Source organism: Enterococcus haemoperoxidus ATCC BAA-382, assembly GCF_000407165.1.
GTDB classification, from domain to species: Bacteria; Bacillota; Bacilli; order Lactobacillales; family Enterococcaceae; genus Enterococcus_L; species Enterococcus_L haemoperoxidus.
The window spans coordinates 576,716-692,058 of sequence record NZ_KE136480.1 but is presented as its reverse complement, the minus strand read 5'-3'; the positions used below and the strand labels follow the sequence as shown (position 1 = coordinate 692,058).

The window sequence follows — 115,343 nt, the reverse complement described above, 5'->3', positions numbered from 1 at the left end:
CATCATTAATAAATAGAACAGATGCTGAAGTGACTGAAATTTCGGTAACAATGAAGTTAACAGGTGCAGATGGCAAACCACTTGAAGGGGTAAGTTTTGTTATCCAAAGATTAAGAGCTACTGGAAAATGGACGACATTTAATCAAGAGCAACCGTTTATAACAGATAGTTTGGGTGAAATTAAGATGACGCCTAAAGTAGTAGGGCTAATGAAGCAATATGGTGGTCGAGATGATAATAAAGCCTTCAGGTTTCGTGAGGTATCAGTTCCAAAAGACTCTGGATATGTCGCTCCGCCACCTTATTCTGGGACCGATGATGAAATGGCAGCAAGTGGTGGACAGACACTATCTGGATTCATATCTGATAGGATGGATATTACCTCAGCTACAACGATGGATTATCATCTAAGAATGTCTCATAATAAAATGGGAAGTAGTAATTTAGTGAACAATCCTACTTTTTATCGTGATACTACTACGAATTATATTCCTGGATGGGTATCATTTGTAGGATCATTTGGATTTTCTCTTGGGGCAACACCAATTCTTTTGAATTACACACATCCGATGGCGGATTTACCGTGGAATCGTTTTGAGAAAATTCCTCTTACTAATAAAAATAATATAAATGAATGGCTCTATAAAGGTGTAAATGTGGAATATCCTCTTCTCAATCAAATTAATGTGGATCCACCGCCAGTTACAGACTATCTTGGTCAATTGAAAGTGTATCAGTATGATCCTGCCAATAATGAATATTACGTTCTTGCTGACACAACCAATGCGACCAGCAAGACAAGACAATTAGTTTATATTTTAGGACAAACTGTATCTGTGAAACCTAACACAACATATAGGTTTGGTATATCTTATCATTTGCCAGTTGGGCTACCAGATGCAGCTGGATCGATTGAAATTGTATTTTATAATGGTAAAAGGGTAACTGGACCTAAAGATGGATTTAAAGTTACTGAGCTAGCTGATGGTTATTGGCATGACCTATACACAGAATTCAAAACTTCAACAAATGCTGATGAAGTGAGTTTAAGTTTGAGGATGAATTTTCCAGTTAAAAAAGCAAGTTGGACTTCGGTAAAAAATGTTTGGTTAGAAGAAGGTTCTGGAGGTTCCGGCGGTACTTCAGGAGAAGGGGATGCACAAGAAGTAACAGTCAATTACCATCAAGATGGTGTAATAAAAGATACAGCTAGTATCCCAGCTGGAAATTTAGGCAGAACTTGGTCAGCTCCCCTTAAAACATATGCTGATTTTGATTTTGAGTCTGCAAAATTAGATGGAGTGAATGTTTCTGCAACCACTGAGCAACCGGTTACAGGAATCTTCAAAAATGAAAAACAGACAGTCGATTATTATTTCAAAAAGAAGCATGATTATAAATTAGTCGCTGATCCTATGGATTGGGGCAAGCAATTTGTTGGAACACAAGCTCCGGTAAGTAGTCTATTTAATGGTAAAGTATATGTATATGATGGTGATACAAAAGTAGAAACTTTAACATCAAACTTTACGTCATCGATTAAAGCGTATGACAATAGTCTGGCTGGTGCGAAAAAATTTGACGTCACCTTCCAATCAACAGCACAGCTTAATACAAAGTATCCAGGACTAGAGAATAAAAATACAGTGGTAGCTTCATTAAGTGTCTTATTTTATACAGAGCTGAAAGCAACTTCTGTGGCACAAACATACTTTGAAAACGTAGATGTACCAACAGCTGAGAAACGTAAAGCATGGGTGAAAGATGTAATGGTCAACGGAAAAGCTGTTGGAGACAACTATACGGTTGATCTCGTTACTGCGTGGGATAGCAGTCAGGTAATCGCCAAAGATTATCAAGTTAAGGTGAGTAGTGGTGAATTATCTGAAATAGTTGTTGTAACAGTAACGTATACACCTATTGGAGATTTGATATTAGATGTTCCGACTACGTTGAATTTTAGAGATGTTTATGTCAGAAAAGGCAAAGAACAAGTTATTCGTCGAAAAAATGATAACTGGTCATTAAGTGTAGATGACCAAAGACACGTGACATATCAAAAAGGTTGGGATCTTTCAGTCAAGCTGGAGGAAAGTTTGACTTTAGAGAAGGATGATATAAAAGTCGGGTTGGATGATGTTGTAATTTATAAAAAGGATTCATCCAGTGTTCCAGAAGTATTGAAAAAAGGAGAAAGACACGAAATTTTAAATCACGCCACGGGTGTTACTGGAGAAACAAAGATGAGCTGGCCATCGGATGCTGGTTTCTTGTTAAAAATAGATCGTCTAAAATCACGCTATATTGAAGAAGGGGCGTATAAAGCGGTCTTAGAGTTCACTTTGGCGGATACACCATAAGAAAATAATGGAAAAATAGGCTAGTATTTGAATCATTTTAAAAGAAACTAAAGGGATCTGGGATACGAGTACAAAGACAAATAAAATAGAAGACCGAAAGAGGTTGGAACAGAAGTGTTTAACTCCGAGAAATAAGAGGGAATTTACGAAAATTGCTCTTAAAATTTTTGTGAATTTCAGCTTATTTCCGAAGGAGTTGCTTCTGTGCCCACCGTTTATTCAGATTCCTTGAGGCTGGGATGTGACTTGTAGAGTTATGTCCCGGCCTCCTTCTATTTTTGGATGAGAGGAAGGATGACATGATTTGCTTAATATAAGAACATTACATTAGCTTATTTTTTCTTAGGCGTATGCTCCAACCTGTTTTTTATAAATAAATATGATGTTATATATATTTCATGTGTATATGAAATATAAAAACAGTGAAAAAAACACCAAAGAGAAATGTAAACGCTCCAAAGAGACGCTCTGTTGTATTTTTCTTTAGTATACTCTTTTTATAAACATAAATAAAACAAAATAGAACTAGGTTTTTTTTCTCAGAATTAGTCATTATGAGAAGGAAAATCTAGTTCTTTTTGTTATAAATAAACGGTTTTGTTCGTTAAATTCTATTCTAATACAAAGAAAACGAAAAGTCTATAACAAAAAAACAAAAGTTCTTTAATTTTTATCGTTTTATTATTGGGTAAAAATGAAAAAAATATGAAAAAAACGGTTTTTTGTGATTTCTAGCCGTCAATTCTCTCGTCAAACGAAGGAGGAACTTACGATAACTAAAAAAGGCGAAAATATTTATAAGCGAAAAGATGGCCGCTGGGAAGGACGCTACCGAAAAGGGCGAAATGAACAAGGAAAACTGGTCTACGGCTACATTTACGGTCAAAAATATAGGGAGGTCAAACAAACCTTAGAACGTCTAAAAGCACGCCAGACTTTTTCAAAGCAGCTTACGACCCAATTTCAAGGGACAGTAGAGGAATGGCTCGTGTACTGGTTGGATCACTTAATCGTTCGTCAAATCAAACAGTCGACCTATGCGTCGTATCAAACAAAAATGCGCAAACATATCTTGCCTTATATAGGAAAGAAAAAATTACTTCATATTGAGAAAAAAGACATCACAGCGTTAATGCTTCTTTTAGCGGATAAAGAATTAAGTCTGACCACGATCCATAATGTCTTGACGATCTTTAAAAGTGCCATGAATAAAGCCTACCTAGAAAAAGCCATTCCAGAAAACCCATGTGATGGCATTGTACTGCCAGCGATCCGGAAAAAAGATATCGCCATTTTAACTCGGGAACAACAACGAATATTAGAAAAAGCTGCTCTAAAAGAGCCAGGATGCTCACCGATCATTATCGCGTTGTACACCGGCATGCGAATTGGTGAAATCGGGGCTTTAACGTGGTCCGATATCAATTTAGAAAGCAAAACGATCCAAGTGGTCCGCACAATCCAGCGAGTGTCTGTGCCAGGAAAAACAACCAAGACAGAGATTGTATTTGATCTGCCCAAATCAAAAAGCTCGGTGCGGAAAATACCGATTGCCCAAAATTTACTTACTTACTTAACAAAGAAAAAAGCGGAGGCGGTCAGTACCTATGTGATCAACTATAAACACGCATACGCAGAACCTAGACTGATCAATTATTGGTTTAAAAAGACCCTTGCCAAAGCTGACATAGAGCCGATCCATTTCCACGCCTTACGGCATACCTTTGCGACACGATGCATTGAAAATGGGAGCGATATTGCCACCTTAAGCCGTTTACTAGGCCATCAATCGATCAAGCTGACCTTAGATACGTATGCCAGTTCTTTATGGGAAACTAGAGAAAAGGCCATTTCTATTCTGGATGCCGAACTGAATTTAGAAGAATAACCGTCAAAAAAAGCGTCATCACAGCTAAAAAAACAGCGTGTTATAACGACTAGAACATTTCTTCTTATAATGACTAATTCTGAGAAAAATAATAGTAGAACTGTAATCATTTTTCTACCCACATAGTATAGCAAAAAAAAATAAAAGAAGAAAGGCGGACGAATCAAATGAGTCGTATCGGTTTATATCAATTTGAACACCCCACATCACTATACATAGAAACACTTAAGGAACAAGCATACACGCTTTACCCATTAGAGAAAGAGGAACAAGCCAAACAAACCATGTTGGAGGCGGTGGTCCTAGATTGTTCAGGCGGAAGCAGTGGTGAATCAGTCGAGCACATCAGCGAGTGGCTGTTTGACCTGAAAAAAAGTGAAGTCCCACTGATCTTTATCCTATTACAACAGAGCACCCCGATGGAGCGGTTGATTTATTTACAATTGGGGGCAACGATCGTCTTTGATGATCAGATCAAGCCGAATGAATTTGGAATCATTGTTTCCAATCTCCTCCAACCAAGAGTGGGGTTGAGGCAAGCTGTTTTAGAAGAAAAGGTAGGGAGCGGACTTCAATTAAACGTCTATAATCATTCTATCCGTTTAGAAAACGAGCAGGAAGTCCTTCTGACACCGCTAGAATATAAGCTAGTAAGTTACTTGAAAAGTAAAAAAGAACAGGGGGCGACCTATGAAGAAATTTATCAAGTTTTGTGGCAACAGGAAATGGGCAATCAACGCTACCGCGTAGCAAATTTAGTCTTTCTCATTCGGACTAAGATAGAGAAAAGTACAGCCCATCCTAAGTATTTAAAAACGATCCGTACGATTGGATATGTTCTTTGTATGTAAGGCGACAGACTCCTACTCAAGGAAGAATAGTAGGATGGCGAACAATAGGAGGAATAAGTATATGAAAAGAAAACTGAATAAACGAATATCCCTGTGGCTGTTCATCTTGTTAGGACTACTGAGTATTAGTGGCGGAGGGGCAGTCTATGGTGTGGACGAACATACGACTCAATCAGAAGATGAGGCATCCGCTCCCACTCCGAACGAGAGTAGCCCAGCTCTGACTCCTCAGCCAAGAGCAACCGATTTTGACTGGACAATTTTTGATGAGCCGGGAGAACTGGATGGGGCTGTGGAAGAGACCAAAAATACTGCAGTTAAAATAGATACATCTGGTCTAGTGGGGGATAAAGCACCAAAAAGAGAGTATTATATGGTGTTTAATGGTGTTAGTGATAAAGATGATAACAAACTAGCTTTTGAGCAAGGAACAGCAGGAACCACGAGGATTGGCCTAATAAGTACAGGCTTGACTTTCCCGTCAATTGTGGGTGCAAAGGGGCCAACGGATGCTCTAGTTGGTTATGGGTATAACTACACTCTGAAAGGGCGTGAGGCTTCCGGCTTTAATATAGCAATGCAGAATAGTATTGGAGGACTAATATTGAATAATCGTGTATCTACTACCAGTGACTCATTTGTGTTTGGGAATATGAAAAAATTAATGACCAATAAAGCAAAAAATGAAATTTACGCTTATGGGATGTTCATTATCGAAATTCCAATAAATGAGATCAGTAGCAATAGATACCAAATCCCTATTCGTATATCTGGAAAACCAATAGACAATAAAGGACGTGTTCGCTTCACATTAAAATACCAAAATCCATTTAAAGTATCGACAAATTTTGTAACAAGTTATGGGGTTCACGTGGATATTCAAGGTAAGCATAGAGAGTCTATGATGTATTCACTAGGAAATAACGACGGGCTGTATTTTAGACAACGGGCGGATGTCCCGGCTGAGAGGCTGCTTGATGGAGAAAATTATTTTTTGTATTTTTATCGAAATAACTATATGGGTAAAAGTAATCCACCCATAGCTTTTTTTGGGAACGATCGTGCTAGCGGGCTCTTATATACTGTTTTTAAAACTAAGAACCCTTATTTAGAGACACCAACACCAGATGTTGCAGAGGATGTACAATATCCATTCACAACCCATCCCGGCTGGCTTTATTTATATCCTCAAGCAACACTGGAACCAAATGAAATCGGGTCATCCGATTTGGAAATGTCTGTCACAGAACAAAAAGCAAGAGCCGTGACATATAACTATGTCGATGATACAGGTGAAACGTTTGATTCAGTGACCGATACGCTATTTGTAGGAGACACCTATAATCCACTCGACTTTAAAAAAGAGTTCACCGGATACAAATTTGACCGAGTGGACGACCCTGGGAAGGGAGTGGTTGGGACTACACCGATTACAATTACGTTTCATTATAAGAAAGCAAGAACCATTACGGTTAAGCATGTAGCTGAGGCCAATAAACAACTTGCAACTAGAGAATTTACATTTTATTCGGGAGATACCTATAATGCCAATGAGTATAGCATCAACTTTGTTGGGTATAAGTATGATCGAGCGGATGATCCGGGCAAAGGAATCGTTGGAACAACCGATATAACGATTACGCTTCATTATAAAACCGCTAGAACCGTGACAATCAACTATCTAGATGACAAAAATCAGGTGATAGAAACTAAAAAGGAAACACTGTATGTAGGAGATACTTATAATGTAGAAACCTATAAAAAAGAAATCACGGGGTATACATTTGTACGAGTAGACCCAGCTAGTGGAACAGTTGGTGCGGAGGATCTTACACTGAACCTGTATTACAAAGCCAACATGACTGGTAGTCAAACCATTACGTTTGATGACGTGACAGCCGGTACCATAGGGGTCACAACGACTGAAATTGGGCATGAGCTTAAGGTGAATATTAAGACGAGTTATACAGTAGAAGTAAAAGGATGGGAAAACATCACCTTAACTGCACCAATTCCGAAAGGTTTTGTTTTTAAACCTGGTTCCTTTATGGAAGGAAAAAAATCAATTCCAGATGATAAGCTAACGATTGGGACAGGGACACTTTCGTTTAATATGGGAAATTTTGCCTCAACGCTCGCTCCCGGTCGGTATTATAAAATGCATACCTATAGCCTCATTGCGTCAAAGGATGCCCCACAAGGAGTTCCAATCAAGTGGCCGGCGACTGCGGCTGGAACAGATTTGACGGTAACGTCGGAAGGACAATTGACTGTACTAAAAAAGCAGCCAATCACAGTCACTTTTAAAAGCGACAAAGGAACGGAGCTTCATGAGCCAATTGTGACAGAAATGTATGAAGTAGGCAGTAAAGTGGATCTGACCAAACTTCCAGCTGTCACAACAGCGGTGAAAAGCCTAACAGACAAAGGGTATCTCGTGACACGTCCTGCTAATGAAACAGCGCTCACTGTGGCTGAAGGTGGCACGACCGCCGCCTATACCTTTTCCGGTACCCTTAGTTTAACCTCGGTCCCAAAAGTTTTAAACTTTGGTACGATTCGGTACACGACCAAAACCCAACGAGTGGAGAATCCGTCCTATGTGGATCCTTTAGTGGTCAGAGATACCCGTTCGGACAAAGCAGATGGCTGGACCATGACCGCTGAGGTCACGACACCGATGACCAATGTCGACAACAAGTTATTGAAAAACGCACTGCGCTATGTGTATAAAGGCAAAGAACAGACGCTGAGTTCAGATGCGCAAGTCGTGTATACCGCAACTACTCCCACGATCCCAGAAAGCTATTCTGTCAGTGAAAACTGGGGAACGACCAAAGGAAGTGACGGCGTGAAGTTTCAGTTAGACTCGTCAGAAACCGTCTATACCGGTGAATATACTGGCGTGATCACGTGGAAGATCATGCCGGGACAGCCATAAGGAAAGGGGAGTGATTTAATGAAGGAACAAAAAAACGTTATTTTATTCACGAGCCTGTTGGTTGCCTGCTTTTTATTTATAGCGGGAGATGTATCGGCGGCAGAGGGGCAGATCACGGTCGATGGGAAAATCTCATTCTATGAAGAAGAGGAACGTCCAACTCGAATCAGTGAGACAGAATCTGACTTACTGGTTAAAAAACCAGAAGGACGAAAAGGTCTCTTCCCTCAGACAGGAGAACTCCTTCAACACTATGGAGGATGGCTTGTATTCCTTCTGCTTCTTGTGTTATGGCTTCTATGGAGACGGCATCGAAAGGAGGCGAAACCATGAGACGGTATTTGAACCTCAGCCGACTGCTGTTCCTAATGGGGGCTATGGCGGTAGGCTTGATGGGAACCATTGTCCATGCGGACACTTCTCTTGAACAGTCCGGGACGGTTTCGGTGGTTGACGGAGGTGCCTCTCTCCAAGATCCGGAGAATCCGGAAGTCCCGACAGATCCGGGACCTGGGACGGCTGAATCAGGACCATTGCGGATCGATTATGTGTCGCCACTCCAGTTTGGCGAAAGAAAAATTCGTGAAACAGATCGGGTGTATCCCGCGTTAGCCCAACAGTTTTATACAGACATCGGACCTAGAGGCAGCTATATTCAACTAACGGACCAGCGGGCTCTTAGTACGGGTTGGTCCTTACAGGTGAAACAAGAAACACAATTTCGCAACCCCATCATTCAAGAAGCAGGAGAACAAGAACTAAAGGGCGCCGTGCTGTCCTTAGACAAGGGCTGGGCCAATTCCAGCAGTTCCAGTGAGGCTCCTGTGGTGACAAGAGAAACCATTGCCCTGAACACTATAGGCAGCACCTATGAAGTGGCGACAGCCGCTGCGGGGACAGGCCAAGGGGTTTGGACCATTTCGTTTGGGGCTTCTGATACCAACACGGGGCATCAAAAGCCAACCTTGACCCCAGTCAAAGACGAAGCGGGGCAACCGATTCTAGAGAAAGAGTCCAATAAACCCGTCTACCAAAATTCAGCGATTACGCTGACGATTCCAGAAACGACCGTGATTCATCCGGTCCATTATGAAACGAAGATAACTTGGCTCTTAGCCGAGTTGCCTTAATAAATGAAAACAGAAAATAGGAGGAAACAAAAATGAACGCAATGACAAAAGGAACTTTAGCAACAGTGACTCTTTTAGCATCAGTACTATTAGGGGGAATGAGTGTTTCTGCAGCAGAAGAAGAAACGCCTAAGCCAACACCAGAGACAAAACTTGATTCAAAAGGGAAAACAATTGTAGAAGAAGGGGTGATTGGTCCAGAAGATCCAACCCCAGATCCAGAAAAACCAGATGAAAACCTTCCAGAAAATCCAGATATTTCAGTTAACCCAGATTCTGGTTCATTAGTGTTGCAACGTGTGTCAGTGATGAACTTTGGGACGATCAAAACCTCTGGTTCAGAAATAAAGGCCAATGCGGCACCGATTACATTATCAGAAGGAGAAACACGTGGTGCGATCGTTGGCTGGTCAGACGTTCGTTCAGGCGGGACTTACGGCTATACGATCACGGCGGAATTAACAAAACAATTTACCGGTGTGACCCCTGATACATCAAACGCCTTAACAGGAGCGACACTTAATTATACAAATGGAATGGCTGTCCCAGCGGCATCAAATGAAAATGTAGTGCCCTCAAATGTAGCGACAGCGTTCGAACTAGATAAAGATAGTGGGGCTAAAACAGTCGTGACAGCTGATAAAGCAAAGCTTGAAGGAAAAGGCTCTTACGTGATGGAATTTGGTCAAAGTGATAAATATACAGGAACGGATGGCACAAAAGGCACGGATAAAACAGCTGTGACGTTGACTGTTCCTGCTACCGTAGCCTCAAATATGGTGTTAGATACGTATAATGCCGTTGTGACATGGAAGATCGTTGCAGCAGTTTAACCAACATCAGCTGTACAATAAAGACATTCAGGTTTAAGTAATTGGACTGACCCTGTTCATTCGTTATCACTCGTGTGCAGGGTCAGAAAAATACTTAGAAGCCTGAATTTTTTATGAAGAATACTCAGATATAGAAATAGATGGAAGCGAAACGTTCGCTTTAGTACATAACAACAAAAACACAATTGAAGGAGAGTCAGTATGACTTATTTAAACAAACGAATCACCTTTTTGATCTTTATTTTAGCTATTTTTGGGTTCTTATCCCCGCAAACAGCACAAGCAGAGAATAAACCAAACGCTGCAGGAGCGGCAGGTTTTAGCTACAGTATCCATTTTCCAGAGAATCAGATGGAAAAAGACATAGGGTATTACCATTTAAAAATGACCCCAAATCAAAAACAAACTCTGTCGATTACGTTAAATAATCCCAGCGAGGAAAACGTGGAGGTGGCAGTGAGTTTAAATAGTGCCAAAACCAACCCCAATGGAGTAATTGAGTACGGAGACTCGTCCTTAAAAAATGATCCGTCTTTGGCCTATGATTTCAAAAAAATCGTTTCAGGACCAGATAAAGTCGCATTAGCAGCAGGGGAAACAAAAGAGGTCGAACTGACGATTCAAATGCCGGAAACCGCGTATGAAGGGGTACTTTCTGGCGGAATCCAGCTGATGAAAACGGGCCAAGATCAAGCGGATGAAACAGATAAAGGGTCAAAAATCATTAATCAGTATGCGTATGTGATTGGGGTTTTACTACAGGAATCAGACAAACCTGTCACGCCGGAACTGGCATTAAACACTGTTATGGCCGGGCAAAGCAATTACCGAAATACGGTGTATGTTCATTTTTCAAACATTACAGCAACGTATGTGAATGATCTGACTGCAGAGGTGCAGATCACGTCAGAAAAAAGCAAAGAGGTCCTTTATGAACGAAAACAAACGGCAATGCGAATGGCGCCCAACTCGTTTATTAATTTTCCTGTCAGTATGAATGGCGAAAAAATGGTCCCAGGAAAATACAAAGCGGCCATCTTAGTCACATCAGGAGATCAAAAATGGACGTGGGATAAAGACTTTACGATTACAGATAAAGAAGCGAATCAATTTAACGAGCGAGATGTAGGCTTAGTTCAGAAAAAAGGACTGGACTGGACGATGATTGGCTGGATCGTGGGAAGCATTGTGTTCTTTACCGCGCTTCTATTTGGTGTGATGGTTTTCTTTAGAAAGAAAAAAGAAGCAGAGACAAAGAAACGAAAAAAGAGCCGTAAATGAACAGGAGCTGAAAAAAGATGACAACATTGGATTATGTATATACTGGAGGCATCATTTTAGCGATCTTGTCCTTGATAGGGGCAAGTCTGTTTCTTTACAGATTCTTTCTTAAACACCGACAACTAAAGAAGCTTCCCATAAAGAAACTCAGGAATAAGAAGAAGCAGCGGCGTATCCGGCGTATCCGTCAAGAACTGTTGGCTCAAAAACGCCAAAGCATTCGTGCTTTTGTCCTGTCCTTGGTTCTTTTTCTCAGTTTCTCAGCAGGGGCAATGGGTCTATCCTATTACCAGTCAATGACGTTAGGAACAGACGATTCCAATTCCTTAGTGAAAGGGTACTACTTGCTTCGTGATTTTAAGAAGGAATTGGCAGAAGTTGAGTCTAAACAAGAAGACAAAGAAAAGCTGCAGAAAAACATTCGGTATTTAGGCACGTCAATGGCGAGTTACGGGACTAAAAAAGCGAGTTCAGTGAATACGGAAGAAGGGCAATTAGTGTTGAACCGTTATTATAAAGCATTAAAAGAATTAGGCATGAACGTCAGTACGCAAACGAATAATTTTTATGAAAATCCCTCTTTAGTCGAAGAATTTTTAACAGATAGTGCCAAGGTAGAAACCTATGAAAAAGCAGCATTTACCTATTATAAAGTAGATGAGTCCCTTCTCAAAGAAAGCAAGTAGTCCGTATGGCGAAAAAAAAGAATATCCAAAAAAGAAAGAGACATAGAGACAGGGATCAAAGACGATATAAGACGTCATTGAAACAAATGGGTAAAGACTTGTGTGTCGCTGTCTTTTTTGGGCTTGGGAGCACCTTGATAGTGTGTTCTTTTTTCTTTAGCCTCATGAAAGTAACAGGATATGGGATGAGTCCGACAGTCCGAAATGGCGAATATGTACTGGTGAAGAAAACCAAAGAGGTCAGACGATTTGATTTGGTGGCCTTTAATAACGGATCAGGAAAAAGACAAATCCGTCGGATCATTGGACTTCCAGGAGAGAGTATTTCCTTTAAAGAGGATGAGTTATTCGTGAATGGTCAGCCGATGGATGAGAAGTTTATCGTGGATGAAGTGAATGAAAGCCAAAGAAATGGCAAGAACTATACAGAGGACTTTACACTAGGCTCATTTTTGATAGAAAAAGGAACGATCCCAGCGGGGTATTATTTTGTGTTGGGAGATAACCGTCCCTACGCGACAGACAGCCGTCATTATGGATTGGTTTCAAAAGAAAAGGTGATTGGATTTGTTTATAATAGCAGGTAGCAGTCGAAAGAAAACGTGAGGTTTTTGAGAATTAGTTATGGTGTAGGGAAGACTGGAATTTAATTAATCAATAGGATAGGAAAATTTCTATCCTGTTTTCTTATGCTAAAATAGTCGGTACAGAGTAGTTATTTTCTTCGCATCGTTGAATAAATTTAATAATGAAGTGAAATCAGCTTTGGGGTTAAATGTTCCTTGTTTTTAATACCCTAATTCCTATATTTTGGAAGGGTTCTTTATAAAAGGTGAATGAGGAATACCTAAAAGAGCGAAAGATTTTGTTTGCTCTTATTGCAAATCTCAAATAATAGAATGAATGCAATCGTAATCAATCCTTCAGTATATTGTAGAGGTATGACTTTAGCAGTTGATTGTGACATAGAAGGTTCAATAAGCGTTACAACTAAAAAGTTGGTTATCATTTAAATTTTACTAACGATGTATTGACATTGTTTATATGTTTTAGTACACTGTTAGTACAATAAGAATGGAGGGATTTAACATGTCTCAATCCACAATAACATTTAGAATTCCGGATGAAGAAAAAGAACTAGTAGCAGAATATGCGAAAGCGCACAATTCATCATTAACCGAACTATACAGAAATGCTGTACTAGATAAAATTGAAGATGAAATAGATTTAAACACGTTAAGAAAAGCAATGAAAGATTCCAAAATCAAAAAAGAAGTGGGGATTTCTCAAGATGAGATGGAGAAATTATTAGATGAAGTATAACGTAATCTATATGCCACAAGCACAAAAGCAATTAAAAAAAATGGATAGAAACCAAGCAAGAATTATTATTGCTTGGATCAGAAAAAATTTAGAAGCCACAACTGACCCACGACAACATGGAAAAGGGTTAACTGGAACTAAAAGTGGCGAGTGGCGGTATCGAATAGGAAATTATCGTATATTAGCTGATATAAACGACTCTGAAATTAGGATAGAGATATTTTCTATAGGTCACAGAAGTACTATATATAAAAGGTAACTAAATAGTTTAAATGAGCTAAGGAAGAAATATAGAGGATGTTTCTGTAGGAGCTTTTTTCATTAGACTATGTAAAATAAGATATAGTCAAAAGTGATCTTGCATAGCTTTAGCAAGATTACTTTTTTGGGGTAAATTATACGTGTCAATGATCAGAATCTGACACAAGCATGCTAAATCAAGTTGTGTAAACAAGTAAAAAACAAACAGCTGCTCATCAAGTGATAGTAAAAAATAGTTGGATTGTTTCTGAAATGATGAGCAGCTGTTTGAAATTCGCAGGTTCTGCAGGCCAGCGAATTTTTTGCATAACAACCCATCTTCCGCCAGATGGATTATTAAGAATACGGATGTACTGAAAATAAATCGTTACATTACACCATTCAATCGTGTAAACGAAAGAAATCGTTCTTTATCTGTTTTTAACTATTGACCATTTTTACGCACATTGACCAGACTGCCTTTTTTGATCGAATGGTGAATGTATGGCAGTGATAGGTTCTAGTAACATCCGCTCGCAAGCACCAATTGGTAGAATGGAAATACGAGAATATCGTATTTAAAAAAGGAGAAGAGAGGCGCTTGCTATTTATAAAAAGAGCGAAAAAATACGGCATTAGCGACCAACTAATACCGTGCAAAAGTGCAACAAATACCAACCAACTGCTTCAAACTAACAAGATTTGAAAAATAAACTAGTATTTCTTACAAAAATTGAGTAAAATGAAAGAGTCGATATGAAAATATTGACTTGGGCAACTTATATTATTAGTTTGTGCTGATAATATGAGGCTCTGTACGAGGATGTCCGTCCTTTTGCAGAGTGCCTTTTTATTTTAGTTTTTCGCTCTAATTACCTAAATTCAACACACAAAAAAATGATATTAGTCAGCTACTAATACCATGAAGCGTTCGTTAAATAACCATTCACTATCATTATTGAGTAAGTAAAAAAGAATGGAAATCCGTTTTTACTTTTAGTACAATAAAGGTAGTCAATAAGCAATTATTGGCGAGGCAACTTGTATTATTAGTTTGTGCTGATAATACAGGGCTCTGTTTAGAAGATGACCGTCTTCTGACAGGGCGCCTTTTTTTGTTCCATGTTGTAAAGTTATCCTGACTTAAAGAGGTGGGGATAGTCAATAGAATATCGTGAAAGAATTCAAATAGTCAAAACTGTCTGGAAAAAAGGACAAGTTTGACTGAGGTCGCATAGCACTTGTTTTACTTTTTGTTTCATTTATTCAGCGAATACTTGAATAAACGAAACAAGTGGTAGTCCTGAGTCTAGGAATCTGAATAAAACGGTATTGAGTAGTCATTTTCTTCGCATAATTGAATAGATTCATTTACAATTTTAATAGAGAAATGATTCTTTACAAATCATATGCAATAAGACTATTTGCACGAAACTAGGGGTGTTTATCAATGATTATACATACAGAAGACTTAGATCTTTTTGACCAAGGCGTCAGTGCCAAAGTCCTTTTAATAGAATACTTGGCCTATACTAAAAGGTGGGTCACAGTAGCTGAGTTTGTTCAAGAAATTGATTTAACAAAGCGAACTGTTGAGAAATACTTGCACCTCGTTCAAGAGGATATTGAGAATTTTCATCAGGAAGAAAAAATTGAACTTCTATATGATAAGAAATTGGGTTATTTTTTGCAAACAAATTCGTTGGTCTATGTGGAGGATTTTTTACTTTATCAATTACAGAATACATTAAGTTATCGTTTGATGTACGGTATATTTTTTGAGACTATTTCGTCTGCTATCCAATTCGCTCATGATAATTATACAAGCGAGTCAACGGTTTGGCGTCTAACCAAGGAATTCAGAAAAAAAATCCAACATTATCAGTTAGATATAAAAAAAGGAAGTTTTCAGCTAGTTGGGGAAGAAGGGCAAGTCCGTCAATTATTGTATTCTATTATGTGGCTGCTGTTTAAAGGAAAGACCTGGCCGTTTCCTCAAGTATCTCAAGCAAGAGTGGCTTCTATCATTGAGGAAATCGAATCAGTATTTGGACTTAAACTTTCTTCATTCAGACGGCAAAATCTAGCTTATTATATTGCTATTTGTATTGTAAGAAATCAAAAAGGCCATACGATCCAGCAGAAAGCTGTTGTTTTTGAAAATACGAACAATAATCCTTTGTTTGACCTGTATGAAGAGAGGATAAAGAACTACTTTTTTGAAGAGACATGGTCAAAGGCCGAATCGGCATTCTTGTTTTCAGTTTTATTGACAAGGGATGAATGTTACAGCAATGAAAAAGTTAGAGAGCAAATTTATGATTTTCATGAACGAAATCAAACGGATCTTTATCAATCGATTCTCTTTTTTGAACATGAATTGAAGGCAAAAGCAAACCAATTGAAATTTCCCCAAAATAATACTCACTTACTCCGTGATTATATATTTAGTTCTCACGCATTTTGCCAATTGTTTCACGGTTTTAGGTTTAGTATGAATGGATATAATTATTGGGATCGGGAACAATTGAAATACCCTAATTTGGTTAGACAATTGGAGGAAATAATCAACGACCTATATATAAAAACGAAGAATCATCTATTTTTACAAAGACGCTTTTTGATCATTCGCTATTTAGTCATGTATGCGTCTATCACAGAGTTACCTCAATTAGAAGAAAAGATGACGATTCTATTGGTAACAGATTTACCCATATTTGAGGAGAAGCGTTTAATGCTCTTATTGAAAAAGAATTATCAAAATGATTATAATATGGAAATCGTTACACCTGATACAGTAGATAATAACAACTATCAGCTGATCGTTTCTACTAGCAAAGTTCCTCAGACATCAGAAAAGACTGTTCCAAATGTCATCTTTGATACAGAATTAACAAAGATGGATTATGCAGAATTGGATAGCCTATTATGGGGTTTGATAAAAAATAGATAAAAATGATATTTATATCAAAAAATCAAAAAACAGTAAAAAAAAATCAAAAAATTGACGTTTTGTAATCGCTTCCCCGTGTTATTCTTTTTTCACAATAGAATTATGTCAAAAATAAAGAATTCAAGTAATTTATTAGGAACGGTGAAGGAGATTAATATGAAAAAAATCATTCATGTATTTTTAACGTTTTTACTTTTAGCGCAAGTTATAGTACCGCAGATTGCAATTGCAGAAACTTTACTTAGTGATGATGAAATTACTATAGCAGAAGCGATGTTTGATCAAAACAGTCAAAAGCAGCAAGCAACGATTCAATTAAAATTAACTGTAAAAACAACAAATCAAAAACAAGCAGTTATTCAGCTATCGCCTGCTTATACAGCAACCGATACTGGCATAAAAGAATTGAAAGATACGCAACAAGTAAGTCATGGAACGTATCAAGTTACAGGTAATCAAGTTCATTTAAGTATCAATGAAAATACGGATAGTGAGCTACTCATAGATATAGCAGGAAAAGTAACAGAGCAAGCCCTCGAAAATCATGTTACTGTTCGCTTAGGAAATCAAGAACAAACGGTTCCTTTTCCAGAAAATTGGCAAATGCTGGAATCAGTAGAAGAATCATCAACATCTACAGAAACACAACAACTGCCAATCCAAACTACTTCAGAATCAACAACAGCTGAAAGTCAGGAAACAAATGAAACATCATCAAGCAATTCAGGACAAATTGCAAAACGCAGAGCAGCTATTGATATTAAAGAGTTATACAAACAAGCAGGATTAACGGATGATTTTCTGACAAAAATGTCGTTAACATTCGCAGATAAGGATGGTAACCCAGTAAGTGAACCGACAATTAATGATCATGTTAAATTTGCTTTTGAATTTGAGCTGAATGAAGAGATACGTGCTCAGATGGTAGCAGGAGATTATTATGAGTTTCAAATGCCTAATTCTATAAAAGTTACCCAAAACCAAGTTTTCCCATTATCGGATAAAGAGGGTAATCAGTATGCAAATGTATTAATCAACACGGATGGCAGTATCAAAATTATTTTTACTGAAGAAGTTAAGAATGCTTCTGATATTGTAGGAAAATTTCACTTTAGTGGTGATTTTGATAAAGATAATATTGATGGGCCTGGAGAAATCGTGATTGTTCCTCCTGGACATGAAGATTTAGGTGGATCTATCGTGATCAAGCCTAATTATACAGGAGATAATATTGATAAAAAGGGTCATTTTGATAAAGAACTGAATCCAAGTAAAATTATTTGGGATGTTGATGTAAACAAAGCGTTAGATCCATTGGAAAATGCAACAGTTATTGAAACTTTTCCGACAGGAACGACTTATGAAAGTGTTAAGGTTTACCAAGTAGATGTTGATTTTGATGGCCAAGTGGTTGAAGGATCGCAAAGAGTTGCTGATCCATCGACATATACAGTTGATTCAAATGGAACAGTTTCTTTTAAAGGGTTGACAAGCAACGCCTATCGTCTAGAATATACAACGTCTATCAACGAAGACTTTAAGCCGAATGATGGTGGCTTTATTTCATTCAAAAACCATGCAGCTCTTACGGCAAAAGGGTTAGAAGAAGCCACAACTGAAGCTACTGTTTCAGCTCAATATGGGAAAAAAATTGGTAAGTTTAAGGGGAATTATGACCCGATTAAGCAAGAATTTAATTGGGTTATCCGATATAATTATGGCGAAAAAGTCATTTCCAACGGTTCAATTAAAGATACGTTTCAAGATAGTCATATGTTTTTAGTGGATGGTTCTGTTGATTTGTATGAAATGGTCTCTGACCAAAGCGGTAATCTTGTTAGAGGACGTCAATTGGTTGAAGGGGTAGATTATACTTTAGATAGTTCAGCTGGTAATGGCTTTGAAATTAAATTTATCGGTGAGCTTAAAACAGCAGTAGATATCGATTATACAACGGGATATGATGGGATTCTTGATGAAAATACAGTCATCAAAAATGATGTGGTTACAGAAAATGGTGAAAATGACGGGGAATCAGGGAATTTGACGCCTCAAAATATCATAAAAAAACGTGGTGCAATGGATTACACCAACCATACAGTGGCTTGGTCGATTGATATCAATAAAAATAATTACAGCATGAACAATTGGAAACTGAAAGATGTGTTGAGTGAGGGACTGACACTTAAACCAGAAACGGTCAATATACATGATAATGAAACAAATAAAGCATTAATTTTAGGAACGGACTATACATTAGATTATAATCAAACAACAAGTCAATTTGACATTGTGTTTATTGGAAGCTATGTGAAAACGGATCATTCATTTAAAATTACGTATACAACAAATTACGATCCAGAAGCAATTCCAGAAGATGATCCAAACAAAAAATTTAGAAATGATGCTACAGTAGAATGGGAGACGGACGCAGGTGATTTAATCACCAATGACGATTTTGCAGAATTCAAACCAAATGAACCAACGAAATACAACGGGTCGAAATCTGGTTCTTACAATGCTGTGAAAAAGGAAATTACGTGGTCACTCGCTGTGAACTATAGTGATAAAGACTTAGAGAATGCCAAACTGTCAGATTTAATTTCACCTCTTGAAAAATATATTTGGAATTCTATCAAGATTTATCATTATACAGTAGATAATGATGGTTCTATCATAAAAGGAAATGAATTAACCCCACAAGAATATGAAGAATTTGGTATTCAGCAGCCAGACGTTCTTAACCGGGAAATGTTGATCGTTGATTTCCCCGATAATGATTCGGGAACGTATCTTGTTGAATTTAGAACAGAAGTTGGCGGTCCGTTTTTAATCAATCAACAATATGATAATGATGCTGTGTTTAGTAATGACAAATATGAAGATCACTCATTACATGGTGAAGTATCTGTGAATCACGGTGGTGAATTTACAAGTAAAAGTGGTAAACAGGATAAAGATGGCTACGTTGACTGGTCTGTTACACTAAACGGCAGTCAATCAACACTTTATGATGTAACAGTAGAAGATACACCATCACCTAATCAATCTATTAATATTGATACATTGCATATTTTTGGAACGAAAGTAGATAGTGAGGGAAATATTGCTATTGATAGAACCAAAGAATTAGTGAAAGATACTGACTACACAGTAGAGTCAACAACAGATAATACAACTGGGCAACAAAAGATGATCCTTAAATTTATCGGTGAATACCAACAAATAGAGAGCCCATTGATCATGGAATATAAGACAATGATTTTCTTAGAGGGAACGACAGGAACAGTTTCAAATGATATTCATATTACAAGTGATGGGAAAACTGAAATCGATGAAGAAGGAGAAGGACACACGAACGTCACAATTATTGAAGGTGGCGGCTCTAGCTCTGGTGAACGTGGTCAATTGATTATTAAAAAAGTTGGTGCATTAGGTCAAGTACTTCCGGAAGGAGCAACTTTTGAACTTTGGGATAAAAACCAAACACAAATTTTACGTTCCGGCACCGTTGGTATCAACGGTTTGATAACTTTCGGTAATCTACCTTATGGACACTACATTTTGAAAGAGACAGGAGCATTAACTGAATTAGGTTACACAATCGATCAAAGCTTGGTTGATGGCAAAGATGTCGAAATCAATGAATCTACAACAAATGGAACACCACTAGTTATCCAAAATCCTCTTGGAAAAGTTGAATTAAAAAAACAAGGCGAAAAAGGACAACTGTTAGTAGGTGCACAATTTAAATTAGAAGTCTATAACAGCCTTACTGATACATGGGTTACTAAACCTGTGAACCAAGCGTTAGTAACGGATAAGACTGGTCGTTTAATTATTCTAGGATTAGTTGTTGGCAAATATCGTTTGACTGAAACGAAAGCACCGACAGGGTATATTCTCAACACGAATGCGATTCCTTTTGAAATAGTGGAAAATAGTGATCACCAACTTGTTCAAGTTGGAATGCATGATGCATTTATTAATTACCAGTCTGCGATTAGTTTTATTAAAAAAGATCAGCATGGAGTTCCTGTAGCTGGAGCTGAATTCGGATTGTTTAATAAAAATAATGTGACAACCCCTATTAAAAAAGTAAACTCCGCGGCAGATGGAAAAGTGATATTTACAGATGTCGGACCTGGAGAGTACGTAATAAAAGAATTATCATCTCCAAATGGTTTTTTATTAAATAAAGAAGCCATCGAGAATATCGTAGTACCTGAAAAATCAGATAAGCCATTAGAAACAATTGAATTATCTGCTGATTTCATCAATTATAAGGGTTCTGCAGAAATAACTAAGTATGGCAAAACAGCCAGTGGCAATAAGTTATTAGCGGGGGTCGAATTTGCTTTAGAAGATACAACAGGAAAAGTTGTTCAAACAGGCACAACGAACGTTGATGGGAAATTATTACTCGAAGATATCGCTCCAGGAACGTATTACTTTAAAGAAGTGAGCGTTGGCCCGAATGTAGAATATCTATTGAACACTGAAAAAGTCAAAGTAGTAATTGAACCCAATACCGTTGGAAAACCAAAGGCAGTTCAAGCTGAAATGACAAACTACCAAGGATCGTTCAAAATTAAAAAGGTGGATAGTCATTGGAATCCCTTGGCTGGGGCAGAATTTTCTGTGTATAAAACAGACGGACAGTTAGTAGTGGCAAACTTGACATCTGATCGTGATGGACTCATTCAATACGATGGTTTAGCACCAGGAAGTTACTATTTGGTTGAAACAAAAGCGCCTGTTGATGAGAATGGACAAGACTATGTTAAAAATGAGTATCCGATTCTGTTTAACGTAGCACAATCACATGAAGGGAAACCTACACAAATTGATTTGGGCGCATTCCAGAATTTTAAAGGAAAAGTAGGTTTAACGAAAGTTGGTGAAGGAAGTCGACCGATAGCTGGAGCAAAATTTGCTGTTTATAGAGCGAAAGGCTCATCGGAAGAACTTGTACAAATCGATGGAAAAGAGTATATCGAGGCAGGGGAAGATGGTCATCTGGACATTGATAAATTAGGTCCTGGCTACTATAAAATCATTGAAATCGAAGCACCACACGGCTATGTAATCAATAAACAGCCAATCTACTTTACGGTAAAAGCAGGTGAAGAGACAACACCTCCTGTGGAAGAAGTATCAATTGTAAATTATGAAGTAGGAATCAAAGCACGAAAGGTTGCTAAAGGAGAACTAGTCTCGGAGCCTTTAGCTGGAGCAGAATTTGAAATTCACGATGAAAATGGCAAAGTTGTCAATGCTTATGACAAAGAGGATAATGCTATTACAAGGCTTATTTCTGGAGTTGATGGTGAGATTTTTGCTAAAGGTTTAAAAGGTGGGACATACACATTAGTGGAAGTGAAGGCCCCATCGGGCTACCTCCTGAATTCAGCACCTAAGACATTTACTATCAAGGAAACAATGGGAAAACCAGAATCGCTTATCCTTGATTTAGGAGATTATGTCAATTATCAAGGCTCTGTTCAATTGAATAAGACAGATGAGATGACTAGAAAAGCGTTAAGTGGTGCAGCATTTAATCTTTATCAGCAGTCTGGAATGATGGTTGAGGAAAATTTAGTGACAGATGAAAAAGGCCAAATTCATGTGAATAAATTGGCGCCGGGTTCTTATTACTTTGTAGAGCAAAAAGCCCCAAATGGCTATCAATTATCACAAGAAAAAGTTACTTTTACTATTGAGTCATCTGCAAAAAACGAACCTAAACTATTGTCTTTAAACGTGACGAATAAAGCGACACAAGTCAATATTCCATCAGATGTTTCACCAGCTATTACCCCACCTCAAAAAGGCTATTTAGCTAGCCTAGGTGAAAAAGTTAGCACTAGCTTGATAATGATTGGCGCTATTCTGTTAGCTGAAGTAGCAATGGTTATCATTCGTAAACGTAAAAAAGAGCAATAGAATATTTAAAGAAAAATTGATACTCAGTTGATAAAGCTGCTTTAGCTAACTTTATCAACTGAGTATTTTTTAATGACAATCATTTTTTATTGTGAATAGAGTGTAAAGGGATGTATTTTACATAGCATTAGGTTCTATGGTATTTATTGTTTTTTTGAAGAGTCTGGTTATTACTATGTTTTTATCTAGTTCTTTAATAAAAAACATCAACGAGAAATGTAAGCGCTTCAACGAGACGCTCTATCGTTTTTCTTTTAGTATAATCTATTTATAAATAAAAAGATGACAAAAAAGAACTAAATTTTCTTTCTCAGAATTAGTGATTATGAGAAAGAAAATTTAGTTCTTTTTGTTATAAATAAACGATTTTGTTCGTTAAATTCTATTCTAATACAAAGAAAACGAAAAGTCTATAACAAAAAAACAAAAGTTCTTTAATTTTTATCGTTTTATTATTGGGTAAAAATGAAAAAAATATGAAAAAAACGGTTTTTTGTGATTTCTAGCCGTCAATTCTCTCGTCAAACGAAGGAGGAACTTACGATAACTAAAAAAGGCGAAAATATTTATAAGCGAAAAGATGGCCGCTGGGAAGGGCGCTACCGAAAAGGGCGAAATGAACAAGGAAAACTGCTCTACGGCTACATTTACGGTCAAAAATATAGGGAGGTCAAACAAACCTTAGAACGTCAAAAAGCACGCCAGACATTTTCAAAGCAGCTTACGACCCAATTTCAAGGGACAGTAGAGGAATGGCTCGTGTACTGGTTGGATCACTTAATCGTTCGTCAAATCAAACAGTCGACCTATGCGTCGTATCAAACAAAAATGCGCAAACATATCTTGCCTTATATAGGAAAGAAAAAATTACTTCATATTGAGAAAAAAGACATCACGGCATTAATGCTTCTTTTATCGGATAAAGAATTAAGTCTGACCACGATCCATAATGTCTTGACGATCTTTAAAAGTGCCATGAATAAAGCCTACTTTGAAAAAGCCATTCCAGAAAACCCGTGTGACGGCATTGTCCTGCCAGCGATCCGGAAAAAAGATATCGCCATTTTAACTCGGGAACAACAACGAATATTAGAAAAAGCTGCCCTGAAAGAGCCAGGGTGCTCACCGATCATTATCGCGTTGTACACCGGCATGCGAATTGGTGAAATCGGGGCTTTAACGTGGTCCGATATCAATTTAGAAAGCAAAACGATCCAAGTGGTCCGCACAATCCAGAGAGTGTCTGTGCCAGGGAAAACAACCAAGACAGAGATTGTATTTGATCTGCCCAAATCAAAAAGCTCGGTGCGGAAAATACCGATTGCCCAAAATTTACTTACTTACTTAACAAAGAAAAAAGCGGAGGCGGTCAGTACCTATGTGATCAACTATAAACACTCATACGCAGAACCTAGACTGATCAATTATTGGTTTAAAAAGACCCTTGCCAAAGCTGACATAGAGCCGATCCATTTCCACGCCTTACGGCATACCTTTGCGACACGATGCATTGAAAATGGGAGCGATATTGCCACCTTAAGCCGTTTACTAGGCCATCAATCGATCAAGCTGACCTTAGATACGTATGCCAGTTCTTTATGGGAAACTAGAGAAAAGGCCATTTCTATTCTGGATGCCGAACTGAATTTAGAAGAATAACCGTCAAAAAAAGCGTCATCACAGCTAAAAAAACAGCGTGTTATAACGACTAGAACATTTCTTCTTATAATCACTAATTCTGAGAAAAAATAAATCAGGGAAATTCAATCATTTTTCTACCTCGTAGTATAGCAAAAAAATATCAAAGATGAAAGGAGGAAGAATGTATATGGTTAACATCGGATTATATCCACTAGAAAACCCATCTTCTTCTTATATAGATGTCCTGAAAGAAAAAGGCTACAATCTTTTTTCACTGGAACAGGAAAGTGACAGAAGTAATTATCCAGTATTGGAGGCAATCATTATTGATTGTGCAGTGAAGCCCAATGGTGAGAGAGTAGGTCAGATTTGTGAATTACTTTTAAAAGAAAAAAGTAATACTTATCCGCTGATTTTTTTATTAGTGACAGATAGTACGCCAATTGAACGTTTCATATATCTAGAATTAGGAGCAACAATTGTTTTTGACCAACACACACCACCTAATGAATTTCAACTAATTCTATCTAATATGCTCCAAACGAAGACAAAAGAAGCAAGTGTGCCAAAAATGATTGAAGAGCGTTTGAAGTTAAATAGTGACAACCTTTCGATTTGTATAGAAAATGAGCAAGAAATTTCTCTGACACCGCTAGAATACAAGTTAGTTAGTTATTTAAAAGGAAAATGCGGGCAAAGAGCAACATATGAAGAACTCTACAAAGTATTATGGAACGGACATGTGGCGAATAAGCAGTATCGTGTAGCAAACATAGTTTTTCATATTCGGAAAAAAATAGAAAAAAATGTATCAGAACCCCAATATTTAAAAACGATTCGAACAATTGGGTATGTTCTTTGTCTATAAATGACGCATAACTAGCTCAAAAATTTAAAGTACAAAACCTAAAAAGGAATGAAATAACTAATGAGTAACACAAATACGATAAAAAATATTTTTTTACGGCGTTTCTTTCTTATAGAAGGAATCCTTGTGGCAGGATGGATCATATATTTAATAAACTTCTATTTATTTTATAAAGAAGCTTATTTCTATATAGATAAAAGACTGTCATTTTTCCTTCAATTGCTATCGTTATTAAATGACAATTGGACCGAATCGATTATTTATCTTGTTTTTGGTTTTCTATTAATGGTATGGACTATGTTTTCTACCTATTTGTTTTACTTGGTTAATAAAAAAGAGCAACAGCATATAGTATCTGTTTTATTATTTTTAAGCTTGAATATATTATTTTTTCTATCTTTATTATTCAATATAGTTGGATTGATTTACTTTGTCTTGATGATCTTAGCTTTGAGTTTAGTTTATATCATATTCGTTCTTGCAATGAACGATTTCCGAAAAATAGATTTTTACTATGAAGAAGGAGAAACCATTGACACGCTAGGGCCATTTGAGACAGAAGACAAAGCAAAGAAAGAAGCAACTTCGTTTATCGCTCAATGGCAAGGAAAAGAGAGTGTACGATTAAGTGGAGAAATTTATCTAGATACAAATAATAAATACTACACAGACATTTATATTGAAACGATAAAAAAGGATTGTTCAATCTATTTTAATAAGGAGAAAGTAAACGTCAAATGAAAAAACACACGTTAGTATACACACTAGTACTTGCAAGTTTGTTCTTGTTTTTATTTCCTAATAGATCTTTAGCTGCCGACGAGTCATCCAATTTAGGGTATACCGTGTCAGCCGTTCTGAACGGAAAACAAATCGATCCAGAAAAAAGTTATTTTTATATCCAAACAGTCCCAGGAGAAGAGCAACTTTTAAAGGTAAAAGTAAAAAGTACACAAAAAGAGCCAATTAAATTAAAAATATATGCAACAGATGCATTTACAGGTGACAACGGAACGATTGAATATACAAATGACAAAAAAATGTTGGATACAACTCTTCATGATCCAATTAGCTCAATTCTAAAAGTCGAAACACCTAGTTTAACGGTTGGAAACTTTGAAGAGAAGGAAGCTATTTTTAAGCTTATACCTCCTACAGAACATTACAAAGGGGTGAAAATGGGGGCACTGGTTTTTGAAGTGGACGATTCTGAAAATGAAGAACAGGTTTCTAGTAAATTTTCTTATCGAATCGGTCTGACTATCTCTGAAACTGGAGATGATTATAAAGATTCTAAAACATTGAACTTAATAGATGCTAAGTCAACATTGAAACGTGGTAAGAAAATGATTTTAACCACCTTACAAAATCCTGAACCCAAGATACTTTCTAATTTAGAGATCATCGCTGAGGTCAAAGAAAAAGATAGTCAAAAAGTCTTGAAGAAAAAGAAAGTTGAAGATTATATGTTGGCGCCAAACAGTCATTTTGATTTTGAAATGGATTGGGGCACAGGAACCGTTCGAGCGGGCAACTATATTTTAACGATGAATGCAAACGATGGATACAGTGATTGGAAGTTTGAAAAAGAATTTACAATCACAGGTGAACAAGCAAAAACAATGAATGATGAGAGTGGGTTTAAGATCATTACGCCAACATGGATCAAGGCTGCAACGATTTTTTGTCTAAGTTTAATGCTAATTATTGTTTCAATGCTTTTTGTCAGAAGAAAAAGAATGGAAATTGAATGGAAGAAAAAAAGGAAAAAAGGAAAAAGAAAGAAAAAATTGATTGACTAGCTAAAGGATGAATCCTTTAGTTTGAAAAAAATCTGAAAGCGGGTGAGATAAATGATCGATTATCTATGGATATTTATATTAGGTGGTATCGCTATTGTGTCTTTAGTAGTTTTCTTGATTCTGTTATCGCGAGATGTTTTCTTGATCAAAAAATTAAGAAAGAAAAAATCTCTACTAACCTTAAACTTTAGTTTACTATTTATTTCGTTAACTAGCCTAGGCTTGATTGCCTACTTATTCACTCTATTGAGAGACCAAATAGAACTTCTACAATAATAAAACAAAGAATGAACAACTTATAACAATAACTATCGTCAATCTATACTTTTCAATATAAAAGGACGGTAAAAAAATGAAAAAAGCAGTATTAGTTACCTTATTATCAACAGCAGCATTAATGGCATTTGCTACCTCAGCTGATGCAAAAACATATGAAGATAAAACAGATGTTGGTGTGAACTTTAAGTCAGACGAACCAACGATCCCTGGGGAAAACAAACCTTATAAAAACAACTTATCACTTGTTTGGAAACCGTCTTCTTTCCAATTTGGTGAGCAAAAAGCTGTTGGAGCTTCAGCAACGTTTAATAACACTGTGGTAGGTGACCAATATTTGGTTGTCAATGATGACAGACAAACTGTTTCTACACCATGGGAATTAAAAGTTAAATTATCAGAATTGACGACAGCTGATGCTTCTAAGAAATTAGCATCTAAACTAACGTTTAATTTAAATGATGCACAAGCATATGATATTGGTACAACAATCGGAGAAGACAATGATTTTATTGCAAACAAACCAGGTGATGAAGGTGTTCTTAAAGCATTAGATCCTAATGCAGGGATCACACTTGGTGATGGAAAAGTTAAATCGTTATCTGTAGAAGCTGGAGCGACAACACAACAACCAGTATTGGTAAAAGCAAAAGCAAACGACATTAAAGGCGGAGTTTCAACATTGATTAAAGATGTGAAATTAGTTGTAACGGATGCACAAGCAGATAAAGCTTCCGGTGAGTCATTTACAGGTCAAGTATCATGGACACTAGACGATTTACAACAATAAATTTTTAACCAATGGAAATAATTGAATGCTAAAAAATAAAAATAGAGTATAGATTGAGTAGATAGTTATTGTTATAAGTTGTTCATTTAGAAAATTTATTATAAGTAGAGATCTAAACAATTAGTGTTAGCATAAAATATAAGGAAGGATAGTTTAAGTCGTGCATTACATAGCTTAGACGATAGGAAATAGTGAATGATAAAAAAAAGACGACTATATTATCTAATTTTAGGAATCATTTTCCTATTTGGTAAGCCTATTACAGTTTTTTCTAATGAAAATGCATCTGATTTAATCAAGGATTTTTCTTATGAGGTATTGTTCCCTGAGAATCAGCAAGATAAAAATATTGGGTACTACGATCTTTTAATACAAACTGGACAGAAACAAGTGATTCAGCTAAAATTAAATAATACATCCACAAGACAGCTAAAAGTTGAAATCAATGTGAATAGCGCAAAAACAAATGGAAATGGTGTCATTGAGTATGGACCTAACAAACTAGAAAAAGATGTTTCGTTGAATTACGATCTCGCTGAAATCATGACAGGCCCAGAGGAAGTCACTTTAGCGCCGAATAGTAGTGAAACGATCGACTTTACGATCATGGCTCCAAAAGTAGAATTTGAAGGTTACATAACGGGTGGGATTCAATTGAAACCAATTGTCAGAGAGAGTGATTCTCAGGATGGAAGTAACTTTATCCAGAATAAGTTTGCTTTTTTAATCGGTGTCTTACTCAGTGAAGCAGATACAAAAAAAATAAAACCAGTAATGAAGCTCAACGATGTTTATCTAAAATTAAAAGACGGCGTTTACTCCTTATTTGTAAATATTTCAAATACTAAAGGAGTTTTTGTTGAAAAAATGTCGGCTAATATTAAGATTAGAGAGAAAAATAGTACAAAAGTATTGATTGATTTTAATAAAAAAGAGATGAGAATGGCTCCGCATTCAATGATTGATTTGCCTGTGTCTTTTTATGATCAAAAAATGACTGCTGGAGAATATACAGCAGATATCAAGGTGACAACAGAACAGGGAACCAATTGGACGTGGGTAAAAAATTTTAACTTTACAAAAATTGAAGCAGAACAAATCAATAAGCAAGCGACTGAAAAGGAGGATTCAAGTTTTAATTATTGGTGGTTGCTATTGCCCGTGATTCTTTTAATAGTAGTGATCCTAGCTTTAATCAATAATAAAAAAAATCCTAAAATTAAACGATCCTAATCTATTTCTCTAAAAGATAAATAGAAGTTACAAAAATTTCCAATAAATAACTTTAGTTATTAATAATGATTTAAGTAATCGTGGTGCGTATTAATGCTATAACAAAGAAAGAGGAGATCAAAATGAAAAGAAATGGGGTCATACTATTGATTTTTGTAATGGTGAGCTGTTTTTTATACAGTGAAAAAGTTGAAGCTATAGATAAGTTAGACAGTACGACTGATGTATCGATCACTTTTCTAAAAGATGAGGATAACCTATTGCTTCCCTCAATACTTCAGCCTCCTTTGAGGCAAGGAGAGGTGACTACAAATTCACATGGAAAGCTCCCTTCAACAGGAGATTTAATAACATCTGTTATTTGGGTGCTTCTGGGGTTTTCATTACTGATTGTATTGGTCGGCGTTTATTGTTTGAAAAGTATAATGGCTAAGATGACATGGAAGTAAATCAAGCTTAAAAATAGCAGATGTGTAATCTTAAAGAAGTAGGGTCAAAGATAAAATATGTAATAAAAATGGAGAGAAAATCATGAGAACTAAAAGACAATCAATACTCAAAAGGATTATTTTCTTAGGTTCAATTCTGGTACTGCTGATACCAACTAATGCTATAGCGCAAGAGAGTGATCATTCAGACGAACAGTCTACGGCACAAGAGACTAGTCAATCAGTCAATCAATCTACAAGTTCTACTGAAACTGAGGTAGAGTCATCGGAGTCATCCACTGCTACATCGAGCACGGAGCCAATGATGGGTCCGCAACCTCGTTTAAGTATCGGAAGTGGATATGTGGATACTATTCAGATACTAGACAACAAAAAGGGGATTTTGCATTTTAAATCAGTATCAAAAGCTGTGGCTGTTTTTGGACTTGGAGCGCAGACCGTGAGTAGAATTAAGATCGATCCTGAGATAGCTATACCATTTTTTAGTACACCTAATTATAAAGAGTATATTGGGGGACAAGTCGATAGGAATGGTAGTATTGGGGTCAGTATCAATATTACTATGCAAAAGTTGCTAACTAAAAATGTTGGTGTTATAGCCGGTAGAGATAGAGCTTATTACAATGAAAGTACGGAAACCTTTAATGTTCTGTCCCCAGTCTATCCGATCGCAATGTCCGATTTATGGCAAAATATAGATATGACCATTGATTTGGGACGGTGGAGTAAAGATACAGGGATTTTGATTGAGCGCAAGTCGTATTACAATGTTGACCTTGCAACAAGTCAAGGAGGTACGGCATTAAGCTTTTCCCCATCTCCATCTCGTAGTTATTTATATGATGACGTGACAGAATTAAACAGTTGGATTGAAAACCCAGTAGATCCAACAACGATCACTTCAGAAAATGATCGTGTTTTTGGAGGGATCACCAAACAGAATATGGAAAATCGTCACCCAGCTGATTGCACAATTAGATTAAGTGCAAATAATAAGATTATCGCACAAAATATTCCGATTGATGCATCAGGTGATTGGAGATATAACTCTATTCAAAAATTTATATCCGGTACAGTTATTAAAGCACAAGTTGTTGCTAAAGAAAAAGCAGTACATGAAAATGGCTATTTAGATACCAATCTATCTACCCCCAGCTACTATACAATCGGACAAGACGGGACTCTATGGGAACAATGGCAAGTAAAACCACCAACGATTTCAACTGCATACGATGAAGAAACAAATATAACAGGGAGTGTTCCGGATCAAAATCGACAATATTCACGAACATATCAACTGGTTATTGTTTTAAACGGTGAAATCATTTATAGAGGACTGGATCCTGAGCCAGGAGTATATGGAGCACCAGTATTTGGTAAAAACTTAGCTACCGGTGATGTTATCGAAGCCTATATAATTGGGTATGAGCCTGGAGAAGCCGCAAAACAAAGTAAAACAGTAAAAACCATCGTATTAGAAAATAAGGAAGGTCAAGAGAATTGGGCAAACTGGATAGTTGATCCACCGATACTTGATGATGCTGATCATGGTGATGATGTAATCACTGGTAGTGTCCCACCACAAAATAAATTTAATGATCGGAACTATGATGTAGTTGTATCCGTAAACGGTGTGAAAGTTGGGACAGAACGGTTTACGTTTAATGGCGGAGAATTTATTATACCTTTAACTAACGTTTTAGTTGAACAAGATGTGATTACGGCAAAAATTGTTGGTCATGAAGCAGGTCAAGCAGATAAAACAAGTACAACTGTAACAAAAGTAGTTTCAGATTCTTCTAATTGGGAAGGATGGAGCGTTAATGCTCCACTAATTAATGAAGCTTATGCTGGGGATGGGAATATCACCGTAGATATAGGAAATCAAAATATAGAATTTGATCGTGAGTACCAGCTTAAAGTTTCTGTTAATGGTGTAGTTGTATCAAACATAATTCCAGCAAAAGTAAATGGACGTCATAACATTGCTGTAGGTTTTCCTTTAAAAGGTGGAGATGTGATTAGAGCTCAAATAATAGGGAGTCAAGCACATCGTCCAGATAAAGAAAGTAGTGTAACTGAATTAATAGTAGGTGAGAAAAAACAAAATGTTCAGGTACAATTTGTAGACGAAGAGGGAACCCCCTTAAGTGATCCTGTTGTTTTAAGAGGAGATGCAGGGACAACGATTGATTTAACAAAAGAAGCAACGATTCAGGTAGTGATTAGTTCACTCGTTGGAAAACATTTTGAGTTAGTCAAAGCACCAAATAATGAATCTGCTATTTCCATAGATAAAGAAGAAAAAACAGTACAGTATCAATTTAAAGGGACGTTATTTGTAGACTCGTTTCCAAAAACGTTAAATTTTGGGGATAAGTACTTAACAAAATCATTTATTAAAGGCGAACAACCAAAATATGATGTTCCGCTTATCATTGGTGATACACGGAAGAAGAAAACAAGTTGGACATTAACAGCCACCTTAGCGAAACCGTTGACTAGTCAAGATAGTCCAAGTGAAGTTCTTCCAAGAGCATTATATTATAAGCAAAATGATACGACTAAGGTGGCATTAAAAGAAGGAGAATCTCAGCCAATTGAAGTTGGTACAATGTCAGGCACTGGCATTTACAATGTTAGTGAAAATTGGGATTCTAATAAACAAGGATTGCAGTTAAATGTTTTTTCTAATGAGGTTATTCAAAAAGGACAATACAAAGCGGCTATATTATGGCAAGTGAGTGAAACTCCCTGATAAGATCAATTTCAGTTAAATGAAATTAGGTAGTTATCCTAAATTAAATAAGAAAAAATACTCGATCAATAGAGCTTCATTGATCGAGTATTTTTGAATTAAAAATTATTTCCGATACTGTCCATCGCCATAAACAATATATTTTGTAGAGGTCAATTCCGCTAATCCCATCGGACCTCTAGCATGCAGTTTCTGTGTACTAATACCGATTTCTGCACCGAAACCAAAAACAAATCCATCTGTAAAACGTGTAGAAGCATTAGCATAAACAGCCGCCGCATCAACTTGCTGTAAAAATTGTTGTGTAGCAAAATAATTATCACTGATAATACTTTCAGAATGTTTCGTATTGTAGCGATTGATATGCTGAATGGCTTCGTCTAAAGAATCTACGACTTTAACGGCTAAAATGAAGTCATTGAACTCAGTTTCCCAATCTTCTTCAGTAGCTGGGATCGATTGCTTGAAAATTGCTATCGCTCGTTCATCGGCACGTAATTCTACATTATATTCATTCAGAGCTTTTTCGATAACAGGAAGGAAATCTGCTGCTACATCTTGATGGATCAACAATGTTTCTGCTGAGTTACAAACAGAAGGACGTTGGCATTTTGCATTGACGATGATATTAGTAGCCATTTCTAATTGGGCATCTTTATCGATATAAACATGACAATTACCGGTTCCTGTTTCAATCACTGGAACAGTTGCGGTTGTTAAAACCGTTTTGATCAGGTTAGCACCACCACGAGGAATCAACACATCTAGATAGTCATTTAATTTCATCAATTTTTGAGCCGTTTCCCGAGAAGTATCAGCAACAAATTGAATCGCAAAAGGGGAAGCGCCTTTTTGTTTTAACGCTTGTTGTAAAACAGTTACTAAGACTTGATTTGAGTGAAATGCTTCTTTTCCGCCACGTAAAATTACGGCATTTCCGGTTTTAAAACAAAGGCTGGCTGCATCTGTTGTCACATTTGGACGAGATTCATAGATGATGCCGATGACACCTAATGGCACACGTTGTTTACCGATCATCAAGCCATCTTCATTTTTCCACATTTTATCGACTTCACCGATTGGATCAGGCAAGGTTGCAACTTGACGGATGCCATCAGCCATTTCTTTAATTCGTTCATCAGTTAAACGTAAACGATCAAGCATTGTTTCAGTAATCCCGTTTTCTGTGGCTGTGGCTAAATCTTTCTGATTTTCGAGTAAGATTGTAGCAGTATTTTTTTCTAGCTCATCCGCCATATGCAGTAACAGATCATTTTTTGTTTTTGCGTCCATCAAACCTAGTTGATAAGCTGTTTCTTTCGCTTGTTTGCCTAATTGTATTAAATCAGTCATGAAACGTTCCTCCTTTTTTGAACTAAATAAATAACGTACCAATCATTTCACCATTTAAAATATCAAAAATAATCTTAGGCTGCTGCCCATTTGCTAAAATCATGGCGCCATTATGTGCTAGTACACGTTCTGCAGCTTTCAATTTACTGTACATACCGCCAGTTCCAAAGCGGCTGCCTTTGCCACCTGCTAATTGTAAAAGCTCGTCGTTGATCTCATTGATTTCAGAAAAGAGTGTGGCGTCTTTATTAGTATTCGGATTATCAGAAAAGAACCCATCGATATCAGATAACATGATCAACGCATCTGCTTGTATCAGTTGAGTTACGATTGCCGATAGTTGATCATTGTCGCCAAATTTTGTTAGATGATCTAATTCATCGATTGCGACAGTATCATTTTCGTTGATGACTGGAATGATCCCCATTTTCAGGAGTTGTTCTATTGTGTTCGTTACATTTTTGCGGCTCTCAGGATATTCGATCACATCTCTTGTTAATAATAATTGGGCGATTTGCTGGTTATAAGTCAAAAAGCGCTGGTTGTAAATGTTCATCAACTCCGCTTGCCCAACCGCAGCAACTGCTTGTTGTTCTGGAATGGTCGGGGGTCGTTTGTCCATGTTTAACTTATTTAAGCCAACACCGATTGCACCAGACGAGACTAAGATGATCTCTTTGTCTTGGTTACGTAAATCGGATAAGGTAAAGGCTAATTGATCGATGGCACTTAAATTGATATTTCCGTTGGGGTAAATCAAGGTACTTGTCCCAACTTTGATGACGATTCGTTTGGCTTCTTTTAATTGTTTTCGCATGGTTGACCTCACTTATTTCCTAACTTTTCCAGAGTATTTTAGAAAAGACTATTATCTAGTCTTTTCGGTTTATTTGCAAGAAAGCTTGGACAAAAATTTTGCTTTTGTCCAAGCTTAGATTTTATTCTTCTATTTTACAGTTTTATGCGTTATTTGTCTCTAGATCGTGCACAAATAATCCACTTAATAATTTAGGTTCAAACCAAGTTGATTTTGGCGGCATGATTTTACCTGCATCCGCAACGTTCAATAAATCATCCATCGTCGTTGGATAAATCGCAAATGCCGCTGACCATTGTCCACTATCCACCAGTTGTTCTAGTTCTGTCATTCCACGAATACCGCCGACAAAATCGATCCGTTTATCTGTACGCACATCTTGAATATCGAAAATAGCTGCGAATACATGATTTTGCAATAAAGAAACATCTAAACCGTCAACAGGATCATCAGATAGAATTGCTTCTTTAGCAGTTAGTGCGTACCACTGACCTGCCAAATACATACCAAATGTTTTTGGTTGAGCCGGTTTTCCTGCCTCAGTTTTTGCCACAGTGAAACTCTTTTCCAACTGTTCGAAGAAATCAGCTTCGATGGGAACATTCACCACACGATTATAATCTAAAATTTCCAATTCTTCTTTAGGAAAAATCACAGATAAAAAGTAGTTGAATTCTGCTGAATCGGTGGCTTCAGGATGAGCATCCTTTTTCTTTTGACCAACTTTGACCGCTGATTCCGTCCGATGATGGCCATCTGCAATATATAAAGCCGCAACCTCTTGTGCAAAAGTCGTAACGAGTTGTTCGATCACTTCTGGTTTATCTATAAGCCAAACACGGTGAGTAACTTCATGAAAACTAGTAAAATCATAGACAGGACCATGTGATTTTTTCCAGTCGTTCATTAACGTTTGGATCTGTTCATTTTTACGGTAAGTTAGAAAAATTGGGCTAGTATTCGCATCGCATGCTTCAATATGACGGATACGATCGACTTCCTTTTCTGGTCGAGTAAATTCATGTTTTTTGATCTTACCTTCTGTGTAATCAGTGATTGAAGTACACGTTACAAGACCGGTTTGAGCGCGGCCGTTCATTGTTAATTCGTAAAGGTATAAACGCGGTTGGTCATCTTGGATCAGCCATTGTTTTTGTAAAAATGCTTGTAAATTGCTTGCTGCTTTTTCGTAAACCTGATCGTCATAAGGCGAAAGTGTTTCAGGTAAATCGATTTCAGCTTTGTCGATATGCAGGTAAGAATAAGGGTTATTTTCACCTAGTTGGCGCGCCTCTGCAGAATTTAAAACATCATAAGGTAATGTAGCAATTTTTTCGCTGAACTCAGTAGCTGGACGAATGCTTTTAAAAGGGTGGATCATAACCATTAGTAACTCACCGCCTCAGTATTTTTGATTGTCCGGACTCGGATGATGTTTTCGGCCGCTTGGATTTTCTCAGCTGCGGCATTGATTTTTGCTTCATCTGTTTCAGAAATATCGACAATCGTATAGGCGAAATCGTCACGGCTGCGGTTGATCATCGTATCGATATTGATCTCTAAATTTGCGATGCCAGTTGAGATTTGACCTAACATATTGGGAACATTTCTGTGTATAATCGCGAAACGGAATGGCGAGTTGAAGGCCATTTCAACTGTTGGAAAATTGACAGAGCGTTTGATATTCCCTGTTTCTAGGAATTTTTTCAGTGTACGAGCTGCCATTTTAGCACAGTTGATTTCTGCTTCCTCTGTTGAGGCACCTAGATGAGGCAAGACTAAGATTTTTTCATTGTGTAATAGACGTTCATCGGCAAAGTCTGTTACAAAATTACTGATTTCTTCTTGCGCTAAGGCTTCAATCACGGCGTCTGTTTCGACCAATTCACCACGGGCAAAGTTAAGCAAAACAGCGTTCTTTTTCATCTGTGCCAGTTGTTCTTTACCAATCAAGTGATGGGTATTTTCAGATAAAGGAACGTGAACGGTAATAAAGTCACAGGTTTTCAAGACTTCTTCCATACTTTGCGCTCGTTTGACCCGACGTGAAATACTCCAAGCGGTATCAACCGAAACAAAAGGATCAAATCCTGTTACTTCCATGCCTAAACGGTAGGCGTCGTTTGCTACCATAGCACCGATTGCACCAAGACCGATCACGCCCAATTTTTTACCTTCTAATTCAGTACCAGCAAATTGTTTTTTCTGCGCTTCCGCTTGTTCTTCAGTATCTGTTCCAGTCAGTGTTTGAACCCAGTTTGAACCTTTTAAAATCGGACGAACAGATAAAAGTAGACAAGCAATAACGAGCTCTTTTACAGCATTAGCATTGGCACCTGGGGTGTTAAAAACAACGATACCATCTTCTGTACATTGTTTGACTGGAACATTATTCGTTCCAGCTCCAGCACGAGCGACAGCTAAAACAGAAGCAGGAAAGTCGTAATCATGGAGTTTTTCACTACGTAATATGATGCCGGCAGGTGTCTCAGTTTTATTGATCGTAAAATTTTCTTCGTTAAAACGTGCTAAACCAACTGGGGCAATCGCATTGAATGTTTTAATATCATACATCTATTTTGTTCCTCCATTTTCTGCTTCAAATTTTTTCATTAAATCAACTAAAGCGACAACGCCAGCTTTTGGGAATGCGTTGTACAAACTTGCACGCATTCCTCCTACAGAACGGTGGCCTTTTAAGTTCTCAAATCCTGCTGCTAAGGCTTCTTGATTGAACTTTTTATCTAGTTCATCATTTCCAGTAATGAAAGGAATATTGTTGATTGAACGGTCTTTTGGATTTACTGGTGAAGAAAATAGGCTAGATGAGTCTATCTCATCATATAAAATCGCTGCTTTTTCTTTGTTTTGTTTTTCCATTTGACTGACGCCACCTTGTTCTTTGATCCATTCAAAGACAAGTTTAGCCATATAAATGCTGTAAGTCGGTGGTGTGTTGTACATTGAGCCATTTTTTGCATGGATATCGTAATCTAGCATCGCGCTAAGAACATCCGCTTGCCCAATCAAATCCTCACGAACGATAACAACCGTAAGTCCTGCTGGCCCGATATTTTTTTGTGCACCTGCATAGATCAGCCCAAAATCAGAAACGTTATAGTCGATCGATAGAATATTTGACGACATATCAGCAACGATCGGTACGTCACCTGTGTCAGGTAAATCATAAATCGTTGTACCTTCTATCGTATTGTTTGTTGTAATGTGAACATACGCTGCATCTTGAGGAATATCTTCTTTACGGATTTCGGGAATATAAGTGAAATTCTTGTCTTCGCTTGAAGCAATCACTTGAACATCAACATTATCGAGTTTTTTTGCTTCGCTAATTGCTTTTTTTGCCCATGAACCAGTGTTGACGTACAGGGCTTTTTTATTTTGCGCTAAATTCAAAGGAACCATCGTAAATTGCATACTGGCACCACCTTGTAAAAAGAGCACTTTATAGTTATCAGGAATAGTCATCAATTCTCTGAGTAAGGTTTCAGCATTTTCAATGATCGCTTCAAAAAGGGAGGACCGGTGACTCAACTCCATCACGGACATGCCGCTGTTCTCGTAATTCACCAATTCGGATTGTGCTTTTTCCAATACACTTTTAGGTAAAACGGCGGGACCAGCTGAAAAATTGTAAACAGTTTTCATACATTTATCTCTCCTTTGATATGATCATTCATCTACTGTTTGTATAGTAAATGTGAAAACCATTATAACAGAAAGGCTAGATTAAAAAAAGATTAAAAGTAAGTTTCGTAAAATTTTTCATGGAGCCTTTCAAAAATAACTTGTGGATAAAATTCAATGAATTACCGTTTAAACATGCAATTATTCTTGTTAAATATCACGTTATTTCCATCTCTAACAGATTTATTTATAAATAATCTATTGAAAAAATTCTCTTGAGTATCATGTTTATTATAGACAGAATTCTTCTGGGACAAATCGTTTATCTGCTTCGTTTTATTACCCTTAGTAACAAATATATAAAGATATAGAAAACGCTAATAACTAGCATAATATTTGCAAATAGTCATACAGCAACAAGTTATCGATTTTTAGCTATAATTAGTCACAAGTGTAAATAAGTATTTTACCCCAAAAACCCCAAAAAAATTGTAAATAAAAAGTACAATTTTTTTGGGGTTTTCTTTGGCGATTTGAATTCTACCTAAAATACGTTTCTTTTTTAGTGATCGGGTAGAAAAAGTAATGTGTCAGTCAAAATAGATCAATAATGAAACTCGGTGAAAGCTTCAACTGGTAATCTTGAAGTATCAAATGCCGGTTGGCTAGCTTTTCCTATACTGATTAACATGATTGGGAGATAATTAGTTGGTTGGTTAATAATTTGACCAATCTCAGCTTGAGAAAATCCTCTCATAGGAACTGAATCATAACCCCGATCTTTTGCTAAAAGCATCAGTTGCATAGCAAATAAACTACTATCGATAATTGCCGTTTGAGTCAAGTATTCTTGACTTTGACTCGCATAATACTCAATTGAAGAAGTTAATTTATCCGCTAACATTTCTTTTGGTAGGAAACCGCTAGCGACATCCTGGGAATATATTTTCTCCATGTTAGCCTTAGAATTTGTATCAGCAAAGATAACCAATAAGGCAGAAGAGGATGTTATTTGTGGTTGCCCATGTCCCACTTTTTTTATAGCTTCCCGTTTTTTCGGGTCTCTGATAACGGCAACTCTCCAACTTTGTAAATTATGTCCGGATGGAGCGCTAGCACTTTTTTCTAATAATTCTTCAAGGATCTCATCTGAGATAATATAATCTTGTTCAAATTCTCGAACTGATTTTCTTGCGTTCATAATTTCTTCTATCATTTAACTTCCTACTTTCTTTCCAAAATATTTTTTTTGCTCTTTTTTTAATTTTTCTGGAGTTACATCATCACCTATGGGATCATATATGGTCACACCCATTAAAGTGTTGTTAAATTGATCACGGATAGTTTGTAAGTATTCTTCCCGTAATTCTCCTCTTAATCGTTCCTCGTTTAAGGTTAATCCTTCTTCTCTTGCTTTTTTAGCTAATTTGTTTATTTTATGTAGAACAGGTAACATTTTCTTCGCCCTCCTTATAACATTTCTTTTGCTAATAATCTAAGGGTCGTCTTACGATCTTCTATGGTATATCCTGCTGCTATTATCATAGCTTCACTGACCCCTAACTCTTCCTCTTTTCTAAAATAGTCTGCAACAGATTTGCTATCACCAATGACAAAACGACTACGGTTTTTTTCCAAATCCGCTTTTTCCATTTCTGTATATGGATAACTTAAGGCCTCTTCTGGAGACACAAATTTATTTGGAAGGCCTCTTTCTGTGGCAAATACAAAATGCTGGTAACTTGCTGATCTATATTCCGCTTCTTCTTTAGAATCGGCCACAACTGTAAAATAAGCAGCATTAGTTTCAGGTCGTTCTTGATATATGGAAGGTATAAAGTTATCATAATAATTTGCTAAAGTATCTTTATTTACTGGACCACTTATAAATTGAGCAAAGCTATAATTAATTCCTAAGAGCCCTGCTTGCTTAGCACTAGCACCTCCAGAACCTAACAGCCATATTTTTGGAAAAATGACTTCTCTAGGAACAGCTGAAACCCTAGAGTAAAAATGATCTTCTGGGAAATTATCATCCATAAACATTAAAATTTCGGATAATTTATCATCTAAATTTAAATTATTATTCATAGATGGATTTAAAGCTAATGTAGTTAATTGATTCCCTCCAGGAGCCCTGCCTATCCCTAAATCAATTCGGTTAGGATGCAATGCTGATAACGTCTTGAATGTTTCTGCAATTTTTAAAGGTGAATAATGCATCATCATTATGCCTCCTGCTCCTACACGGATACGTTCAGTAATACTTGCGATGTGGGCTACTAATATTTCTGGAGTAGCACTTGCCATCGCATCAGAACCGTGATGTTCTGAATACCAAATACGTGTATATCCTAAGTTATCAGCTAATAATGCTATTTCTTCTGCTTGGTGTAGCGTTTCAATTGAACTGCTGTTTGTTGACACATTCAATTGATCTAAAATACTTAGTCTCATCCTAAAAACTCCTTTCATTATTTTTTTGAAACACTTGATATTGTTATTATTAACTATTATGATAAGAATTAAAAGTAGGCACTTTTTATTCATATAGTGACAAAATAGTAATATTTATTAAAATAAAGGAGCCTTTTTATGCACGCTAGTAAAAAAACAAGTATTATGGTGGCATTATCTGCAATAAATGGAAAATGGAAACTTCCAATTATTGAAGAATTATTTAAAGAGACTAAACGAAATGGAGAATTAATGAGGTCTTTAGAAGGAATAACCCAACGTGTTTTAGTCAATAATTTAAAGGAATTAGAAGATGATGGTATAATAAATCGCAAATCGTACCATGAAGTTCCGCCTCGTGTTGAATATACATTGAGTAAAAAAGGGATAGAACTTTATAGCTCTCTTATTTCTCTGTGCGAGTGGGGAAAAAAATTTGAAGAAGAAAAAAAGAGTATAGAATTTTAAAGTGCTAGTTTTAATAAATAGGACGTGAAAAATAATGGATGTCTTTAATTCTTAATTATTTATGATCGAATCGGTAATTATTTGTGATTCCTGATACAGATTTTCGTCTCAAAAAAAGAAACAAGGCTAGATTTGACAATTGTTGTCAAATCTAGCCTTGTTTCTTTATCAGAAGTCTCTTTTTCCGCGTCAATTTCTTCTCATTTAGTATACTGTGGAACAAGCTTCCATATACATGAACGACAAAACATCATGGATGAGCAGACAACGATGATGTTCTGTCGTTTTTTTATTTCGTATAATTCAGGAAAAGTGTTTTACCATGTTTTGCTAGAAATAAACTAAGCAATATCAGGAGAAGTTGCTTAGTTTATTTTCGATTATTATTCTTTGTACAAAATTAAAATCATTCCAAGAATGTCTATATCCTATTTTTGTATATCTTTCAAAATAATAGGATATAGACCTGCTGATTATCTTAGAAGGTTACCCAACTAAATGAAATCATATTGTAGATGAGAAAATTTTTAAAGTAGCTGTAAACATACTATTATCCTTCGTTATTGTATAATCAACGTTTTTATACTGTTTAAGAATTTTTGAAAAAATGTGCAAACCTAATCCTTTGTGGTCATCTTTAGTAGAAAATTTCTTTTTAAATATCGATTGATAAGTCTTATCATCTAACGGTAAGAAGGAGTTAGATATAATCACAGTAGTGGCATTAGAATCTTTTGAAAAACTAACTAAAATATATGGAAAATCTGTTTTTTCAGCTGCTTCTAGGGCGTTGTCTAGTAAAATCGATAAACTGCGAACGAAATCGACAGTCTCCATATTGATATCAGTAATGTTATTGAATACTTTAAGATCAACCGAAATATTTTTTTCAAGACAGTTATTAATAAAATTATTTAATAACCCTTGAATTGTAGGCATTTCAATTAATAGAATGGCTTGAAATACGTTGGGATTAAGAACCTCCGTGGAGTAATCCGTAATCTCTTTCAATAAAGCAATGGCTTTTTCAGATTCACCGTGTTCTAAGTAATTTGTCAGACTGATCAATATATTTTTATAATCATGCTGAAATTCATCAGACAATGAAATTCGTGCTTCTTCCTTTTTAAAAGCATTAGATAAAGCTTGAGTGTGCTCTTTTTCTCTGTAGTATTTACTGATAAAGTATGAGCTTCCGATTAGAAAAAAAGTAAAGCTAAAGATCATGACCAAGCTTAGATAATAAAAAACAGGATAGTTTTCTGTGACGAAAATTTGCTCAGCGGTTATCAGAACAGCGATAAGTAAAAAAATAATCGATGCCCAAATAAAATGCTTTTTCCTCATTAAAGAAATCATTTGAATGAGACGATATTTTTGATCAAAGTAGCTAATCACTTTGATCAAGATGAACAGCAAAATTTGTTGTAAGACAACCATAACTATTAAAAATTTAGAATAAATCTGAGCAGAGAATACATGATTTAGAAATAACATGGTCCACAAATCACAAGTAAGTAGCCATGAAATAATAATGAGCGTGGCTTCCAGTGCACTAATCACTGCCGGAGTCAGCCAATTATACCCTTTACGGATGAGTAAATAAATTTGAAGTAAAAAAAATAGTGGAAAACTTGGGACAAAAGGACGTATAGCTGGTAAAATCCCATCTAAAAATTGTAGCAATAAGGCACTGGTTAATAGAACTTTTTCTTTGAGCGATGTTAGTTTTTTATAAGAAGAGAACCACACAAATAAAAAATAATTAATTGAAACTAGTGAAAGAAATAATTTAGGTGAAATCATCTCGATACTCCTTTACTGCACGGACAACTTTGTTAAAAACCTTTAGCCCCACAAGTAATTGTTCAGAGTTCTTAAAGATAATGGCATTACAGCTCCGATTGAAGCCGTGTATATTTTCTAAATTTATTATAAAAGATTGTAAACCTGTATACATATACTCCTGATTTATATGCTGTTTTACGTTACCGATTTTCCAATTAATCAGTTGATTTTGGTTAACAGTTTTTACCATGACTTTACCTGTAGTGCCTTTCACAGATTCGATGTAAAGAATATCCGAGTAGGGAAAAAACATTGTTTCATTGCGAGTAGATAAAGTTAAAATCTCCTTGTCATCTCGTTTGGGCAGGATTTCCTGTTCTAATTTGCTGAGCAAACTAAATAGATTTGCTTCTAGAATTAGATCATCATGGATTTCTTTTACTAAGTAGCCTTTTGCTTGAATAGATTCGTTAATGACCATGATAGCTTGATTTGTCATGCTGGTTAAAAAAATAATGGGTGAAATTTTATTTCTTTCTCTGATCATTTTAGCAACATCAATCCCCGTAAAATTTGTTTTAAGGTCAATGTCTAAGATGAAAATATCAGTATCAGATATTTTTTTGCTTGAAAGCTCACTCATAAAGTTTAAATGGTTATGAGGTGTTGGGAACTCAAGAGAAATAAGAGTTGATTTGTAAGTTTGTAGTATCTGCTGAATTCTATTTCTATAAGCATTGTTATCTTCTAAAATGTATATATTTATTTTTATCATTAGCGTCTCCTTTTTATAATTACTATACAGTTCAAGAAAATGATATTCAATATAATAAAAAATATAAACTAAATTATTTTTGTGAAAGTATAACGAAAAGCGCTTACAAGGAGGTTTTTTAACTCTAAAGAGCTGTTATTATAATGTTGTTAAAACAATCTATCGTTTTTTTATTTTAAACATTCATTTAAATAATTTAATTTAAATAGATATTTTTAATCTACTAATATGTTTATTATAGCATTCAATGGAAGATTGGGTTAGCAGTTGCACCTATTTATTCTAAGATTTATGACAGCAATTTAAACTATACTTTTTTATCACAGTAAGGCTATTAATTATATTAAGAAGACTAAGACAATGGAGGGATTATATGTATCATTTAGGTGTCATTTCAAATGAAGAAATGGACCAACAGCTAGTTGAAGCATTTCAAAAATATGATCTTAATTTAGTAAGTTTAGATGAAACTGATATTATACAGAAAACTTCTGATTTTGATGGAATTTTAATTAAAGAGGATGCAAACCAAGAAATAAGCACCACTTGTGAATGGATTATGAAGATTAAAGAGAATAGCGGGACGTTTACTTGGGTTATTTCTGAAGTTGCTACCTCTACAATCAGACAAATATATCTGAAGATAGGAGCGGATGCTACGTTTGATAAGAGTCATTTTCCATCAGAAGTTATCCTCTTCATTCGTAATAATCTGCAGCGGCAAGAGGCAAATAAGATGCTGGACCAGCAAAATAGTGAGCCACATGTATCGAATGGACGGATGCCACTGTTGAAAATAAATCCAATAAATAGGTCACTGATTCTTTATACAAAAGACAGCGATAAAAAAGAAGTAGGCTTGACTAAAAATGAATACAAGTTAATGGAGTTACTTTGCAGTCAACCAGGAAAAGTATTTAATTATGAGGAAATCAATGAGAACATTTGGGGCACTTCATATCAGCCTACATATCAAGTAGCAAATATTATTTTCCATGTTAGAGAAAAAATAAAAAATGCATCGGCTGATTCAAGTATTATTAAAACGATACAAGCAAAAGGATACATGGTCAAGCAATGATGGTTATTTTTCACATAGAAGAATGAAGTGAATTAACAGAGGTACATAGGATCAAGTAATAGTTTGAAAAATTATACTTTTTTCTTGAAACATGAATAGATCTATTAAAATTTATAGAAACTTTCTACAACTGAAAGCAGTTTAAAAAGTACTAATGAGGGAATCAAATTAAAAGAACACCTCATTTCTGCAAGCTAATTAGTAATTTAAATTAAAATTACATAGTTGGTTTCGATTTATTGTGAAAGAGAATGGATCGTTACATGATTTTCAAATAGAAAGTATCGTCAGATGAAAAAATAAAAAATAAGGAGGTGGAATTTTTAGTGGCGAAAGAAACCATTACAAAAAAGAGTCCACTGTGGACATTCTATTTTATGGAAAGTGCTCTTGTAATTGCTTGGATTGTGTATGTAATAAAATTCACCTTTTTTTACCAAGAAGCTTATTTCTATGTAGACAAACGCTTATCGTTACTTTATAAACTACTATCTTTTATGAATGATAATTGGAGCACTTTATATATTTATCTAATAACCAGTTTCCTTTTGATAGTGATGACTTTTTTTCTGGCAACAGCTATCTATTCAGTGAAGCAAGTCAGTGCTGGAAAAGGGTCAATACATTGGATTCTTTTAAGCTTAAGCGGGTTAGGATGTTTAGTTTCAGGAATCAATATTCTATGGCCTATCTATTTGATATTACTAATCCTAGCCGGTAGTGTCGTTTTTATCACCTACACTATTGTAATGACAGAATTAAAAGAGGAAGAAAGCGGTTGGGAAGAAGATAATATAGAAATAGAAGGACCGTTTGAAACGATCGAAAAAGCACAGGCAGTGGTAAATAACTATTTATCTAAACAAAGAAAAGATTCGTCAGCGATTCTAGGTGCAGAGCTTTATCTAGAAGAGGACGATCAGTATTATGTAGAAATTTACGTTAAAAAAAATAGCTAGTCGTTTAAACTGGACAAGTAAGGAGCAATCAATAATTATATGAAAAAAAACAGATATGTATACCTACTCTTTTTTCTAGGTCTAGTGTTATTCACATTTCCTAATCAGTCACATGCGGACGAACAATCAAATTTAGGATACACCGTTTCGGCCGTTCGTAGTGCAAAACAAATTGATCCTGAGAAAACATATTTTTATCTTCAAACGAAACCTGGTGAAGAAGAACAATTAAAGGTAAGAGTGAAAAGTACCCAAAAAGAAGCGGTTAATTTAAAGATCTATGTAACCGATGCTTATACGGGAGACAGTGGGACAATCGAGTATACGGAGGATGAAAAGTTATTTGATTCAACATTAAAAGCTCCAATAAGTTCTATGGTACAAGTAGAAACACCAAGTATGAAAATTGAAAATTTTGAAGAAAAAGAAGCTACATTTAAATTAACCCCACCCAAGGACAGCTATCCTGGAATTAAGATGGGCGCATTGGTTTTTGAACTAGATAATCCTGAGGAAAAAGAAAGAGTGAAAACTAAATTTTCTTATCGTGTTGGGCTATTTACGTCAGAATCTGGAGATGATTATAAAGATTCTAAGACGCTAAACTTATTAGATGTTAAGTCTACCTTAAAGCGTGGGAAAAAAATGGTGTTGGCCTCACTTCAAAATCCAGAACCGAAAGTTCTTTCAAATCTATCGGTTACAGCGGAAGTGACAGAGAAAGGAAAACAAAATGTTTTAAAGAAAATAAAGGTTGAAAACTATATGTTAGCCCCGAACAGTCATTTTGATTTTGAAATGGACTGGGGAACGGCAGCAGTTAGAGCAGGAACCTATATAGTAAAGATGAATGCAAATAATAGTTACAATGATTGGAATTTTGAAAAAGAGTTCATTATTTCTGGGGAACAAGCAAAAAAAATGAATGAAGATAGTGGATTTAAAATTATCACGCCTAATTGGATGAAATTAGTTGCAGTTCTTCTGTTAATAACAACATTCGTAATAACGGGAGTCCTTTTAAATAGAAGAAAAAAAATGGAAATCCAATGGAAGAAATATAAAAAAAGGAAGAAGAGAAAGAAAAAGAAAGAAGGCCAATAAAATGAAAAAATTTGTAATGGGTTTGCTTTTTTTTATGATAACAAGTGGACTGTTCTCTGGAAAAATAGCAGAAGCAAAAACAAATTTTGATGGAACTGATGTTGGTATTAGTTTCACAGTGAGTGATCTAGCAGAACCTGAGCAGCCACTGCTAATTCCGGAAGAACCATTTCCATCAATACCGAATCCAAAACCGATAGGTCGATTGCCTTCAACAGGGGGATTAATTACTTCTCTTATTTTGACTTTAATAGGATTCTCACTTTTGATCATTTTTATAGGAGTGTTTAGCTTAAGAAATATTATATTGGGAAAAATTTAGAAAGGCGGGAAAGATATGATTGATTACTTATGGATCTTTATTTTAGGAGCAATTTCTATAGGCTCGCTATTAATTTTCTTAGTCACTCTCTCGAGGGAAGCATTTTTATTGAAAAAATTGAGAAAAAGAAAAGTAAACTTTGTATTGAATTTTAGTTTACTGTTCATCTCATTGAGCTGTTTAGGCTTGATTACCTACTTATTCACATTATTAAAAGAACAAATTGAACTTTTACAATAAAAAAATGAACAACTTATAACAATACCTGTCAGCAATTCATAGCTATATTTATCATAGGATGGTATAAAAATGAAAAAAACAATTTTAGTTACTTTATTATCAGCATCAGCAATGATGTTATTCGCAACTTCAGCAGACGCTAAAACTTTTGGAGACACAACAGATGTTGGTGTTAGTTTCAAATCAGATGAGGCAACAATTCCTGGGGAAAACCAACCATTTGCAAACAACATATCATTAATTTGGAAACCAGGGAACTTTGAATTTGGGGAGCAAAAAGCTGTTGGAGCATCAGCAACTTTCAATAATATTAGTACAGATAAACAATATTTGGTAGTAAATGATGACAGACAATTAGATAGCGTGCCTGCTTGGGATTTAAAAGCCCAATTAAGCGATCTTACAGCAACTGATGGTACAAAACTAACATCTAAATTAATTTATACATTAGAAGATGCTCAATCATATGATATCGGTGAAGTTGATCCAAATACAAATGATTTTACACCAAAAAATCCAGCATCAGACAGCACTGTGTTAGGTACTTTAGACCCTGATTCCAAAATTGTACTTGCTGGTGGAAAAAAATCAATGACTTTGGAAGCTGGACAAACAACTGCACAAGCAGCTATCCAAAAAACTGAAGCAAACGCAATTAAAGGTGGAGTAGCAACTCAAATCAAAGATATTAAATTAGTTGTAACAGATCCTAAAGCAGATGATGCAGCAGGTAAAGCATTTACTGGTACAGTTAATTGGACTTTAGATGATTTACAGCCTTAATAGCTAAGTAATACAAAGAAATTAAAAAAATAAAAAATAAAGTGTAGTTATAGATTGCTGACAGTTATTGTTATGAGTTGTTCATGAAGAAACAAAGTTGACCTAAAAAAAGGATTAGATATTACCTACAATGAATAAAAAGAAATATTAGCATGGTGTTTTTTCAAGGATTACGAACATTTGCAGAAAAAAGCTTGATGAAAGTGGCAGCGGGTCAGTCAGTGACAGAAGAAAATATATCGTCAAAAAAACTAATAGCAGAGACATTTTCATTAAATCAGTTTCAGATTTTAACTTTGGCTAGGTAGGAATTGGTGCAAAGGTCGAAGTATCCTATAGTGAGACGCCGCAAGAAATCGATAAGACGCTAAAACATCCTATCACGACGTTATTGTCAATCTTATGAGTCGTAAATAATACTTAGTTAAACAGATTTAATTATTGAAGGTAGTTAAGTTGGATGAATTACAGTGAGAAGGAGGACACATGGTGAAAATAAAATTATCGGTGCTGATTATAGTATTGACGTTTTTTTCTATTGATATCTTTGGGAGGGGTGATAGTGTGGATGCATCTGAGAATAGCAAGGATGTGGATGTTCCCATCATCTACTATCATTCAAAAAAAGTTGTATCAGATCCAACGTATATCATTGCTATTCCTTCTAATTTAAGCTTTTCAAAGTTAAACGAACGGATAGATACAACCGTTTCATTATTTGATACACAAGGGAGATTTTATCAAGGAGAGAATAAGGTGAGTCTTACGGTTACTTCAAAAAATAAGTTTAATTTAGTAAATAAAGATGAATTTCAAGATATTCGCTACCAGCTGATTAAGTATGCTCATGAGACTTCTGGGACTACGAGTACCATCATCACCAACAATGCACCAAGTCTTGGAGAACTCAGTAAGACGAATCCGAGAATTAAATCTGAAGCAATCTTAGGAAGCAGCTCGGTTAAACCAAGCATAGTAGGAAATTATGAAGATATATTGACCTACAGCTACAGTGTCGCAGAATAATAAATGAAGGTTAGGAATATATGAAAAAAAAGAAAAATCATTCAAAAAGAAAAAGACTAATTATTTTAATCAGTACGGTTGTTGCTGTAACGATTCTACTCGCCTTCCTTTTTTTTAGAGGGTTGAAGACGAGCGCCATTCATTATGATGCGCAAGCCGTTAAATACGAAGCGAAAATTAAGAAACCAGAAAATTTACCAATAAATAGCATTACTTTTCCTGGATTTCGAGATATAGCAATTCAAGAAGGAGATAAAGTGTTATATATAGCCTTAGTAAATCCTAGTTTCAATAAGGCTGATATCCAATTTAAAGTAACCCTAAATGATCGAACGACACCTATATTGACGACGGGATTAGTAAAACCGGGTCAGGCTGTAACGGAGGTTCCCTTGCCTAAAGAGTTGCCAGTTGGCGAGCACACAGTGAAACTGGAAATGTTTGGGTATACTCAAGATGAAGTACAGCAAAGGCTAACGGGTTCACAAACAACGTTCAAGCTTCAAGTGTTAAAGAATAAACCTTGAAAAGGAGTGAGAGTATAAAAAATGATTCTCTCCATTTTTTATAATCATCTTTTTTTGTAACAATCAATAAGCTCAAGGCCAGTAGTTATTAACGGAAAGCAATAAGGTTGAATGAGTGATAAAAAGTGTAGTCATTCAATTTGTTACGATAAAATGACTCAAATGATCACTTTTGAAAAAGTAAGACCTGTGAAGCGAGCAAACGATTGTTATAAAAACAATTGTTCGCTCGCTTTATTTTAAGAGTTAGTGAATGTTTATTAGACTTAGTTGGAGGGGCGAATAATAAGCACCAACTAATACAAATAGTATTGGCAAGTGTAACAGATTCTATGTAGAGCAATTAAGAAAGGAATTATGAAATGAAGAATAATACTAGCTATTCCGCCAAAAAAACCTCACTTCTTTTAGCAGTAAGCACCATTCTAATTCTCATGTTAAGTCTAATTGTAATCGATGATTTAACCGCTGAGGCTATGGAAGAAAATAAGTCTTTGACCCTTACTGCCGTACAAAAAAAAGAAATGATTGAACTTGAAATAAAACAGTGTCTGAATAAGAACAGTTTAGACACTAAAGAATTTGAGCTATCACTTGAGGTAAAAGAGCTGGTCGCTTATGATGGACAGGCACTTTTAGATCAGACTAAGATTATCGGTGAAAAAGGCCAAGATTATACGGGTACTCCAGGGGTAACAAAACGTTTGAAGGAAAACAAACTGATCGTAGGCATTCCACAGGAAATGGCAGAACGTTTCCATTCCGAGGGCAATCAGTCGGTCAGTGTAAAAAGTACGCTAAAGATAAACAAAAATGATGAACAATTAATGAAAAGCTATCAGGAAAGTGAATTTCGCTTTTCTTTTGTTGCAAAAAATAACAAGACACAAGAAACAGTTGAGACGGCATGTGCATTTAATATAGACCCTCCAACCGCCAAGGCGGTACCGACAACAGTTAGGGCAGGTAGCTCTACAGCTGAACTATCCGCAGAAAAATTAGTGACTGATGTGAAAAGCGATTTAAAATTTGAAGAGGCTAAGGTTTTAGGCATTGAAGAGTTTAAAAAATTCGACCAAGCTGGGAATACCAAAATAGCTGTTATTATCCAGAGTGAAGAAACGCAGAGAAAGAGTCGAATTAGTGTCCCCATCAAAGTGGAAAAAGCAACGAGCAATTTTTACACCTCTGAGTTGACAACCGTTATGGATGAAGTAGGTGACTATAAAAGTGGTAAGCCAATAGATGAGGCTCTACTGAAAGATGCAATCGTTCTTCAGTATTTAGGCAAGAATTTTTTGGACGATGTAGTCATAATAAAATACGGTCGATACTATAGATGGAGAGACTTTAACGGAGAAGAATTAAAGATTGGTCCTAATGATCAAGTAGAAATTCGCAACGTTGCTTATAAGGATGGTAAGTATCTAAATCTCTATCTAAGGAGACTCACTAAAGATCCGTTTTATCTGTCAGAGTTTAAAAATAAGCCTTTTGTAGAGTTTTCTACATCGCCGGAACCGGCTCCCGGCAATATGGGCTCAGTAGGAAAACCATTTCTTTTGGAAGCTACGGTGGGGTGGGCTGAAAACTATTTAGAAAAAAGGGCTAATTTCATCTTACCGATTACAAAAGATTACCCTGATGATGAGTCATCGTTAGACTTTTCTTTAGATCATCTTGAAAATATTGCGATAGCGGATGATGACATATATAAGTCAAATTTAGATGTTAAAACGTTTACGAGTGGGATAAATGGGACAAAACCGTATTATAAGTTATATTGGCCGAAGAAGTTAACACATCGTAAACCCTATGTGTTTACTTTACTTTATAAAAATGTTCCTGGTGAATATAAAAAAAGTTTAGAGTTTGGAGTACTTGACGTTCCGAGAAGAAGAGCAGTTGGTATTTTGGATTCTTCGGCTAAAATTAATATTCCAATTTCCTATCAAAGTGCAGATATAGAAGGAAAAGTAGATAAAACGGATGGGAAAATCAAAGCGGAAGTGCATCAGTTTTTACCGAAACAAGGGAGTTCAAAATATTATAAACCCTTATCATTGGATATAAATCTAAGTAAGTACGCTGCGAAACTAGATGAAAACAATACAAAAATAAAAATAACAGATGATAAAACAACGACTGATTGGTCAAAAAATGTTAAAGAAACGTATTCTGTGAACGAAGCAGGAGAACAGATGGTTCACCTTAGGATCAGTAAAGAGATGTTAGAACAATTAGGGAATCAAGCTGGAAATGTTAAAGCCAACATCAATATTGAAGTACCGATGTCGTCATCAGCAGATGCATCTATAATGGAGTACTATGATAGCGATAGTTCGATGTTTAAACTACCTGCGAAAGTCTCCAATGAGCTAGGGAGCAACAAAAGTGTGTCTTCCGTTCAAATGTTAAAACCAACAGCACAAGGTGTATCACAGGCGGTTGAAATAGGCAGTACATTTAAAGAGTTAAATGCGTCTGACTTTGTTAAAGATTTAAAAAGCATCCTTCTTTTTGATACGATAGAGGTTGTCGGATTCAAGGGTGAGAAAACCTTCGACATACTAGGAAAAACAAAGATTGAGGTCACTATAAAGAGTCAAGCAACGAATGTACTAGCAGATATTGAAGTCGAGGTTACGGTTGTCGAGGATCCGCTAACGTACATTACAACTACTAAAAGTATAGAACTAAATAGGAAAGGACAGGTGGTACAGGGAAGTGGTACAGTCTCGTTTACAGGAAAGTCGAATGCTAAAATTCAAGTCTATACAGATCCGATTGTAGAGCTTAAAAATAGTGTCGGTAAGAATCCTGTAGATTTGAGTATCTATAAGGAGAGGGCAACTAACCCAATAAGATCAGGGGAGTTGCTTACTGAGTTGACAGTAGCAAATAGAGCCACAGATTTTAAGTTATCAGCACCAGAAAATAAGTTTAAAAATACGGATGCCTACAAAGGAAACATGACTATTCATTTTGAAGTAAGTGAATAGGGGTCGTCATTTTTATTGACGACGGGATTAGTAAAACCAGGTCAGGCTGTAACGGAGGTTCCCATGCCGAAAGAGTTGCCAGTTGGCGAGCACGCAGTGAAACTGGAAATGTTTGGGTATACTCAAGATAAGGTTAAATGAGCGATAAAAAAATGTAGCCGTTCGATTTGTTATGATAAAATGACTCGAACGATCACTTTTGAAAAGAAAAGTTTGTGAAGCGAGGTTGGAACAGAAGTGTTTATTTCTGAAGGGATTACTTCTGCTCCTATCGTTTATCCGGATTCCATGTGACTGGGGTATGACTCGCAGAGTTATGTCTCAGTCACGTTTTATTTTAAGAGTTAGTGAATGTTTATTAAACTTAGTTGGAGGAGCGAATAATAAGCACCAACTAATACAAATAGTATTGGCAAGTGTAACAGATTTTATGTAGAACAATTAAGAAAGGAATTATGAAATGAAGAATAATACTAGCTATTCCGCCAAAAAAACCTCACTTCTTTTAGTAGTAAGCACCATTCTAATTCTCATGTTAAGTCTAATTGTAATCGATGATTTAACCGCTGAGGCTATGGAAGAAAATAAGTCTTTGACCCTTACTGCCGTACAAAAAAAAGAAATGATTGAACTTGAAATAAAACAGTGTCTGAATAAGAACAGTTTAGACACTAAAGAATTTGAGCTATCACTTGAGGTAAAAGAGCTGGTCGCTTATGATGGACAGGCACTTTTAGATCAGACTAAGATTATCGGTGAAAAAGGCCAAGATTATACGGGTACTCCAGGGGTAACAAAACGTTTGAAGGAAAACAAACTGATCGTAGGCATTCCACAGGAAATGGCAGAACGTTTCCATTCCGAGGGCAATCAGTCGGTCAGTGTAAAAAGTACGCTAAAGATAAACAAAAATGATGAACAATTAATGAAAAGCTATCAGGAAAGTGAATTTCGCTTTTCTTTTGTTGCAAAAAATAACAAGACACAAGAAACAGTTGAGACGGCATGTGCATTTAATATAGACCCTCCAACCGCCAAGGCGGTACCGACAACAGTTAGGGCAGGTAGCTCTACAGCTGAACTATCCGCAGAAAAATTAGTGACTGATGTGAAAAGCGATTTAAAATTTGAAGAGGCTAAGGTTTTAGGCATTGAAGAGTTTAAAAAATTCGACCAAGCTGGGAATACCAAAATAGCTGTTATGATCCAGAGCGAAGAAACGCAGAGAAAGAGTCGAATTAGTGTCCCAATCAAAGTGGAAAAAGCAACGAGCAATTTTTACACTTCTGAACTGACAACCGTTATGGATGAAGTAGGTGACTATAAAAGTGGTAAGCCGATAGACGAGGAGATACTGAAAGATGCAGTCGTTCTTCAATACTTAGGCAATAGTTTATTGGACGATGTAGTCATAATAAAAGCTGGTCAAGGATACAAGAGATGGAGAGATTTTGGAGGAGCGGAAGTAAAGATTGATATTTATGATCAAATAGAAATTCACAAAGTTGCTTATAAGGACGGTCAGTATCTAAATCTCTATCTAACGAGAATCACTAAAGATCCGTTTTATCTGTCAAAGTTTAAAAATATGCCTTATGTGGAGTTTGCTACATCACCGGAGCCGCCTAGTGGCAGTATAGCACCTCCCGGAAAACCACTTCTTTTGGAGGGGCGGGTGGGAACGGCTTTAAACCAATTAGAAAAAGATATTAATTTCATCCTCCCGATTACAAAAGGTTATCCTGATGATGAGTCATCTTTAGACTTTTCTTTAGATTATCTTCAAAATATTGCGATAGCGGATGATGACATATATAAGTCAAATTTAGATACTAAAACGTTTACGAATGGAACAAAACCGTATTATAAGTTATATTGGCCGAAAAAGCCAGCAAATCGTAAACCCTATGTGTTTACTCTGCTTTATAAGGGTGTTCCTAATGAATATTTAAAAGCATTACAGTTTGGAGTCTTTGACGTTCCAAGAAGGAGAGCCGTTGGTATCTTGGATTCTTCCGCTAAAATTAATATTCCAATTTCCTATCAAAGTGCAGATATAGAGGGAAAGGTAGATAAAACGGATGAGAAAATCAAAGCGGAAGTGCATCAATTTTTACCGGAACAAGGGAGTTCAAAATATTATAAACCGTTGTCATTGGATATAAATCTAAGTAAGTACGCTGCTGCACTAGACGAAAACAATACAAAAATAAAAATAACGGATGATAAAACAACGACAGATTGGTCAAAAAATGTTAAAGAAACATATTCTGTGAACGAAAAAGGGGAACAGTTTGTTCACCTTAGGATTAGTAAAGAGATGTTAGAACAATTAGGGAATCAAGCTGGGAATATTAGAGCCAACATCAGTATTGAAGTACCGATGTCATCTTCAGCAGATGCATCGATAATGGAGTACTATGATAGCGATAGTTCGATGTTTAAACTACCTGTGAAAGTCTCCAATGAGTTAGGGAGCAAGGAAAGTGTGTCTTCCGTTCAAATGTTAAAACCAACAGCACAAGGTGTGTCACAGGCTGTTGAAATAGGCAGCACATTTAAAGAGTTAAATGCATCTGACTTTGTTAAAGATTTAAAAAGTATCCTTCCTTTTGATACGATAGAAGTCGTTGGGTTCAAAGGTGAGAAAACCTTCGATACACTAGGGAAAACAAAGATTGAGGTCACTATAAAGAGTCAAGCAACGAATGTACTAGCAGATATTGAAGTCGAGGTTACGGTTGTCGAGAACCCGTTGACGTACATTACAACGACTAAAAGTATAGAACTAAATAAAAAAGGACAGGTGGTACAAGGAAGTGGTGCAGTATCATTTACAGGAAAGTCGGATGCTAAAATCCAAGTCTATACAGATCCGATTGTAGAGCTTAAAAACAGTGTCGGTAAGAATCCTGTAGATTTGAGTATCTATAAGGAGGGGGCAACTAAACCAATAAGATCAGGAGAGTTGCTTACTGAGTTGACAGTCGCAAATAGGGCCACAGATTTTAAGCTATCAGCACCAGAAAATAAGTTTAAAAATACGGATGCCTACAAAGGAAACATGACTATTCATTTTGAAGTAAGTGAGTATGGCGGACGTCAGGTAAAAGAGATCTTTAGCATCCCAGAACCGACTATGATTTTTAAAGCTGGCATGAGCAAGGGGAAGTATCATGACCGTCAAGATTTAGGTTTTATCTTAAGGGAAGATACTGAATTAAGAGTGAGACAAGTCAATCCAACCTTTAAAGATAAGTTGACGCTTCGATTGTTGGGGAATGATTCTAAAGCTGAAAAAGAAATAAAAGTTGGAGCTGAATGGACCCAGATTAGTGCAACAGAAGCGTTGGTTCCCTTCGTGGATACGCCTTATGGAGCTACGTCCGCACAATTAGAGTATGAAATACAAGATACTAGAACTCAAAAACAGCTTCCCATCTATCATTATCAAATGAATCCGCAAGAATTTTTTAATATCTGGGACCAAAGCGATGGAAACTACGCTTTAGTAAAAGGAATAGATTTCCAATTGTTAATTCCTAAAAGAGACAAAGCCTTAGTAAAAAAACTAAAAGACTATTCCTCTTTGGACGAACTTATTGAACACTATAATGAGTTATTTGCCTATTTTAATCAAATGGCCGGCTTTGATCATTCATCATTAGAAAACGAAAATGGTAAAAATCGTTATTTCTTAAAAGCAGACAGCAACGGAGCAGGTGGTGCATATTATAATGCGAAGTGGACGGCCAATAGTACACCGAGTATAGATATGTGGCTAACTAAAAATAGTTGGGGGACGCTACACGAAATTGCCCACGGCTATCAAGCTGGTTTTGATGGTGTAGGAATGTATACGGGAGAAGTTTCCAATAATTTATTTGGTGTACAGTATCAGTATGATAAATATGGGAAAAAAGCGGATGATAGTAGTTGGTTATTTAATTATGGGAATAAAGCGAGTGTAGAAAGTGGACTTTACACGAAATTGGTTAGTAATAATGGCACGTATGATTCTGGTGATTTACGAGAAAAGCTTATTTTACTAACAATGTTAAAACAAAAAGCAGGCAATGAGGCCTTTACAACGTTGTATCAAGAATATCGCAAGTTAGCGAATCAACCTAATTTTAATAAAAAAAATTATCCATTACCAGATTTATTAAATAAATACTACAGTGAAACGAGCCAACAAGATTTTACTCCTGTATTAGAAAGATGGGGACTAGATATTAATCACACACAAGCTGAAAAAAATCGTTCTTTAGGATACCCGGCGATTGCTTCACTGGTTAACGTGGTCCCTGTAAGTGAATTGACGCGTGCACATGATCTATTGGATCAGTCGATTTTAATCAATTCAAATTTTGAAATGGTACAAAATAAAGATATTTCAAGTTTGAATTTACACGGGCAGCTAACAATTCAATTAAAAACAGAAAATATTCAAGATCTCAAAGGAATAAAACTATCCTTAAATGACGGAAATAAAGAAATAGGTGCGCAAACGATTGATGGAGACAAGCTTGTTTTTGACAACATACCGAATGGTGTCTACCGATTAAAATTTTCTGGAAAACAAATGGTACGCTATATTACAGATGATTTTTATGTCTATGTAAAAGAAAAGGAAAACGAAGCAACGATTACGTTGAAGGAACTTAAGAGCAGTGATTTAGTAGAGCAAACTATCCAATTTTTTGGTCTTGGTGATAAACAATTCGGCCTATTTGAAACGAATTTAAGTGGTGAAGAAGCTGTTTTTTCTGTAACAAAGAAAGATACCCATAGTTATTTTGCTGGAAAACTATATTCTAATCTGACTGTGCTAGACAGTAATAATGTTATAAAGTATGAAAAATCTATAGAAGGAACTAATGCAACCCTTGCCACAGATAAAATACCTTTAAGTCAAGGTGATCGCATTGAAATCTATCATGCGGAGACTAAAAATAGACTTCGTTCAGTAGAAAATGTTATCGATAAAACACAAAAAACAAATCGCTGGATAATGACAAGATGGGGATTGCAAAATGAGTCTTTAAAAAACGATCCTCAACAAAATCTTATAAATAAAATTGAGGCGGAGGGAGTACGGCTGTTAAAAGATGAAGCAAGTAATAGTGTCCCCTTAGCAGAATCGGTGACTCGAAAACAACTGCTTGCTGCGGTTCAATTACTAGAAGAACCTTATAAAACTGAATTTATGGATAAGTTTTCTTCGTTATTCAAATAATTAAAATTCTAATGAGACTATTGGAAAGTGTTTTTTTTATGGATAATAAATAAAGATAAGCGGTTGCTAGCTTTTAAATCGTTTTTTTCTCAAGGTCAAATATACTGACAGATAAAAGTAAAAGAATGAATTTGAGCAGCAGAAAGAGGTTGGGACAAGTGTTTAATTCCGAGAAATAAGAAGGGATTGCTTCTGCTCCCACCGTTTATCCGGATTCCATGTGACTGGGATATGACTCACAGAGTTATGTCCTAGTCACTTTTTTGATTAGGTAAAGATTTGATTGACCCCATAGTTGTTATGTGTTTGCTTAGATACCAATACTGAATCTTAGTGCTTAAGTGTTATAGGCTAGATAATGAATGGTCAGATCTTTAAAAAAAGAGTCATCAAAGTTACAATGGGTTATAATAAGAGCGACGATAAAATGGGCTTAATAATTTTGAATAAGTCTAATACAGAGGTATATTTTGAAATAGACTAGGTTGAAGGAGCATGATTGATGTCCAAACTAAAAGAACTAGCCCGCAATTTTCTACAAGTTGCGCCGTTTATTTTATCCAATACAATTATTTTTATTCCATATTTTTTATTTTTGAGTTTAAGTGATGGAACCACGATGGAGAGAATTTTACCTTTTGTCCTTTTTTATACGTTTCGGATGACGGGGATATTTCTGTTAAAAAGTTTCAAACTAGCGTTGACGAGTTTTAATGTGCTGATCATTTCGATTCTGCTTGGAGGTGCCGGTTGTTTGGTTGGCGTGTTAGGCCAATTTTATTTTCCTGCCTATCTTTTTTCAGCTGTTTTACTTGGGATCAGTGCGTCATGGTTGCCCGCCGCTAATACTACTGTCAATTATCATGAGAAGCACCAAGGATATTCTACTTTGACGGGTAGAAAATATCTTTTTATTTTACTGATATTCGGGGGCGTGATTGCAACGCTGATGTTGTCGAAAGAATTGAGGCTTCCTTTAGTTTTAGCCGAGTATACTTTACTGTATATAGCAGCTTATCATACGGTTACTCATTACCCAGATTATGAAATTGATTTCAATGAAGTTAATCAACAAGTAATCTCAGTCAAAGAGTTCTTTTTATTTTTGTTTTTCTTTATTCTTTTATTATTTATTCGATCCGCCCGATTGCTATTTGATCCGCAACTTCTAGATGTTGGCATTATCGGTTTTTCTATCTTATTTTTAGTGGCCGGCTGGTATTTAAACAGTCAAATAAAAAGTTGGAAACTCCCTTTATGGTTGAATTTGTTAACATTTGCTAATGGTATGTGTATGAATTTTCTACTGCTCTTTGGGACGTTTTATGTTTCGTTACGTTTAGGAATAGATCGCCTGACTACTAATTTATATGTTCCTTATATTATGGGAATAATCGGGTCAGCCGTTGTTATTAAATTTTTATACCGCATATTTCCTAAAGTGGATGCTAAAATTATTCATCTGGGCAGTTTTATCCTGTCATTATTGTTGTTATTGTTTCGACCGCTTTTTCCAGTAGGCGTCTTTTTGCTCAGCTGTTTTATAAGTGCGACAGGTAATTTCTTGAATCAGCAGTATTATCAAGAAGAGAGTTTACCTCAAGACCAACGCATTATTACGAAATACAGCACTCAAACCAAAGGCAGTGTGACTCACCAGTTGTTATTGATGAGTGTTTTATGGTTGTTAGCGAAACAAGCACAGTTACCCGTTAAAACAGTTTTGCAGATCACGGCACATCGAACGCATAATCCAGCCGCTCTTCAGTTAGTAGAGCATGTCCATGTGATTAGCATCGTCGGATTGATGTTATTTTTTTCTTTTATACTTTATGAAGTAGTAAAATATGAACAAAATGAGTCCAAATAATGTGTAAACATTAAAAAAATACGAGAGAATAGTAAAGATACTGTAAAAGTAAGCTTGGAATCATTGGAATATGTTAAAATAGAAATAGTTTACAAGTAGAGGAGATTTTTGATGAAACAACGAGGATTTGAGATTATTACAGATTATAAAGACCAAGGCATTGCACTTCCTGAGCGTGCGACAAAAGGGGCTGCAGGCTACGACTTTGAAGCGGCTGAAACAGTCGTTGTCCCAAGCATTTGGAAACTACAAGCACAAGGTATAGCACCAAAACCAGTTTTGGTAAAAACAGGAATCAAAGCGTACATGGCTGAAAATGAGTATTTAGAATTAGTGAGTCGTTCATCAAATCCTTTGAAACGCTTTTTAATGTTAGCCAATGGTGTAGGTGTGATCGATCGCGATTATTATAATAACGAAGGCAATGAAGGGCATATCATGTTTCAGTTTTTGAATTTCGGTTATGAAGAGATGGTCATTGAAAAAGGCGAACGAATTGGACAAGGAATCTTTAAACCATTTCTTTTAGCCGATGTTGATGACGTAGAAACAGAACGCACAGGCGGATTTGGCTCTTCTGGTAAAAATTAAGACAAATTCACTGGAAAACTGCGTATTTTATAGTGGGAAGTCTTAGTCTAAGAGACCGATACTATGGTAAAATAAAGAATACATCAAAACGAGGGGATAGCATATGGCAAAAAAAGCAAAAGTTCAATTTGAGTGTCAAACGTGCGGGTATATCTCCCCTAAATATTTAGGACGCTGTCCGAATTGCGGCCAGTGGAACACAATGACCGAAGAAATCATTCAAGATACGACAGATCGTCGTGCTAGAGTTAGTTTAACTGGTAAAAAGACTCAGCCGCAGCGTTTAGCGGAAGTTGTTCCTAAGAAAGAACCCAGGGTTAAAACTAAGTTGGTAGAACTGAATCGTGTGTTAGGTGGCGGTGTCGTTCCTGGATCACTTGTTCTGATTGGCGGAGATCCTGGGATCGGTAAATCAACACTGTTATTACAAGTGTCACAACAGCTTGCTGAAATCGGCGGCAAAGTACTCTATGTATCTGGTGAGGAAAGTGCGGAACAAATCAAAATGCGTGCTGAGCGTTTAAGCTCGATCGATACGGAATTTTATTTGTATGCTGAAACAGATATGAACGAAATAAGTCGTGCAATCGAAAAGTTGGAACCAGATTATGTGATCATCGACTCCATTCAAACAATGACGCAACCTGATGTGACCAGTGTGGCCGGAAGCGTCAGCCAAGTACGAGAGACGACAGCTGAACTATTGAAAATAGCTAAAACCAATGGGATTGCGATCTTCATTGTAGGTCATGTGACCAAAGAAGGCTCGATTGCAGGGCCACGTATGCTTGAGCACATGGTAGATACTGTTTTATATTTTGAAGGTGATAAGCATCATACATTCAGAATATTAAGAGCAGTAAAAAATCGTTTTGGTTCCACCAATGAGATCGGTATTTTCGAAATGCGGGAGCATGGACTAGAAGAAGTCGCGAATCCTTCTCAAGTCTTTTTAGAAGAGCGACTGGCTGATGCCACTGGTTCAGCAATTGTTGTAGCGATGGAAGGAACACGTCCGATTTTAGTTGAGGTTCAGGCTTTGGTAACACCAACGATGTTTGGGAATGCCAAACGGACAACGACTGGACTAGATTTTAATCGTGTTTCCTTGATTATGGCAGTTTTAGAGAAGCGTGCCGGATTGCTACTACAAAATCAAGATGCGTATCTTAAAGCTGCTGGAGGCGTGAAAATCAACGAACCAGCCATTGATTTAGCAGTGGCTGTGAGCATTGCTTCCAGCTATAAAGAAAATGGTACAAAGCCAACAGAATGTTTTATTGGTGAAATTGGTTTGACTGGTGAGATTCGTCGTGTGAATAGTATTGAACAACGAGTACGAGAAGCACAGAAGCTAGGTTTCACTAAAATTTATTTACCAAAAAATAATTTAGGTGGTTGGACTCCACCAGAAGGCATCGAGATTGTTGGTGTTGCGACAATCGGAGAAACACTAAGAAAAGTATTCAAATAGAGTGAGAGTCAAGAGATCGATAAAAGATTTAAAGATCGATCTCTCCTTTCAATCTTTAAATAAGTATGACTATATTGGAGGATGAATCTATGCAGAAACGTGTCATCACACTGCTGATGGTCGTCGCAGGTGCAAGCTTAGGTATCTCATTATTACCGATGGCTTGGGACATGGCGAAACAGGCAGATAATACATGGCTGAACAATAACTTTACTAACAGTTTGATTGGTGCACTTATTTTCTTTATTTTATCGTTAGGGTTAGCGAAGTATATTGTTTCAGCTGTAAAAAAAGTAGAAGCAGCATTAAATGAAATGAGTTTGACGTATCTATTATTCGGTAGTATCGGTGCGATTCTTGGTCTGGTCATTGGTGTGATTATTTCGATTCCAATGTACAACTTGAATATCCCGTTTGTAAATAGTGTATTACCGATTTTGGTCATGATTATTTTTGGTTACCTTGGATTTCGTATGGGAACAACTCGTATTGATGAGTGGCGCAAAATCTTCACTCCTAAGCAAAAGAAAATTCAGGTTGAAAATGAAGGCGAAGTACTAGATCGTAGAGTCGAGGATCATTTTCATAAATACAAAATTTTGGATACAAGTGTGATCATTGATGGTAGAATCTACGACATTGCTAAAACTGGTTTTTTAGAAGGGGTTATTTTGATTCCGAATTTTGTGCTGTATGAGCTGCAATACATTGCTGATTCTGGTGATAGTCTAAAGCGTGTTCGTGGACGTCGTGGTTTGGATATTTTAAATGCACTGCAAAAAGAAGATGGGATTTCAGTTGAAATGTATGAAGGCGATTTTGAAGATATTTCAGAAGTCGATAGTAAACTGATCAAATTAGCCAAATTATTGGATGGTGTAGTTGTAACAAACGACTATAATTTGAACAAAGTTTCTGAGTTTCAAAATGTTCCGGTATTGAATATTAATGCCTTAGCAAATGCCGTAAAACCTGTTGTGATTCCAGGTGAAACGATGAACGTGATGGTTGTTAAAGCTGGTACAGAACGACAACAGGGTGTGGCTTACTTAGATGACGGCACAATGGTTGTAGTTGAAGATGGGCAGCATTACATGAACGAACATATTCAAGTAGTTGTAACAAGCGCATTACAGACGGCAGCAGGTCGGATGATTTTTGCTAAACCAGCTCACTCAGGTCGTGGGATCGACGAGAGTAAAGAAGAACATAGAGCCAATGAAAAAAGCTGAAAATAGAAACAAAGCACTGGATTATGAAGTCATATTATTGGCTGCTGGACAAGGTAAGAGAATGGGTGCCAGCCGAAATAAGATTTTATTGCATTTAATTGGAAAGCCAGTTATTTCTTATTCATTAAATACATTTTTAAATGATCCTGCATGTAAACACATTGTCTTGGTTACGCAAGAAGAGGAACAAGATTTATTAGCGGCAATGGTCAAAAAAGAAACAAAGAAAAAAAACTGTCAAATTACGATCGTCTCTGGTGGTTGTGAAAGGCAATACAGTGTTTATAATGGGTTAAAAGCATTACTTGATCAAAAAAATATTGTGATGGTTCACGATGGTGCAAGACCATTTGTCACTTTGAAACAATTGAAATTATTACACCAAAAGGTGCAAGAAACGAGAGCTGCAATTTTAGGTGTTCCAGTCAAAGATACGATCAAACGAGTGATTGAAGGAATCGTACAAGAGACAGTTCCACGTGAAACATTATGGCAAATTCAAACGCCGCAAGCTTTTTATGGGGAGGATTTATTGGCAGTTCATGTTCGTGCCCAACAAGAAGAATATTTAGGAACAGACGATGCATCACTTATTGAAAAATATAGTCATTTACCTGTCTCAATGGTATTGGGTAGTTATGAAAATATTAAATTGACCACGCCAGAAGATATGCTGATTGGCGAAGCAATCGTGAAACGAAAAAGAAGCTAGGTGAAAAAATATGATAAGAATCGGGCAAGGATTTGACGTTCATCAATTGGTAGCAGGACGAAAATTGATCATCGGTGGTGTGGAACTACCATTTGAAAAAGGATTACTAGGACACTCGGATGCAGATGTATTGTTGCATGCAATTACGGATGCGCTGTTAGGCGCTGCTGGCTTTGGCGACATTGGTCATTTGTTCCCTGATACAGATCCGAAATTTAAAGATGCGGACTCAATGAAATTATTATACGAAGCAAATCAAAAAATTTTAACTGGTGGCTTTACTATTGGCAATATTGATTGTACAATTTTAGCAGAACAACCAAAAATGAAACCTTATTTAGAACAGATGAAAGAAAACATCGCCAAAGCCTGTCAAATCGAAACAAATCAAATCAATTTAAAAGCAACGACGATGGAGAAAATGGGCTTTATTGGTCAAGAAGAAGGTATGGGAGCGATCGCGGTCGCTTTACTTGATAAATAGAAAGAGGAATGCACAATGACAAAAGTACGTGTACGTTACGCACCAAGTCCAACTGGACACTTGCATATTGGAAATGCAAGAACGGCTTTATTTAATTACTTATTTGCCCGTCATAATGATGGTGATTTTATTATTCGTATTGAAGATACCGATCAAAAGAGAAACATTGAAGATGGCGAAAAAAGCCAACTAGAAAACTTAGCTTGGCTAGGGATGGATTGGGATGAATCTCCTGAAAAACCAGGTGAGTACGGTCCTTATCGTCAATCAGAACGTAGCGAAATTTATCAACCTTTGATCGATCAACTGTTGGTAAGCAATCGTGCTTATAAATGTTATTGTACTGAAGAAGAATTAGAAGCTGAAAGAGAAGCGCAACGTGCTCGCAGCGAAATGCCTCATTATTCAGGTAAATGTTCAGAGTTGACACCTTCTGAACAAGCCGAAAAAGAAGCACAAGGATTGAAACCAGTTATTCGTTTCCGTGTACCAAGAAATACATCTTATACATTTGAAGATATGGTCAAAGGCGAAATCGTTTTTGAATCAGATAATATCGGAGGCGACTTCGTTATTCAAAAACGTGATGGTATGCCAACGTATAACTTTGCAGTAGCAGTGGACGACCACATGATGAAAATCACCCATGTTTTACGTGGTGACGATCACATTGCCAATACGCCTAAACAATTGATGGTTTATGAAGCATTTGGCTGGAAAGCACCAGAATTTGGCCATATGACCTTGATCATTAACTCTGAGACAGGTAAAAAGTTAAGTAAACGTGATGAATCAATTTTACAATTTATCGAACAATACCGTGAACTTGGCTATTTACCAGAAGCGATGTTCAACTTTACCGCTTTATTAGGCTGGTCACCAGTTGGAGAAGAAGAAATCTTCTCACAAGAAGAATTGATCAAAATCTTTGATCCAGAACGTTTAAGCAAATCACCAGCAGCTTTTGATGGGAAGAAACTTGAATGGGTCAATAACCAATACATGAAACAATTAGACTTAGATGTCTTAACGGATATGTGTCTTCCATATTTAGTAGCCGAAGGCAAAGTCGAAGCGCAACCAAGTAGCGAAAAATTAGAATGGTTGAAAAAAGTCGTTAGCTTATACCAACCACAAATGAGCTATGCTGCAGAAATCGTTAATGTATCTGAATTATTCTTCAATGAACATCCAGTCTTAGACGATGCAGCGAAAGAAGTTTTAGCTGGAGAAACTGTACCTGCTGTTTTAGCCGCTTTCAAAGCACAACTAGAAGCGATGGACGTGGTTGATGTCCCAAGTATTAAAGCAGGTATCAAAGCGGTTCAACAAGAAACAGGCGTTAAAGGTAAAAATCTATTTATGCCGATCCGTGTAGCTGTTTCAGGACAAATGCATGGGCCAGAATTAGGCGATACAATTGAACTTTTAGGGAAAGAAAAAGCGTTGGATCATTTAAATAACGTTTTATAATAGAAATATGTTGAGAAGAAGAAGTAAAAAAGCGTTTGTCTTTAGAGAGACTGTGGATGGTGAAAACAGTTGTCAGCACTTTTTGAAATGCATCTTTGAATAGTTTCAGCGATATGTAGCTGAAAACGGCCAACAACCGTTATCTGTTTTGAGGCAGGGAAACCTGTGAAAAAAAGTGGAACCACGCATAAGCGTCTTTTAAACGAAGTTACTTCGTTTAAAAGGCGTTTATTTGTTTAGTATCAATAGGCCTTCAGAAAGAACTGAATGAGCTTGCTAAGCTTTTATGTTTAAAATCAAACGAAAGGAGCAAAAATATGAGTTGGTTAAAAAGAGCTGTTAGGGCAGTCAAAAACAATGATCCAGCTGCACGTTCAACATTTGAAGCATTGCTTACATATCCAGGGTTGCATGCGTTGTTTTGGCATCGTTTTTCTCATTTTTTATATAGACATCGGCTGTTTTTAATAGCGAAGATCCACGCGCAGTTTTGGCGATTTTTAACAGGAGTTGAAATCCATCCCGGAGCAACGATCGCACCCGGTGTTTTTATCGATCATGGTATGGGCGTTGTGATTGGTCAAACTGCAGAAATCGAAGAAGATGTTGTGTTATTTCATGGTGTGACATTAGGCGGAACAGGTAAGGATACCGGAAAACGACATCCAACTGTCAAAAAAGGTGCGATGATCCATGCACATGCTCAAATATTAGGACCTGTTACAATAGGTGAACGAGCCAAAATAGGTGCTTCTGCCGTTGTTTTAACAGATATTCCAGATGATGCAACAGCCGTCGGAATCCCGGCAAAAATTGTCAGGATTAAAGGAGAAAAAATTGGAGGTAGCGTATGATTCAAATTTATAATACATTAACGAGAGAAAAAGAAGTATTTCAACCAATAGAAGAAGGAAAAGTCCGGATGTATGTCTGCGGACCAACAGTCTACAATTATATTCATATCGGCAATGCTCGCAGTTCGATGGCGTTTGACACGATCAGACGTTACTTAGAATACCGCGGCTATGAAGTAAATTATGTCTCAAACTTTACTGATGTAGATGATAAAATTATTCGAGCTGCGAAAGACCTTGGCATCACAGCACCAGAAGTTGCAGATCGTTTTATTCATGCATTTGAAGAAGATACGAATAGTTTGAATGTAAAACCAGCAACACTTCACCCACGCGTGATGGATCACATGCCGGATATTTTAACCTTTATCCAAACATTGATCGACAAAGGCTATGCTTACGAATCGCAAGGCGATGTTTATTATCGGACACGCAAGTTTGAAGGGTATGGCAAACTTAGCCATCAATCGATCGATGAATTAGAAGTTGGTGCTAGTCAACGGACAGGCGTAGAAAAAGATCTGAAAGAAGATCCGTTAGATTTTGCGTTGTGGAAAGGTACAAAAGAAGGCGAAATTTCTTGGGATTCTCCGTGGGGAGCTGGTCGTCCTGGATGGCACATCGAGTGTTCTGTTATGGCAACGAAACACTTAGGTGATACAATTGATATTCATGGTGGCGGTCAAGATTTAGAGTTTCCTCATCATGAAAATGAAATCGCGCAAAGTGAAGCAAAAACAGGTCAAAAATTCGCCAATTACTGGATGCACAATGGTTTTGTCACGATTGGTGAAGACGATGAAAAAATGAGCAAATCACTAGGAAACTTTGTAACAGTTCATGAACTAGTGAAGCAAGTCGACCCTCAAGTCTTGCGTTTCTTTATGGCTACTACACAATATCGCCGCCCAATTCGTTATAGTGAAACAACGATGAAAGAAGCAGGCGTTAATTTACAAAAATTAAAAAATGCGTTTGAGAATCTATCCTTTAGAAAAACCGATGCAGTAACAGAACGTGACGAAGATACTCAAAAGTTACAAGAATTAGCAGATTTGGAAATACGTTTCACAACTGAAATGGATGATGATTTTAACGTAGCAAACGGAATCACTGTGGTGTATGAAATGGCGAAATGGCTAAATCAATACAGTGAGCAAGAGGCTGTATCAGCAGTGGTAATCGAAAAAGCGCTAGAACAGTTTACACAATGGTTAAGTATTTTTGGTATTTTCTTTTTATCAGAAGAGTTGCTAGATGACGACATTGATCAGTTGATCGAAGAACGTAATCAAGCACGTGCAAACCGAGATTTTGCCCGTAGTGATGAAATTCGTGATTTATTAAAAGACAAAGGAATAACCTTGGAAGACACAGCACAAGGAACTAGATGGAGAAGAAGTGAATGAGAGATTATACTCAATTAAACGGTTTAGCTTTGGCTTATGTAGGAGATGCAATCTATGAGATTTATATCCGCGATTACTTAGTGGAACAAGGACAAACCAAACCAAATACGCTACACCGTATGGCAACACATTATGTTTCAGCAAAAGCCCAAGCTTTTTTGATTCAAGAAATGTTGGAAGAAAAATTACTTTCAGAAAGTGAAGAATTAATGTACAAACGCGGCCGCAATGCGAAAAGCCATACGTCTGCGAAAAATGCTGATATCACAACGTATCGAATTGCAACTGGATTTGAATCGTTGATGGGCTATCTGCACCTTACTAAACAAACGGAACGTTTGGAAGAATTGATCGATTGGTGTATAAAAAAAGTAGGTGAAAAAAATGAGAAATGATAAAAAACGACCTTTTAAGGGAAACAAGCCGCAAAAAAATCAGCCGTTTAAAAAAGAACCAGTAAAAAAAGAGCGTGAAGTCTCCCAAGAAGAGATCGAAGACAACTTTGTTTTTGGCAATCATGCAACGATAGAGGCGATTCAGCAAGGTCGAGGGAATAAATTATTTCTTCAAGAAGATAGCAAAAGTGAGAAAGTCGAACATTTAAAATTATTAGCAAAAGAAAATGCTGTACCTGTAAAATGGGTACCAAAGCAAAAACTCGATGCAATGACCAATCATGGTGTCCATCAGGGGATCGTATTGGCGATTACAGCGTATGAATACCTAACGTTGGATGAATTACTTGATCGTACGAAAGAAAAGACAGAGACACCATTTTTCTTGATTTTAGATAGTTTAGAAGATCCGCATAATTTTGGTTCGATATTGAGAACAGCTGATGCAACTGGTGTAGATGGAATCATTATTCCTAAACACCGTGCAGTTGGAATTACGCCAGTTGTGACGAAAGCTTCAACTGGTGCAGTCGAATATATCCCAGTTGCTCGTGTAACAAATTTAGCGCAAAGTATTGCAACGCTTAAGGAAAATAGTTTTTGGATTTTCGGAACAGATATGAAAGGCACGGATTATCGTAAATGGAATAGCCAAGGCGCGATCGCTTTAATCATTGGTAATGAAGGCCGTGGGATGAGTCAGGGACTGCATAAAGAAGTAGATGAACTATTGACGATTCCGATGAGCGGGCATGTTCAAAGTTTGAATGCGGGTGTTGCAGCTGGTTTGTTGATGTATGAAGCTTATCGTGGACGAAATCCTCTTTAAATCGTTAGTTTAATGGCGAGATAGAAGTAATGTTGGTATTAATCTTCTGTCTCAGCAACTGTATAAAGAAGGTGACAAAGCAGAATGAAAAAACAGTTATTGATCGTTGATGGTTATAATATGATCGGATCTTGGCCGGAGTTGGTTCAGCTAAAAAATCAAAATAAACTTGAAGATGCTAGAGAATTATTACTGCAGCGTTTATCTAATTATGCCAAATACGAAGATTTGGATGTTATTGTGGTTTTTGATGCGCAGTTAGTTCCTGGAATTCAGCAAACGTATAAAAAATACCATTTAACAGTAGTTTTTACGAAAGAAGAAGAGACTGCAGATAGTTATATTGAGCGGATTGCAGGAGAGAAAAATGATCGATTGACTCAAGTGACGGTTGCAACGAGTGACTTGGCAGAGCAATGGCTGGTTTTTTCAAAAGGCGCTTTACGAGCATCGGCGAATGAATTGTATAAAAATGTTCAAAAAACGGAACGTACGATAGCAGTTCATGCAACGGATATCCATTTTCAAGATTTTCGGCGAAATTCTCCGTGGAATTTAGAACAATTGTCAAAACTGTCCGATAAATTGGACGAATTGTCCAAAAAGAAAGATTAATTGTGAATTTATTCCCTTTTTTAAAAAAACAATGGTACGATTTTTCCAAGCATTTTGGTAGAATGCTTGGAAGGAGAATGTTGTTGATGAATAAGTATGAAGTTGTATTAAAAGGAGATCCATTAGCATTTGACCGTCTGTATCGAAAATATCATCCGGTGGTGTACAAGTTTCAAAAAAAGTATTACCTGAAGGATTTTGATCGAGAAGATTGGTTGCAGGAAGGTCGGATCATTTTTCACCGGTCACTAGAAAAATATGAAGAAGTGCATAATGTTTCTATTGGGAAATTCTTTAGGTCAAATTTTGAAAATCATATTCGTAGTTTGATCAGAAAACAATGTGCGCTCAAACGGACAATCGATACACAGTCCATTTCGTTAGATCAAAAAATAGAAAATCAGGGAGAAGCTTTTTTTGATTATATAGGAACCGAAGATGGAGATGCATTAGAGCAAATGATCATACGGGAAAAATTAGAACAACTACCGATTGTGCTGTCACCATTTGAACGAACGACATTCGAAGAATATATGAGTGGCAAAGAATTAGAAGAGATCGCTAAAGCCACAGATAGCCGCGAAGTCACAGTTAGAAGTGCTTATGATCGAGCAAAAAAGAAATTGAAAGCCATTATTTATGATTAAATGAGAATTTTATTATTTTTCACATTAAATAATTATCCATTTATAAATTATAATTAGTTGCATTTCATTTTCTGCTATGGTAAACTTGTTATTTTTATTAATATGTGGTATGATGGAAATTGAGGTGAATGCAATGCCAACAACTTTAGCTTCCATTAAAAAAGATCTAGAATGTCGTATCGGCAGCAAAATCACATTAGTTGCTCAGACCGGCAGAAAGCGTCAAACAGAACGTAACGGTATTTTGACAGAAACATATCCATCTGTCTTCGTTGTAGATTTAGATCCAGATGAAAACTCATTTGAACGAGTTTCTTATAGTTATTCTGATGTGTTAACACGCACAGTAGAGATTGAATTTGTCAGTGAAGCAGTCTAAAGAATTTAGTTGATTTTTTAAAAGTAGAGCTAAAGCGTTTTCGCTTTAGCTCTACTTTTTTGATGAATGGTAGCTAAATCGCTCATGTCATAATTTGTGTACAAATTAAAATTATGCCAGACTTTCGCTAGATACACAAAGAAGGATAAGAGATGAGTGAATAAGAAAAGGTTAAAGAAGAACAAAAACAACCAGATGTATTAGCTGAAAAAATGATGGCTACCCGTACGATCATCATTTCAGGTGATATATTACTAAACGAGTGTATATAGGTTGATAAGGCGTGAAATCTATGTTTCCAGTTGTATTTTTTTTACATTAAAAATAGAAGAAAAATTCTTTGATTGCTTATAAATACAGAAAAAAAATCCTAGCTAAAGCGAAACTGCTTTTGGCTAGGATTTTTTGTTGATTAAATTTATAAAAGGATACGATAGGTCGTTAAACTAATTCCCAAACATTTGAGGTTGAGGGCTGAGCACCTTTGATCCACCATTTTGCTTTGTATGTTTTTCCTTGGAAAATCACACGTTCACCTGCATTGTAAGCTTTTTTTGCACTCCATTCTACAGCAGTATTAGAGAGGGATTTCCAAGCATCTGATTCGTCAGGCTTCTCATTCTGAGTCCACCATTTTGCTTGATATTTTAAGCCATTATAGAAAACTTCGTCCCCAGAATTATACACTTTTGTTTTATCCCAAGTTGATTTTCCAGAAGTTACTGCTGCCTTTTTAGTTGTGACAGAAAATTTTTCACTAAGTTGTGATGGGTTTCCGCCTAAGCTGAAGGCTTTTATTGTATACGCGTAAGTCGTGTTGGCTTGTAATCCTGTATCTTTAAAATTTGTATTTGCAGTTGTCGTAACTTTTTTCCCGTCACGATACACTTCATAATTTTTGACTCCTAAAAAGTGTTCTGATTTTGTCCACATTAAGGTAACAGAAGTTTCAGTTATTTCCATTGTGTGTAGGCCGGCGGGAACCGTTGGCTTTTGGTTGTCTTTTTGTTCAGCAGATTTTGTTAGGACCGTCACTGTATTAGATTTTTCAGATAGTTGTCCATTTGTACCAACTGCTTCGATTTGGTAATTATAGGTTGTATTCTCTGTTAAGTTTTCGTCAGTGAGCGTGTTAGCTGACGTTGTTGCAATTTTATTATTATTTCTATAAATGTTATATTCTTGTACATTGTCTACTTTTGCCCATGTTAATTTTGCAGAAGTAGTTGTTATCTCCGTTGCGTTTACATTCGTTGGAGTGGCAGGCGCTTTTTCAGGTTTTGGAGGAGTTGTTTCGGTACCATTTTTGATATTTACATCCACAGCTTGATAGAAAGCAGCTCCTGTATTGCTTACATCCCAAACCCCTAAAATAACATGGTAACCTTTGTGATCTGCTGGAATATCCACCGTATGTGTTAAGCTAGTATTAGCTTGCGCTCCAGTAAATGGAACATCTTTGATTAATTGAAGGTCACTGCGTTTAATTGGGCTATTTGGATTCCAGCCATTTTTTGTGATGTAATAGGTCCAACGGCTTGTCGCATGAGTGGCTGTATAATGCCAAGTAATATCCAGTTTACCTGTATTTATGTCGTTCATTTTCCAATAATTCTCTTTTTGAATACTGATTTGACTGCCTAATGCATCATTTGCAGAGACGATCTTTCCGTCAGCAGGTCCATTTCCAGAAGCACCCGTTTCCCATGGAAATAAATTGATTCCAAAATTTTTTGAGAACCCTTTTCCAGTTTCTAAACTTTGTGGTTCGTTTATAACTGCGCCGTACTTTTGTTGTGCGGCTTGATACCCAATCGTATTTTTTTCAAGTGCCCCATAGTAAGCTCTTGATGGTGGACTTGAAATATAACCATGAGCAGATGCATCTTGAGCAGTAAAAATTCCTGATCCACCTAGAATAATCGATGCAGCTAAGGTTACACGTAAAAGATTTTTTTTCATACTTATTCCTCCTATTTAAAAACTAATTTTTTAATCCTCATCGTCATGAGAACAAAAAGAGTATAGCGCTATTTATTTAATTTGTTTGTTCAATTTTGTCATTATTTTTCAGTATTTTAAGATAAAAAACTTGTTTGATAGAATGATAGTTAAATAACCATCGTTCTTTTATTGGCGAAAATAAAGAAAAAGCTCATTTTTATTCAAAAAAATTCCCTAAACTGAACGTAAAAAATGCTTCTGCTATATTTAATGTTTAAGTATTGAAAAATCATTGATATATGAGGGGGTGTAACGATGGGAGGGTGAATAAACGGTAACACCTTCGGAAATAAACACTTCTGTCCCAACCTCGCTCATGCAACGTTTGGAAATTATATCAAATTTTCAACAAATATATACTTCTCCAACAACATATGTTAGAATTTAAAAGATTGTGAAGATGGTTAGGTATGGGATTAGATAGGTGAAAATAATGGAAATCATAGAAAAAGCGCCCGCAAAAATCAACTTGGGGTTGGATGCTCTCTATAAAAGAAACGATGGTTATCATGAGTTAGAAATGATCATGGCTAGTGTAGATTTAGCGGATCGGCTGACTTTTGAGGTATTGCCGAAAAACGAAATAGTGATCGAAACAGATAGCTCCTTTTTACCAGTGGATCGAAGAAATCATGTGTATCAGGCAGCGGAATTGCTGAAGAACACGTTTAATCTTACTCAAGGAGTTAAAATTTATATAGAAAAAAGAATACCCGTAGCAGCTGGATTGGCTGGCGGTAGTAGTGATTGTGCTGCTGCATTACGTGGCTTGAACCGTTTGTGGGACTTAGGATTGTCTTTAGAAGAACTAGCTGAACTAGGTAGCAAGATCGGTTCAGATGTCCCTTATTGTATCCATGGTGGTACAGCCTTTGTTACTGGGCGTGGAGAGAAGATCGAGTTTTTACCATCGATGCCGCAATGTTGGGTCGTTTTAGTAAAACCTAGAATGAGTGTTTCAACGAGTTCGATTTTTGGCAGTTTGTCCTTCAATAGTATTCAGCATCCCGATATTCATAGGTTGAAACAAGCGATTGAGACAGATGACTATCAGTTAATGACGGAAAAAATCGGTAATGCGTTAGAAGGTGTGACGATCAAGCGTCATCCAGTGATTCAACAAATCAAAGATCGTATGATGAAATATGGAGCAGATGCAGCGTTAATGAGCGGTAGCGGTCCAACCGTTTTTGCTTTATGCGAGAAGAAAACACGTGCACAACGGATCTATAATGGCTTAAAAGGCTTTTGCGATGAAGTGTATATTGTACGGACTTTAAAATAAACGAAAAAGAAAATATTAGAACATTGAACCTAACAAAAAACCACTCAATTGAGTGGTTTTTTGTTAGTCATGAGAGTGTTAAAAGGAGAGATGCATCTATTTTTGAGGGGACATATTCCCAAACTTAATTTTTCTTCCTAACTCATTGATACGGTAGAATAGTGCGTAATCTTGGGTGTGGGACAAAAGTAAAAAGCACTTTTGTTTCACACCCTAAATATGAATGAACGGTGGGAGCAGAAGCAACCCCTTCGGAAGTAAGCTGAAATTCACAAAAATTTGAAGAGCGATTTTCGTGAATTTCTTCTTATTTCTCGGGGTTAAACACTCCTGTCCCAACCTCTTCATCGAAATTGTAAATTTTGGCTATTGCTTCATGCATTTCAGGAAATAGTTTCATTAGTTTAATCTTAATAAAATCTTTTTTCTATTTTCTCTTGACGTTCTCTTTTCCTTCTGTTAAATTAGTTCTTGCTAGTAAATCGTAAATATTACGATTTGATTGAGACAAATCGAAATGGAGATAAAATAGATGAGAAAAAATAGCTGGAAATATATTGTAGGAATCCTTTTAATGGCTGTAATGGTTACACTAACTGCCTGCGGACAAACAAAAGAGCAAGACAATTCTGGGAAAAGTGATAAAATAAAAGTCGTGACAACTTTTTATCCAATGTACGATTTCGCTAAAAATGTGGTAGGTGACGCTGGAGACGTTCAATTATTGATTCCGGCTGGAACAGAGCCCCATGACTATGAGCCAAGTGCCAAAGATATTGCCAAAATCACAGATGCAGATGTGTTTGTGTACAACAGTCATGAATTAGAGACATGGGTCAAGGATGTTCTAGAAAATGTTGACGAGAAAAAAGTTGCGGTTGTAGAAGCAGCTGGTTCAATCGATTTAATGGCAGGTGCCGCTCACGAGCATGATCATGATGGCGAAGAAGCTGATCATGACGAACATGACCATGATCACGAATTAGATCCTCATGTCTGGTTAGATCCAGTCTTAGCACAAAAAGAAGTCGAAGCAATTCGTGATGCCTTAGTTGAAAAATACCCAGATAAAAAAGAGACATTTGAGAAAAATGCTACAGCGTATATTGAAAAATTAAAAGAGTTAGATACAGAATATAAAGAAGCATTTGCGAGTGCTAAAAACAAAACATTTGTGACACAGCACGCAGCGTTTGGTTATTTAGCAAAACAATACGGTTTGACACAAGAATCAATTGCGGGAATATCGCCTGATCAAGAACCATCACCTAGCCGTTTGGCAGAGTTGAAAAAATACATCAAAGAACATAATGTATCAGTGATTTATTTTGAAACATCAGCTTCATCAAAAGTTGCAGAAACATTAGCGCGTGAAACAAATGTAGAATTAGCAGTCCTTAATCCGCTAGAAAGCATTACCCAAAAAGAACAAGATAAAGGTGAAGATTACATTTCAGTGATGAAAGCCAATCTTGAAGCGTTGAAGAAAAGTATCAAGTAAATAGAATCGGGATAAAAGACGAACCATTTTTTTCCCGATTTAAGCAGTTTATAAGGTTAAAGAAGGAGTAGAGTCATGCATTATCTAGAAGTCAAAGACCTCACATTTTATTATGATGATGAGCCAGTCTTAGAAGATGTTTCATATCATGTTGATCCTGGCGAATTTGTGATTCTAACAGGAGAAAATGGTGCAGCAAAATCGACCTTGATCAAGAGTACTTTAGGGTTATTAAAACCAACTAAAGGGGAAATCACGATCGCCAAAGAAAATACGACAGGTGAAAAATTGAGCATCGGGTATATTCCCCAACAAGTAGCGTCATTTAATGCGGGATTCCCAAGTACAGTGATCGAATTGGTTCGCTCAGGCCGTTTTCCACGTAATCGCTGGTTTAAACCACTAACAAAAAGAGATCATCAACATGTGGAAAAAGCACTCAAAGCAGTTGGTATGTGGGACATGCGCCATAAACGGATCGGTGAACTGTCTGGTGGGCAGAAACAACGCATCAGTTTGGCTCGTATTTTCGCGACAGACCCTGATTTATTTATTTTAGATGAACCAACAACAGGGATGGACGAAACGTCTAGAAATGAATTTTATCGCCTTTTACGGCATAATGCCCATGATCATGGTAAAGCGATTTTGATGATTACTCACGACCATGAGGATATCAAATCATATGCTGATCGGCAAATTCGTTTAGTTCGGAAGGAGGATTCACAATGGAGATGCTTTCATATGAGTTCATGAGAAAAGCCTTCTTAGCTGCAACTTTTATTTCGGTGATTGCACCGATGTTAGGTGTGTTTCTTGTGATTAGAAGACAATCTTTAATGGCGGATACTCTTTCTCATGTATCACTCGCCGGAGTTGCTTTAGGATTTTTCTTAAATTGGAATCCAGATATCATGACGCTGGTTGTCGTGATTATTGCAGCAATTATTTTAGAATACTTGCGAATGATTTATAGTACGTACTCGGAAATTTCGATTGCGATTTTAATGTCTGGTGGTTTAGCACTAGCGCTGGTGCTGATGAACCTCAGCGGAGGAAATTCAGCAGCAAGTATTCAGTCATATCTATTCGGTTCGATCGTGACGATCACGTGGCAACAGGTCGTTATTTTAGCGGTTCTGTTTGTGGTGTTAGTGATTTTGTTTGTTTTATTTAAACGTCCAATGTATGTGTTGACCTTTGATGAAGATACAGCACATGTGGACGGATTACCCATTCACTGGATGTCGATGCTGTTCAACGTGATCACAGGTGTGGCAATCGCGGTAATGATCCCAATTGCGGGTGCGTTATTGATATCAGCAATCATGGTTTTACCAGCTGCAATCGGGATGCGCATCGGTAAAGGATTTAACACAGTCATTATTATTAGTGTCATCATGGGATTGATTGGCATGCTAACAGGATTAACAGGGTCTTATTATTTAGAAACACCGCCAAGTGCCAGCATTACATTGATTTTTATCGCGCTATTTATCCTTGTCAGCATCGTCCGTAAAGTAGTTGTAACAATGCAACGAAATAAGAAGATGAGTCAAAGATAAATCAATTTAAATGAAAAGAAGATAAGGAGAAAAACGAAAGTTCTCTCTTTTATCTTCTTTTTTGTTTCTCAAATTGCGAACTATTTTTCGATTTTTACAAAAAATGCTCGATTTTTTTTGCAAAACACCCTATAATAGGAACGATAGATTATGAGGAAGTATCATTTATTTTACTTGTTGAAAAATAATGAATAACGAACCTATAAAAAATAAGGGATAGTCATTATTCAAACGAATAATAAACCTTAAAGGAAAGAGGAGAAGAAGTGACAGATTCTAAAATTCGGAGAAGCGAACGATTGATTGATATGACACAGTACTTGTTGGATCATCCCCATACATTGGTTTCTTTGACCCATTTTGCACAGCGCTATAAATCGGCTAAATCATCGATCAGTGAGGATTTAGCAATCATCAAAAAGACATTCAAACAAAGAGGGACAGGCATTCTTGAAACAATTCCAGGAGCAGCTGGTGGCGTTCGTTTTATCCCGGAAATGCCATATGAGGAATCAAAAGAATTAGTGATGGCTTTGTGTGAACGTTTATCAGAACAAGATCGTCTGTTGCCAGGAGGATATGTGTATCTTTCTGATTTATTGGGACAGCCAGAATTGTTGCGCCAAGTTGGGAGAATCATTGCTTCTAAATATTTAGGTGAGAAAATCGATGCTGTTATGACAGTGGCGACAAAAGGGGTACCGATCGCCCAAGCGGTTTCGTATTACTTGAATGTGCCGTTTGTAATCGTGCGTCGTGATTCAAAAATCACGGAAGGTTCAACAGTTAGCGTGAATTACGTTTCTGGATCGTCTGAACGGATCGAAAAAATGGAATTATCAAAACGTAGCTTAAAACGTGGTTCAAGAGTGTTAGTCGTGGATGACTTCATGAAAGGTGGCGGCACGGTTAACGGAATGAAGAGCCTGATTGAAGAATTTGAGGCAGAGCTTGTTGGGATCACTGTTTTTGCGGAATCTAAATTTAAAGGACAACGAGCGATTGAAGATTATACGTCATTGCTTTATGTAGAAGATGTGGATACACGGACGAAAACGATCAATGTAGTTCCTGGGAATTATTTTGGTGAATAGAATTATAAAAATGTGTTTCTTAGTATTAAAAATAAAGAAAAAATGATAAAACTTGTTAAATTAAAGCGGAATTAGCTTTAATTTAACAAGTTTTATTTTTATAAATTTAATGTCAACTTGTAATTCTCTTCCATCATCTAAAATAAATAATTCAACAGTAGCGTTTAATTTAGCAATGTGAATTAAGTTAATATGAAATGATTTTAGGCTCATATGTAAAGAGTAGGGGCTTACTATATTTCTAAATAACGAATGGTTCTTTTTACTACTTGTTATTATTGAGATGTTTTAACCAATAATTTATTTCACTTGTCAGAAACAGATTTAATATAAAGGATATTCATATATTTAAAAATAAAATCATCTTTACTGTGATAAATATTGATTATTATTACAAATCCTCTAAGTTAGTAATTCTATTCACTATATATGATTTTTTTACAAAAAAACACAAAATAAAAATGAAACCGCTTTAAATCGAGTTTCCGGAATTTTATATTTGTTATGATAAAAATGCAAAAAAAAGGAAAAGTTGAAACTTTTATGAAAAAAATCAAGGTGTCCAAATACATAATTTGATTTTTAGGAGGGATCAGAATTTATGCAGATGAGGTTGCGGATCAGAAAAAAATAGAGATGTATTTATACAAAATTCTTTTTCCTATGTCATTGGTCTACAAATAAGAGAGAAGATTGAACCTGTAAGTCCAGAATTAGTGTTGCGAGATTTAAAGGCTGATTTAATGAACTATCATCCTGTTATTTTTGCGAACATACAAAATAGCCAAGGAACAATAATTAGGAATGTTTCTATTGAGATAAAAATACAAAAAAAGGTCAAAGTGATAGGATTCTTAAACAAAAAAAAGATCATATGAGTATTGTACCTAATACAAATTTTAATTTTCCGATTTCTTGGGATGAGGAGAAAATAAAAGCAGGTACGTATACTTTAAATATGAAAATAAGGTTAGATCAAGAGAACTGGACATTTACTAAAAAATTTTATGTAACGACTCAGGAAGCGAAAAAAATGAATGAAAAAGCTGTAGATTTTGAAGATACTGATCATGCAACTATCTATAAATTATTAGTAGGGATTGTTCTTATAATTCTTGGTTCACTTATTTATTTAATTAAAAGAAAAGGCAGGTCATAAAGTTATGAAAAAAGTATTCATTTGGATGTGCCAGCTACAGCACGTCCGAAGCAAACGAATTATCAAACTACACTTACATGGGAGCTAAGTGCCGTTCCTGATAATGAATAAATTCGGTGAGATATAAATAATATTGATAGAAGAAATTAACCTCCATCCCTCTTTGCGATGTACCAGCAAAGAGGGATGGAGGTTAATTAACTATTATTTAGGCTCTAATTCGTCGGTTTTAGACTGAATGTATGACTCAAACAAGCTGATTAAAAGATAAGAGTTGCAACGATAACACTCCAGCGAAATATAAAAAACGAGGGTGCGAATAAATGGGAGCAGCAGAAGTAACTCCTTCGGAAATAAATACTTCTGCCCCGCCCTCTATGTTACCCATAAAAATCATAGTAACTAAAAATCTATATCTCATTCAGAAGAATTATATCGAGTGTTTTTATGTCCTGATTTTCATTAGTTGATTGGAGGGATTTACGTCATACTTAATAAACTGTGCCGACAGTGGGAGAATCTTTTCATGCTCAAAAATGATTATATGGAAAAATACTTGAAAATAAATTTAAAAAAATGAAATAACGATTTTATAACGTTTCTAATATTATACATACTCAATCTAATTTATTTTTCAGCTTGTTTTTCACCTATCTCTTGATGTTAGTAATCATCAAATCCTAAAGGAGCATTTACATGGGACTTCCATTTCTAAAATCTGTGAAAACATCCATTTTTATTATCAATTTAGATAGTATGAATCTGGTTCTTTAGAATCTGCTAGTATAAAATGACCTCCATTTCAGACGCTTAATTAGAAATAAATACCTAATGAAATAATTCTAATTATTTTCATACTAAAAAAATTTTTTCGAAAATATAATTAGTTAAATAAATATAACCGAATTAAACTAAAATAAATTAACTATTTTAATGGTATTTCTAATACAAAGTGATTTTTATCTAATTAATTTGTTGGTTTATTTTACGATTATCTTTTGATAGACTTAATTATCGAATTTTTAAAGAAGCATTAACGTAGAAGACCCATTTTTAAAGTTGGCAAAATTACTCATTTCTATGTATCAACTTGGGTATTTTTGAATCTGATTTTTTAGAAGCTACTAATCATTCTGGTATTAAATCCAAAATCATTAGCCAATTAGATAAAAATGAAACAATTGACGAAATTATTCTGAATAAAAATCTCGATGAAATAGTTAAAAGGCTTTAATTCCGTTAACTTTTTAACTCGACTTTATCAGATTATCAAGGAGGTGGTTAACTATAGACAAATAACTCGCAATAAATTGTGAAGCTAGCATTTTAATAATATCATTCATTTCCAGATTTTTAAGATAATTTGCCAAGTTATTTAGTTCGCTGGAAGTAGGATGAATTGCGAATAGTTCCACAAAACGTTCTCCAAAAGGGTATATAACAGTAATCGTATATGTTCCTTTTGAAACGTCAAAACGAACACTACAATAAAAAAGAAACGTAACAGTTTCTATTATGAACAGGGAAGGTCCATGATAGAAACCCTTAGTTACTCAAGTCTCTTTATTGTAACGTAGGTAACGAGTGGAAGAGTCTAAAAAGGCTACTTCTAAATTAAAAAGTAGAAAAAGAGGAATTATCATGAAAAAAATGACAGTATTATCATTAATTATAGGTTCAACTATGGCGGCAGTGATGCTAACTCAACCAGGTTCAGAGGTTCAAGCAGCAAGTAAAAATATTAGTGTTGAAGCAAAACATTCTGATTCTGATTTTGAATCTGCAAAACAAAACGCACTACAAGAAATTATTGATGTGACTAACCTGGTTTCTATATCAACTAGTAGCGATGAATTTACAAAAGGAGTAGAGGCTCTTAATCAAATTAACGCAGCTAAAACTATCAAAGAGATCAATAATATTTTAGCTGATGTAGAAGGAACTGCTGCTCATAAAGTATTGTTTGATGCGAGAGAAAATGCGAAACAAGAAATTGTCTCACTTACTAATTTTACAACTCTATCAAGCAATAGTGAAGAATTCCGTAGAGTAATGGCTATATTAAATAAAGTGAGCTCTCAAAAAAATATCGATGAAATCAATGCAACTGTAGCAACGGTTAAAGAACAACAAGAACTAAAAGAAGTAAAACAGAAAACTGCACGAAAAATTGCTGAGTTAACTAACTTAACTTTATTAGATACAAATAGTAAAGAATTCAAGCAAATAGCTAATGTGATTACACAAATCAATATAGCAACATCTGTTTCAGAAGTTAATGAGATTATGAACAAATTTTTACAAAAATAAAAGACTTATGTAGTATAGCTTTGTGAAAAAAGTCCATTAGACTATTTGGATTTAAGGTGTGAAACAAAAGTGAGTTATACCTTTGTCCCGTTTATACTGTTTTTTTCTCGCCGTTTATTCGTATTTAGAGCGCGAAACAAAACTGATTCTTAGTTTTGTCTCACGCTCTTTTTATAGAGAAAAATGGAAAATTGAACTGCTACACAATAGTTAAAAATGTCTTCATATCAACTGTTACAGTAACGTTAACAGTCCGATTTACTTCAAATATATAGCTTAACGAAAATACTTGTTTGGTATTCACCTTACGATCCCTTTTTAAAGCCCCACTGCTTATTAGTAGAAAGCAAGGGCGTTTTTTGTCGTAGAAGTGATCGGACAGACAGCAGAAAGTGTGTATTCATTACGACTTCTTACTAATGCTAGTCATCTTTTTTGTATGTCACTACTTCTAGAAGGAGCAAAATTTATAGTGACAATATCACCTTGTCTAATCATCCGGTTTAGTACCTTCTGGTGAAAAATTCATTGCTAATTTATCTTCACTATCTACAAGCGTACACCTTTAGTCGCATTAAAAAAAAGTCTGTAGCTTTAGGAATTAATGAAATGATTCCTTCTTCATTTTTATAGTAGTAAAATTCTTGACCTTCTTTCACTGCTAACTTGCTTGTGTTGAACTCGTCCTTTTTTTACCCAATTTTGACAATTTGAATTGTTTCACAATATTTTATTGACTCTTCTAACTCCTTTAAGTTGAAATGAATTTACAACATAAAATAAAAAAGGCGCCCTGTCAGAAGACGGTAATCTTCAAAACAGAGCCCTTTATTATCAGCTAAAACTAATAATATAAGTTAGAGATGCTATTGTTTAATGATTGGAAGCGTAAGACGCACAACAAACAAATTTTTCTCCTTAGAAAAAGAATAGTTTGTTTTTGGATATTGTTTTAATAGCTTGATAAATATAGAAAGCCCTTTTCCTTGATGTCCCTTTTTCGTTGTAAAGTTATTTTTTAATATGTGCTCGATCGCAACAGTGGAATGATGAGTATTTTTTACTTCGATAAAGATGCTATGTTGTGTTTTGGCTATTGTTAGCTGAATTTGAGGATCATCAATACCTATAGATTCCTCCAATGCATTATCTAAAATAATAGAAAAGCAACGAATAAAATCAATTAAATTAATTGAGAGATCATGTTCAGATATATGTTGAGTGATCATAAATTTAAAAGGAATATTTAAAGTGGAGCACTTTTCAAAGAAATTGATTATGACGCCTTGTACTGCTAGTATATCAATTTGGGAAAGCTGCGGGTGATAATCTGTTTTAGTAAAGTCATCTGAATAGTCAATGATGGAAGCTAAATAGGTACTAGCCTTCTCATATTGCTGTTGATCAATATAGGTCTTTAGACTTAAAAGAATATTACGATAATCGTGCTTGAATTCATTGGCTGCTGCTAAGGTTTCCGCTTCTTGATATGCTTTTTTTGAAAGCATATTGATTTGAGCGTGTTGTGCATAAAGAAGACTCAAATTATACATTGTGTAGACAAAAACAATTGTAAGAGCTAGCAATAAGACCGTTAGTTGAATAAAAGGAATAAGCTTTAATTGTAAAATAATCACAGCTCTAAGAATATTTAAAGAATAGGATACGACAAAGAATAAAATAGATGAAACAACATACTTTTTTTTTATTTTAGCAAAAGAAATGAAAAAAAGTTGTTGATGACCAACTTTTTTTGATAGTGATAGTAATATGAAAAAGACGACCTGCTGCAAAATAATAATAGGAGCTCTTAAAGCAAAATATTGTTCATAGGAAATCGTATTCTTGGCCCACAAAATAATCAAAATATCTACAGTCGCTGCCCAGGAAATAAGTACTAGTGCATTTTGTAATAAGGAATAAAGTGCAACCAATGGCCAACTTTTTGTGAAAAAGAAAATAAATGCAGCTTCAATTAAAAGGAATAGTAGGAGTAAAACAAAGGAGTAACTAGTAAAATAACTGGTAAATAAGATTAACCCAATGACCCCCGTCAAGATAATTGATTGTCGATAGTTAAGGTATTTTTTGTAGCCAATCAACCAAATAGTTTGTAAAAAGTTAATCGCATAAAGAGCGATTACAAAAGAGATCGTCATGGGTTACTTTCCTCCAGAAATTCTATTTTTCAGTGTTTTGTTTAGTTTATCAATAATAGCGAACCCGACTTCCAATTCGGAATCATTGTCAAATAAAATCAAACTGGCTGAACGATTTAATAATTTTATTCGATTTAAATTTATTAGGTATGATTTTAATTCTGTTGAGAAATAGGGAACCTCAATCTCTTTTTTCAATTTATTAATAGAACCTTGTACTATATGTTCTGAGAGTGTTGTGCGAACAACTAAAGTATTCCGTATTCCCGACATTGAAGTAAAGTAGAGAATATCTTCATAGTTCAAGAAGAGCAACTCACCGAATTTTTTTAAAGAGATATAGTGATTTGGGTTTTGCATACGCTTAAGTATATCTTCTTCAATAGAACGAAAGACACCTTCAAAAGTATCGAAATCCAAAGAAGTATTTTTGATCATATAAGATTTAGCGTAAATCCCCTGATTAATAACCTCTAATGCTTTATTCTCTAGATTTGTCAGAAAGAGAATAAAGCATTCTGCATTTTTATGACGAATCGCTTTAGCAAGATCGATACCCGAATAATAGGTATTTAAATCAATATCCACAAGAAAAATATCATTGTCATTAATCACTAAAGAATCCAGAGCAGAAATAGAAAAATCAGATTCTTCCATCTCAATTACTTCTATAGAAAAATAGTTATATGATGAAGATAATAATTTAATTATTTCATGAATTTGTTTCCGAAAAGCAAAATTATCTTCAAAAATATAGACCTGTAGTGTTCCGTACATAGTATAATCACACTCCTATTTTTTTATTATATCTTTTTTTATCTAAAAAAGTAAAAAAAACGCGAAACATAATTGGAAGCGCTTCAAAACGAGTCGAAGATACTTTTTTTTAGATATAATACATTTGTACTTAAGCAAAAGAATCTTTCTTTTTCCTTAGAAATGGCTTTTCTATGTATTAACATTTTTGTTTTTTATTTAAATTTTGTGAAAACAAATGAACATAAACAGTATAGTATAACAAAAGTAGAAAAGTCCATAATAAATTAATGTGTTTACGTTTATTATGAAAATTATTTTGAGGAAAAAGAGTAAATTCAATTGACTGTACAAGTGTATCAATCGCTAATTCAATGCATCATGTTCAAGCAAAGATAGGGAATTATGGGAAGTATCTTATAAAGATGATTTGATCCATTGGGTATCGATATGTTTTTTATAAGAATAGAGCAGTATAAGAGAATTAGGGATGAGAGGAATAGACCTAATGTAAAATTAAAATTTGAAGTGGAGGGAGCCATATGAATAATACAATTGGCCTATTACATATCAGAGACGATTCTGAACAGAGCAATCACATAGAGTTATTGATAAAAAGAGACCTCAATGAACAACAGTATTCACTAATTAAGATTACAGAAAAAGAACAGATAGGAACGTTAGATGGTTTGGTGATTCATTTAGAGAAAGCATCTGGCTATGTTAAAGCATTTCAGTGGCTGATCGATATACAAGAGGATCATTCCTTATTTATTTGGATTCTGTGTGGAGAGAAAGGATCGGAATTACCGAAATTGTATCCCCTTTTAAGTAAAAATTCAGTAATCGAAATTATTGAGTCAGATCAAGGGATTGAGGCGCTTGGAATCAAAATAAAAAATGCGCTCAACTATAAAAATCACTTATTAAATAGGGAAGAACCAAAAAAAATATCTGATCATCATTTCTTAGATCCTGCCAAGCTAAGCCTAGTAGTTCATGACAAAATAATAGCATTAACCCGAAAAGAATTCAAAATTATTGAGTTGCTATATGAAAACTTGGACAACGTTGTGACATATGATCAAATCAATGATGCAATCTATGGTACTTCGACAGGAGAAGCGCTTGAAAAATATCGCGTCGCAAACTTCATTTTTCATATTAGAAGCAAATTAAAAAAACAAAGCTATTTTGAAATTGAAATCATTCGAACAAGAGGGTATCTACTTACATCTGCAAAAAATGGGCGATTTCTTTTAAAAGGCCGAAGCGACAAAGTCTTACAGTAATCATGAATATGAGGATAACTAGCTAGACTTTTAGAAACTTAAAGAAATGGATGGCAAAAGGTGTGAAAGACAAACAGAACTATTATCAAAAATATCGAAACTTCTATCTCGGGCAAATCATTCTTTTAATAGGATGGATCACTAATTTTATTCTTTTTTCAAGGTTCTATGAAGGAGCCGTGTTTTATGTAGATAAGAATGCCAAGTTTATTGTTCAGTTATTGTTCCTAATGAATTATTACTTGAGCGATGTACTAACGTATTTATTTATCGCTTTTTTACTGATGACGTTCAATCTTTTCCTATTGTTGATGTTTTATACCAAGAATAAGCGCGAAGGAATCAAGCAAACAGAGAGTACCTATTCTATGATCGTGTTTCTAGCGATTATCGGAATCAGTGCTATAACACTCTTGATGACGATTATTTGGCCGCTATTCCTCCTACTATTTATTGTTTCTCTGACGATCGTCTATGTCATATATGTCATTACAAAATCTTTATATGAAGAAAAAGATGAATCATATGAAGAGAACGAAGTGGTCAAAGTAGAGGGCCCTTTTCAAACAAAAGAAGCAGCTGAGGAATATACTAAAGAATTTACGGAGCATTGGACGAACCACTTTACGAAAAAAGGTCTTAGCTTAGTCGCATTTATTAAGTGTGATGAAAAAGATGAGTGGTATGTAGAAATCGTTGTTCAATCAATTCAATAAGAATAAATACTAGTAGTTAGGAGAACCCTTTTTCATGAGAAGAATTAATGCAATTTATATAAGCCTTATCTGCGTCTTTTCCTTATTTTTTTTTGGCGATCAAGTGAAGGCGGCAGAGGATGATAATAATCTAGGGTATACAGTGACCCTAGTTCAGTCCAATACACAAATTGATCCGAGTAAACGTTATTTTTATGTGAAAACGACGCCAGGAGAAGCTCAAACCTTAGAAGTAAGAATTAAAAGTACAAAAAAAGAAAATGTGCGTATAAAGATTTATGGAACCAATGCGATCACAGGTGATGGCGGAACGATCGAATATAGCGATGATAAAACATATTTCGATTCAACGTTAAAAGAACCCGTGACTTCGATGGTCAAAATAGCGAATCCGGATATTACAGTTGGTAATTACGAAGAGAAAACAGTAAAAATCCAATTGACACCGCCCAAAGAAATGTACACGGGTGTCAAAATGGGGGCAATTGTTTTTGCATTGGATCAAGGAGAAAAGGCTAAAAGTGGTGTTTCAACAGAATTTTCCTATCGTGTCGGATTGATTACGTCAGGTTCTGGCGATGAATTCAACAACGCTCAAACACTGAATTTAAACTCAGCGAAGGCTTCGATTAAGCGTGGGAAAAAAATGGTTTTAGCGAACTTACAAAACCCAGAACCCAAAGTATTAGAAAATTTAAGTATCGTTGGCACAATGACTAAAAAAGGTAGCACTGAAGTTGTTAAACGAAAATCTGTAGAAAATTACAGTATGGCACCAAACAGTTCATTTGATTTTGAAATAGATTGGGGAATCGCTGACCTTCCTTCTGGAACCTATACCTTAACGCTTGATGCATCAAATGACTATCAAGAATGGCAACTTAGTAAAGAATTCACGATCACCAACCAACAAGCCAAAAAAATGAATGAAGAAAGTGCGTTTAAGATTATTACGCCAACATGGATCAAAGGTAGCGCGATTTGCTTATTAGTGCTTACCGTTTTGATTATGTCGTTAACTCTTTTTAGAAGAAAAAAATGGGAGAAACAATGGAAAAAAATCAGAATCGCGAAACGTAAAAAACAAGGGAATCAAAAAAAGCAAAAGAAACAAGTAAATCAAAAAAAAACCAATAGAAAAGCTGGTGAATAAGTATGAAAAAGCCTTACTTTATTTGGCCGTTGTTTCTTGTGGTGTGTGTGTTTGGGCTCTTGTTTAGTCAAACACCTCAAGCTTTAGCCGAGCAAGAGAAAACAGAAACAGGGATATCCTTCAATCAGTCTGTTGAACAAGAGAAACCGAAACCACCTATTTATGAGACGAAACCACCTGTCTATCCGACAAGTGATGGTGCTTTACCTCATTTAGGACAAATGATGACATCGTTCATTTTATTATTGTTGGGTGTCACTTGTTTGATTGTATTTTTAGGTGTTATCAGCTTACGTAAGGTGTACAGCATACATGGATAGGAGTGTAAGATGAAAGATTATTTATGGATTTATATATTAGGAGGAATAGCCTCGGCAGCGTTATTGTTTTTTCTGGTAACACTTTCAAGAGACGTATTTTTAGTCAAAAAACTAAGGAAAAAAAAGCTGGATCTGGTCTTTAACTGCAGTCTATTAGCTGTGTCGATCACAAGCTTAGGATTAATTATTTACTTGTTTATTTTATTAAAAGACCAAATCAACTTGATTGGCTAGATCAGAAAGAACAAGCATTATTCTGTGAACAATTTACAACAGTAACTGTCACCAATTTTATTTACGCTAAATAAGAAGGGTGATTAAATTTTGAAAAAAATACTATTTACAACATTACTTGCTTCATCAGCATTGCTGATTTTTGCAAAACCTGCGAATGCAGAAGAAATTGGCAGTGAGCAAACAGATTTGGGGATTCGTTTTGATACTGACGGACCAGTAAAACCTGGACCTGGACCATTTAAAGATAACTTAGCATTGGTATGGACACCATCTAACTTTGACTTTGGTCGTCAAGCAGCAACAGCGAATATTGCTACATATAGCAATACTGTAGCCGGAGATCAATATGTTGTCGTAAATGATGACAGACAAGGTACTGAAACTGGCGGTGGAGAAACAAGAGCTGAAACAACTTCTGCTTGGAAAGTTAGTGCGACATTGTCTAAATTAGTCTCTAAAGATAGCTCAGCTACAGAATTGCCATCAAAATTAACATTTACTTTAGGCGATCCACAATCTTACGATATTGGTGAAGTTGATCCAGATACAAATGACTTCTTACCAAATCCAGTTGAAGGAAACTTAGGTACTCTTGCTGATCCTAACAATATCGTTGTAGGTAAAAACGTAACATTGGAAGCTGGCAATACAACTGCAACAAACATCATTGCTAAAACACAAGCAGATGCTGTTAAAGGCGGATTTGCTACAAAACTAACTGATACTAAATTAACAGTTACTACAGGTACTGGCGCTGCTGGTAAAGCATTTAAAGGTAGCGTGAACTGGAGTCTTGACAACACATACTAAGAAATAGCTTGGTCATGTGTTTCTATAAATAAGTAAATAGGTTGGTTGACAGTTATTGTTATAAGTTGTTCACAGAATTGTTTATATGACATAGAATTAAGGATTTGTTTTTATAAAAAAGAAGGAGGGATCAGCAGGTGAAAAAACATCGAATCTATTTAATAGTACTACTCCTTTGTTTGATATCATTCATGGATCCCATTAAAAGTTTTGCGAAACAAGACGCATCGAATTTGATTAGCGGCTTATCTTATGAGGTGTTATACCCTGAGAATCAAAAGAACAAGAGTCTAGGTTACTTTGATCTCCAAATGAAGCCAGGACAAGAACAAAAAGTTTCACTCAAGCTTTATAACACATTAGCAAAAGAACTAACCGTTCAAACACGCTTAAATACGGCAAAAACCAATAACGTTGGAAAAGTGGAATATGGCCCTAATGATTTACCCAAAGATTCCTCTTTAGTAAATGAATTCACCACGATTGTCAAAGGACCAACAAAAGTGACTATTCCTGCTAACGGTAGTAGACAGGTAGACTTGACTATTACGCTGCCTAAAGAAATGAATAACGGAATGGTAGCAGGCGGCATTCAATTACAACCTGTGACAAACATAGAAGCAAATGATCTAGCGAAAAAAGATGTTGTTGTCAATGAATTTGCGTTTTTAGTAGGTATGTTGCTAAGAGTTGGCGATACGAGTAGTATCAAGCCTGAGTTAAACCTAAATAAAACATACATAGCATTTAAGAATAAAAAAAGTCATTTATTTATCAACCTGTCCAACAGCCGTCCTGTGTATGTCGAAGGGATGAGTATCGCTGTTCGAGTAAGGAAAGCCAACAAGCAACAAGTGTTAGTGGAGTACAAAAAAAAAGAAATGCGAATGGCCCCGAATTCGATGATTGATTTTCCTGTTGATTTAGCTGATAAAGGACTGAGCGCAGGAACATATTCTGCTCAGATCAAGGTTTCCTCAAAAACTGGCGGTAATCGGTCATGGACAGAAGATTTTACGATTAATACGTTAGAGGCTAAAAGTCTTAATATGCAACTCAAAGAAAATAAACTAACTAGAGAACAGTTATTTTTAGGGTCTTTTCTACTACTATTTATGGGTACGCTTATCATTACTTTAAGTTATAAAGTAATCAAACATAAAAAAGTGAAAAACAAAAAGAAGCGTTAAGCTAAGATCCATCATAATCATTTTTTGATAAATACTAGAGTTAATGTATAAGTTTAGAAAAGAGTGGATGGTAAAAAATGAGTACTAAATTAAAATTAATGGTAGGAGTAATAGTTATCTTACTTATAGGGTTAGTGTTATGGGAATCACCATTGCCAAACGTCAAAGCACAACAGAAAAATAACCAGACAGAAAAAATAACGATTACATTTATAAATGATAATAAAGAGTTTTACAGGCAGGTTCTTGATAAAGGTACCATACCCTTAGTTCCTGAAAATCCTGAGCCAGGGAATAATCAAGCAATGTTTAATGGATGGTTTACTGAACCTACAGGCGGAGAAAAATTTGATTTTAATAAAAAACTAACTTACTCAACTACCGTATTTGCTCAATTTTCAGAAATTTTTCTAGTTCAATACAAAAATAATGAAGGTCAGATTATAGACTCAAAAGAAGTTGCACCTGGTAAGAGAATTCCTAAAAGTGAAAAGGAAATCACACCGCCGGCAGGCGAGTTTTTTACTCATTGGTCTGAAGAAGGTGACGAAGAAAGAAAACCGTTTAATTTTGACGATGAAAAAGCATCTAGGAATTTAGTACTTATTCCTAATTTTTCAAAATATAAACTCGTCTTATTTAGTTCTGAAGGAACACAAGTTGATCCCCAATATGTTTTATTGGGAGATCAGGCAACTAAACCAACAAATCCTGAAAAAGAAGGCTATAGTTTTTCACATTGGTCGACTAAAAAAGGAGGAGAAATCTATGATTTTAATTCTCCTATAACAGGAAATCTAACATTATATGCTGTATTTACCCCTGAAAACGTTAATGTCACACTTGTTTATTGGACTGAAGTGAAAAATTTAGTAGGGGATCCCGGAAGAAACTTAAATAATTATAAATATAGCTCTTCAAAGAAAATTCAAGCATTAGCAGGTTCAGAAAAACAGGTAGATAAATCTGAAGCTGATAGTAACCTACCTTCTCTAGCCGAAGATAATCCATTAAAGTATGCTGAATTTAATTTTAGTAGTTCAACAATTGTAAGAGGTGACGGTACCAGTGTAGTTAATGTGTACTATAAACGTTCTATCTATACTTATACATTTGATTTAGATAAAGTCAACGCTACTTTAGTAGGAAATGGTAAAAATTACTATGGTAATGGTGAGAAATATGTCATGAAGGCTAAATTTGACCAAAATATTAAAGGTCTTTGGCCTTCAAATAAAACGATAAGTGCACCATATAATCTCTTTGAGTCTTGGACTATGCCTGTAACGAATCAAGTTACAGATCCGGTAGAGTTGTTTTACAACCTGATTCCGTCTTCTGGTAGTACTTATACTTCAGTAGCAAAATGGACAACAAATTTAGGTGCAAAAAGAACTAGAGTATTTGTATATTTTGAGTCTGTGTCTGGAACAGGGTATGAAGCAAAAAGAGATTATGATAAGGAAGGAGTAGGTACTAATTTAGTAGCTAGTGCGATTTCTGGCTTAACTTATTCTCATTCAACTACAGTATCAGACAATAAAGATTTACTTGTTCAAAATTTTTATTACAAACGAAATAGTTATCTTTTAAAGTATGATCCTTTAGGTGGGACGATGGACAGCTCAGAAATGAGTAGTAATAAGAAGTTTGAACAAGAAATTACAGAACCCAAAGCCCCTCAACGTTTAGGGTACAAGTTTATTGGATGGTATTATGATAGTTCATATATTGATAAAGTCAATTTTACAAATTTAAAAATGCCAAGTAACGAATTAACGTTATTTGCTAAATGGGAATCCACAAAGAATACTGTTCGGTACTTAGATGGATTAAATGGAAAAGAGTTGCTGAAACAAACCTATGGAGATAACGAATACGTGACGTTTCCTGCTGATTACGTTAAAGGAGAGACATTATTAGAAAACAAAGGGATTTTTAATGGGTGGTTCTGGGATATCAATGGAACAGGGTTTGAATTTGCGGAGACGATTCCTGTTACTAAGGATATCGATTTATATGCACGATGGATTAGAGACGAGTTCCGAGTGACGTATGATTTAGGAGAGGGTTCGGGAACAGCTCCGATTGATACAGAGTATTATGAATTAAATCAAAAAGCTATTTTAAAAGATGGCGCAACACTTTCCCCGCCGGAAGGGAAAGTATTTGCTGGCTGGAAAGATCAGAAAACTGAAAAAATACACTACCCAGGAAATTTTTTGTTGGTTAGCGGTAATATGAAATTAATTCCAGTTTTTGTCTATCCAAATGAGCTTACACAAGTAATTTACCATGCTGGCGATTATGTTAATTCTCCTGAAGATATCAGTTTATCGGTAATTAAGAATTCGCTCTTTACAACTGCGGGCGAACTATTTGAAAGGGAAGGCAAGAATTTAATCGGTTGGAGTAAAGAACTAAATGGGAAAAAAGATTTTGAATTGGAGCAAGAAGGGATCGCTGTTGGAGAAGAGCACATTGATTTATATGCAGTATGGGAAAACAAGCTACATTCCATTTCATTTTTAGCTAGTGATCACGGCTCTCTTAATATAGAGGGTACCAATGTAACATGGCAAATAGAAGACGGTACAACTTGGGGTGAAAGCAAGATTATTATTCCAAAAACAATCCCTGATAAAGGATACCGATTTGTAGGTTGGGAACCAGAGCTTCCGAAAGATAAATTTGTGATAAACAAAGATATGGTATTTAAAGCTAAATTTGAATTATATTATTCAACGCTAAACATTGAATTTTTGGATGAGGAAGGAGTTTCTTTGCATTTACCTATTAAGAGTGACTATCTTATTGGATCAATCATTGATTTAACGAAAGAACAGGAAGTAACGGAAGCTATTCAGGAAATAAAAAAAGGAAACTACGAACTTTATAAAAGACCAGAAAAAGAAACTGAGATTCTAATAGAGGAGGAAGAACAGACTGTACAATACCAATTTAAAGGCAAATTATTCGTCCAATCTTCCCCAAATTTCATGAATTTTGGACGTAAAAGTTTAGGCATTCCCTTTATAAAAGTCGAAAAAGCAAAATACGACAAACCATTGATCGTTTGGGACAATCGTAAAAATGGTGGACCGTGGGATCTAACGGCAACATTGAAAAAACCACTAACCAGCCAAGAAGATCCTAGTAAAACGTTACCTTCTGCTATTCATTATAAGGTGAGTGACAAAAAAACAGTTGTCTTATCAGAAAATGAACCACAATCGGTAGCAGAAAGAACCCATGAAACAAAAGGACAATACAACGTAAGTAATGAGTGGGATAATAATGAATCCGGCTTATTCTTAGAAGTCCCATCAGGAGACGTGTTACAAGCTGGTGGTTATCGTGCCACGATTTTATGGCAGGTAGAACAAACACCGTAATAACTAAATGAAAAAGGTTCCGCCCAAAAGCATTTATGCTGGGCGGACTTTTAAAAATAATCCAGAAAGTTGGAGAATAATGGGAAACAAAAAAAAGAATTATTCTAAAGCTAAAGTATTAAGAATGCTTGTTGGGTTAATGATAGGAGGCTTTTTTTCTGTCTCTGTTCTAGTTGCTACAACAAATCCATTATTAGCGAATCCTGAAACAGGTGTAAAAAAAGATACAAAAGAAATGACAAATAAAAAGTCTACTGTAAGGGATTCTAAATTACCAAAAGCATTAGATCCAGTGGAAAATGAAGCAGGTTTGAAGGCTATCCCTAAAGTCTTGAAAATAGAACAAAATGCTTTTTTTCCGAACTTTACTAGCGAATATGAGCTAATGAAACTTTTTTCAGATTGGGTTATTCCTCATCCAGAAAACGGAGCTCAATATGAATATGTAAACGCTGATGGTTCACCAACTACTCCCAGTAGTGAGAAAGTAGGATTTCAAACAGTTTATGTAAAAATCACTGAAAATTACAGTCAAACTAGTATTCAAGTTCCTATTCCAGTAACGGTGACAGATTTAGATACGTCTTTTTTGTTAAATAATCAAGTTGCTCTTCAAACAGATACTGTGGACTACGGCAAAATCATTTTGTATCAAAATGAAGTAGTAAATAAAACAGAAAAAGAAATTCAAGAGTTAGTACGAATAAGATCAAATGCTCGTGCTTGGAATGTAGAAGATGGAGCGCCTGTTCCAGTTCACGTGACTAAAGCTACTAATTTACCAAATTCTGTAGGTACATACCAGGCAAATTTTGAAATCACCTTAGGAACGGGCACAGAGGAGAAGACAGATTCTGTTCGAAAAAATGTAGTTATTTTTGGTGCGAATCCACGATCATATATCGATATAAAAGAAAATGAATCATTTGATTTAGCAATGAAACCATCTAAATTATTTTCAGAATTTCAAACAGTAAAATATGGTAGCGCAACGGGTACAGGAGCCATTTATGAATGGGTAGATGAAAACGGTGATACACTAGATAATTTTGATACTTCCACAGTTGGATTTCATTGGGGTTATGTAAGAATGACAGACAGTTTCTATTCCGATATATCGACAATTATTAAAGTACCAATCAATGTGACAAACGAAGAGACTACCGCTGTATTAGGAAACAAAATTATGGTAAAAGTAGACAGTAATGTGCTGCTTTATCCTTATGAAACAAAAGGAAAGAGTAATAAAGAGTTACTTGACTTACTTAATTTAAAGGGACATTTAAGTGCTTGGAATACGAAGACAGGGGAAGCGGTACCTGTAGAATTTACCGAGACCACAACACGCAATGACTCTGTGGGGGCATACACAGGATCAATTAGGGTTGCCTTAGACGGCGATAGTAGTAGTGTAACTACACAGGTTACCGTATTCGGTGCGGATATAAGTGCTCCTTATTACTTTTCCGTGGATCAAAACAAGGAAATGTCTATGGGGATGAATGCATCTGATCTTTTCTCGAAATTTCAAACTTTAACGAATAGTTCAAATTATTATGCCACCTATGAGTGGGTCAAAAATCTAGAAGGAGATCCGACAGAGCCAGTTAATACGTTTGATACTAGCAAAACAGGGTTTCACTGGGGCTATATAAAAATGACAGATACGCAGGATACAACAGTCTCAACTATAATCCCTATCCCAATTACAGTAACACTGGATAATCAAACAGTTCTTGTAGAGTCAAAAGCAGGATTGAGTTTTAATTCTCTAACATTTTTGAATGCAAGTGACATTCAAGGGAAAACGGACCCGCAAATTATTCAATTGCTCACTAAAAAATTTGATCCAAAAGCTTGGGATCTGAAGACAGGGCAAGAACTCGATGTACGAATTACTAAATCTACGATCACCAATACTAGTAGAGGATCTAAAGAAGCAACTGTTACGATAACTTTAGGTGAGCAACTGTTGACCCATACGTTTAATTTACTTGTTGTTCCGGATCAAGTATTTGGAAATAGTAAGATTGAAGAATGGAGTAATGTCCCTCTAAATTCTGTAGAGGGTGTGATAACGAATCCATTGAATGGTTCAAAACTAGGTTTTCCAGAAAGAGGTATTTCCGTAACGTTGCAGAAAAATGAATTAGGTTTCATTATCAAAGACAGTGCCGGTAGAGGCTATGTTTTCACTACTGGAGAAGGTAAAGTAACCGATATACCAGGAGTGAATAAGAGTCCTTTGTATGGACCTTTTTGGGGTAGAGAACATGGAATTGGCCTTGACGGAAGTGTTCCTCAAATCACTTCTAAATATTTTTTACGAAAAGGCAATGAGTTGAAACAAATTCTACATGATGAAAGCAATCAGATTCTGTATGTATATAATCTTTCTTTGAATCGAAATTTAAATTTCACTGTTCAGTTAGATATGTACAATCTGTCTAATAAAACAAAGAATTTTTCTATGTTAGAAAGTGTGGATACGGATTATTATACAGACATAGTTCCGATTCATGCATTAGGGAATGGTAGTGGCTTTTACATGCAGCCTTCATCTGGAAAGAGATTTACCATTCGATTAAAAGATTCTAGAGGAAATTGGCTGTCTGACTATACAAAATATATAGTAGGTGGATATACTAGCATTGGTGTTGCTAATTCAGTTAATTACTTCGGAGACGATTTTATGGGCGAAGGCTCTGAAAGCGCAAATTACGATGCAGGAGAAACTATTGTATCAGGTCTCGATTCAGCCTATCAACTAGGTGCTCCGTGGAAAGACATTGCACCAGATAGTGCGCTAAATACAGGCTACGAAGTTTTTGCTGGTGATGAACTTCCGTATATGCAAATCAAAGCTGATCCAGAAGTTTTTAATATTTATCCTGATTATGTCGATGATTTTAATACAAGTTACAAATTAAGTGAAATTCCTACAACAACGGACCATGGGACGGTGTATGTCACGTATCCAACAGGTGTTGAAGTCACGATGCCTTTTGTCGCAAATAGTCAAAAAGAATTCGATAGTCCTTTGACGATCCCAAGGACAGGATTGCCTGAGAAGCTAAATGAAAAACCAGGTACGATTGAACATTATGATACGTCTTTACTAGCTATTAATGAGTCAGAAGGGCCGCATAATGGACTGCCTTCACAAGACTATGCCGTGAAAATCAATGTGTATAATCTTGGGGCAAAACCAATTCCACAAATCCTTCAAAAAGGAGCTGATTTCAATAAAGAAGCTTCTGAAGTGATTCAGGATGCAGTTATCTTACCTGGACATATGGCTGCATACGAATATGAGGGCGATATGCCGGATACTTCGGTGACGGGTGTAACTAGTGTAATGGTGCGAATGACGGATGAAAATCAACCAGATAAGACGACGTTGATCAAAGTGCCAGTTCAAGTTGTTGATGAAATACCGCCATCTGAAGGGCTTTACATTGCTGCAAATGATTTTAGCAGCAGCCCGGAGTCATTGCAAGATCTAACTGAAAATGAAGTCAATCAATTGATTATTAAAAAATCTGAAGCAATTGCTTGGGATGTTGCGACGGGTTCAAGTAAAGATATTACGCTATCAGTAGAGTCAACGACCTTACCACTGAATCCTGAGCAAGGCAGCTACGAGGCAACTTTAAAGGCTGTCAGAGGAACCGAAACAGTCAAAAAAACGATTACGATCGATATTCAAAGTAATCAAAAAGTAAACGTGGAATTTGTCGATGAAACAGGAGAAGCCTTACACGACAAAATTACGTTCGATAAAGTGATCGGCACAACGATTGATTTAACGGAAGAAACAGAAGTGCAAAAAGCACTGGAATCCATTCAGCCTAAAAACTACCAATTAGTGAAAAAGCCAGACAATGAAACGGCCATTCCAGTTATGAGTGAAGAGAGCACGGTTCAATATCAATTTAAAGGTATGTTATACGTCCAGTCTTCCCCGAATTTTATGAATTTCGGACGCAAAAGCTTAGGAATGCCATTTATAAAAGTAGAAAAAGCAAAGTATGACAAACCATTGATCGTTTGGGATAATCGAAAAAATGGCGGGGCGTGGAATTTAACAGCAACCTTGAAGAAACCATTGACCAGCCAAGAAGATTCCAGTAAGGTGCTACCTTCTGCGATTCGCTATAAGGTAAGTGAGACAGAGACGGTGATTTTATCGGAAAATATCACACAACCAATAGCGGAAAGAATCCATTATACGAAAGGGCAATATAATGTAAGCAATGAGTGGGATAAAAACGAATCTGGCTTGTTGTTAGAAGTTCCTTCTGGAGAAGTGTTGCAAGCAGGTAATTATCGTGCCACGATTTTATGGCAAGTGGAACAAACACCTTAATAACTAAATGAAAAAGTTCCACCCAAAAACATTTTATGTTGGGTGGCCTTTTTTAGTAAGATCTCTGATATTGTGGCTTGTAGCGTTCTTTCTACTTAAGTATTTTTTTTGTAAGGACTGATAAATTTGTGAAGAAGGATGGCATTGAAATAAACAATAGGGTTTCGATTCTTATACATGTCTCGTTTGCTAACCCTAAATCAATGAGGGAAATAGCATAGTTAGTCTAAATAAAGAGTGTGAAAACGTAATAAACGTTAAAAAATGAAGGAGAGATAAAAATGATAATAAGTAGAGAAGCAAAAAAACAATTACTTCTAATACTTGCAAGTATTATACTACTCGGTCTGTTTGAAGTAGCCTTTTTTTCGAAAACAGTAGATGGTGCGATTATTAATGTTATTAATGAGAATGGAACGCCTGCAACGGGGGACGCCAATTTTCCACCAGACCGACCAGTCATTCGACCACAGTATTTTGGTAATGATCCACGAAAGGATATAAGATGGGCTAATGGGGCTCCATTATTTCCAAGTAACGATATTAACCGGGTTAGATATAAAAAAGGAGATATCTTTTTTTATAATAGAGTTGCGAGTTATAAAGGCAGACTGTTAGCCCTAAAATTTGAGATGTTGATAGGACCAGAGGCTTCAGGATCGGGTGCTGGCTTCTTTACTATTACATTAAATGAAAATGGCTCTATAGCAATAGGTGATCACACTTTTGCGAATAAAGATAAGTATCATTTTAGGACTCAGTTAGTTTACATGGATAATAGAGAAAGCGTCAACAATATTTATCTTGGGCTACCCATAGAGGTAACGGGAGCGTTTTGGGACTGGACTGATCCAGACAATACACCTGCTGAAAAATATGGTTTTGTTGGAGTCGATCCAGTTGCTTTAGAAAAACAATTTTATCTAAAAAATTCTATAACAACCAATGCATCCACTGGTGAATATGACAGACCATTTTCCTACGCCCCGTCTACTAGAGAATTTATTATTGATGGGGAGAAGTTACTGGGCGTTATCCCACCTTATTATCGGGATAATTCACTTGAACCTGCTAGATGGACAAAGGCTTTTTTCTTCTCTGTGGTAAGAAATGAACAAAATGCAAAATTTAAAATAAGAAGGTATGGTACAGCAGGTGGAGTCTCTACATTTTTGCAGCCCGATGTACGGTTCCCTTTTACACCATATTACAGTGCTCCTGAGATTGAAGGACATGATAATATCAATGACATTGGGGTATCTTACACAATCAACGAGGCCGTGTACTCTGCTTACCCAAATGCTTATCCAGAGGAAGGGCTCCTGTTTGTGATAGAAGATGAGAAAAGCGTATACAAAGAGTTAGCTTCCAGTGATTTCAAAATTTATGATAAGAACAACTATAATATAACCAATAAATTTAACGTGTTTATACCCAATAAGTCGATGGCTCTTATCTCTATATCAAAAGAGCCCTTAAAAAGCTTAGCAAACAATACCATTAGAATAGAATTTAAAGGGACAGATTATGATAAAAACAAACTAGAAGAACGCTATGATAGTGCAAGTAATAGATATGAGCTCCCTTTAAAGGTAAGTGCTAGATGGAAGTCTGGGAATCAATATTATGAAGAAACTAGTATGAATAACGCTATTCAAGGCGGAGGTCCTTTTGGGGAGGTAAAATCTGGGATTGGTATCCATTTAGGAAGTACAACGGAGACGTTAGATGCCAATGAATTTGTAACTAATGCAAAGAGCTTGTTAGAAGGTGACCAAGTGTCTGCATCTTTTGATCAATATATGGAATTTAACGAACCAGGAGAAAAAGAAGTGGCTGTCACTTTGACCAGTATGTTGGATCCAAATCGGAAAAAGAGAATGAAAGTCAAAGTAAATGTGCTAAATAAAACGGTGAGTCGTTCAGATTTTGACAATCAAAACTGGCTGATTGACGAGATTGATCGACAATTAGCACCAAAAGCAATTGATAAAAAGACTGTTTTTCAATCTGATTTACTGGCGATCACTGCTATTAATTTAAATTCAGAGTCTACATCGTTTCCAAATCAATTTATTCCCAAAAATATTGACTGGTTGGCTAATTTACAAACGCTACAAGTAAAAGAAAAAAAGCTGGAAGGAGAGCTGCCAGTAACAATTGGAAATTTATTAAAATTGAAGGAAGTAGATATCTCTAAAAATTATTTTAGGGGGGCCATTCCTGCCGGTCTAAGTAGACTAACCAAATTGAACAAATTATTACTTAACGAAAACCAGTTTGTCGGACGAATCCCAGAATTTAAACATGGAATAAGTGAATTAGTAATTCATGATAACCAAGTGACGTACAATGCAAAAGAAGCACCTGAATTCTTAACGGGAAATTATGAAATGACATTTATAGGGCAGAAGCAGCAAAATAATTTAAGATTAGTTGGTAATTCTATTGTCCGAATTGATCAAGATAAAACAGAAATAAGGCCCTTTGATCCAACTAGTAGCGGGTATTTTAATCTTCATGCCGAGCAAAAAAATAAAGAGACACCCATCGACTTATATGCGCAACATACGTTTGAAATAAAAAATGTAATGACCGATGAGGTTCTTTATACAGGATATGCTACAAAAGATGTTGTACTATCTGTGAATGTAAATGATAAGTTAAAGGTTGTCATGGATGGGGCAGAACAAAATGACAATAACTCTTTTCAGCTTACAATAAAAAAAATGATCTCCAAACTAGTAGTCAACTTTGTAATTGAGGGGCAGGAACAGATAAGTGAGCCACTTGTCTTTGAAGGTGAAGTGGGTTCATTCTTAAATCTAAAAGAAGATAAGCAACTAAAAAAGGTGATTAAAGATATAGAAGCGCAACATTATCAATTAGTCAAAGCACCAGAGAATGAAGAGGCAATTCAATTACTCCATGAGGATAGAACCATTGAATATGAATTTAAAGGAATGCTATTCGTACAGTCTTCCCCAAACTTCTTGAATTTTGGACGTAAATCACTAGGAATCCCATTTATCAAAGTGGAGAAAGCGAAGTATGACAAACCATTGATCGTTTGGGATAACCGCAAAAACGGCGGTGCATGGAATTTAACAGCAACGTTGAAGAAACCATTGACCAGCCAAGAAGATTCCAGCAAAACGTTACCTTCTGCCATTCATTATAAGGTAAGTGACGAAAAAACAGTTGTTTTATCAGAAAATGAGCCGCAATCGGTAGCAGAAAGAACTCATGAAGTGAACGGACAGTACAACGTAAGTAATGAGTGGGATAAGAATGAATCAGGCTTATTTCTAGAAGTCCCATCTGGAGAAGTGTTACAAGCAGGTAGTTACCGTGCCACGATTTTATGGCAAGTAGAGCAAACACCTTAATGCTGAAAACTTGAAGCTTTGTTTCTCGATAGGATAAAATAAACCTCTACAGTAAAGGTTCGGTTAAAATATCGAAAAATGGCTGTAGAGGTTTTTCCTTATAATAAAGCACATCTTTTATTTAACGAATTTTCCATTTAGGTGTATAGTTAACCTGTAAGCAAATTTATCCAGTTTTTTTCACACACGATGAGAAACTGAATGAATCAAATGAAAGAAGGCCAACATAATGGAAAAACAAGAAAAAATCCAAATCCTAAAAGACATTGTTGCAATCAAATCAGTCAATGGCAATGAAAAAGAAGTTGCTGAGTATTTAAGCAAACTATTCAAAAAACACGGGATCGACTCAAGCTTTTTAGAATATGACAAAGACCGTGATAACCTAATTGTTGAAATCGGTAATAAAAATAGTGAAAAAGTCTTAGCATTTTCAGGACATATGGATGTCGTTTCAGCAGGAAATGTTTCTGACTGGACCTCTGATCCGTTCAAACCTGAAATTCGTGATGGCAAGATGTATGGTCGCGGCACTTGTGATATGAAGAGTGGGTTAGCCGCTATGGCAATTGCAATGATTGAATTAAAAGAAGAAAAAGCAGATTTTAACGGACGTTTACGTTTAATCGCCACAGTGGGTGAAGAAGTCGGCGAATTAGGAGCCGAACAATTAACCAAAGAAGGCTACGTGGATGATGTGACTTCAATGGTGATCGGTGAACCATCAGGCTATGCGGGTATCGTCTATGCTCACAAAGGATCGATTAACTTTAAAGTAGCATCACTTGGTAAAAATGCCCACAGCTCAATGCCTCAACTAGGTGTAAATGCAATCGATCATTTGAATGACTTTTACACAAGAGCAAACCAATTATTTCGCAGTGAAATCCACACAGATGATGTCTTAGGCGATTTTATCTATAATGTAACGATGATTTCTGGTGGGGAACAAATCAACAGTATTCCAAGTGAAGCCAGTCTTCAAGGAAATATCAGAACGATCCCAGGTTATGATAATGATCTTGTGATCAAAAAAATGAATGAACTGATCGATGAACTAAACAAAAAAGATACGTATCATTTAACGTTAAGTATCGAAGCAAATAAAATTTCAGTTAAAAGCGAAAAAGATTCTGATATCGCAAAAATCGCCCAACAAGTAGCAAAAAAACAAGTCAATGTCGATATTCCAATGGTTGGCGTGTCTGGAACGACGGATGCTGCTGAATTTACCAAAGGCAAACAAGCTTTCCCGGTAATTATCTTTGGTCCCGGTAATGAAACGCCTCACCAAGTAGATGAGTATGTGGATGTGGATAATTATTTGGAAATGGTGGATATTTATAAAGAAATGGCAACGACATATTTAAATTAAGCATTAAATCAAAAATAGAACAAAAAAAGTGCCTTATTCTGTGTATTACAGAGTAGGCACTTTTTTTATGGAAAAATCAACTATTTTTCGGTAACGAAAACATTGCGATGAAAGCATCATTATCTTGCTTAAAAGAGTAATGGGCATCTTCGTATTGTTTGAGCAGTTTAGTAAAAATATAAAGACCTTTTCCTTGATGGTTCTTTTTGGTTGTGAAATTTTTTTTAAGAACGTTACTAAGAATGAGCTCGCCTTCATAAGGATTACTTACTTCAACTACAAGGCGTTGTTTTTTTTTCTCAAAAGTTACATGGATAGAAGCTGAGTTTTTACCTAGTGAAGCTTCAACTGCGTTATCTAAAAGAATGGATAGACAACGAATGAAATCTATGAGATCGATTGAGATATCTAGTTCTGAGAGTTGCTGATTTGCTGAAAAATAAACCGCAATATTATTTTTTTTACATTGTTCAAAAAAATTTATAAGCAGACCTTGAACAGGCAGAATGTTCACGATAGAAATTTGTGAGACAAAATTTTCACTCGTTAAAGAACTTGAATAATTAGTAATAGAAGTAAGATAAGCACGAGCTTGTTCAATATTGTTTTGACTAAGATAAGTGTTCAAACTTAATAAGATGTTGCGATAATCATGTTGAAATTCATGTGCTAAAGAGACTTTATTTGATTCTTCTAAGGATTTTTTAGAAAGATAGTAAATCTGTTGCTGCTGCTGATAATAGTGGCTAATAAGATAGACTGTAAAGCTAAATACTGCAGATAGTGCTAATAGAATGAACGTAAGATAAAAGTAGGATTCATAGTCCATTTCTATACGATTCTCTCGTTTGAGAATGTTGAGAAGCAAAAGTATAATCTGAGAAAATATAGAAAGCAATGTATATTTTTTTTGAAGTTGGGAGATTGAAGTCAAGATCGAATATTTATTATTCAACCAAAGACAAAGCTGAATCAAGGTAAAAAGCAATAGTTGTTGAAGAAGCAATACAACAGGCTTGAACGTATCGTGTAGATGTGAGTCTAGATAGTTGTTCCGCCAAAAAAAGTGGAATAGATGCCAAGTAAATAACCAAGAGAGAATCATCAAAGCATTTTTTAAAAGATAAAAAAAGGCAACCATACTCCATTTTCTAAAACGTTGATAAATGAAGCAATTTTCAATAAAAATAAATAAAATTAAAAAACCAAATAAATTAATATGTCGATAGGATAACGTTACCACAATAAAAATAATAAGGTAACACGTAAGAAAAATAGATTTATTTAAAAAATAAAAATTTTTATATCCTATAAGCCAACAAACTTGTAGAAAATTGATAGAAAGTAAAAAACTCCATAAGTATGCTTCCATAGATGCTCCTTTCTCTATAGGAATATTCCTGCCTATTTTGATTTATAAACTTTTTTTCAGTTTATAAACGATTTTTTCCCCTACATCCAATTCAGTTCCCTCATCAAATATCACAAGCCCAAGTAAATAATTTAGTGAAGAAATATGTGAGAGATTAATAATAAACGACCGCAATCCAATATAAAAATAGGGTGACTGTATCTTTTTCTTCAGTTTATTGAGGGTGCCATCTACTATCTCTTCTGAATTGATTGTCTTAACCATCAACATATTTCGAACCCCGGTGATGGTTTGAATATAAAGAATATCTGCATATTTTAAATAAATTGTTTCACCAGCTTTTTTCAAGGTTAAGTACCCTTCTTCATTATGTATGCGTGCGTTTATATCAGATTGAATAGAAGCAAATAGTTTTTTTACGCGAACTGTATCTAAAGTGGTTCCTTTTAAAAGATAGGAAGTAGCATTGATATTTTGATTGATAACATCGATACCTTTATCACTTAAATTAGTTAAAAATACAATAAAACAAAGATCATTTTTTGTTCGAATCAGTTTAGCAAGGTCGATTCCAGTAAATGATAAGTTTAAATCGATATCAATCAAAAAAATATCATTGTCTTTTATGTTTAAATTTTTTACATCGGTATGAAAATCAACAAAATTTTCAATTGGAATAATTTTATAATTATTGTCATCGTTAGGGCTGTTTAAGGAACTAATATATTTTTGTAATTCAGAACGATAAGCAATCTGGTCTTCGATGACATAAACAGAAATAGTGTTTAGCATGATGCGGTCCCCCGTATTTATTCTTTCAGTAGTACCCACAGTATAAACTAAAAAAGCACTAAGGCGGAATTAAAACGCTTTAGTGCTGAGAATTTATCTTTTTTTTATAATAAAATGATTTTGTTATCGAAAACTAAAAAAAGAAATTTCAGTGAGTAATGATCATAAAATAGAGAATAATTTTTCCTAGAAGTATTCCTTCTAAGAAAAACAAGAAATTTGTTTTTTTGTCATTTTTCTTCAAAAACACCTCATATTAAGGATGATAATACAAAAAAGAAAGAAAGTCTAGAGTGTTTTATGAATTTCTTTTAATTTAAATTTAAAAATAATGGTGTTTTGATTTAGAAAAACGTTAAAAAAATTCGAATTTCCTTTTTAGCCGTCAGATGTACCGTCAAAAAATTTCAGAAAGAAGTGAATCACTATTTCTAAAAAAGGTGAAAATATTTATAAGCGTAAAGATGGCCGCTGGGAAGGCCGTTACCGCAAAGCACGCAGTGAACATGGAAAAATAATTTATGGCTATGTATACGGTAGTAAATACGTTGAAGTCAAACAACAATTGGAATTACTAAAAGGGCAATATAGTGCTACATCAGGACGAATATCGCTGTTTCAAGGCACGGTTGAGGAATGGATGAATTACTGGTTAAACATATTGATTAGAGAGCAAATAAAGATATCAACACATTCGTCGTACCACTCAAAAATGAAACAGCATATCTTTCCTTTATTGGGTAGGAAAAAATTAACATTACTCAGTGACAGGGATATTGAATGGTTTTTAAAAGCTTTATCAGGAAAAGGGCTTAGTAACACAACGATCAATAATATCTATGTGATTTTGAAAAGTGCTTTATCCAAAGCGTATTCAGAAAAAGTAATCGTTGAAAATCCGTGTAGCACGATAGTATCACCAAAAATAAAAAAGAAAGAAATCTTTGTTTTAACTATAGAACAACAGCAGAGATTGGAAAAAATTGCGTTACAAGAAACAGCGTGTTCATCTGTTATCATTTCTTTGTATACAGGGCTTAGAATTGGTGAAATTAGTGGATTGACTTGGTCTGATGTTGATTTAGAAAATCGAGTGATCAGTATTAAAAGAACCCTTCAGCGAATATCGATCGCTAATTCAAAGACAAAAACTAAAATCATTTTTGGTTCACCAAAAACTGAAAGCTCAATCAGAAAGATCCCAATTGCTGCGAATTTAGCTGATTATCTTATGGAAAAGAAAGAACGATCAACAAGTGAGTTTGTCATTAGTCATAAAAATAAGTATATGGAACCAAGATTGATCAATCATCATTTTAAAAAGATGACAAAAGAGGCCAAACTGGAAAATATTCACTTTCATGTACTCAGACATACCTTTGCCACACGCTGTATCGAACAAGGTATCGACATTGCTACTTTGAGTAAATTGCTAGGCCATAAATCCACAAAAATGACCTTAGATACCTACGCAGGTTCTTTGTGGGAAACAAGGGAAAAAGCAATTTCTTTGATCGATACACAACTTCAGCTAAGGCACTAAGTTGTAAGTATTAGTCGTCAAAAAATCGTCAATCGATTAATAAACTATAGAAAAGATAAAGAAAAAAGATACATTTTCTTAGAAGGAATACTTCTAGGAAAAACGATCTTTAGATAAAGATAGTATACACGAAAAAAGAGTTGAAGAATAAAGAAAACAACTGGAGTTCTAAAAAAATAGAACAATCTTAAAAAAAAACAATTAATTGAAAAATGGAGGAACAGGTATGTATTCTATCGGTATTCTTTCTACATCAAAAAATACGGACAGACCGTATTTAGATGTATTAAAAAAACTTGAATTTCAAGTTCAAATTATTCACTGGGATGATTTTGAGCATAATAGTGAAGGCTTGGATGTCCTACTTATAGATGAAACAGAAAATAGGACTTCTTTAAATTGTTATGAATTGATTTTAAAAGTCAGAGAATTATTTAAAGGCTATCTTTTATTAATCACAAAAAATAAAGTGAAAACGACAGATTTGGTGTATTTACAATTAGGAATTGACGGCATTGCTAGAAATGATATAGACAGTGAAGTTATATTTATTCAATTGAAACGTATGCTGAGCTTGGTCAAAAAAAGCGTTGCACCTAATAAGGGAAAACAAGTAGATAAAAAGGCAGTAGATTCATTACGACTTAATTCGCAGAATATAAGTGTAGTCAAAAATGGTCGTGAAGAAATCGAGCTGACAAATACAGAATACCAAATGTTAACGTTATTGATGCAGAATGCAGGAGAAACGCTAACATATCAAGAACTATATAAAAAAGTTTGGGATACAAGTAAGAGAATAGGTAAGAACTACCAATATCTGGTAACAAATGTTGTGTTTAAGCTACGTATAAAATTAGGCACAGATAGCCAAGGGAACAATTATATTCGTACCGTGCGGACAAGAGGATATATGTTTGTCCCCACGGTAACTGTCGAATAAATACCAAGCGATAAATCAGAGGCGCTCAATAAAGTTCATTATTCTGATTAAGGTAGATGTATTTGACATGATTAAAAAGGGGAAAATCTCAATCGGAAGGAGGTGAAAATAGAAGATGTTAGCTAAAGTAAAACGCTCCATACTGACTGTGACGATTTTTAGTATAGGTTGGATTCCATTAAAAGCAGAAGCTTCAGATTATACCGATGCACCGCAAAGTATTCCAGTAGATCAGATTTTTGTAACACCCAGCGGAGCCAATAGTTATGTTGAAGGAAATAATGTTGTGATTACGGATAAAAAAGAAAGTCAAATCGGGAGTATTTTTTCTACAGAGCAAAATAAAATGGATCTATCAAAGGATTTTTACTCTGAAATGTATATGTACCTTGATGGAGAGGCGGACGGAATCGCTTTTGTCATGCATAATGACCCAGATAAAGTGGCTAATTTTTCTGGGTTACCTGGGGCTCGTTTATCGATTTATGGGGAGAAAGTTATTTCTGGATTTCCTAACAAAGTCGGTGAAAGGCAATTGAAGAGAAGTTTTGCCATTGAATTTGATACGTATTATAACGGCGATAATTTTGACTCTAGCGTAGATAGAAATGCAGATAAAGGACATATTGCTTATGCATTTCCCGATAAACTTTCTTCTTATCAATACAATTCTTCAAATTTGGCGATAACTGGTAACATCCATTCAGGATTGCAGTATCCAACGTTTAAACTTGGGGATGGGCAGTGGCGTCTATTGAAAATAAAATGGACTGCTTGGAACGAGGATAAACTTGGGTATTTAACGTATACATTTGATGACTTAGCACCAATTTCGGTTCGTATTTCTAGAGATACATTTGGAACAGATAGTGTTTATTGGGGATTTACTGGTTCAACGGGAAAATTTTCTGAAAAAGCGGTTGTTGCATTCAAATCAGTTCCTGGATTAGTAAATTACACTGGAAATGTTGAAGTTACAGATGCTAAAGGACAAAAAATCCAAAGCATCACGCAAGATTCTGAGGTGACAGTTCATTATTCAGGGCAGTATATGGGCGGTAAACAGAACATGATTCAACCAATCTTTAAGTTTGATTTGTCCCCAAATCAAGAATACCAGCCAGGCACATTTCTTTTAAATGGTGTCCCTGTAACACCAACGTATAACAATAACGAACTAGTTTATCCGCTGCCAAACGATTTATCAAAAATGAATCCACTTGTCGATATTCAATTTAAAGTGAAAGATATTAACGTGACAGGTGATACAAAGTTGACACTGAAATCACAAGCGGTCGCTAAAAACTTTATTTCAGGGATAGATGCCTCGTACGACATCACCTATGACGGTGAGGCTCCGCTTGGGAGCGGAAAACTAACGTTTATTGATGCAGGAGACAGCCAAGCTATATCAAACACTTCCGACTATAGTAGTTTTTTAACGCACTATGAAGATAACTTTTCACCTAAAGATAAAATCAGCATTACCTTAAAAGAAGGACAAGATATCGAAAGTATCGTTAAAACTATAGGGCCTAGTAGTTTCCAAGTTACGTTGACTGACGAAAAAGGCAATGCAGGGGACGTGACAATTCCGATTTTTGTTCAAAATAAAGATGTTGTCAAGAGTAGTCAATATATCATCTATGGGAAGGACTTTGGAGTTTCTATAAAAGATTATCCAAAAACAGAAGCAGCACTGCTTGGATTGATTCTAGAAAAAGCAGATCTAAAGCTATGGCAGTATGACGAATTGTCTGTCAATCCAATCGACAAAAAACAATTGGATTTGTCGATAGATCAGTTGCCGAAGCCACCTGAAATTGCGGATATTGGCATTTATGAAGTGACTGCTTCTTATGGTAGTGGAAGTATTAAAGTAGATAAAAAAATTAAGGTTACCGTCATTCAAAGCTTTGCTACGGTAACAATAGCCTTTTTGGATGAAAATGATCAGCCAATTGTTGATGATTCATCATTTGAAGCGGCGATTTCTGATCGTATTGATTTAAGCCAAAATGAGCAGGTTCTTGAAAAGCTTAAAGCAGTTAAAGCACTGAATTATGTGTTGGACACACCACCATTAGATGAGAAAAATCTCTTGATTGGACCAGAAGGTGTTACGCGGAAATATACCTTTAAAGGCACGCTATTTATTGAATCAGCTCCTAATACTATTGATTTCGGTGACCAAAAAGTGAGTGGAAAAAACAAAAAATTCAACGACCCAAATTATGACCAACATTTGGTTATTTGGGACAACCGCTCAACATTAGGCACATGGAAAATCACGTTGAAACAATCACAAGATTTTAGTATTCCAGGAGATCCGTCACACCGATTGCCAAATGCCCTAAGTTACCAGACAACTACTGGCGAGAAAGAAATTTCTACAGATGCTCAGGAAGTCTTCCACTCAAAACATCAAGCCTCTGGTAAGTATGATATTAGTGCAGAAACGTGGGGACCAGAAAAACAAGGGTTACGTCTGAATGTTCCCGTTGGCTCTGTTAAGCAAGTAGGAAAATATGAAACGACACTAACTTGGCAAATAGAAGAAGCCTATTAATGGAGGGAAGACTATCATGAAAAAGTATCGAATTATTCGTTTTATTCTCACTCTGTTGATTTTTCTAGCCGTGTCTTTCAGTCCGGACAACGTAGGCTGGGCAGCTGAGGAAGGCGGACAAGTACAGACAAATGCAGGGATTGTCTTTGGGGAAGCCGATCCTTCAACAAAGCAGACAAGTGATGCTATGCATGATGAACCATCAAAAAAGGAGAAAAAATCGACAGGTCGCTTGCCAAGTACAGGGGATTTAATAAAAATCAGTTTGCTTTTCTGCGGTTTTGCGTTAAGTCTGCTTGCATTGCTTCTTTTCTTTTGGAAAAAGAGAAGAGCGCTTAAAGGAGAACGTGATTGAGATGAAAAAAAAACGATTCAGCAGTTTCCTGGTGTTGCTCGCTTTATTTGTAAATCCAGTATCTGTCAAGGCGGATGCAACGAATTATTCTGGCGAAGGAACAATCGAATTTAATGGAAAACACCCATTACAAGTGATGGACCCAGAACGTCCAGAAATACCTGCTGATCCAGGGGAAAGCCCTAAAACAGATAATCTATTACGCTTTGATTTTGTTCCTCAAATCAATTTTTGGAAAGCAACGATTTCTGATCAAGATCAAACCTATTATGGAAATGCTCAATTGTTCAAAGATGAGACTGGAGCAAGAGGAAATTTCGTCCAAGTATCGGATTTTAGAAACGACAGCTCAGGTTGGACATTACAACTAAAGCAAGAGACTCAGTTTCAGAATCACTCGGCGAAAACTAAAGAGTTAAAGGGCGCGGTTCTGTCATTTGACCAATCATGGGCAAATTCAATGAATGATCCAGCAACGGCACCCACCGTTTCTAAAGAAGTTATTCGGCTTTTAAACATTGGTGAAGTCTATAACTTAGCTGAAGCAAAACCAACTACGGGTGATGGAACCTGGGCAATCATCTTCGGTGCATCTGTGAATAATGATAAAAAACGAGCAGATACCCTGAAGCCAAAATTGGATGAACAAAACAATCCGATGACGGATCCAACGTTCAATAATCAACCAATCTACGAAAATAAAGCGATTTCTTTATTTGTACCTGGCAAGGCAGCAAAAGAGCCAGGGAACTACCAAACGGTGTTAACTTGGATATTATCCGAGCTACCATAAATCAACCAAATTCTAGGAGGAAACACACATGAAATTAACACACAAATTATGCGCAGCCACACTATTAGCAGTACTAGGAGCAGCAGTGGCATTACCAAATGCTGCACAAGCAGCAGATGATCCATTTAATTGGTTCGGAAAAGGAACAATCAACTTTAGTGAAGATGATGGAGAAGACCAAACAGTTGATCCAACAGACCCAACAAAACCGATCGATCCTGAAAATCCAATCACAGAACCACCAGTTAACCCAGCTAAAGGACCTTTGAAAGTGATTTCTTTAACTGATTTGAATTTTGGAAATAATAAAGTAACACCAGCTTCAGGTAATGGATGGGAATATACTGCCAAAGCTGCCGAAGTTGTCTATAAAGATGGAACAAAAGTAGTAAGTCCAAACTTTGTTCAATTTAAAGATACACGTGCAGATAACCAACCAAATAAACATACATTAACAGCAAAAGCGACAAAATTTACCAATACAGAAAAACAAGAACTAAAATCAGCGCAATTAAAATTTGGTAATGTGAAGCTAGTCAGTACTGCGGATCAAAATCAAGTAAATATAGCCGGTGTACCTGCAACGCAAGTCGTTGAAACAGATGGTACAACGCCAACAACCTTTGTTACACAAGATACAGCAGATAAAGGATTTGGTCAATTTGTTCTCCAATTTGGTGATATTGCGGACGGCACTGAAGCAGATTCTGTTAAATTATGGGTTCCTTCAACAGGAAACAAATTATCAACAAGCAGCGGCTACTCTTCAATAATCACTTGGACAATCGCTGACGCAAGATAATAAAGTGAAGAGTGTGAACAAGTCCACCATAGTTGGTGAACTTGTTCATTTTATAAAAGAAGGGACAAAATAGAATGAAAAAAAGTTTTTTAATTTACTTGATGATTATTTTATACATAGGAACAAATCTTTATTTCTTCCCTACAACAGGATTAGCTACTGAAGATGAGGGCAGTGGGTTTACGTACAAAATCATTCAACCTGAAAATCAACATAATAAAGCAGTCGGCTATTACGATTTGCGGATGACACCAGGTCAGGAACAAACGATCACGATCAAAATGAATAACAGTTCCTCAGAAGAAATCACCGTAGAAGTCGCACTAAATAGCGCTAAAACGAACACAAATGGCGTTATCGAATATGGTCCTTCAAAACTAGAAAAAGATAAGTCACTAAAATATGATTTTGCTGATCTAGTAAAGGGTGAAAAAACCGTTAAAATTCCGGCTAACCAAAGTATTGATTACCAATTAAACATAAAAATGCCAGATTCTCAATATGACGGAGTGATTTCAGGCGGAATCTATATGATTCAAAAAGGGCAAACAGAAAGCCAAGAAGCGATGATCAAAAATGAATATGGTTATTTAGTCGGCATGATCTTAACGGAAACAGATACGGCACTAAAACCAGAACTTAAACTCAATACAGTATTTGCTGAGCAACAAAATTATCGTAATGCGGTTTTTATCAATTATTCAAATACAAAACCTGTCTATGTGGATGATATGACAGTAGATGTTCAAATTATGAAAAAAGGTTCAGACGAAGTGTTATACGATACCAAGCAAAATAAAATGAGAATGGCACCTAACTCACAAATTAATTTCCCCGTTTTGATGAATGGCGAAAAAATGGTTGCAGGTGACTATCGTGCTCATATTTTAGTCACCACTGAAAATAACGGCAAGTGGGAATGGGAACAAGAATTTAAGATCACCGATGAAGAAGCCGATAAATTCAACCAAGAAGATGTCAGTTTATTACAAGAGAGTCGAGTAAATTGGACGACGATCATGTTGATTGTGTCAGGAGTATTAGGACTTACTGTGATCCTATTCTTTGTGGTTCGCTTCTTTAGGAAAAAGAATAAGAAAAAAGCGAAAAAGAAGAAATCAGTTAGTAAAAAGAATAAAGGAACTAAAAAGCGCTAAATTTAAATTTTTTTAATAATCAAAAAAGTGGCAGCACCAAAGCAGACCATTGCTAAAACTGCCAATCACTGGGGGATAGAAAAATGTCGATACTAGATTGGCTATTCATCGGGATACTTTCAACAGCTATCCTCTGTATGATTTTTTCAATTGTTTGTTTGATTTCGTATTTTTTAACAAAAAAAGCACGCCTTAAATTAAAACAACTTCGGCCAAAAAATAAAAAAAAGCGTAGAATTCTTAAAAAGAAAGCGCGTATGTTACTGAAAAAAGGGAAAAGAGAAATTCAATTAGGGCTGACATTCTTCCTCTTAGGGACAGTCTTAGCAAGCGGAGCCGCATTTTCCCGCTACCACCAAGCAACAAATTTAGGGGATCGTGATTCGGACGGTATTGTAGAAGGATATTATTTATTAAATAAAACATCAGAACAATTAGCATTGACGCAAGAAACATCAAATGTTGAGAAAACGAAAAAAAACTTACGTGAATTAGCTGCAAAGCTATCTGGTTTTGGAATTCGCTATGCGGATCCGAGACTGACAGTGGAAGGTCAACAATTGCTCAATCGCTATTATTCACAAATGAAAGAGCTCGGTCTAAACTTGAATAACCAATCAGTCGAAAGTTTGCAAGAAAAAACAACTTATGAAAATTACTTAGCAGATATCAAAAAAGTTCAAACGATCCAGAAAAAAGTCTTTACGTATTTCAACGTGAACGAAACGGCGTTGAAACAAAAGAAATAAAGGATTTAAGAAATGACTGTGAGACTAAATGAGTAGCAAAAAAAAATCCAATAATAGGAAAAAACAAAGGAAGAAAAATAGCAAAAAGCGATTTCTTCAAGAAATCAGCAAAGAACTAGGCATCACGTTTTTGATTGTGTTCTTATTATTGTTTATTCTTTCAAACGTCGTTTTTGCGTTGCCTAAAAATGAAGGCTATGGCATGCGGGAAGCGTTAAATGATGGAGACCGCGTTTATGTGGATCGATTGGGGAAGCCAAAGCGTTTTTCATTGATTTATTTTAAGCAACCAGATGGAAATGGCACCTCGATTCGCCGAGTCATTGGGTTGCCAGGTGAGCGGGTAAGGTATCACAATGATGAACTTTATATTGATGATCGATTAGTCGTAGAGCGTTTTTTACAGAAAAAGTTAGTGCAAGCTAAATTGGCTGATCAAGTGATTACGGAAGATTTTGATTCAATCGACATTATGGAAACAAATAACGGTATGATTCCAAAAGGAAAATACCTTGTGCTTGGTGACAATCGCAATTATGCGACAGATAGTCGTTACTATGGATTGGTTGACGAACAAGCAGTGATCGGGAAAGTAGAATTACGCTTATCGCTATTTCAACTGTTGAGAAAATGATAATCATCATAATAGAAAAAGATACACAGGGTTGGTTTAATCGTTGTAATAAGCGATTGACATAAAAAAATAGTAACAAGAGGGAGATTTTTTATGAAAAAAATTAGTCAGTATGTTATTGCATCAACCGTTTTAATGGGCGTAGGATTCAGCGCAGCAGTTGCTCCAAAAGCTGCATCAGCAGAAAGTAATGTACAAAGTAAAGCAACAGTGGGCCTTAAATTTAAAGGGGCCGACGATATAACGGTCGCTATGGGGGAGAAATTCAATCCTAGAGCAGGTGTTACATTGGTATCAAGTAAGGGAACAGTTAGTCCAAATGCGCAAATTTTCGTTTCAAACAATAGCCTGAATCTTAATAAAGCTGGCACGTACGACTTAACGTATGTTGCTTTTGATGGTCAAGGAGATTATATTTTTAAAAATAGAAAAGTGACCGTAACAGCTCTGACTGACAACAAACCAGAATTAAAAGCGACGGGTCAAGTTGTTTTTAGAGGAACGTCATTCAACCCATTAAGTTATGCAACTGCTTGGGATGCAGAAGACGGCGATATCAGTAAAAATATCAAAGTCAGTAGTCATGTGAATATGTCCGTTTCTGGTATGTACTCAGTAAATTACAGTATCACAGATTCAGCTGGGAATTCTGATAGTAAAACAATTAATGTTTATGTGATGTAAGCTAGAAGATTGTAAAGTTGCTGATATCAAGAAAGATGTTAGGAACTGAAAAAGAGTGGCTAGGATGATCAT

92 protein-coding genes, 1 pseudogene and 1 other annotated feature (1 of these 94 cut by a window edge) are annotated in these 115,343 nt (G+C 35.8%); of the genes and pseudogenes, 78 read left to right on the top strand and 15 right to left on the bottom strand.

What is annotated here, in order from left to right:
* From I583_RS13850 to I583_RS13745, 23 genes are all read left to right on the top strand, one after another.
* Window positions 1–2,360: the 3' portion of a MucBP domain-containing protein gene (locus I583_RS13850; RefSeq protein ID WP_010762041.1), read on the top strand. 160 nt of this gene lie to the left of the window's left edge; only the last 2,360 of its 2,520 coding nucleotides appear in the window; its start codon lies beyond the left edge, outside the window; the stop codon is at window positions 2,358–2,360.
* Window positions 2,361–3,084: 724 nt separating this feature from the next.
* Entirely contained in the window at window positions 3,085–4,248 is a 1,164-nt protein-coding gene (locus I583_RS13845) for a tyrosine-type recombinase/integrase (RefSeq protein WP_010762040.1), read from the top strand.
* A 167-nt stretch (window positions 4,249–4,415) separates the two neighbouring features.
* Window positions 4,416–5,099 (top strand): winged helix-turn-helix domain-containing protein, encoded by a 684-nt coding sequence (locus I583_RS13840; protein ID WP_010762039.1) that lies wholly within the window; start codon window positions 4,416–4,418, stop codon window positions 5,097–5,099.
* A gap of 61 nt (window positions 5,100–5,160) precedes the next feature.
* On the top strand, window positions 5,161–8,040 hold the full coding sequence (locus I583_RS13835; RefSeq protein ID WP_016249910.1) for a MucBP domain-containing protein: 2,880 nt from the start codon (window positions 5,161–5,163) through the stop codon (window positions 8,038–8,040).
* An 18-nt stretch (window positions 8,041–8,058) separates the two neighbouring features.
* Window positions 8,059–8,373: an EF2685/EF0750 family sortase-dependent surface protein gene (locus I583_RS13830; RefSeq protein WP_010762037.1), complete on the top strand. Its 315-nt coding sequence runs from the start codon at window positions 8,059–8,061 to the stop codon at window positions 8,371–8,373.
* Window positions 8,301–9,170, top strand: coding sequence for a WxL domain-containing protein (locus tag I583_RS13825; RefSeq protein WP_341853151.1), 870 nt, complete (start codon window positions 8,301–8,303; stop codon window positions 9,168–9,170). The genes I583_RS13830 and I583_RS13825 overlap by 73 nt, the downstream gene beginning before the upstream one ends.
* Before the next feature lie 32 nt (window positions 9,171–9,202).
* Window positions 9,203–10,003 carry a WxL domain-containing protein gene (locus I583_RS13820; protein ID WP_010762035.1) on the top strand — a complete coding sequence of 267 codons (801 nt, stop codon included), beginning with the start codon at window positions 9,203–9,205 and terminating at the stop codon, window positions 10,001–10,003.
* Between the two features lie 201 nt (window positions 10,004–10,204).
* Window positions 10,205–11,284 (top strand): WxLIP family cell surface protein, encoded by a 1,080-nt coding sequence (locus I583_RS13815; protein WP_010762034.1) that lies wholly within the window; start codon window positions 10,205–10,207, stop codon window positions 11,282–11,284.
* Between the two features lie 17 nt (window positions 11,285–11,301).
* On the top strand, window positions 11,302–11,970 hold the full coding sequence (locus tag I583_RS13810; RefSeq protein ID WP_010762033.1) for a hypothetical protein: 669 nt from the start codon (window positions 11,302–11,304) through the stop codon (window positions 11,968–11,970).
* 5 nt (window positions 11,971–11,975) lie between these two features.
* Complete coding sequence (lepB, locus tag I583_RS13805) at window positions 11,976–12,557, top strand: signal peptidase I (RefSeq protein WP_081635858.1); 582 nt, start codon at window positions 11,976–11,978, stop codon at window positions 12,555–12,557.
* Window positions 12,558–13,059: 502 nt separating this feature from the next.
* Window positions 13,060–13,293 (top strand): type II toxin-antitoxin system RelB family antitoxin, encoded by a 234-nt coding sequence (relB, locus tag I583_RS13800; RefSeq protein ID WP_010762031.1) that lies wholly within the window; start codon window positions 13,060–13,062, stop codon window positions 13,291–13,293.
* Window positions 13,283–13,552 (top strand): type II toxin-antitoxin system RelE family toxin, encoded by a 270-nt coding sequence (locus I583_RS13795; protein WP_010762030.1) that lies wholly within the window; start codon window positions 13,283–13,285, stop codon window positions 13,550–13,552. Before relB ends, I583_RS13795 begins: the two co-directional genes overlap by 11 nt.
* A 1,431-nt stretch (window positions 13,553–14,983) precedes the next feature.
* The gene (locus tag I583_RS13790) at window positions 14,984–16,486 is read left to right on the top strand and encodes an AcpB/EbpR/MafR family transcriptional regulator (protein ID WP_010762029.1); all 1,503 of its coding nucleotides are present in this window, start codon (window positions 14,984–14,986) and stop codon (window positions 16,484–16,486) included.
* 156 nt (window positions 16,487–16,642) lie between these two features.
* Window positions 16,643–22,432 (top strand): SpaA isopeptide-forming pilin-related protein, encoded by a 5,790-nt coding sequence (locus tag I583_RS13785; RefSeq protein WP_010762028.1) that lies wholly within the window; start codon window positions 16,643–16,645, stop codon window positions 22,430–22,432.
* A gap of 495 nt (window positions 22,433–22,927) precedes the next feature.
* The gene (locus tag I583_RS13780; protein ID WP_010762027.1) at window positions 22,928–24,091 is read left to right on the top strand and encodes a tyrosine-type recombinase/integrase; all 1,164 of its coding nucleotides are present in this window, start codon (window positions 22,928–22,930) and stop codon (window positions 24,089–24,091) included.
* 169 nt (window positions 24,092–24,260) lie between these two features.
* On the top strand, window positions 24,261–24,941 hold the full coding sequence (locus I583_RS13775; RefSeq protein ID WP_010762026.1) for a winged helix-turn-helix domain-containing protein: 681 nt from the start codon (window positions 24,261–24,263) through the stop codon (window positions 24,939–24,941).
* 126 nt (window positions 24,942–25,067) lie between these two features.
* Window positions 25,068–25,682, top strand: coding sequence for a hypothetical protein (locus I583_RS13770; RefSeq protein ID WP_244264885.1), 615 nt, complete (start codon window positions 25,068–25,070; stop codon window positions 25,680–25,682).
* Complete coding sequence (locus I583_RS13765; protein WP_010762024.1) at window positions 25,679–26,743, top strand: WxLIP family cell surface protein; 1,065 nt, start codon at window positions 25,679–25,681, stop codon at window positions 26,741–26,743. Before I583_RS13770 ends, I583_RS13765 begins: the two co-directional genes overlap by 4 nt.
* Window positions 26,744–26,794: 51 nt before the next feature.
* Window positions 26,795–27,019: a hypothetical protein gene (locus I583_RS17020; protein ID WP_071865903.1), complete on the top strand. Its 225-nt coding sequence runs from the start codon at window positions 26,795–26,797 to the stop codon at window positions 27,017–27,019.
* Window positions 27,020–27,095: 76 nt separating this feature from the next.
* Window positions 27,096–27,809 (top strand): WxL domain-containing protein, encoded by a 714-nt coding sequence (locus I583_RS13760; protein ID WP_010762023.1) that lies wholly within the window; start codon window positions 27,096–27,098, stop codon window positions 27,807–27,809.
* A gap of 195 nt (window positions 27,810–28,004) precedes the next feature.
* The gene (locus I583_RS13755) at window positions 28,005–29,042 is read left to right on the top strand and encodes a WxLIP family cell surface protein (protein ID WP_010762022.1); all 1,038 of its coding nucleotides are present in this window, start codon (window positions 28,005–28,007) and stop codon (window positions 29,040–29,042) included.
* Window positions 29,043–29,164: 122 nt separating this feature from the next.
* Complete coding sequence (locus I583_RS13750) at window positions 29,165–29,491, top strand: hypothetical protein (protein WP_010762021.1); 327 nt, start codon at window positions 29,165–29,167, stop codon at window positions 29,489–29,491.
* A gap of 82 nt (window positions 29,492–29,573) precedes the next feature.
* Window positions 29,574–32,249 carry a MucBP domain-containing protein gene (locus I583_RS13745; protein ID WP_010762020.1) on the top strand — a complete coding sequence of 892 codons (2,676 nt, stop codon included), beginning with the start codon at window positions 29,574–29,576 and terminating at the stop codon, window positions 32,247–32,249.
* A gap of 105 nt (window positions 32,250–32,354) precedes the next feature.
* Here I583_RS13745 and I583_RS13740 read toward each other — a convergent pair whose 3' ends face one another.
* The 8 genes from I583_RS13740 to I583_RS13705 all read right to left on the bottom strand — a co-directional run bounded on the left by I583_RS13740 (window position 32,355) and on the right by I583_RS13705 (window position 40,521).
* Window positions 32,355–33,602 (bottom strand): glutamate-5-semialdehyde dehydrogenase, encoded by a 1,248-nt coding sequence (locus I583_RS13740; RefSeq protein WP_010762019.1) that lies wholly within the window; start codon window positions 33,600–33,602, stop codon window positions 32,355–32,357.
* Between the two features lie 22 nt (window positions 33,603–33,624).
* On the bottom strand, window positions 33,625–34,419 hold the full coding sequence (gene proB, locus I583_RS13735) for a glutamate 5-kinase (protein WP_010762018.1): 795 nt from the start codon (window positions 34,417–34,419) through the stop codon (window positions 33,625–33,627).
* Window positions 34,420–34,561: 142 nt separating this feature from the next.
* Entirely contained in the window at window positions 34,562–35,806 is a 1,245-nt protein-coding gene (locus I583_RS13730) for a DUF1015 domain-containing protein (RefSeq protein ID WP_010762017.1), read from the bottom strand.
* Window positions 35,806–36,993 (bottom strand): phosphoglycerate dehydrogenase, encoded by a 1,188-nt coding sequence (locus I583_RS13725; protein ID WP_010762016.1) that lies wholly within the window; start codon window positions 36,991–36,993, stop codon window positions 35,806–35,808. Before I583_RS13725 ends, I583_RS13730 begins: the two co-directional genes overlap by 1 nt.
* Entirely contained in the window at window positions 36,994–38,085 is a 1,092-nt protein-coding gene (gene serC / locus I583_RS13720) for a 3-phosphoserine/phosphohydroxythreonine transaminase (RefSeq protein ID WP_010762015.1), read from the bottom strand.
* 583 nt (window positions 38,086–38,668) lie between these two features.
* Complete coding sequence (locus I583_RS13715) at window positions 38,669–39,280, bottom strand: nitroreductase family protein (RefSeq protein WP_010762014.1); 612 nt, start codon at window positions 39,278–39,280, stop codon at window positions 38,669–38,671.
* On the bottom strand, window positions 39,281–39,520 hold the full coding sequence (locus tag I583_RS13710; RefSeq protein WP_010762013.1) for a DUF896 domain-containing protein: 240 nt from the start codon (window positions 39,518–39,520) through the stop codon (window positions 39,281–39,283).
* A gap of 14 nt (window positions 39,521–39,534) precedes the next feature.
* On the bottom strand, window positions 39,535–40,521 hold the full coding sequence (locus tag I583_RS13705) for an LLM class flavin-dependent oxidoreductase (protein ID WP_010762012.1): 987 nt from the start codon (window positions 40,519–40,521) through the stop codon (window positions 39,535–39,537).
* 138 nt (window positions 40,522–40,659) lie between these two features.
* Between I583_RS13705 and I583_RS13700 the strand changes: the two genes are divergently transcribed.
* Window positions 40,660–40,989 (top strand): winged helix-turn-helix transcriptional regulator, encoded by a 330-nt coding sequence (locus I583_RS13700; RefSeq protein ID WP_010762011.1) that lies wholly within the window; start codon window positions 40,660–40,662, stop codon window positions 40,987–40,989.
* Between the two features lie 504 nt (window positions 40,990–41,493).
* Here I583_RS13700 and I583_RS13695 read toward each other — a convergent pair.
* Window positions 41,494–42,675: a sensor histidine kinase gene (locus I583_RS13695; protein ID WP_167584605.1), complete on the bottom strand. Its 1,182-nt coding sequence runs from the start codon at window positions 42,673–42,675 to the stop codon at window positions 41,494–41,496.
* A gap of 106 nt (window positions 42,676–42,781) precedes the next feature.
* Complete coding sequence (locus tag I583_RS13690; protein ID WP_010762009.1) at window positions 42,782–43,552, bottom strand: LytR/AlgR family response regulator transcription factor; 771 nt, start codon at window positions 43,550–43,552, stop codon at window positions 42,782–42,784.
* Window positions 43,553–43,925: 373 nt separating this feature from the next.
* Between I583_RS13690 and I583_RS13685 the strand changes: the two genes are divergently transcribed.
* The 25 genes from I583_RS13685 to I583_RS13570 all read left to right on the top strand — a co-directional run bounded on the left by I583_RS13685 (window position 43,926) and on the right by I583_RS13570 (window position 70,799).
* A complete protein-coding gene (locus tag I583_RS13685) occupies window positions 43,926–44,633 on the top strand; it encodes a winged helix family transcriptional regulator (protein WP_010762008.1) in 708 nt (235 codons plus the stop codon).
* A gap of 326 nt (window positions 44,634–44,959) precedes the next feature.
* The gene (locus I583_RS13680) at window positions 44,960–45,592 is read left to right on the top strand and encodes a hypothetical protein (protein WP_010762007.1); all 633 of its coding nucleotides are present in this window, start codon (window positions 44,960–44,962) and stop codon (window positions 45,590–45,592) included.
* A gap of 39 nt (window positions 45,593–45,631) precedes the next feature.
* Window positions 45,632–46,696 (top strand): WxLIP family cell surface protein, encoded by a 1,065-nt coding sequence (locus I583_RS13675; protein WP_010762006.1) that lies wholly within the window; start codon window positions 45,632–45,634, stop codon window positions 46,694–46,696.
* 1 nt (window position 46,697) lies between these two features.
* On the top strand, window positions 46,698–47,018 hold the full coding sequence (locus I583_RS13670; RefSeq protein WP_010762005.1) for a hypothetical protein: 321 nt from the start codon (window positions 46,698–46,700) through the stop codon (window positions 47,016–47,018).
* A gap of 15 nt (window positions 47,019–47,033) precedes the next feature.
* The gene (locus I583_RS17150; protein ID WP_010762004.1) at window positions 47,034–47,258 is read left to right on the top strand and encodes a hypothetical protein; all 225 of its coding nucleotides are present in this window, start codon (window positions 47,034–47,036) and stop codon (window positions 47,256–47,258) included.
* A gap of 69 nt (window positions 47,259–47,327) precedes the next feature.
* The gene (locus I583_RS13660) at window positions 47,328–48,041 is read left to right on the top strand and encodes a WxL domain-containing protein (RefSeq protein ID WP_010762003.1); all 714 of its coding nucleotides are present in this window, start codon (window positions 47,328–47,330) and stop codon (window positions 48,039–48,041) included.
* 564 nt (window positions 48,042–48,605) lie between these two features.
* Complete coding sequence (locus tag I583_RS13655; protein ID WP_143140043.1) at window positions 48,606–49,067, top strand: hypothetical protein; 462 nt, start codon at window positions 48,606–48,608, stop codon at window positions 49,065–49,067.
* 20 nt (window positions 49,068–49,087) lie between these two features.
* Window positions 49,088–49,594 (top strand): hypothetical protein, encoded by a 507-nt coding sequence (locus I583_RS13650; protein ID WP_010762001.1) that lies wholly within the window; start codon window positions 49,088–49,090, stop codon window positions 49,592–49,594.
* Window positions 49,595–49,956: 362 nt separating this feature from the next.
* Entirely contained in the window at window positions 49,957–52,596 is a 2,640-nt protein-coding gene (locus tag I583_RS13645) for a hypothetical protein (protein ID WP_016249908.1), read from the top strand.
* A gap of 15 nt (window positions 52,597–52,611) precedes the next feature.
* A complete protein-coding gene (locus I583_RS17080) occupies window positions 52,612–52,737 on the top strand; it encodes a hypothetical protein (protein WP_279625131.1) in 126 nt (41 codons plus the stop codon).
* A gap of 319 nt (window positions 52,738–53,056) precedes the next feature.
* Window positions 53,057–57,835 carry a putative mucin/carbohydrate-binding domain-containing protein gene (locus I583_RS16790; RefSeq protein ID WP_010761999.1) on the top strand — a complete coding sequence of 1,593 codons (4,779 nt, stop codon included), beginning with the start codon at window positions 53,057–53,059 and terminating at the stop codon, window positions 57,833–57,835.
* 502 nt (window positions 57,836–58,337) lie between these two features.
* Window positions 58,338–59,705: a hypothetical protein gene (locus I583_RS13635; protein ID WP_010761997.1), complete on the top strand. Its 1,368-nt coding sequence runs from the start codon at window positions 58,338–58,340 to the stop codon at window positions 59,703–59,705.
* 111 nt (window positions 59,706–59,816) lie between these two features.
* Entirely contained in the window at window positions 59,817–60,296 is a 480-nt protein-coding gene (locus I583_RS13630) for a dCTP deaminase/dUTPase family protein (RefSeq protein ID WP_010761996.1), read from the top strand.
* A gap of 103 nt (window positions 60,297–60,399) precedes the next feature.
* Entirely contained in the window at window positions 60,400–61,770 is a 1,371-nt protein-coding gene (radA, locus tag I583_RS13625) for a DNA repair protein RadA (protein ID WP_010761995.1), read from the top strand.
* 89 nt (window positions 61,771–61,859) lie between these two features.
* Window positions 61,860–63,002 carry a PIN/TRAM domain-containing protein gene (locus I583_RS13620; protein WP_010761994.1) on the top strand — a complete coding sequence of 381 codons (1,143 nt, stop codon included), beginning with the start codon at window positions 61,860–61,862 and terminating at the stop codon, window positions 63,000–63,002.
* The gene (gene ispD / locus I583_RS13615; RefSeq protein ID WP_010761993.1) at window positions 62,989–63,714 is read left to right on the top strand and encodes a 2-C-methyl-D-erythritol 4-phosphate cytidylyltransferase; all 726 of its coding nucleotides are present in this window, start codon (window positions 62,989–62,991) and stop codon (window positions 63,712–63,714) included. The genes I583_RS13620 and ispD overlap by 14 nt, the downstream gene beginning before the upstream one ends.
* Before the next feature lie 10 nt (window positions 63,715–63,724).
* Entirely contained in the window at window positions 63,725–64,198 is a 474-nt protein-coding gene (gene ispF / locus I583_RS13610; RefSeq protein WP_010761992.1) for a 2-C-methyl-D-erythritol 2,4-cyclodiphosphate synthase, read from the top strand.
* A gap of 15 nt (window positions 64,199–64,213) precedes the next feature.
* Window positions 64,214–65,671: a glutamate--tRNA ligase gene (gltX, locus tag I583_RS13605; RefSeq protein ID WP_010761991.1), complete on the top strand. Its 1,458-nt coding sequence runs from the start codon at window positions 64,214–64,216 to the stop codon at window positions 65,669–65,671.
* Window position 65,672: 1 nt separating this feature from the next.
* Window positions 65,673–65,873, top strand: a binding site (T-box leader).
* Window positions 65,874–65,988: 115 nt separating this feature from the next.
* Entirely contained in the window at window positions 65,989–66,525 is a 537-nt protein-coding gene (epsC, locus tag I583_RS13600) for a serine O-acetyltransferase EpsC (protein WP_010761990.1), read from the top strand.
* Window positions 66,522–67,934, top strand: a complete 1,413-nt coding sequence (cysS, locus tag I583_RS13595) for a cysteine--tRNA ligase (RefSeq protein WP_010761989.1) — start codon at window positions 66,522–66,524, stop codon at window positions 67,932–67,934. The genes epsC and cysS overlap by 4 nt, the downstream gene beginning before the upstream one ends.
* Entirely contained in the window at window positions 67,931–68,329 is a 399-nt protein-coding gene (locus I583_RS13590) for a Mini-ribonuclease 3 (RefSeq protein WP_010761988.1), read from the top strand. Before cysS ends, I583_RS13590 begins: the two co-directional genes overlap by 4 nt.
* Window positions 68,319–69,158, top strand: coding sequence for a 23S rRNA (guanosine(2251)-2'-O)-methyltransferase RlmB (gene rlmB, locus I583_RS13585; protein WP_010761987.1), 840 nt, complete (start codon window positions 68,319–68,321; stop codon window positions 69,156–69,158). Before I583_RS13590 ends, rlmB begins: the two co-directional genes overlap by 11 nt.
* Window positions 69,159–69,242: 84 nt before the next feature.
* Complete coding sequence (locus I583_RS13580; protein WP_010761986.1) at window positions 69,243–69,773, top strand: NYN domain-containing protein; 531 nt, start codon at window positions 69,243–69,245, stop codon at window positions 69,771–69,773.
* An 86-nt stretch (window positions 69,774–69,859) separates the two neighbouring features.
* Window positions 69,860–70,420, top strand: coding sequence for a sigma-70 family RNA polymerase sigma factor (locus I583_RS13575; RefSeq protein WP_010761985.1), 561 nt, complete (start codon window positions 69,860–69,862; stop codon window positions 70,418–70,420).
* 133 nt (window positions 70,421–70,553) lie between these two features.
* Window positions 70,554–70,799 carry a Veg family protein gene (locus I583_RS13570; protein WP_010761984.1) on the top strand — a complete coding sequence of 82 codons (246 nt, stop codon included), beginning with the start codon at window positions 70,554–70,556 and terminating at the stop codon, window positions 70,797–70,799.
* Window positions 70,800–71,240: 441 nt separating this feature from the next.
* Here the strand turns inward: I583_RS13570 and I583_RS13565 are convergent, their stop codons facing one another.
* The gene (locus I583_RS13565) at window positions 71,241–72,761 is read right to left on the bottom strand and encodes a lytic polysaccharide monooxygenase (protein ID WP_010761983.1); all 1,521 of its coding nucleotides are present in this window, start codon (window positions 72,759–72,761) and stop codon (window positions 71,241–71,243) included.
* Window positions 72,762–73,236: 475 nt separating this feature from the next.
* On the opposite strand from I583_RS13565, the gene ispE reads away from it, so the two are divergent.
* The 8 genes and pseudogenes from ispE (at window position 73,237) to I583_RS13530 (ending at window position 81,717) form a co-directional block, all read left to right on the top strand.
* A complete protein-coding gene (ispE, locus tag I583_RS13560; protein ID WP_010761982.1) occupies window positions 73,237–74,088 on the top strand; it encodes a 4-(cytidine 5'-diphospho)-2-C-methyl-D-erythritol kinase in 852 nt (283 codons plus the stop codon).
* A gap of 532 nt (window positions 74,089–74,620) precedes the next feature.
* Window positions 74,621–75,589 (top strand): metal ABC transporter substrate-binding protein, encoded by a 969-nt coding sequence (locus tag I583_RS13555; protein ID WP_010761981.1) that lies wholly within the window; start codon window positions 74,621–74,623, stop codon window positions 75,587–75,589.
* Window positions 75,590–75,664: 75 nt separating this feature from the next.
* Entirely contained in the window at window positions 75,665–76,345 is a 681-nt protein-coding gene (locus I583_RS13550; protein WP_010761980.1) for a metal ABC transporter ATP-binding protein, read from the top strand.
* Window positions 76,318–77,154: a metal ABC transporter permease gene (locus I583_RS13545; RefSeq protein ID WP_010761979.1), complete on the top strand. Its 837-nt coding sequence runs from the start codon at window positions 76,318–76,320 to the stop codon at window positions 77,152–77,154. The genes I583_RS13550 and I583_RS13545 overlap by 28 nt, the downstream gene beginning before the upstream one ends.
* 266 nt (window positions 77,155–77,420) lie before the next feature.
* Window positions 77,421–78,248: a pur operon repressor gene (gene purR, locus I583_RS13540; protein ID WP_010761978.1), complete on the top strand. Its 828-nt coding sequence runs from the start codon at window positions 77,421–77,423 to the stop codon at window positions 78,246–78,248.
* A gap of 644 nt (window positions 78,249–78,892) precedes the next feature.
* Window positions 78,893–79,407, top strand: a pseudogene (locus tag I583_RS17145) (DUF3324 domain-containing protein).
* A gap of 15 nt (window positions 79,408–79,422) precedes the next feature.
* Complete coding sequence (locus tag I583_RS17140) at window positions 79,423–79,518, top strand: WxL domain-containing protein (RefSeq protein ID WP_071865901.1); 96 nt, start codon at window positions 79,423–79,425, stop codon at window positions 79,516–79,518.
* A 1,530-nt stretch (window positions 79,519–81,048) separates the two neighbouring features.
* Window positions 81,049–81,717 (top strand): GA module-containing protein, encoded by a 669-nt coding sequence (locus tag I583_RS13530; RefSeq protein WP_010761976.1) that lies wholly within the window; start codon window positions 81,049–81,051, stop codon window positions 81,715–81,717.
* Window positions 81,718–82,583: 866 nt separating this feature from the next.
* On the opposite strand, the gene I583_RS13525 is transcribed toward I583_RS13530, so the two are convergent.
* Together I583_RS13525 and I583_RS13520 are read right to left on the bottom strand one after the other, a co-directional pair.
* Window positions 82,584–83,876, bottom strand: coding sequence for a GHKL domain-containing protein (locus I583_RS13525; protein ID WP_010761975.1), 1,293 nt, complete (start codon window positions 83,874–83,876; stop codon window positions 82,584–82,586).
* Between the two features lie 3 nt (window positions 83,877–83,879).
* A complete protein-coding gene (locus tag I583_RS13520; protein WP_010761974.1) occupies window positions 83,880–84,653 on the bottom strand; it encodes a LytR/AlgR family response regulator transcription factor in 774 nt (257 codons plus the stop codon).
* A 521-nt stretch (window positions 84,654–85,174) separates the two neighbouring features.
* On the opposite strand from I583_RS13520, the gene I583_RS13515 reads away from it, so the two are divergent.
* The 11 genes from I583_RS13515 to I583_RS13465 all read left to right on the top strand — a co-directional run bounded on the left by I583_RS13515 (window position 85,175) and on the right by I583_RS13465 (window position 102,878).
* Entirely contained in the window at window positions 85,175–85,924 is a 750-nt protein-coding gene (locus tag I583_RS13515; RefSeq protein ID WP_010761973.1) for a winged helix-turn-helix domain-containing protein, read from the top strand.
* Between the two features lie 62 nt (window positions 85,925–85,986).
* Window positions 85,987–86,640, top strand: coding sequence for a hypothetical protein (locus I583_RS13510; RefSeq protein ID WP_010761972.1), 654 nt, complete (start codon window positions 85,987–85,989; stop codon window positions 86,638–86,640).
* Between the two features lie 34 nt (window positions 86,641–86,674).
* A complete protein-coding gene (locus tag I583_RS13505; RefSeq protein WP_010761971.1) occupies window positions 86,675–87,793 on the top strand; it encodes a WxLIP family cell surface protein in 1,119 nt (372 codons plus the stop codon).
* A 2-nt stretch (window positions 87,794–87,795) separates the two neighbouring features.
* Window positions 87,796–88,113 carry a hypothetical protein gene (locus I583_RS13500; RefSeq protein WP_010761970.1) on the top strand — a complete coding sequence of 106 codons (318 nt, stop codon included), beginning with the start codon at window positions 87,796–87,798 and terminating at the stop codon, window positions 88,111–88,113.
* A gap of 9 nt (window positions 88,114–88,122) precedes the next feature.
* The gene (locus I583_RS13495) at window positions 88,123–88,347 is read left to right on the top strand and encodes a hypothetical protein (protein ID WP_010761969.1); all 225 of its coding nucleotides are present in this window, start codon (window positions 88,123–88,125) and stop codon (window positions 88,345–88,347) included.
* Window positions 88,348–88,437: 90 nt separating this feature from the next.
* The gene (locus tag I583_RS13490; RefSeq protein ID WP_016249907.1) at window positions 88,438–89,160 is read left to right on the top strand and encodes a WxL domain-containing protein; all 723 of its coding nucleotides are present in this window, start codon (window positions 88,438–88,440) and stop codon (window positions 89,158–89,160) included.
* A gap of 137 nt (window positions 89,161–89,297) precedes the next feature.
* Window positions 89,298–90,350 (top strand): WxLIP family cell surface protein, encoded by a 1,053-nt coding sequence (locus I583_RS13485; RefSeq protein ID WP_010761967.1) that lies wholly within the window; start codon window positions 89,298–89,300, stop codon window positions 90,348–90,350.
* 77 nt (window positions 90,351–90,427) lie between these two features.
* Window positions 90,428–93,745, top strand: coding sequence for an InlB B-repeat-containing protein (locus I583_RS13480; RefSeq protein ID WP_010761966.1), 3,318 nt, complete (start codon window positions 90,428–90,430; stop codon window positions 93,743–93,745).
* 79 nt (window positions 93,746–93,824) lie between these two features.
* Window positions 93,825–98,114 (top strand): MucBP domain-containing protein, encoded by a 4,290-nt coding sequence (locus I583_RS13475; RefSeq protein ID WP_010761965.1) that lies wholly within the window; start codon window positions 93,825–93,827, stop codon window positions 98,112–98,114.
* Between the two features lie 281 nt (window positions 98,115–98,395).
* Window positions 98,396–101,503, top strand: a complete 3,108-nt coding sequence (locus I583_RS17010) for a hypothetical protein (protein ID WP_010761964.1) — start codon at window positions 98,396–98,398, stop codon at window positions 101,501–101,503.
* A gap of 229 nt (window positions 101,504–101,732) precedes the next feature.
* Window positions 101,733–102,878, top strand: coding sequence for an ArgE/DapE family deacylase (locus tag I583_RS13465; protein ID WP_010761963.1), 1,146 nt, complete (start codon window positions 101,733–101,735; stop codon window positions 102,876–102,878).
* A gap of 76 nt (window positions 102,879–102,954) precedes the next feature.
* On the opposite strand, the gene I583_RS13460 is transcribed toward I583_RS13465, so the two are convergent.
* Complete coding sequence (locus I583_RS13460) at window positions 102,955–104,250, bottom strand: sensor histidine kinase (RefSeq protein WP_010761962.1); 1,296 nt, start codon at window positions 104,248–104,250, stop codon at window positions 102,955–102,957.
* Between the two features lie 42 nt (window positions 104,251–104,292).
* A complete protein-coding gene (locus I583_RS13455; RefSeq protein ID WP_010761961.1) occupies window positions 104,293–105,042 on the bottom strand; it encodes a LytR/AlgR family response regulator transcription factor in 750 nt (249 codons plus the stop codon).
* Between the two features lie 427 nt (window positions 105,043–105,469).
* Here I583_RS13455 and I583_RS13450 point away from each other — a divergent pair, with 427 nt between their 5' ends.
* From I583_RS13450 to I583_RS13405, 10 genes are all read left to right on the top strand, one after another.
* The gene (locus tag I583_RS13450) at window positions 105,470–106,585 is read left to right on the top strand and encodes a tyrosine-type recombinase/integrase (RefSeq protein WP_034683595.1); all 1,116 of its coding nucleotides are present in this window, start codon (window positions 105,470–105,472) and stop codon (window positions 106,583–106,585) included.
* A 226-nt stretch (window positions 106,586–106,811) separates the two neighbouring features.
* The gene (locus tag I583_RS13445; protein WP_010761959.1) at window positions 106,812–107,528 is read left to right on the top strand and encodes a winged helix-turn-helix domain-containing protein; all 717 of its coding nucleotides are present in this window, start codon (window positions 106,812–106,814) and stop codon (window positions 107,526–107,528) included.
* Between the two features lie 115 nt (window positions 107,529–107,643).
* Window positions 107,644–110,097 carry a lectin-like domain-containing protein gene (locus I583_RS13440; protein WP_010761958.1) on the top strand — a complete coding sequence of 818 codons (2,454 nt, stop codon included), beginning with the start codon at window positions 107,644–107,646 and terminating at the stop codon, window positions 110,095–110,097.
* Between the two features lie 16 nt (window positions 110,098–110,113).
* On the top strand, window positions 110,114–110,452 hold the full coding sequence (locus I583_RS13435) for an EF2685/EF0750 family sortase-dependent surface protein (protein WP_010761957.1): 339 nt from the start codon (window positions 110,114–110,116) through the stop codon (window positions 110,450–110,452).
* 1 nt (window position 110,453) lies between these two features.
* Window positions 110,454–111,245 carry a WxL domain-containing protein gene (locus tag I583_RS13430; protein ID WP_010761956.1) on the top strand — a complete coding sequence of 264 codons (792 nt, stop codon included), beginning with the start codon at window positions 110,454–110,456 and terminating at the stop codon, window positions 111,243–111,245.
* 28 nt (window positions 111,246–111,273) lie between these two features.
* Window positions 111,274–112,047, top strand: coding sequence for a WxL domain-containing protein (locus I583_RS13425; protein ID WP_010761955.1), 774 nt, complete (start codon window positions 111,274–111,276; stop codon window positions 112,045–112,047).
* A gap of 74 nt (window positions 112,048–112,121) precedes the next feature.
* Entirely contained in the window at window positions 112,122–113,204 is a 1,083-nt protein-coding gene (locus I583_RS13420; protein ID WP_010761954.1) for a WxLIP family cell surface protein, read from the top strand.
* An 83-nt stretch (window positions 113,205–113,287) separates the two neighbouring features.
* Window positions 113,288–113,953 carry a hypothetical protein gene (locus I583_RS13415; protein ID WP_010761953.1) on the top strand — a complete coding sequence of 222 codons (666 nt, stop codon included), beginning with the start codon at window positions 113,288–113,290 and terminating at the stop codon, window positions 113,951–113,953.
* Between the two features lie 28 nt (window positions 113,954–113,981).
* Window positions 113,982–114,587, top strand: coding sequence for a signal peptidase I (lepB, locus tag I583_RS13410; RefSeq protein ID WP_010761952.1), 606 nt, complete (start codon window positions 113,982–113,984; stop codon window positions 114,585–114,587).
* A 93-nt stretch (window positions 114,588–114,680) separates the two neighbouring features.
* The gene (locus tag I583_RS13405) at window positions 114,681–115,271 is read left to right on the top strand and encodes an immunoglobulin-like domain-containing protein (protein WP_010761951.1); all 591 of its coding nucleotides are present in this window, start codon (window positions 114,681–114,683) and stop codon (window positions 115,269–115,271) included.
* The last annotated feature ends 72 nt before the right edge of the window (window positions 115,272–115,343 follow it).

What these genes read in the sequence shown, in the direction of transcription:
- serC (WP_010762015.1), bottom strand. Translation starts at nt 38,085, where the DNA reads ATGAAAACTGTTTACAATTTTTCAGCTGGTCCCGCCGTTTTACCTAAA.
- epsC (WP_010761990.1), top strand. Translation starts at nt 65,989, where the DNA reads ATGAGTTGGTTAAAAAGAGCTGTTAGGGCAGTCAAAAACAATGATCCA.
- I583_RS13760 (WP_010762023.1), top strand. Translation starts at nt 27,096, where the DNA reads ATGAAAAAAGCAGTATTAGTTACCTTATTATCAACAGCAGCATTAATG.
- I583_RS13660 (WP_010762003.1), top strand. Translation starts at nt 47,328, where the DNA reads ATGAAAAAAACAATTTTAGTTACTTTATTATCAGCATCAGCAATGATG.
- I583_RS13550 (WP_010761980.1), top strand. Translation starts at nt 75,665, where the DNA reads ATGCATTATCTAGAAGTCAAAGACCTCACATTTTATTATGATGATGAG.
- I583_RS13675 (WP_010762006.1), top strand. Translation starts at nt 45,632, where the DNA reads ATGAAAAAAAACAGATATGTATACCTACTCTTTTTTCTAGGTCTAGTG.
- ispF (WP_010761992.1), top strand. Translation starts at nt 63,725, where the DNA reads ATGATAAGAATCGGGCAAGGATTTGACGTTCATCAATTGGTAGCAGGA.
- I583_RS13670 (WP_010762005.1), top strand. Translation starts at nt 46,698, where the DNA reads ATGAAAAAATTTGTAATGGGTTTGCTTTTTTTTATGATAACAAGTGGA.
- I583_RS13785 (WP_010762028.1), top strand. Translation starts at nt 16,643, where the DNA reads ATGAAAAAAATCATTCATGTATTTTTAACGTTTTTACTTTTAGCGCAA.
- I583_RS13840 (WP_010762039.1), top strand. Translation starts at nt 4,416, where the DNA reads ATGAGTCGTATCGGTTTATATCAATTTGAACACCCCACATCACTATAC.
- relB (WP_010762031.1), top strand. Translation starts at nt 13,060, where the DNA reads ATGTCTCAATCCACAATAACATTTAGAATTCCGGATGAAGAAAAAGAA.
- I583_RS13715 (WP_010762014.1), bottom strand. Translation starts at nt 39,280, where the DNA reads ATGATAGAAGAAATTATGAACGCAAGAAAATCAGTTCGAGAATTTGAA.
- I583_RS17010 (WP_010761964.1), top strand. Translation starts at nt 98,396, where the DNA reads ATGATAATAAGTAGAGAAGCAAAAAAACAATTACTTCTAATACTTGCA.
- I583_RS13405 (WP_010761951.1), top strand. Translation starts at nt 114,681, where the DNA reads ATGAAAAAAATTAGTCAGTATGTTATTGCATCAACCGTTTTAATGGGC.
- I583_RS13520 (WP_010761974.1), bottom strand. Translation starts at nt 84,653, where the DNA reads ATGTACGGAACACTACAGGTCTATATTTTTGAAGATAATTTTGCTTTT.
- I583_RS13565 (WP_010761983.1), bottom strand. Translation starts at nt 72,761, where the DNA reads ATGAAAAAAAATCTTTTACGTGTAACCTTAGCTGCATCGATTATTCTA.
- I583_RS13415 (WP_010761953.1), top strand. Translation starts at nt 113,288, where the DNA reads ATGTCGATACTAGATTGGCTATTCATCGGGATACTTTCAACAGCTATC.
- I583_RS13630 (WP_010761996.1), top strand. Translation starts at nt 59,817, where the DNA reads ATGAAACAACGAGGATTTGAGATTATTACAGATTATAAAGACCAAGGC.
- I583_RS13495 (WP_010761969.1), top strand. Translation starts at nt 88,123, where the DNA reads ATGAAAGATTATTTATGGATTTATATATTAGGAGGAATAGCCTCGGCA.
- I583_RS17150 (WP_010762004.1), top strand. Translation starts at nt 47,034, where the DNA reads ATGATTGATTACTTATGGATCTTTATTTTAGGAGCAATTTCTATAGGC.
- I583_RS13705 (WP_010762012.1), bottom strand. Translation starts at nt 40,521, where the DNA reads ATGAGACTAAGTATTTTAGATCAATTGAATGTGTCAACAAACAGCAGT.
- I583_RS13575 (WP_010761985.1), top strand. Translation starts at nt 69,860, where the DNA reads ATGAATAAGTATGAAGTTGTATTAAAAGGAGATCCATTAGCATTTGAC.
- I583_RS13685 (WP_010762008.1), top strand. Translation starts at nt 43,926, where the DNA reads ATGTATCATTTAGGTGTCATTTCAAATGAAGAAATGGACCAACAGCTA.
- I583_RS13725 (WP_010762016.1), bottom strand. Translation starts at nt 36,993, where the DNA reads ATGTATGATATTAAAACATTCAATGCGATTGCCCCAGTTGGTTTAGCA.
- I583_RS13710 (WP_010762013.1), bottom strand. Translation starts at nt 39,520, where the DNA reads ATGTTACCTGTTCTACATAAAATAAACAAATTAGCTAAAAAAGCAAGA.
- ispE (WP_010761982.1), top strand. Translation starts at nt 73,237, where the DNA reads ATGGAAATCATAGAAAAAGCGCCCGCAAAAATCAACTTGGGGTTGGAT.
- I583_RS13420 (WP_010761954.1), top strand. Translation starts at nt 112,122, where the DNA reads ATGAAAAAAAGTTTTTTAATTTACTTGATGATTATTTTATACATAGGA.
- I583_RS13580 (WP_010761986.1), top strand. Translation starts at nt 69,243, where the DNA reads ATGAAAAAACAGTTATTGATCGTTGATGGTTATAATATGATCGGATCT.
- I583_RS13755 (WP_010762022.1), top strand. Translation starts at nt 28,005, where the DNA reads ATGATAAAAAAAAGACGACTATATTATCTAATTTTAGGAATCATTTTC.
- I583_RS13475 (WP_010761965.1), top strand. Translation starts at nt 93,825, where the DNA reads ATGGGAAACAAAAAAAAGAATTATTCTAAAGCTAAAGTATTAAGAATG.
- I583_RS13745 (WP_010762020.1), top strand. Translation starts at nt 29,574, where the DNA reads ATGAGAACTAAAAGACAATCAATACTCAAAAGGATTATTTTCTTAGGT.
- I583_RS13835 (WP_016249910.1), top strand. Translation starts at nt 5,161, where the DNA reads ATGAAAAGAAAACTGAATAAACGAATATCCCTGTGGCTGTTCATCTTG.
- I583_RS13810 (WP_010762033.1), top strand. Translation starts at nt 11,302, where the DNA reads ATGACAACATTGGATTATGTATATACTGGAGGCATCATTTTAGCGATC.
- I583_RS13825 (WP_341853151.1), top strand. Translation starts at nt 8,301, where the DNA reads ATGGCTTGTATTCCTTCTGCTTCTTGTGTTATGGCTTCTATGGAGACG.
- lepB (WP_081635858.1), top strand. Translation starts at nt 11,976, where the DNA reads ATGGCGAAAAAAAAGAATATCCAAAAAAGAAAGAGACATAGAGACAGG.
- I583_RS13570 (WP_010761984.1), top strand. Translation starts at nt 70,554, where the DNA reads ATGCCAACAACTTTAGCTTCCATTAAAAAAGATCTAGAATGTCGTATC.
- I583_RS13700 (WP_010762011.1), top strand. Translation starts at nt 40,660, where the DNA reads ATGCACGCTAGTAAAAAAACAAGTATTATGGTGGCATTATCTGCAATA.
- I583_RS13740 (WP_010762019.1), bottom strand. Translation starts at nt 33,602, where the DNA reads ATGACTGATTTAATACAATTAGGCAAACAAGCGAAAGAAACAGCTTAT.
- I583_RS13635 (WP_010761997.1), top strand. Translation starts at nt 58,338, where the DNA reads ATGTCCAAACTAAAAGAACTAGCCCGCAATTTTCTACAAGTTGCGCCG.
- gltX (WP_010761991.1), top strand. Translation starts at nt 64,214, where the DNA reads ATGACAAAAGTACGTGTACGTTACGCACCAAGTCCAACTGGACACTTG.
- I583_RS13815 (WP_010762034.1), top strand. Translation starts at nt 10,205, where the DNA reads ATGACTTATTTAAACAAACGAATCACCTTTTTGATCTTTATTTTAGCT.
- I583_RS13465 (WP_010761963.1), top strand. Translation starts at nt 101,733, where the DNA reads ATGGAAAAACAAGAAAAAATCCAAATCCTAAAAGACATTGTTGCAATC.
- I583_RS13620 (WP_010761994.1), top strand. Translation starts at nt 61,860, where the DNA reads ATGCAGAAACGTGTCATCACACTGCTGATGGTCGTCGCAGGTGCAAGC.
- I583_RS13445 (WP_010761959.1), top strand. Translation starts at nt 106,812, where the DNA reads ATGTATTCTATCGGTATTCTTTCTACATCAAAAAATACGGACAGACCG.
- I583_RS13460 (WP_010761962.1), bottom strand. Translation starts at nt 104,250, where the DNA reads ATGGAAGCATACTTATGGAGTTTTTTACTTTCTATCAATTTTCTACAA.
- I583_RS13505 (WP_010761971.1), top strand. Translation starts at nt 86,675, where the DNA reads ATGAGAAGAATTAATGCAATTTATATAAGCCTTATCTGCGTCTTTTCC.
- I583_RS13530 (WP_010761976.1), top strand. Translation starts at nt 81,049, where the DNA reads ATGAAAAAAATGACAGTATTATCATTAATTATAGGTTCAACTATGGCG.
- I583_RS13790 (WP_010762029.1), top strand. Translation starts at nt 14,984, where the DNA reads ATGATTATACATACAGAAGACTTAGATCTTTTTGACCAAGGCGTCAGT.
- I583_RS13650 (WP_010762001.1), top strand. Translation starts at nt 49,088, where the DNA reads ATGAAAAAAAAGAAAAATCATTCAAAAAGAAAAAGACTAATTATTTTA.
- rlmB (WP_010761987.1), top strand. Translation starts at nt 68,319, where the DNA reads ATGAGAAATGATAAAAAACGACCTTTTAAGGGAAACAAGCCGCAAAAA.
- I583_RS13690 (WP_010762009.1), bottom strand. Translation starts at nt 43,552, where the DNA reads ATGATAAAAATAAATATATACATTTTAGAAGATAACAATGCTTATAGA.
- I583_RS13425 (WP_010761955.1), top strand. Translation starts at nt 111,274, where the DNA reads ATGAAATTAACACACAAATTATGCGCAGCCACACTATTAGCAGTACTA.
- I583_RS13455 (WP_010761961.1), bottom strand. Translation starts at nt 105,042, where the DNA reads ATGCTAAACACTATTTCTGTTTATGTCATCGAAGACCAGATTGCTTAT.
- I583_RS13730 (WP_010762017.1), bottom strand. Translation starts at nt 35,806, where the DNA reads ATGGTTATGATCCACCCTTTTAAAAGCATTCGTCCAGCTACTGAGTTC.
- I583_RS13830 (WP_010762037.1), top strand. Translation starts at nt 8,059, where the DNA reads ATGAAGGAACAAAAAAACGTTATTTTATTCACGAGCCTGTTGGTTGCC.
- I583_RS13820 (WP_010762035.1), top strand. Translation starts at nt 9,203, where the DNA reads ATGAACGCAATGACAAAAGGAACTTTAGCAACAGTGACTCTTTTAGCA.
- I583_RS13555 (WP_010761981.1), top strand. Translation starts at nt 74,621, where the DNA reads ATGAGAAAAAATAGCTGGAAATATATTGTAGGAATCCTTTTAATGGCT.
- I583_RS13795 (WP_010762030.1), top strand. Translation starts at nt 13,283, where the DNA reads ATGAAGTATAACGTAATCTATATGCCACAAGCACAAAAGCAATTAAAA.
- I583_RS13750 (WP_010762021.1), top strand. Translation starts at nt 29,165, where the DNA reads ATGAAAAGAAATGGGGTCATACTATTGATTTTTGTAATGGTGAGCTGT.
- I583_RS16790 (WP_010761999.1), top strand. Translation starts at nt 53,057, where the DNA reads ATGAAGAATAATACTAGCTATTCCGCCAAAAAAACCTCACTTCTTTTA.
- I583_RS13480 (WP_010761966.1), top strand. Translation starts at nt 90,428, where the DNA reads ATGAGTACTAAATTAAAATTAATGGTAGGAGTAATAGTTATCTTACTT.
- I583_RS13765 (WP_010762024.1), top strand. Translation starts at nt 25,679, where the DNA reads ATGAAAAAACACACGTTAGTATACACACTAGTACTTGCAAGTTTGTTC.
- I583_RS13440 (WP_010761958.1), top strand. Translation starts at nt 107,644, where the DNA reads ATGTTAGCTAAAGTAAAACGCTCCATACTGACTGTGACGATTTTTAGT.
- I583_RS13525 (WP_010761975.1), bottom strand. Translation starts at nt 83,876, where the DNA reads ATGACGATCTCTTTTGTAATCGCTCTTTATGCGATTAACTTTTTACAA.
- radA (WP_010761995.1), top strand. Translation starts at nt 60,400, where the DNA reads ATGGCAAAAAAAGCAAAAGTTCAATTTGAGTGTCAAACGTGCGGGTAT.
- I583_RS13430 (WP_010761956.1), top strand. Translation starts at nt 110,454, where the DNA reads ATGAAAAAAAAACGATTCAGCAGTTTCCTGGTGTTGCTCGCTTTATTT.
- proB (WP_010762018.1), bottom strand. Translation starts at nt 34,419, where the DNA reads ATGCGAAAACAATTAAAAGAAGCCAAACGAATCGTCATCAAAGTTGGG.
- I583_RS13775 (WP_010762026.1), top strand. Translation starts at nt 24,261, where the DNA reads ATGGTTAACATCGGATTATATCCACTAGAAAACCCATCTTCTTCTTAT.
- I583_RS13435 (WP_010761957.1), top strand. Translation starts at nt 110,114, where the DNA reads ATGAAAAAGTATCGAATTATTCGTTTTATTCTCACTCTGTTGATTTTT.
- ispD (WP_010761993.1), top strand. Translation starts at nt 62,989, where the DNA reads ATGAAAAAAGCTGAAAATAGAAACAAAGCACTGGATTATGAAGTCATA.
- I583_RS13645 (WP_016249908.1), top strand. Translation starts at nt 49,957, where the DNA reads ATGAAGAATAATACTAGCTATTCCGCCAAAAAAACCTCACTTCTTTTA.
- I583_RS13515 (WP_010761973.1), top strand. Translation starts at nt 85,175, where the DNA reads ATGAATAATACAATTGGCCTATTACATATCAGAGACGATTCTGAACAG.
- I583_RS17020 (WP_071865903.1), top strand. Translation starts at nt 26,795, where the DNA reads ATGATCGATTATCTATGGATATTTATATTAGGTGGTATCGCTATTGTG.
- lepB (WP_010761952.1), top strand. Translation starts at nt 113,982, where the DNA reads ATGAGTAGCAAAAAAAAATCCAATAATAGGAAAAAACAAAGGAAGAAA.
- I583_RS13500 (WP_010761970.1), top strand. Translation starts at nt 87,796, where the DNA reads ATGAAAAAGCCTTACTTTATTTGGCCGTTGTTTCTTGTGGTGTGTGTG.
- I583_RS13545 (WP_010761979.1), top strand. Translation starts at nt 76,318, where the DNA reads ATGGAGATGCTTTCATATGAGTTCATGAGAAAAGCCTTCTTAGCTGCA.
- cysS (WP_010761989.1), top strand. Translation starts at nt 66,522, where the DNA reads ATGATTCAAATTTATAATACATTAACGAGAGAAAAAGAAGTATTTCAA.
- I583_RS13590 (WP_010761988.1), top strand. Translation starts at nt 67,931, where the DNA reads ATGAGAGATTATACTCAATTAAACGGTTTAGCTTTGGCTTATGTAGGA.